This is a genomic window from Pseudomonas sp. Irchel 3A5 (genome assembly GCF_900187575.1).
Taxonomy (GTDB): Bacteria; Pseudomonadota; Gammaproteobacteria; order Pseudomonadales; family Pseudomonadaceae; genus Aquipseudomonas; species Aquipseudomonas folii.
Genome location: NZ_FYDU01000006.1, coordinates 1 through 115,343 on the forward strand (window position 1 = coordinate 1; position 115,343 = coordinate 115,343).

At 57.2% G+C, this 115,343-nt stretch carries 104 protein-coding genes, 4 tRNA genes and 1 riboswitch (1 of these 109 running past the window's edge); of the genes, 24 read left to right on the forward strand and 84 right to left on the reverse strand.

Annotation, left to right across the window (positions count from 1 at the left end; translation table 11 throughout):
• Positions 1 to 514: 514 nt before the first annotated feature.
• The 44 genes from flhB to CKW31_RS11155 all read right to left on the reverse strand — a co-directional run bounded on the left by flhB (position 515) and on the right by CKW31_RS11155 (position 49,406).
• A complete protein-coding gene (gene flhB / locus CKW31_RS10935) occupies positions 515 to 1,651 on the reverse strand; it encodes a flagellar biosynthesis protein FlhB (protein WP_095094498.1) in 1,137 nt (378 codons plus the stop codon).
• 1 nt (position 1,652) lies between these two features.
• Positions 1,653 to 2,438, reverse strand: coding sequence for a flagellar biosynthetic protein FliR (gene fliR, locus CKW31_RS10940; protein ID WP_176469859.1), 786 nt, complete (start codon positions 2,436 to 2,438; stop codon positions 1,653 to 1,655).
• A gap of 4 nt (positions 2,439 to 2,442) precedes the next feature.
• Positions 2,443 to 2,712, reverse strand: coding sequence for a flagellar biosynthesis protein FliQ (gene fliQ, locus CKW31_RS10945; RefSeq protein WP_095094500.1), 270 nt, complete (start codon positions 2,710 to 2,712; stop codon positions 2,443 to 2,445).
• A gap of 25 nt (positions 2,713 to 2,737) precedes the next feature.
• Positions 2,738 to 3,484, reverse strand: a complete 747-nt coding sequence (fliP, locus tag CKW31_RS10950; protein ID WP_095094502.1) for a flagellar type III secretion system pore protein FliP — start codon at positions 3,482 to 3,484, stop codon at positions 2,738 to 2,740.
• Positions 3,484 to 3,930: a flagellar biosynthetic protein FliO gene (gene fliO / locus CKW31_RS10955; RefSeq protein WP_095095124.1), complete on the reverse strand. Its 447-nt coding sequence runs from the start codon at positions 3,928 to 3,930 to the stop codon at positions 3,484 to 3,486. Before fliO ends, fliP begins: the two co-directional genes overlap by 1 nt.
• A gap of 5 nt (positions 3,931 to 3,935) precedes the next feature.
• Positions 3,936 to 4,403 carry a flagellar motor switch protein FliN gene (gene fliN / locus CKW31_RS10960; RefSeq protein WP_027897999.1) on the reverse strand — a complete coding sequence of 156 codons (468 nt, stop codon included), beginning with the start codon at positions 4,401 to 4,403 and terminating at the stop codon, positions 3,936 to 3,938.
• 55 nt (positions 4,404 to 4,458) lie between these two features.
• Positions 4,459 to 5,427 (reverse strand): flagellar motor switch protein FliM, encoded by a 969-nt coding sequence (gene fliM, locus CKW31_RS10965; RefSeq protein WP_095094504.1) that lies wholly within the window; start codon positions 5,425 to 5,427, stop codon positions 4,459 to 4,461.
• Between the two features lie 9 nt (positions 5,428 to 5,436).
• Positions 5,437 to 5,940 (reverse strand): flagellar basal body-associated protein FliL, encoded by a 504-nt coding sequence (fliL, locus tag CKW31_RS10970; protein ID WP_095094506.1) that lies wholly within the window; start codon positions 5,938 to 5,940, stop codon positions 5,437 to 5,439.
• Positions 5,941 to 6,205: 265 nt separating this feature from the next.
• Positions 6,206 to 7,585 (reverse strand): flagellar hook-length control protein FliK, encoded by a 1,380-nt coding sequence (locus CKW31_RS10975; RefSeq protein WP_095094508.1) that lies wholly within the window; start codon positions 7,583 to 7,585, stop codon positions 6,206 to 6,208.
• 333 nt (positions 7,586 to 7,918) lie between these two features.
• Complete coding sequence (locus tag CKW31_RS10980; protein ID WP_095095127.1) at positions 7,919 to 8,233, reverse strand: Hpt domain-containing protein; 315 nt, start codon at positions 8,231 to 8,233, stop codon at positions 7,919 to 7,921.
• 82 nt (positions 8,234 to 8,315) lie between these two features.
• Entirely contained in the window at positions 8,316 to 10,022 is a 1,707-nt protein-coding gene (locus CKW31_RS10985) for a fused response regulator/phosphatase (RefSeq protein ID WP_095094510.1), read from the reverse strand.
• A 4-nt stretch (positions 10,023 to 10,026) separates the two neighbouring features.
• A complete protein-coding gene (locus tag CKW31_RS10990) occupies positions 10,027 to 10,329 on the reverse strand; it encodes an STAS domain-containing protein (RefSeq protein ID WP_095094512.1) in 303 nt (100 codons plus the stop codon).
• A 303-nt stretch (positions 10,330 to 10,632) separates the two neighbouring features.
• Positions 10,633 to 11,082 (reverse strand): flagellar export protein FliJ, encoded by a 450-nt coding sequence (gene fliJ, locus CKW31_RS10995; RefSeq protein WP_095094514.1) that lies wholly within the window; start codon positions 11,080 to 11,082, stop codon positions 10,633 to 10,635.
• A 6-nt stretch (positions 11,083 to 11,088) separates the two neighbouring features.
• On the reverse strand, positions 11,089 to 12,447 hold the full coding sequence (fliI, locus tag CKW31_RS11000; protein ID WP_027900998.1) for a flagellar protein export ATPase FliI: 1,359 nt from the start codon (positions 12,445 to 12,447) through the stop codon (positions 11,089 to 11,091).
• Entirely contained in the window at positions 12,437 to 13,252 is an 816-nt protein-coding gene (fliH, locus tag CKW31_RS11005) for a flagellar assembly protein FliH (protein WP_095094516.1), read from the reverse strand. The genes fliI and fliH overlap by 11 nt, the downstream gene beginning before the upstream one ends.
• A gap of 125 nt (positions 13,253 to 13,377) precedes the next feature.
• On the reverse strand, positions 13,378 to 14,394 hold the full coding sequence (fliG, locus tag CKW31_RS11010) for a flagellar motor switch protein FliG (RefSeq protein WP_087273204.1): 1,017 nt from the start codon (positions 14,392 to 14,394) through the stop codon (positions 13,378 to 13,380).
• Entirely contained in the window at positions 14,387 to 16,177 is a 1,791-nt protein-coding gene (fliF, locus tag CKW31_RS11015; protein ID WP_095094518.1) for a flagellar basal-body MS-ring/collar protein FliF, read from the reverse strand. Before fliF ends, fliG begins: the two co-directional genes overlap by 8 nt.
• A gap of 14 nt (positions 16,178 to 16,191) precedes the next feature.
• Positions 16,192 to 16,518 (reverse strand): flagellar hook-basal body complex protein FliE, encoded by a 327-nt coding sequence (gene fliE / locus CKW31_RS11020; RefSeq protein WP_027901002.1) that lies wholly within the window; start codon positions 16,516 to 16,518, stop codon positions 16,192 to 16,194.
• A 253-nt stretch (positions 16,519 to 16,771) separates the two neighbouring features.
• Positions 16,772 to 18,184 (reverse strand): sigma-54 dependent transcriptional regulator, encoded by a 1,413-nt coding sequence (locus tag CKW31_RS11025; protein WP_095094519.1) that lies wholly within the window; start codon positions 18,182 to 18,184, stop codon positions 16,772 to 16,774.
• Positions 18,184 to 19,401 (reverse strand): PAS domain-containing sensor histidine kinase, encoded by a 1,218-nt coding sequence (locus CKW31_RS11030; RefSeq protein WP_095094521.1) that lies wholly within the window; start codon positions 19,399 to 19,401, stop codon positions 18,184 to 18,186. The genes CKW31_RS11025 and CKW31_RS11030 overlap by 1 nt, the downstream gene beginning before the upstream one ends.
• 125 nt (positions 19,402 to 19,526) lie before the next feature.
• Positions 19,527 to 21,005, reverse strand: a complete 1,479-nt coding sequence (gene fleQ / locus CKW31_RS11035) for a transcriptional regulator FleQ (RefSeq protein WP_095094523.1) — start codon at positions 21,003 to 21,005, stop codon at positions 19,527 to 19,529.
• Between the two features lie 162 nt (positions 21,006 to 21,167).
• The gene (gene fliT / locus CKW31_RS11040) at positions 21,168 to 21,467 is read right to left on the reverse strand and encodes a flagellar protein FliT (RefSeq protein WP_027901006.1); all 300 of its coding nucleotides are present in this window, start codon (positions 21,465 to 21,467) and stop codon (positions 21,168 to 21,170) included.
• Between the two features lie 34 nt (positions 21,468 to 21,501).
• A complete protein-coding gene (fliS, locus tag CKW31_RS11045) occupies positions 21,502 to 21,885 on the reverse strand; it encodes a flagellar export chaperone FliS (protein WP_027901007.1) in 384 nt (127 codons plus the stop codon).
• Between the two features lie 130 nt (positions 21,886 to 22,015).
• Complete coding sequence (gene fliD, locus CKW31_RS11050; RefSeq protein WP_095094525.1) at positions 22,016 to 23,428, reverse strand: flagellar filament capping protein FliD; 1,413 nt, start codon at positions 23,426 to 23,428, stop codon at positions 22,016 to 22,018.
• Between the two features lie 78 nt (positions 23,429 to 23,506).
• Complete coding sequence (locus CKW31_RS11055) at positions 23,507 to 23,896, reverse strand: flagellar protein FlaG (protein WP_095094527.1); 390 nt, start codon at positions 23,894 to 23,896, stop codon at positions 23,507 to 23,509.
• Between the two features lie 74 nt (positions 23,897 to 23,970).
• The gene (locus tag CKW31_RS11060) at positions 23,971 to 24,822 is read right to left on the reverse strand and encodes a flagellin domain-containing protein (RefSeq protein ID WP_095094529.1); all 852 of its coding nucleotides are present in this window, start codon (positions 24,820 to 24,822) and stop codon (positions 23,971 to 23,973) included.
• A 245-nt stretch (positions 24,823 to 25,067) separates the two neighbouring features.
• Positions 25,068 to 25,325 (reverse strand): hypothetical protein, encoded by a 258-nt coding sequence (locus CKW31_RS11065; RefSeq protein ID WP_095094531.1) that lies wholly within the window; start codon positions 25,323 to 25,325, stop codon positions 25,068 to 25,070.
• Positions 25,322 to 26,614, reverse strand: coding sequence for a motility associated factor glycosyltransferase family protein (locus CKW31_RS11070; protein WP_095094533.1), 1,293 nt, complete (start codon positions 26,612 to 26,614; stop codon positions 25,322 to 25,324). Before CKW31_RS11070 ends, CKW31_RS11065 begins: the two co-directional genes overlap by 4 nt.
• A gap of 81 nt (positions 26,615 to 26,695) precedes the next feature.
• The gene (locus CKW31_RS11075; RefSeq protein WP_095094535.1) at positions 26,696 to 27,622 is read right to left on the reverse strand and encodes a ketoacyl-ACP synthase III; all 927 of its coding nucleotides are present in this window, start codon (positions 27,620 to 27,622) and stop codon (positions 26,696 to 26,698) included.
• 1,148 nt (positions 27,623 to 28,770) lie between these two features.
• Positions 28,771 to 31,704 (reverse strand): TIGR00180 family glycosyltransferase, encoded by a 2,934-nt coding sequence (locus tag CKW31_RS11085; RefSeq protein WP_095094537.1) that lies wholly within the window; start codon positions 31,702 to 31,704, stop codon positions 28,771 to 28,773.
• A gap of 54 nt (positions 31,705 to 31,758) precedes the next feature.
• Positions 31,759 to 32,493 carry a cephalosporin hydroxylase family protein gene (locus CKW31_RS11090; protein ID WP_095094539.1) on the reverse strand — a complete coding sequence of 245 codons (735 nt, stop codon included), beginning with the start codon at positions 32,491 to 32,493 and terminating at the stop codon, positions 31,759 to 31,761.
• Between the two features lie 109 nt (positions 32,494 to 32,602).
• Positions 32,603 to 33,466 (reverse strand): NAD(P)-dependent oxidoreductase, encoded by an 864-nt coding sequence (locus CKW31_RS11095; protein ID WP_095095130.1) that lies wholly within the window; start codon positions 33,464 to 33,466, stop codon positions 32,603 to 32,605.
• Positions 33,467 to 33,471: 5 nt separating this feature from the next.
• Complete coding sequence (locus CKW31_RS11100; RefSeq protein WP_095094541.1) at positions 33,472 to 34,698, reverse strand: class I SAM-dependent methyltransferase; 1,227 nt, start codon at positions 34,696 to 34,698, stop codon at positions 33,472 to 33,474.
• A complete protein-coding gene (locus tag CKW31_RS11105) occupies positions 34,695 to 35,255 on the reverse strand; it encodes a dTDP-4-dehydrorhamnose 3,5-epimerase family protein (protein ID WP_095094543.1) in 561 nt (186 codons plus the stop codon). The genes CKW31_RS11100 and CKW31_RS11105 overlap by 4 nt, the downstream gene beginning before the upstream one ends.
• Entirely contained in the window at positions 35,252 to 36,334 is a 1,083-nt protein-coding gene (gene rfbG, locus CKW31_RS11110; RefSeq protein ID WP_095094545.1) for a CDP-glucose 4,6-dehydratase, read from the reverse strand. The genes CKW31_RS11105 and rfbG overlap by 4 nt, the downstream gene beginning before the upstream one ends.
• The gene (gene rfbF / locus CKW31_RS11115; protein ID WP_095094547.1) at positions 36,316 to 37,089 is read right to left on the reverse strand and encodes a glucose-1-phosphate cytidylyltransferase; all 774 of its coding nucleotides are present in this window, start codon (positions 37,087 to 37,089) and stop codon (positions 36,316 to 36,318) included. Before rfbF ends, rfbG begins: the two co-directional genes overlap by 19 nt.
• Positions 37,090 to 37,288: 199 nt before the next feature.
• Positions 37,289 to 40,882, reverse strand: coding sequence for a glycosyltransferase (locus CKW31_RS11120; protein WP_095094549.1), 3,594 nt, complete (start codon positions 40,880 to 40,882; stop codon positions 37,289 to 37,291).
• Positions 40,883 to 40,985: 103 nt separating this feature from the next.
• Positions 40,986 to 42,602 (reverse strand): flagellar hook-associated protein 3, encoded by a 1,617-nt coding sequence (locus CKW31_RS11125; protein ID WP_095094551.1) that lies wholly within the window; start codon positions 42,600 to 42,602, stop codon positions 40,986 to 40,988.
• Positions 42,603 to 42,615: 13 nt separating this feature from the next.
• Entirely contained in the window at positions 42,616 to 44,661 is a 2,046-nt protein-coding gene (gene flgK, locus CKW31_RS11130; protein WP_095094552.1) for a flagellar hook-associated protein FlgK, read from the reverse strand.
• Between the two features lie 10 nt (positions 44,662 to 44,671).
• Entirely contained in the window at positions 44,672 to 45,892 is a 1,221-nt protein-coding gene (gene flgJ, locus CKW31_RS11135; RefSeq protein ID WP_095094554.1) for a flagellar assembly peptidoglycan hydrolase FlgJ, read from the reverse strand.
• Between the two features lie 11 nt (positions 45,893 to 45,903).
• Positions 45,904 to 47,013, reverse strand: coding sequence for a flagellar basal body P-ring protein FlgI (locus CKW31_RS11140; protein WP_095094556.1), 1,110 nt, complete (start codon positions 47,011 to 47,013; stop codon positions 45,904 to 45,906).
• A gap of 13 nt (positions 47,014 to 47,026) precedes the next feature.
• Positions 47,027 to 47,740 carry a flagellar basal body L-ring protein FlgH gene (gene flgH, locus CKW31_RS11145; protein WP_027898282.1) on the reverse strand — a complete coding sequence of 238 codons (714 nt, stop codon included), beginning with the start codon at positions 47,738 to 47,740 and terminating at the stop codon, positions 47,027 to 47,029.
• Between the two features lie 93 nt (positions 47,741 to 47,833).
• On the reverse strand, positions 47,834 to 48,622 hold the full coding sequence (gene flgG / locus CKW31_RS11150; protein WP_027898281.1) for a flagellar basal-body rod protein FlgG: 789 nt from the start codon (positions 48,620 to 48,622) through the stop codon (positions 47,834 to 47,836).
• Positions 48,623 to 48,668: 46 nt separating this feature from the next.
• Complete coding sequence (locus tag CKW31_RS11155; RefSeq protein ID WP_095095135.1) at positions 48,669 to 49,406, reverse strand: flagellar basal body rod protein FlgF; 738 nt, start codon at positions 49,404 to 49,406, stop codon at positions 48,669 to 48,671.
• Between the two features lie 1,041 nt (positions 49,407 to 50,447).
• On the opposite strand from CKW31_RS11155, the gene CKW31_RS11165 reads away from it, so the two are divergent.
• Positions 50,448 to 50,639 carry a hypothetical protein gene (locus tag CKW31_RS11165; RefSeq protein WP_095094558.1) on the forward strand — a complete coding sequence of 64 codons (192 nt, stop codon included), beginning with the start codon at positions 50,448 to 50,450 and terminating at the stop codon, positions 50,637 to 50,639.
• Here the strand turns inward: CKW31_RS11165 and CKW31_RS11170 are convergent, their stop codons facing one another.
• From CKW31_RS11170 to CKW31_RS11200, 7 genes are all read right to left on the reverse strand, one after another.
• A complete protein-coding gene (locus tag CKW31_RS11170) occupies positions 50,640 to 52,388 on the reverse strand; it encodes a flagellar hook-basal body complex protein (protein ID WP_095094560.1) in 1,749 nt (582 codons plus the stop codon). It lies immediately after the preceding gene.
• Between the two features lie 197 nt (positions 52,389 to 52,585).
• Positions 52,586 to 53,926 carry a flagellar hook protein FlgE gene (flgE, locus tag CKW31_RS11175; RefSeq protein ID WP_095094562.1) on the reverse strand — a complete coding sequence of 447 codons (1,341 nt, stop codon included), beginning with the start codon at positions 53,924 to 53,926 and terminating at the stop codon, positions 52,586 to 52,588.
• A 28-nt stretch (positions 53,927 to 53,954) separates the two neighbouring features.
• Complete coding sequence (locus CKW31_RS11180) at positions 53,955 to 54,635, reverse strand: flagellar hook assembly protein FlgD (RefSeq protein ID WP_095094564.1); 681 nt, start codon at positions 54,633 to 54,635, stop codon at positions 53,955 to 53,957.
• Positions 54,636 to 54,648: 13 nt separating this feature from the next.
• Positions 54,649 to 55,089, reverse strand: a complete 441-nt coding sequence (flgC, locus tag CKW31_RS11185; RefSeq protein ID WP_027898659.1) for a flagellar basal body rod protein FlgC — start codon at positions 55,087 to 55,089, stop codon at positions 54,649 to 54,651.
• A gap of 3 nt (positions 55,090 to 55,092) precedes the next feature.
• Positions 55,093 to 55,500 carry a flagellar basal body rod protein FlgB gene (gene flgB / locus CKW31_RS11190; RefSeq protein ID WP_095094566.1) on the reverse strand — a complete coding sequence of 136 codons (408 nt, stop codon included), beginning with the start codon at positions 55,498 to 55,500 and terminating at the stop codon, positions 55,093 to 55,095.
• Between the two features lie 411 nt (positions 55,501 to 55,911).
• Positions 55,912 to 56,739 (reverse strand): protein-glutamate O-methyltransferase CheR, encoded by an 828-nt coding sequence (gene cheR, locus CKW31_RS11195; RefSeq protein ID WP_176469860.1) that lies wholly within the window; start codon positions 56,737 to 56,739, stop codon positions 55,912 to 55,914.
• 44 nt (positions 56,740 to 56,783) lie between these two features.
• Positions 56,784 to 57,716, reverse strand: coding sequence for a chemotaxis protein CheV (locus CKW31_RS11200; protein WP_027902539.1), 933 nt, complete (start codon positions 57,714 to 57,716; stop codon positions 56,784 to 56,786).
• 79 nt (positions 57,717 to 57,795) lie between these two features.
• Here CKW31_RS11200 and flgA point away from each other — a divergent pair, with 79 nt between their 5' ends.
• The 4 genes from flgA (at position 57,796) to CKW31_RS11220 (ending at position 60,399) form a co-directional block, all read left to right on the forward strand.
• Positions 57,796 to 58,554 carry a flagellar basal body P-ring formation chaperone FlgA gene (gene flgA / locus CKW31_RS11205; protein WP_095094568.1) on the forward strand — a complete coding sequence of 253 codons (759 nt, stop codon included), beginning with the start codon at positions 57,796 to 57,798 and terminating at the stop codon, positions 58,552 to 58,554.
• Between the two features lie 184 nt (positions 58,555 to 58,738).
• Positions 58,739 to 59,056: a flagellar biosynthesis anti-sigma factor FlgM gene (gene flgM / locus CKW31_RS11210; protein ID WP_095094570.1), complete on the forward strand. Its 318-nt coding sequence runs from the start codon at positions 58,739 to 58,741 to the stop codon at positions 59,054 to 59,056.
• Between the two features lie 49 nt (positions 59,057 to 59,105).
• Positions 59,106 to 59,570 carry a flagella synthesis protein FlgN gene (locus tag CKW31_RS11215; protein WP_095094572.1) on the forward strand — a complete coding sequence of 155 codons (465 nt, stop codon included), beginning with the start codon at positions 59,106 to 59,108 and terminating at the stop codon, positions 59,568 to 59,570.
• Positions 59,571 to 59,652: 82 nt separating this feature from the next.
• Positions 59,653 to 60,399 (forward strand): flagellar brake protein, encoded by a 747-nt coding sequence (locus CKW31_RS11220; protein WP_095095143.1) that lies wholly within the window; start codon positions 59,653 to 59,655, stop codon positions 60,397 to 60,399.
• Positions 60,400 to 60,620: 221 nt separating this feature from the next.
• On the opposite strand, the gene CKW31_RS11225 is transcribed toward CKW31_RS11220, so the two are convergent.
• The 4 genes from CKW31_RS11225 to CKW31_RS11240 form a co-directional block, all read right to left on the reverse strand.
• Positions 60,621 to 61,991, reverse strand: coding sequence for an MFS transporter (locus tag CKW31_RS11225; protein WP_095094574.1), 1,371 nt, complete (start codon positions 61,989 to 61,991; stop codon positions 60,621 to 60,623).
• Between the two features lie 54 nt (positions 61,992 to 62,045).
• Positions 62,046 to 63,287, reverse strand: a complete 1,242-nt coding sequence (locus CKW31_RS11230) for a glutamine synthetase family protein (protein ID WP_176469869.1) — start codon at positions 63,285 to 63,287, stop codon at positions 62,046 to 62,048.
• Between the two features lie 301 nt (positions 63,288 to 63,588).
• Entirely contained in the window at positions 63,589 to 64,281 is a 693-nt protein-coding gene (locus tag CKW31_RS11235; RefSeq protein WP_095094578.1) for a sensor histidine kinase KdpD, read from the reverse strand.
• Positions 64,278 to 65,882, reverse strand: coding sequence for a tetratricopeptide repeat-containing response regulator (locus tag CKW31_RS11240; protein ID WP_095094580.1), 1,605 nt, complete (start codon positions 65,880 to 65,882; stop codon positions 64,278 to 64,280). Before CKW31_RS11240 ends, CKW31_RS11235 begins: the two co-directional genes overlap by 4 nt.
• A 568-nt stretch (positions 65,883 to 66,450) precedes the next feature.
• Here CKW31_RS11240 and CKW31_RS11245 point away from each other — a divergent pair.
• The 3 genes from CKW31_RS11245 to CKW31_RS11255 all read left to right on the forward strand — a co-directional run bounded on the left by CKW31_RS11245 (position 66,451) and on the right by CKW31_RS11255 (position 70,084).
• A complete protein-coding gene (locus tag CKW31_RS11245) occupies positions 66,451 to 68,856 on the forward strand; it encodes a TonB-dependent receptor (RefSeq protein WP_095094582.1) in 2,406 nt (801 codons plus the stop codon).
• A 182-nt stretch (positions 68,857 to 69,038) separates the two neighbouring features.
• Positions 69,039 to 69,362, forward strand: a complete 324-nt coding sequence (locus CKW31_RS11250; protein WP_095095146.1) for a hypothetical protein — start codon at positions 69,039 to 69,041, stop codon at positions 69,360 to 69,362.
• A 230-nt stretch (positions 69,363 to 69,592) separates the two neighbouring features.
• Positions 69,593 to 70,084 carry an SMI1/KNR4 family protein gene (locus tag CKW31_RS11255; protein ID WP_095094584.1) on the forward strand — a complete coding sequence of 164 codons (492 nt, stop codon included), beginning with the start codon at positions 69,593 to 69,595 and terminating at the stop codon, positions 70,082 to 70,084.
• A gap of 81 nt (positions 70,085 to 70,165) precedes the next feature.
• Here CKW31_RS11255 and CKW31_RS11260 read toward each other — a convergent pair.
• Positions 70,166 to 70,242 (reverse strand) — tRNA-Arg (locus CKW31_RS11260).
• Positions 70,243 to 70,557: 315 nt separating this feature from the next.
• Between CKW31_RS11260 and CKW31_RS11265 the strand changes: the two genes are divergently transcribed.
• The 3 genes from CKW31_RS11265 (at position 70,558) to CKW31_RS11275 (ending at position 71,796) form a co-directional block, all read left to right on the forward strand.
• Positions 70,558 to 70,809, forward strand: coding sequence for a hypothetical protein (locus CKW31_RS11265; RefSeq protein WP_095095148.1), 252 nt, complete (start codon positions 70,558 to 70,560; stop codon positions 70,807 to 70,809).
• A 50-nt stretch (positions 70,810 to 70,859) separates the two neighbouring features.
• A complete protein-coding gene (locus CKW31_RS11270) occupies positions 70,860 to 71,045 on the forward strand; it encodes a PA3371 family protein (RefSeq protein ID WP_095094586.1) in 186 nt (61 codons plus the stop codon).
• 421 nt (positions 71,046 to 71,466) lie between these two features.
• Positions 71,467 to 71,796, forward strand: a complete 330-nt coding sequence (locus CKW31_RS11275; RefSeq protein ID WP_027900088.1) for an Arc family DNA-binding protein — start codon at positions 71,467 to 71,469, stop codon at positions 71,794 to 71,796.
• Between the two features lie 155 nt (positions 71,797 to 71,951).
• On the opposite strand, the gene mgtE is transcribed toward CKW31_RS11275, so the two are convergent.
• Positions 71,952 to 73,394 (reverse strand): magnesium transporter, encoded by a 1,443-nt coding sequence (mgtE, locus tag CKW31_RS11280; RefSeq protein WP_095094588.1) that lies wholly within the window; start codon positions 73,392 to 73,394, stop codon positions 71,952 to 71,954.
• Between the two features lie 320 nt (positions 73,395 to 73,714).
• Here mgtE and bamE point away from each other — a divergent pair, with 320 nt between their 5' ends.
• On the forward strand, positions 73,715 to 74,236 hold the full coding sequence (bamE, locus tag CKW31_RS11285) for an outer membrane protein assembly factor BamE (protein WP_095094590.1): 522 nt from the start codon (positions 73,715 to 73,717) through the stop codon (positions 74,234 to 74,236).
• 43 nt (positions 74,237 to 74,279) lie between these two features.
• Here the strand turns inward: bamE and CKW31_RS11290 are convergent.
• From CKW31_RS11290 to ltaE, 7 genes are all read right to left on the reverse strand, one after another.
• Positions 74,280 to 74,356: transfer RNA gene (locus CKW31_RS11290), tRNA-Arg, on the reverse strand.
• Positions 74,357 to 74,427: 71 nt separating this feature from the next.
• Positions 74,428 to 74,504 (reverse strand) — tRNA-Arg (locus CKW31_RS11295).
• 108 nt (positions 74,505 to 74,612) lie between these two features.
• A tRNA-Ser gene (locus tag CKW31_RS11300) sits at positions 74,613 to 74,703 on the reverse strand.
• Between the two features lie 62 nt (positions 74,704 to 74,765).
• Positions 74,766 to 74,954, reverse strand: coding sequence for a carbon storage regulator CsrA (gene csrA, locus CKW31_RS11305; protein ID WP_002554426.1), 189 nt, complete (start codon positions 74,952 to 74,954; stop codon positions 74,766 to 74,768).
• A 169-nt stretch (positions 74,955 to 75,123) separates the two neighbouring features.
• Positions 75,124 to 76,356: an aspartate kinase gene (locus CKW31_RS11310; RefSeq protein WP_087273066.1), complete on the reverse strand. Its 1,233-nt coding sequence runs from the start codon at positions 76,354 to 76,356 to the stop codon at positions 75,124 to 75,126.
• 96 nt (positions 76,357 to 76,452) lie between these two features.
• Entirely contained in the window at positions 76,453 to 79,077 is a 2,625-nt protein-coding gene (gene alaS / locus CKW31_RS11315; RefSeq protein WP_095094591.1) for an alanine--tRNA ligase, read from the reverse strand.
• Between the two features lie 144 nt (positions 79,078 to 79,221).
• Entirely contained in the window at positions 79,222 to 80,226 is a 1,005-nt protein-coding gene (gene ltaE / locus CKW31_RS11320) for a low-specificity L-threonine aldolase (RefSeq protein ID WP_095094592.1), read from the reverse strand.
• A gap of 182 nt (positions 80,227 to 80,408) precedes the next feature.
• Positions 80,409 to 80,554, forward strand: a riboswitch (FMN riboswitch).
• Between the two features lie 126 nt (positions 80,555 to 80,680).
• On the opposite strand from ltaE, the gene CKW31_RS11325 reads away from it, so the two are divergent.
• Positions 80,681 to 81,190 (forward strand): 6,7-dimethyl-8-ribityllumazine synthase, encoded by a 510-nt coding sequence (locus CKW31_RS11325; RefSeq protein ID WP_095094594.1) that lies wholly within the window; start codon positions 80,681 to 80,683, stop codon positions 81,188 to 81,190.
• 657 nt (positions 81,191 to 81,847) lie between these two features.
• Here CKW31_RS11325 and astE read toward each other — a convergent pair.
• The 14 genes from astE to acs all read right to left on the reverse strand — a co-directional run bounded on the left by astE (position 81,848) and on the right by acs (position 98,057).
• Positions 81,848 to 82,855 carry a succinylglutamate desuccinylase gene (gene astE, locus CKW31_RS11330; protein WP_095094596.1) on the reverse strand — a complete coding sequence of 336 codons (1,008 nt, stop codon included), beginning with the start codon at positions 82,853 to 82,855 and terminating at the stop codon, positions 81,848 to 81,850.
• A 32-nt stretch (positions 82,856 to 82,887) separates the two neighbouring features.
• On the reverse strand, positions 82,888 to 83,172 hold the full coding sequence (locus CKW31_RS11335) for a hypothetical protein (RefSeq protein ID WP_027900080.1): 285 nt from the start codon (positions 83,170 to 83,172) through the stop codon (positions 82,888 to 82,890).
• 63 nt (positions 83,173 to 83,235) lie between these two features.
• Positions 83,236 to 84,582, reverse strand: coding sequence for an N-succinylarginine dihydrolase (gene astB, locus CKW31_RS11340; RefSeq protein ID WP_095094598.1), 1,347 nt, complete (start codon positions 84,580 to 84,582; stop codon positions 83,236 to 83,238).
• A gap of 139 nt (positions 84,583 to 84,721) precedes the next feature.
• A complete protein-coding gene (astD, locus tag CKW31_RS11345; protein WP_176469870.1) occupies positions 84,722 to 86,197 on the reverse strand; it encodes a succinylglutamate-semialdehyde dehydrogenase in 1,476 nt (491 codons plus the stop codon).
• A complete protein-coding gene (gene astA / locus CKW31_RS11350) occupies positions 86,194 to 87,219 on the reverse strand; it encodes an arginine N-succinyltransferase (protein WP_095094602.1) in 1,026 nt (341 codons plus the stop codon). Before astA ends, astD begins: the two co-directional genes overlap by 4 nt.
• Before the next feature lie 76 nt (positions 87,220 to 87,295).
• Positions 87,296 to 88,327, reverse strand: a complete 1,032-nt coding sequence (aruF, locus tag CKW31_RS11355; RefSeq protein ID WP_027900076.1) for an arginine/ornithine succinyltransferase subunit alpha — start codon at positions 88,325 to 88,327, stop codon at positions 87,296 to 87,298.
• Between the two features lie 147 nt (positions 88,328 to 88,474).
• Entirely contained in the window at positions 88,475 to 89,695 is a 1,221-nt protein-coding gene (locus CKW31_RS11360) for an aspartate aminotransferase family protein (protein WP_095094604.1), read from the reverse strand.
• A 326-nt stretch (positions 89,696 to 90,021) separates the two neighbouring features.
• On the reverse strand, positions 90,022 to 91,002 hold the full coding sequence (argR, locus tag CKW31_RS11370; protein ID WP_087273887.1) for a transcriptional regulator ArgR: 981 nt from the start codon (positions 91,000 to 91,002) through the stop codon (positions 90,022 to 90,024).
• A 161-nt stretch (positions 91,003 to 91,163) separates the two neighbouring features.
• Positions 91,164 to 91,928 carry an ABC transporter ATP-binding protein gene (locus CKW31_RS11375; RefSeq protein WP_095094608.1) on the reverse strand — a complete coding sequence of 255 codons (765 nt, stop codon included), beginning with the start codon at positions 91,926 to 91,928 and terminating at the stop codon, positions 91,164 to 91,166.
• Positions 91,929 to 91,950: 22 nt separating this feature from the next.
• Positions 91,951 to 93,063, reverse strand: a complete 1,113-nt coding sequence (locus CKW31_RS11380) for a succinylglutamate desuccinylase/aspartoacylase family protein (RefSeq protein ID WP_095094610.1) — start codon at positions 93,061 to 93,063, stop codon at positions 91,951 to 91,953.
• 1 nt (position 93,064) lies between these two features.
• A complete protein-coding gene (locus CKW31_RS11385) occupies positions 93,065 to 93,763 on the reverse strand; it encodes an ABC transporter permease (protein WP_095094612.1) in 699 nt (232 codons plus the stop codon).
• Positions 93,760 to 94,449 carry an ABC transporter permease gene (locus CKW31_RS11390; protein ID WP_095094614.1) on the reverse strand — a complete coding sequence of 230 codons (690 nt, stop codon included), beginning with the start codon at positions 94,447 to 94,449 and terminating at the stop codon, positions 93,760 to 93,762. The genes CKW31_RS11385 and CKW31_RS11390 overlap by 4 nt, the downstream gene beginning before the upstream one ends.
• A gap of 85 nt (positions 94,450 to 94,534) precedes the next feature.
• Positions 94,535 to 95,311 carry an ABC transporter substrate-binding protein gene (locus tag CKW31_RS11395; protein ID WP_095094616.1) on the reverse strand — a complete coding sequence of 259 codons (777 nt, stop codon included), beginning with the start codon at positions 95,309 to 95,311 and terminating at the stop codon, positions 94,535 to 94,537.
• 790 nt (positions 95,312 to 96,101) lie between these two features.
• The gene (gene acs / locus CKW31_RS11400) at positions 96,102 to 98,057 is read right to left on the reverse strand and encodes an acetate--CoA ligase (RefSeq protein ID WP_027898010.1); all 1,956 of its coding nucleotides are present in this window, start codon (positions 98,055 to 98,057) and stop codon (positions 96,102 to 96,104) included.
• A gap of 384 nt (positions 98,058 to 98,441) precedes the next feature.
• Here acs and CKW31_RS11405 point away from each other — a divergent pair, with 384 nt between their 5' ends.
• A complete protein-coding gene (locus CKW31_RS11405) occupies positions 98,442 to 98,708 on the forward strand; it encodes a DUF2790 domain-containing protein (protein ID WP_087273874.1) in 267 nt (88 codons plus the stop codon).
• A gap of 105 nt (positions 98,709 to 98,813) precedes the next feature.
• On the opposite strand, the gene CKW31_RS11410 is transcribed toward CKW31_RS11405, so the two are convergent.
• Positions 98,814 to 100,391: a sigma-54-dependent transcriptional regulator gene (locus tag CKW31_RS11410; RefSeq protein ID WP_095094618.1), complete on the reverse strand. Its 1,578-nt coding sequence runs from the start codon at positions 100,389 to 100,391 to the stop codon at positions 98,814 to 98,816.
• A 263-nt stretch (positions 100,392 to 100,654) separates the two neighbouring features.
• Here CKW31_RS11410 and phhA point away from each other — a divergent pair, with 263 nt between their 5' ends.
• From phhA to CKW31_RS11430, 5 genes are all read left to right on the forward strand, one after another.
• Positions 100,655 to 101,458 carry a phenylalanine 4-monooxygenase gene (gene phhA, locus CKW31_RS11415; RefSeq protein ID WP_095094620.1) on the forward strand — a complete coding sequence of 268 codons (804 nt, stop codon included), beginning with the start codon at positions 100,655 to 100,657 and terminating at the stop codon, positions 101,456 to 101,458.
• Between the two features lie 14 nt (positions 101,459 to 101,472).
• Positions 101,473 to 101,829, forward strand: coding sequence for a 4a-hydroxytetrahydrobiopterin dehydratase (locus CKW31_RS11420; protein WP_095094622.1), 357 nt, complete (start codon positions 101,473 to 101,475; stop codon positions 101,827 to 101,829).
• Between the two features lie 368 nt (positions 101,830 to 102,197).
• Positions 102,198 to 102,338, forward strand: coding sequence for a hypothetical protein (locus CKW31_RS29825; RefSeq protein ID WP_176469861.1), 141 nt, complete (start codon positions 102,198 to 102,200; stop codon positions 102,336 to 102,338).
• 78 nt (positions 102,339 to 102,416) lie between these two features.
• Positions 102,417 to 102,599 (forward strand): hypothetical protein, encoded by a 183-nt coding sequence (locus tag CKW31_RS11425; protein ID WP_095094624.1) that lies wholly within the window; start codon positions 102,417 to 102,419, stop codon positions 102,597 to 102,599.
• A gap of 166 nt (positions 102,600 to 102,765) precedes the next feature.
• Positions 102,766 to 103,974: an MFS transporter gene (locus tag CKW31_RS11430; RefSeq protein ID WP_095094626.1), complete on the forward strand. Its 1,209-nt coding sequence runs from the start codon at positions 102,766 to 102,768 to the stop codon at positions 103,972 to 103,974.
• Here the strand turns inward: CKW31_RS11430 and arfB are convergent, their stop codons facing one another.
• The 4 genes from arfB to CKW31_RS11450 form a co-directional block, all read right to left on the reverse strand.
• Positions 103,975 to 104,388 carry an alternative ribosome rescue aminoacyl-tRNA hydrolase ArfB gene (gene arfB, locus CKW31_RS11435; RefSeq protein WP_027898123.1) on the reverse strand — a complete coding sequence of 138 codons (414 nt, stop codon included), beginning with the start codon at positions 104,386 to 104,388 and terminating at the stop codon, positions 103,975 to 103,977.
• A 184-nt stretch (positions 104,389 to 104,572) separates the two neighbouring features.
• A complete protein-coding gene (locus tag CKW31_RS11440; protein WP_095094628.1) occupies positions 104,573 to 105,364 on the reverse strand; it encodes an ABC transporter permease in 792 nt (263 codons plus the stop codon).
• Positions 105,361 to 106,293, reverse strand: coding sequence for an ABC transporter ATP-binding protein (locus CKW31_RS11445; protein WP_095094630.1), 933 nt, complete (start codon positions 106,291 to 106,293; stop codon positions 105,361 to 105,363). Before CKW31_RS11445 ends, CKW31_RS11440 begins: the two co-directional genes overlap by 4 nt.
• Before the next feature lie 159 nt (positions 106,294 to 106,452).
• Complete coding sequence (locus CKW31_RS11450; protein ID WP_095094632.1) at positions 106,453 to 107,076, reverse strand: glutathione S-transferase family protein; 624 nt, start codon at positions 107,074 to 107,076, stop codon at positions 106,453 to 106,455.
• A 409-nt stretch (positions 107,077 to 107,485) separates the two neighbouring features.
• Between CKW31_RS11450 and CKW31_RS11455 the strand changes: the two genes are divergently transcribed.
• Together CKW31_RS11455 and CKW31_RS11460 are read left to right on the forward strand one after the other, a co-directional pair.
• Positions 107,486 to 109,933, forward strand: a complete 2,448-nt coding sequence (locus CKW31_RS11455; RefSeq protein WP_095094634.1) for an acyl-CoA dehydrogenase — start codon at positions 107,486 to 107,488, stop codon at positions 109,931 to 109,933.
• 98 nt (positions 109,934 to 110,031) lie between these two features.
• Positions 110,032 to 110,442 (forward strand): PA2817 family protein, encoded by a 411-nt coding sequence (locus CKW31_RS11460; RefSeq protein WP_095094636.1) that lies wholly within the window; start codon positions 110,032 to 110,034, stop codon positions 110,440 to 110,442.
• 46 nt (positions 110,443 to 110,488) lie between these two features.
• Here CKW31_RS11460 and CKW31_RS11465 read toward each other — a convergent pair whose 3' ends face one another.
• Positions 110,489 to 112,576 (reverse strand): ShET2/EspL2 family type III secretion system effector toxin, encoded by a 2,088-nt coding sequence (locus CKW31_RS11465; protein ID WP_256582588.1) that lies wholly within the window; start codon positions 112,574 to 112,576, stop codon positions 110,489 to 110,491.
• Positions 112,577 to 112,729: 153 nt separating this feature from the next.
• Here CKW31_RS11465 and CKW31_RS11470 point away from each other — a divergent pair, with 153 nt between their 5' ends.
• The 3 genes from CKW31_RS11470 to CKW31_RS11480 form a co-directional block, all read left to right on the forward strand.
• The gene (locus CKW31_RS11470; RefSeq protein ID WP_095094640.1) at positions 112,730 to 113,506 is read left to right on the forward strand and encodes a hypothetical protein; all 777 of its coding nucleotides are present in this window, start codon (positions 112,730 to 112,732) and stop codon (positions 113,504 to 113,506) included.
• 135 nt (positions 113,507 to 113,641) lie between these two features.
• Positions 113,642 to 114,982 carry a PipA/GogA/GtgA family type III secretion system effector gene (locus CKW31_RS11475; RefSeq protein ID WP_141230145.1) on the forward strand — a complete coding sequence of 447 codons (1,341 nt, stop codon included), beginning with the start codon at positions 113,642 to 113,644 and terminating at the stop codon, positions 114,980 to 114,982.
• A 183-nt stretch (positions 114,983 to 115,165) separates the two neighbouring features.
• Positions 115,166 to 115,343, forward strand: partial view of a type III effector HrpK domain-containing protein gene (locus tag CKW31_RS11480; RefSeq protein WP_176469862.1) — the 5' end (the start) only. Its footprint extends 2,300 nt past the window's final position; only the first 178 of its 2,478 coding nucleotides appear in the window; it begins with the start codon at positions 115,166 to 115,168; the stop codon falls past the right edge of the window.

Genomic DNA, 115,343 nt, shown 5'->3' on the forward strand with positions numbered 1-115,343 from the left:
AAAACCCTTTTACCAACGCTTGGTCGCCAATGGTAAACCCAAGAAAGTGGCCCTCGTGGCCGCTGCTCGTAAACTGGTTACCATGCTCAACGCAAGGATGCGCGAAGCCTTGCAGGCTGGCGCGCATCTGGCTTGAGAACACAGTTGCTACAGAATGTCGGCAAACCCAAGAAATCAGGTCGGCTGTCAGGCCGCCGCGCTTTTGATCTTGATCTGGGGCGCCCCGTTAAATCACGCTGGCCGAACGCAGATTCTGAAGCGTGGGCAACCCGGCAGGACGCCGGGTTAGCCGCATTGGGCCATGGATGGCCCGTTGCGGCGGCCCACGGTTCAGGATCTGCGGGCGGGTACACCGAGCGACAGCGAGGTGCCGAGGGATGGGGCAAGAGCGCTTTGGTTACTTTCGCGCTTTTCGAAAGTGACGCGCTGTAAAAGCGCAACCAATATCAGCCATGAACACGGTAACGGATATGTACACAAAACCAGCAGCGATAGACCCAGAGGCCTGCAAAAATCAAGCATCCCGCTGCAAATCCGGCGGAATGGTGATATCACCCAGCGGATCCGGACGTTTGCCCTGCCCCGCATGGTACTGACGAATCTGATACACATACGCGAGGACCTGAGCCACCGCCAGGTACAAACCGGCCGGGATTTCCTGATCAAGATCCGTGCTGTAGTAGATCGAACGCGCAAGCCCAGGTGATTCAAGAATCAGAATCTGGTTGTGCGCACCAATCTCCCGAATCTTCAACGCCACAAAGTCCACACCCTTGGCCACCAGCATCGGCGCCCCACCCTGTTCAGGGTCATATTTAAGGGCTACAGCAAAGTGCGTCGGGTTAGTGATGATCACATCGGCCTGGGGGACCGACTCCATCATGCGGCGCTGCGATGCTTCGCGCTGCAACTGGCGAATGCGCTGCTTGACCTCTGGGCTGCCTTCGGAGTTCTTATACTCGTCGCGCACTTCCTGCTTGGTCATCAACAGTTTCTTGTGCGCTTCCCACAGCTGGAATGGCACATCCACCGCAGCGATGAAAATCAGCCCGCAGGCCATCCATACGGTACTCCACCCCACAACCTGCAAGCTGTGAATGATCGCTTGCTCCAACGGCTCATGAGCAATGGAAACCAGCGCAGCCTTCTCCATGTTCAACACCAGCAGCGCGACGATCAGCACGATCACGAACTTGGCGAAGGACTTGAGCAGCTCAATCAGCGCATTGGGAGAGAACATGCGCTTGAGGCCCGCCAACGGGTTCATGCGGCTGAATTTGGGAGCCATTGACTTGGTGGCGAACAACCAACCCCCCAGGGAAATCGGGCCAATAATCGCCGCAGCAAGCATGACCAGAAAAAAAGGCATCATGACGACCAGAGCGAGCTTGCCGGTCGAAAGCAGCATCTTGCCCATGGATCCCTGATCCATGAGCACTTCACGGGTGATGGTGAAGTTCGACGTCATCATGTAGGACATCGCCTCGGCAATGTCCGGACCTTCAACCAGAAGCCCGATCGCGCCTGCCATCATGATTGCCAGGGTGTTCAGCTCCTTGGAGCGGGCAATCTGGCCTTCCTTGCGGGCATCACTTCGCTTTTTATCCGTGGGGTCTTCTGTTTTGTCCTGACCATTCTCGTTCTCGGCCATGTCAGCGAGCCCTCACCATGTCACGGAAGTTCTGCAACGCTTCAGTTGCCAGCGGTTGGTATTGATTAAGAATGTCCGCCAGGCTGATCCACAGGATGACAAAGCCCAGGACCAGCGTCAGCGGAAAACCGATGGAGAAAATGTTCAGTTGCGGCGCTGCCCGGGTCATGACGCCAAAAGCGATGTTGACGACCAGCAAGGCGGTAATCGTCGGCAACACCAGCTTCAGACCGGCGGCCATGACCCAGCCCAGGCCATTGGCGAGCGCCCAGAAGTTGGATACGAGCAAGCCACCACCCACCGGCAAGGTCGTAAAGCTCTCGATCAGGGTTTCTATCACCACAAGGTGGCCGTTCATGCCGAGGAACACCAGCGTGACCAGCATGGTGAAGAATTGCCCAATCACCGCCGATGACACGCCGTTGGTAGGGTCGACCATGGACGCAAAGCCCATACCCATCTGCGTAGAGATGATCTGGCCGGCAACGACAAAAGAATGGAAGAACAACTGAAGGCACAGCCCCAGGCCTGCGCCGATAATGATCTGCTCACCGATCAGCAGCAAAGCCGTCAGGTCAAGCGCATTGACCTCGGGCATGGGCGGCAGTACCGGCGCAACTACAACGGTAATGGCCAGGGCGAAATAGAGACGCACACGGCCAGGCACCAGTGTTGTCCCGATAATCGGCATGGTCATCAACAGCGCGGTGATCCGGAACATTGGCAGCATGAAACTCGCTACCCAAGTGCCGATCTGCCCATTGGTCAGGGCAAGAATCGGTTCCACGAGGTCAGCCGATCACGGTGGGGATGCTGGTATACAACGCGAGGATGTATTCCATGAACATCTTGAGCAACCAGGGCCCGGCCACAATCAGGGTAATGAGCATCACGATGAGGCGCGGCAGAAAACTCAACGTCTGTTCGTTGATCTGAGTGGCCGCCTGAAACATGGCGACCAGCAGACCACAGAGCAGACTGGGCACGACCAGAATCGCCACCAGCAATGTGGTAAACCACAGTGCCTCGCGGAACAGGTCGACAGCTACTTCTGGCGTCATTGCGCGGACTCCTGATCAGGACGGTTCATACACCACCGAAACTGCTGGCCAGGGTGCCGACGATCAACGCCCAGCCATCCACCAGCACGAAAAGCATGATTTTGAACGGCAGGGAAATAATCAATGGCGAGAGCATCATCATACCCATGGCCATCAACACGCTGGCGACCACCAGGTCGATGATCAGAAACGGAATGAAGATCATGAAGCCGATCTGAAATGCCGTCTTGAGCTCGGAAATGACAAAGGCCGGCACCAGAATCGTCAGCGGAGCCTGGTCCGGAGAAGCGATGTCCGTGCGCTTGGAAAGCCGCATGAACAATTCAAGATCGCTGGTACGGGTCTGCGCCAGCATGAAATCCTTGATGGGTACTTGCGCCTTGGCGACTGCGTCCTGTGCTGTCAGGGTTTCTGCCAGATAGGGCTGCAAGGCGTCCTGATTTACCCGGTCAAACACCGGGGCCATGATGAACATGGTTAGGAACAGCGCCATACCGGTGAGGATCTGGTTCGACGGCGTCTGCTGCAAGCCCAGGGCCTGACGCAGAATCGAGAAGACAATGATGATCCGCGTGAAACTGGTCATCAGCATGACGAACGCCGGGATAAAGCTCAGCGCCGTCATGATCAGCAGAATTTGCAGGCTGACCGAGTATTCCTGCTGACCGTCCGCACCGTTGGCCAACGTAATTGCCGGGATCGACAACGGATCGGCACCAAACGCCACAGGCGCTGCCAGCACCAGCAAAAGTGTCAACAGAATACGCAGCATTACTTCTTATCCTTCTGAACCTTATTGCCCATCAAGTCCATCAAACGCTGCGCAAACTCGGAATTCACCGGCTGAGTCTCCGGCACCCGCACTGGCTCGTTCAGCACATGCAGGGGCGTTATTCGTCCCGGCGTGACGCCGAGCAGTATCTGTTCGTTGCCGACCTGCACCAGTACCAGGCGATCACGCGGACCAATGGCCCGCGAGCCGACCAGCTCGATCACCTGAGCATTACCCGGCACCCCGCGCTGAACCCGGCGCATCAGCCAGGCCAACGCAAAGATGAGACCAATGACCAGCAGAAGGCCGAACAGCAACTGCAATATCTGCCCACCCATGCCGGAGGACACGGCGGCAGTCGCCTGGGGCGCCGCCGCCTGAACGGCGGGCTCAGCCGCCAGAGCACTCAACGGCATGGCGAGCAACGCTGCGACAACTCTGATCATCTTCACTAGCGCAGCTTCTTGATACGTTCGCTCGGACTGATCACGTCAGTCAGGCGGATGCCGAACTTCTCGTTGACCACAACCACTTCGCCATGGGCGATCAACGTACCGTTGACCAGCACATCCAGCGGCTCACCCGCCAGACGATCCAGTTCGATAACCGACCCCTGGTTGAGCTGCAGCAGGTTACGAATGCTGATGTCGGTACTACCTACTTCCATGGAGATGGACACCGGAATATCCAGAATCACGTCAAGGTTCGGGCCATCGAGCGTTACCTGAGCATTGCTCTTGGGCACGCTGCCGAACTCTTCCATTGCCATACGACTGGAAGCCGCCGAATTACCGGCGTCTGCAGCGAGCAGCGCATCGATATCGCTCTGACCGTCATCACCTGTTTCTTCCAGTGCTGCCGCCCACTCATCGGCCAACGCCTGATCTTCAGCAGACGTCATATCGTTTTCATCAGCCATCGGTTGTCCTCGGTGAACATTGATTCAGTGACACAAAAATTTCGGCGAGAAAAACTCAACGCCGCTCTATCGGCTCGATGACTTGCAGCGCCAGATTGCCTTGATGCGATCCCAGCTTGACCTTGAAGGAAGGCACGCCATTGGCGCGCATCACCATCTCGTCAGGCATATCAACCGGAATAATGTCGCCCGGCTGCATGTGCAGAATGTCGCGTAGCAATAACTGCCGCCGAACAACCGTCGCGCTCATGGGCACTGCTACATCCAGAACATCCTGCTTGAGTGCATTGATCCAGCGCTCATCCTGGTCATCCAGATCGGACTGAAAGCCCGCATCCAGCATTTCCCGAATGGGCTCGATCATCGAGTAAGGCAAGGTGACATGCAGGTCGCCGCCACCTCCGTCCAGTTCGATGTGGAAAGTCGATACGACAACCGCTTCGCTTGGCCCCACGATGTTGGCCATGGCTGGGTTCACTTCAGAGTTGATGTACTCGAAGTTCACTTCCATGATGGCCTGCCAGGCTTCTTTCATATCGATGAAAGCCTGGTCCAGCACCATGCGTACCACACGCAATTCGGTCGGCGTAAATTCACGCCCTTCAATTTTGGCGTGACGACCGTCACCGCCAAAGAAGTTATCCACCAGCTTGAACACCAGTTTGGCGTCAAGAATGAACAGCCCGGTACCACGCAACGGTTTGAGCTTGACCAGATTGAGACTGGTCGGCACATACAGCGAGTGAACGTACTCGCCGAACTTCATCACCTGCACGCCACCTACGGCCACGTCGGCAGAGCGACGCAGCAGGTTGAACATGCTGATCCGGGTATAACGGGCGAATCGCTCATTGATCATTTCCAGAGTCGGCATCCGACCCCGGACGATCCGATCCTGACTGGTCAGGTCGTAACTTTTGATGCTGCCGGGTTCAGCAGCGTTTTCGGTTGCAACCAGACCATCGTCCACGCCATGCAACAGCGCGTCGATCTCATCCTGGGACAGCAGGTCTTGCACGGCCATGTCGTGTTCCTACTGCAATACGAAGTTAGTGAAAAGCAGTTGCTCGATCACGGTTTTGCCCAATTCTTTCTGGGCGACTTCCTGAACGCTGGCGGTCGCTTTCTGACGCAGCATTTCCTGACCGATAGGGGATGCCAGAGATTCGAAGGGGATGCCAGCAAACAGCATGACCAGGTTATTGCGAATGACCGGCATGTGCACCTTCAATGCGTCAAGATCAGGCTGACTGCGCGCCAGCATTGTGATGCTGACCTGCATGTAGCGCTGACGACCATTGGAGTTGAAATTGACCACGAACGCCGGCGTCAGCGCTTCGAAAATGGCCGGGTGTTTGGCATTGGGATCAGCCGCTGCGACAGCCGCCGGGTCCACTTTAGGCTCGGAGCTGTGCATGAAAAACCAGGTCGCGCCGACTGAAAGGCCGACGGCCAGCAATAAAGCCACTACCACAATGATGATGAGCTTGAGTTTGCCTTTTGAGCCAGGTTCTTTAACTTCGTCGCTCTTCGCCATGCCAATAATCCGTCACTATTCGGGGGGTTCGCTAATGCGTGACAGAGGGAGAGCAAGTGTTATGCCAGAGTTGCGAGAGGGAGGTCAGGACGGGGGGTTAGCACGGTGGATTTTTATGTGTAGCCCACTGGTTGATGTGCGACGTGGGACCGGCTTTAGCCGGGAAGAGGCCGGGACAGATGCTGAATCTCTATCTGCCGAAATAACCCCTTCCCGGCTAAAGCCGGTCCCACGACACTCGTGATCGCATCGTTCCTACACAGACTCAAGCGTAGTAATCAATCTCGCTGGTACCCACAACTCGCTGAACCGGCTGACTGATCGCAACGCCAGTATCTGCGTCGATACCGTCCGAACCGTCGACGCCATTGACGCCCGAACCGCCATTACCCGTGCCCCGGGCATTGTTGGCCTGTTCTTGCTGCTGGGCCTGGTTCTGCTGATTGCGAGACTGGTCGGAAACGTTCACGTCCACCTGCCCCATCCCCTGCTGGGTAAAGGAATCTCGCAGGCGGGACATCTGGCTTTCCAGCGCTTCACGAACCCCCACATGAGCACTCATGAAGGTCACTTGAGTCTGCTGGTCCGGCGCCATATTGATACGAATATCGAGGCGACCCAATTCAGCAGGCTCCAACTGGATGTCAGCCGACTTCAGGTTCTGACTCGACAGATACATGACGCGCTCCACCACGCCTTCACTCCAGCCACTCTGGTGCATCGCCAGCGGCTGATTCATCAGGGGTACTGCCGGAGCTGCCGCGCGAGGCTGCTGCGCCGCCTGACTCAGGGCCGCAAGACGATCAGCGAAGTTATCCACCCGCGTATCGCCAGCAGCAGCTTTGACATCCTTGAGACCGCCATCGAGCAACCCGTCGAATGATTTATCGCTGCTCTCGGTGCTGGGCTCGTCCGAAACAGATGAACGCTCATCCAGGGCTGCCAGGTTATTGGCGAGCTGGGATGGATCCGTTGCGGCGTTATCGACCTTGGCGTTCTTGCCTGCCTGAGCCGTTGCGTGAGCATTTTGCGCCTGCTGAGCCTGTTGCGCCTTGGCTGCCGCATTCTCCAGAGCAAACTGCAGGGCGGGCATGTCCTCAAGCGGATCAGCGTTCGGATCGAAAGATGCCTCAGCCGGGTCAGCCGCTTGTAAGTTCGGCAAGGCGGTTGAGGCGGCAGCGACATCAACTTTCGGCTTGTCGGTGTCCAGCTGGGTCGTGGCCTGACTGGCAATGGCCTGCAAAGCAGGATCAAGTGCCGGATCAAGGGTCGGTTCCGGGGTCACAATCTGCGCCACTGCCGGATCAACCTGTTCTTCAGCCTTGCCGTCACTGTCGCTGGCAACGGGCTCGGCAGGCAAGGTATTGCCGCTATCGGCAACCGTCGTCGAATCCGAAGCGGCAGCATCGTCCTTGTCGGACGCGGCCTTGTCTGCAACCTGTTTGTCTTTATCGGCGGCAGGTCTGGCCTTGACCGGAGCGTCGCTCGCAGCCGATTTAGCCTGAGCCTGCTTGGCATACACGTCAGAGAAGCTGGAGTTGTCGTCCTTGCCACTGTCAGCCGGCCTGGCTGAGTTGTTGGCAGAACTGGCCTTCTGCGCCGCCACTGGAGTGGCTTGAAGAAGAGCATTGGGGGCGAGTGGCATGTCGATCTCCGCGAAAACAGCTGAATACGCAGAACAGAGCAAGATACGGGCCAAAGACGATCAAGAGCAGCCCCGGTGTCCATGGTGCCGCGCTCTCGCAGCTGACGCGCATGTGTAGGAGCGAGCTTGCCCGCGATAGCGTCAGCACAGGCGATATATTCATTTGCCGACAGATTGAATCGCGAGCAATGTGGATCGCCACCCCGGTCACGCCTACAGGTCCCAAGCTTGCTGCGGGACAGCTTGGTGTCAGGGGTACAGGGGTAACTCCTGCAGAAAATGCATTCCAATCCAGTCGTTTTTGGAGGTTGCTTGATGAGAGAGCGAGTCGACTCAGGGGTGTGCGATAAAAAACTGTCGTTCCGCGTCGAATAACCGACGCACAGTCGAGTATTCGTGATCGAGCGCGGTCAATAGGTCGTCAAGACCGGCACTTTCCTCCCGACGGCTGCGCTCTTCGAGCTCGCGGCACAGGTCGGCAAGGCGCAGGGCACCCATATTGCTGCTGCTGCCTTTAAAGCTGTGGGCCATGAGGCTCAGCTCCTGCAGATCGAACGCGCCCACGCCCATAAGCTGACGCAAACGGGAGATGCGATATTCAGAGTCTTTGAGGAACACATCGAGAAGGGTTGGATACTCGTCTTCCATGACTTCCTGCAACGTCGTCAATACGCTGTAATCCAGATGAATGACCGACACCTTGTTCACTCCTTTGATCAAGAACCCGGGGTTATGCCTTTGCCCCCCAGCAGAATTCCACGCGTGCGATCCGTCCGTCCTCAGACCACGAAGCCTCTTCACTCAACTCTCGCACCAGCGCAAGACCGCGACCGTACAGCTCATTGAGTGTCGGCGGCAATGCAAGAATTGTATCAATGTTGAAACCATGACCACTGTCCTCCACCTGCACACTCAAACGGCCGCCCTCATCCAGGGGGATTACCTGAAAATGTATGCGAATGAAGCCGCTCTCCAGCGCGGCAAGCCGCTCTGCCCGCTGCTGATAATAGCGGGTGAATCCTGACGCGTTACTTTTCAGCGAGGAATCCAGCCCCAGAACGCCATGCTCCAGCGCATTGCTGTAAAGTTCGGTCAGCACGCTGTAGAGCGCGCCGCTCTGATGACGCAAACCATGCACCTCCAGCAACAACTGCAACAGATAAGGCAGTGGATTGAAACGCCTGAGGGTTGAAGCCCTGAACTCGAACGTCGATGACCAGTCCAGCGGCGTGGAGGTGCCGCTGTCCGAGTAAGTCACGGTTCGCGGCCCCAGCTCTGCCTGCTCGACAGCAGTGATCTCCACCATGCTGACGTCATCCCGGGACCGCCCGCCGAACTCGTTCAACGCATGCTGGATCTCCGTGATCAGCAATTGCGGATCGCGATTGGCGTCCAGTACTTCGTGTAGCCGTGCCGGACCAAACAACTGGTCCTTGCTGTCCGCCGTGTCGATCACCCCATCTGATAGCAGAAAAACCCTGTCACCCAAAGCGAAGGGATGAACCTCGGTCCGGTCATCAAACGAGCCCGAATCCAGCACGCCGAGGGGCAGATGTCGGGAAACCAGCGCAGTGCGCTCCCCTGTCGCGGCACTCAGCAAATAACCGTCAGGCAAGCCGCCATTCCAGACCTGAAACTGGCGCTGATTGAAGTTGATACAGACCATTGTCGCGCAGCAGAACATGTCCACCGGCAGGATGCGCTTGAGCTTGGCGTTCATTTCACGAAGGGTTTCAGCCAGGCCGAACCCCTTCGCAGTCATGCCGTAAAACACTTCGGCCAGTGGCATGGCACCCACCGCCGCCGGCAAACCGTGCCCGGTGAAGTCACCCAACAACATGTGCATGTGACCAGCGGGTGTATAGGCCGCGAGCAGCAAGTCGCCATTGAACAGCGCATAAGGCGATTGCAGATAGCGAATATTGGCTGCGTCCAGGCAACCGGAATGCGCCACCTGATCAAACACTTCCTTGGCCACTCGTTGCTCGTTTAGCAAGTAGTCATGGTGCCGGGCAATCAGATCACGCTGCCTGAGAACGGTCTCCTGCAGCAGCCGCAAGCGGTTCATGGCATTGATTTTGGCTGTCAGAACCGTCTGGTTGTAGGGTTTCGCAATGAAGTCATCTCCCCCGGCATCCAGACAGCGTGCCAGGGCCTCGCCTTCGGTCAGCGAGGTCAGGAAGATAATCGGAACCAGCGCCTCACCGGCCAGTTCCTTGATTCGCCGGGCAGCCTCGAAGCCGTCCATCACCGGCATCATGGCGTCCATCAATATCAGTTGCGGCCGGTCCGTCTCAAACAACGCGATCGCATCGGCACCATTGCCGGCACACAACACACGATGCCCTTGCCGGGCCACGATAGTAGACAGCAGGAGGCGGTCACTGGCGTTGTCGTCAGCGATCAGGATGCACAGGGATTCGCTGGACGGTTGCAAGGTTTCAACCTATCTGGAAAAGCTTTGAGAAATTGGAGATGGTCAGGATGGTGATGACATCGGGGCAACAGTTGATCAGACGAATCCGGGAACGCTCGCCCCCGGCATGATCCCGCAGCAACAAGAGCATGCCCAGCGCCGAACTGTCCAGGTAAGTGGTACCACTCAGGTCGACAACATAACGCAGCTCGCTGCCGGACCTTTCATAAGCTTCACGAAAATCCTGATGGGAAGCGAAATCAAAACGCCCAGAGATCGAGATGGTCAGTTGCTGACCGTCGGGAGAAAGCTCAGAAGTGACCGGCATGTAGAATTCCTGAGAGACGTACGTCACGTAATCAAGGTTTAGCACCGCCTTTGAGCGGCGGCAAATTGATTGAAGGCCGATTTTTCGGGAGGTTGCAGGGGCAAGCGGGTGAAAACTGAATGGCTCCATTCACAGATACCGTAATGCTTTGAATTGGAACGCGTTTTCTGTAGGAGCTCACGAGCACCGCGAGGCAGCGATGGCGGCCCGTCTGATACACCGCTATCGCGGCCTCGCGGTGCTCGTGCGCTCCTACAGCTCTAATGTTTGACGCGAGCTATAGCCGCACCCTATCAAGCGTTGTTAAAACGGCGCATGCCTGGGCAAGCGTTGCGATAACTCATCCAGCAGTTTCTGTTCACGCTTGTCTTCCAGTTGGCGGGCTTCGTCGATGTAGCGCTGGACCAATTTGCGCAAGCCTTCAACCCGGGCATAAGCCTGCTGCCAACTGACGCGCGCTTTTTCGACGTTGTCCTGATGCCAGGCCAGACTCCTGCGCTGCTGATCGACAGCGGTATCCAGTTGAGTAAGGAAGCGCTGATAACCCAGCAACCACTGTCCGGAAACCCCATGGGCGCCCTTGTCGATCCATTGTTGCTGGTAATCCAGGCGAAACTGCTCCAGGTCGTTGAGCTTGCCTTCGGCGATGCGCATCTGTCCCTGAAAATGCCCCAGGCGCTGGACGGCCGCGCGCTCTGCGCTTTCGGCCATATCCACCACGGGCGCCAGACGCGCTGCACGACTTACGGCCATGACTTATCAGCCACCCGCCGCCGGGCTGAAGACCGCAGCCAGCTGGGCACTGCTGTTCTCCATGCTCTCGTTTTCATTGAGCCCCTGGCGCAGAAAGCGCACCAGAGTCGGCTGCAGGTGAATCGCCAGGTCGGTTTCACGATCACCACCGGGAACATAAGCACCGACGCTGATCAGATCACGGCTCTGCTGGTAACGTGACCACAACTGTTTGAAATGCTGCGCCTGATTCATGTGATCGGGGGTGACCACCGCGGGCATGACACGACTGATGGACGCTTCGATATCGATGGCCGGGTAATGCCCTTCCTCGGCCAGGCGACGAGACAATACGATGTGGCCGTCGAGTACACCTCGCGCCGAGTCTGCAATCGGATCCTGCTGGTCATCACCTTCGGACAGAACCGTGTAGAACGCGGTGATCGAGCCACCGCCCGCTTCGGCGTTACCGGCGCGCTCCACCAGCTTGGGCAATTTGGCGAAGACCGAAGGCGGATAGCCCTTGGTTGCAGGAGGCTCACCAATAGCCAGAGCGATTTCCCGTTGCGCCTGGGCGAAACGGGTCAGGGAATCCATGAGCAACAGGACGTTTTTACCCTTGTCGCGAAAATACTCGGCGATTCGCGTGCAATACATGGCTGCCCGCAAACGCATCAATGGCGCGTCGTCCGCCGGGGATGCGACCACCACCGAACGCTTGAGGCCTTCTTCACCAAGGCTGTGCTCGATGAATTCCTTGACCTCACGGCCCCGCTCACCGATCAGGCCGACAATAATAATATCGGCCTCGGTGAAGCGGGTCATCATGCCGAGCAGGACGCTCTTGCCGACGCCCGTACCGGCGAACAGCCCTAAACGCTGGCCGCGGCCGACCGTCAATAATCCGTTGATACTGCGAATGCCCACGTCGAGGGGCTGGCTGATCGGGTTACGCTTGAGCGGGTTGATCGTAGGGCCGTCCATGGGCACCCAATCCTCGGCTCTCACGGCACCTTTGCCATCCAGAGCGCGACCGGCGCCATCAAGCACGCGGCCAAGCATTGCCATCCCCATAGGCAACCGGCCGGTATCCGCCAACGGCACGACACGAGCTCCCGGCGCGAGACCGGACACGCTACCAACGGGCATCAGGAAGATCTTGCTGCCGGAAAAGCCCATGACTTCGGCTTCAACTTCCACCGGATGATGACTGTCGTCGTTGATCACCATGCAGCGACTGCCCATGGCGGCACGCAGGCCTTCGGCTTCAAGCGTCAGGCCGACCATGCGCAGCAAACGCCCTTCCACCACCGGCTGCACAGGCATCTCGATGGTTTCTGCATAAGAACCCAGGCGTTTGCCGAAGCTGGTGCGATCAAGGCGCATCGGATTTCTCGATATCAGGGTTGGCAGACGCTGTGGCGACTGGAGCGTTGTCCAGATCCAGACTGAAGTCGGGGGCCGCCGGATGCAGCGACTGCTCGTGCATCTGGTCATACATTTTGCCGATGGCCAGGGTCAGGCGTGTCTCGATACTGGCGTCGATCCGGCTGTGCTCGGTTTCAATCCGGCAACCACCGGCCTGTAAGGTGTCATCTTCAACGATGCGCCAGTTTTCTTCATGACGCTCGCGCAAGGCTTTGACCAGATCAAAGTCCTGTGGATTGATGAAGATCCGCACATTATTGGCGCCCATTGGCAACAGCTTCAGCGCATCACGCAAGACAATGCCAATCTGCCGGGAGTCTGTGGTCAGCTCCCGCTGGATAACCTTGCGAGCGATGTGCTCCACCAGATAAATGACCGATTGCTCGATCTGCTTGTCCTGGCTGGCGATCGGATCAAACAGCTGGGTCATGAGCAACTCGAGACTGGCAAGCTTGCCCTTCAGGGCCACCTCGGCTTCCTGACGAACCTTGAGCTGCGTGCTGTGGAAGCCTTCCTTCTCGCCGGTGGCAAAACCTTCGTTGTAGGCCTCCTGACGTATGCTTTCCAACTCTTCGAGCGTCAGCGGCTGGACTTCCTCCAGAGGGACTTCTTCGATGGTGTCGACCGATTCTTCGACGACCGGTTCAGGCTCGGGTTCAGGCTCTTTGTAGGGGTCGAAACTGGGCAGCGACCAGACGTCAAAACCGCCGACGTCCTTGGCGCGGATGAGCTCGCTGACCGGTTCTTTGTTGGAGCTGGACATTGATAGTGCCTTAGAGTCTGTGTTGTTTCAGCGCAGGCCGCGTTGCCAGACGAATGTCGCCAGGCAAGGCGGTGGACACCGGGGACTATATCCCCGGTCAGCTTTTCCGACAAAACGTCAACAGACTAGATCATTTCCTCGCCACCTTTGCCGCCGAGAACGATTTCCCCGGCCTCGGCCATACGGCGAGCAATTGTGAGGATTTCTTTCTGTGCGGTTTCCACGTCGCTGACGCGGACCGGGCCCTTCGCTTCCAGATCGTCGCGCAGCAGTTCGGCGGCACGCTTGGACATGTTCTTGAAGATCTTTTCCTTGATCGCCTCGTCGGAGCCCTTGAGGGCCAGGACCAGAACGTCCGAAGACACCTCGCGCAGCAGCGCCTGAATGCCGCGGTCGTCCACGTCCGACAGGTTGTTGAAGACAAACATGAGGTCTTCGATCTGCGTCGACAGATCTTCGTCGACTTCGCGGATCGAGTCCATGAGCGCGCCTTCGATGGAGCTGTCGAGGAAGTTCATGATATCCGCAGCACGCTTGATACCACCCAGGGTCGTACGCGACGTGTTGGCGTTACCCGAGAACTGTTTCTCGAGAATCTGGTTCAGTTCTTTAAGGGCAGCTGGCTGCACGGTGTTGAGTGAAGACACCCGCAGAATAATGTCCAGCCGCACCTTGTGATCGAAATGCCCGAGCACTTCACCCGCCTGATCGGCATCCAGATACGCCACAACAATGGCTTGAATCTGCGGGTGTTCGAAACGGATCACGTCAGCCACAGCGCGTGGCTCCATCCATTTCAGGCTGTCCAGACCGCTGGTATTGCCACCCAGCAAGATGCGGTCGATAAGGCCGTTGGCCTTGTCTTCGCCCAGTGCCTGGGTGAGCATTTTACGGATGTAGCCGTCAGAGCCGACGCCAAGGCTGGTCTGATCGCCGACGATCTCGACGAACTCGGTCATCACCTCTTCGACCTGTTCGCGATGCACGTTACGCATCTGCGCCATGGCCACGCCGACCCGCTGAACTTCCTTGGGCCCCATGTGGCGCAAGACTTGCGCGGCATCGGTTTCACCCAGGGAAAGCAGCAGTACGGCAGCTTTCTCGACTTTACTCAGTTTGGCTACGACGGCTCGATCATTCATCAGTGTTAATCCACTCTTTTACGACCTGGGCCACACGACCCGGATCTTCAGCCACCAAACTCTTGATTGCGTTCAACTGTGCGTCATAACCCTCGGTCGGGCTAGGCAGCAAAATACTTTGCGGGCCACCCAGGCTGACGCGGTCGTTGGACAGTTCGTCAGAACCCCCACCGCCCATGCCACCCATACCGCCCATGCCATCATCAAAACCGGCGAGTTGTTTGCTCTTGCCAGTGGTGATGTTGTTCAACACCGGACGCAGTACGCCGAACACCAGCACCAGAATGAAGATGACGCCCATCGCCTGTTTGACGATGTCCCAGAACCACTGCTGCGAGTAGAACGGAATATCCGGGATAACTTCGCTCTGCTCAGCCGAGAACGGCACGTTGACGACGCTGACGCTGTCACCACGGCTGGCATCAAACCCGACGGCGTTCTGCACCAGGCGGGTGAAGCGGTTCAAGTCTTCTGCACTCCACGGTGTGCGCGTTGCTTCACCATTGGCCGGGTTGATCTTGAGCTGGTCGTCGACCACTACGGCAACCGACAGACGATTCAAACGGCCCTGCTGTTGCTTGGTGTGACTGATGGAGCGGTCCAGCTCAAAGTTCTTGGTCGACTGCACGCGCTTGTCAGCCGGGTATGGCGCCAACGCTGGCTGACCGGTGGCCGGGTCCATGATTTGTTGGCCGTTGGCATCCAGCAGCGGCTGGCCCGGAGCAATGGCGGCAGCAGCACCGGCTGCACCGGCGCCCGGCGTTTGCGGCGCGGTTGCAGGACCTGGCGGTTGATTGCTCAATGCACCCGGAACGCCTGATGCCCCTGAACTGCTGGAACGCTGCTCATTGACCGACTGCTCGCTGCGCAAGGCAGGTTGATCAGGGTTGAAGCTTTCTGCCGTTGACTCGACAGCGCTGAAGTCGACATCGGCCGACACTTCAGCCTTGTAGCGATCAGTGCCCAGCACCGGACGCAGGATATTCTGCACGCGTTGAGTCAGCATGCCTTCCATGCGACGGGCGTAGTCAAACTGCTTGCCCGCCATGGTCAGTTCGGAGTTCTCCGCCTGATCAGAGAGAAGATTGCCCTTCTGATCGACGACAGTGACCTGCGACTTGGTCAATTCGGGAACGCTGGTCGCCACCAGATTGACGATGGCCATGACCTGGCTTGGCTCAAGGCTGCGGCCTGGGTACAGCTCAACCAGAATCGATGCACTTGGCTTGCGATCGTCACGGACGAACACCGAGCTTTTCGGGATCGCCAGATGCACACGGGCACCCTTGATGTTATTCAGGGAGGAGATGGTCCGCGCCAGCTCACCTTCAAGGCCACGACGATAGCGCGTCGCTTCCATGAACTGGCTGGTTCCCAGTCCTTGATCCTTGTCCAGAATTTCAAAACCGACGTTGGCGTCAGTCTGGGCAATGCCTGCGGATGCAAGCTGAATGCGCGCACGTTGCACGTCATCGGCTTTCACCAGCAGCGCGCCGGAATTAGGCTCTACGGTGTAGGCAATATTGGCCGTGGTCAGGGTATCCATGACCTGCTTGGCGTCCATGCCGGCCATGCTGCCGTACAACGGACGATAATCAGGTTGCTGCGACCAGAGCACTACGGCAAAGCCGATGGCCACACTGGCAGCCAGACCGACCATAAGGCCAACCTGACGCAACATGGTCATCTCGGAGAGGTTTTCCAGGAAGGCCAGACCGAACAACGGTTTGCCTGCAGGAGCGCCTGTCTTGGCCGGAACGCTATCGGCGAGTGTTTCTGCCATGACTCAATACGTCCTTAAACCGGCATCTGCATGATGTCTTGGTAAGCCTGAACCAGCTTGTTTCGCACCTGGGTCAAGGCTTGAAAAGACACACTGGCCTTCTGGGAGGAGATCATCACGTCAGTGAGATCCACGCCGCTCTTACCAATCTCAAAGGCGCTGGACAGCTGGCTGGAGGCCTGCTGAACATCATTGACCTTGTTGACGGCCTGGCCAAGCATGTCGGCGAAGCTGCTGGAGCCGATTTGCGGCGTAGCTGCAGCCTTGGGCGCAGCCATGGCATCCATCTGCATGGAGCGCATGTCCAACATCAAGCGATTAAATTCAACACCTTGGCTCATGGACGTTTCTCTCATAAGGGCCGCAAATTTTTGACACCGAGTCAGCGGTCAATAATGTCAAAGCAACAAGAGTGCCAGCTGCATAGCAGCATATAGCCATCAAACTGCATTAAATCTGTTGGGGAGTTGTGCCAAACCCTGCTCTGGATAGGCCTCTAGCCGATCCAGAACGGATTGAAATTTTTTGAATCCACATCCATCTGCGACAAATGACCGCAGGCTTAAATACCGTATCGGCAATCTGCGGAAAACCTCAGGTCGCGAACAGATAACCTTCCACGTCCATCCCCGCGTCGCGCATCTGTGCCAGCTTGTAGCGCAACGTACGAGGGCTGATACCGAGGCGTTCCGCTGCTTCTTTGCGACGACCTCGCTCAGCGCGCAACGTATCGATGATCATCTGAAATTCACGACGCCGCAGGTCATCCCCCAGCGCGCCAGCCGAATCGCTGCCCGCCAGGTCCATCGGTGCCGATACGGCAGGTGCCAACGAACCGCCAGCAGTCCCGCTTAAAGACGGCGCTGGCGCGTAAGACACAGGGCCGGTCAAGCAGAAGTCTTCAGCCTGAATCACACCGCCCTGCTGCAGAATCAACGCCCGCTGCACGGCGTTATCAAGCTCCCGGACATTCCCCGGCCAGGCATAGCTCACCAGACAGGCTTGCGCCTGCGCCGACAGCCTGACGGCGGCGTGCTTCATTTTATTGGCATGCTTGGCCAGCAGACGCTCGGCGAGCGGCAGAATATCGGCAGTCCTTTGACGCAACGGTTGCCAGGCCAGAGGAAAAACCGAAAGCCGGTAGTACAAGTCTTCCCGGAAGCGCCCCGCCGCCACTTCGCCCGCCAGATCGCGGTTGGTGGTAGCGACCACGCGAATATCCAGAGTGATGGTCTTCTTGCCGCCGACCCGCTCAACTTCACGCTCCTGAAGGACCCGAAGCAGCTTGGCCTGCAAACCCAAAGGCATTTCGGAGATTTCATCCAGCAATATAGTGCCGCCATCGGCCTGCTCGAACTTGCCCGCCTGAGCCGCGATAGCGCCGGTAAAAGAGCCCTTCTCGTGACCAAACAGCGTGGCTTCGAGCATGTTGTCGGGAATGGCAGCGCAGTTGATGGCAATGAACGGCTTGTCTGCGCGGGGCGAATGCTGATGGATAAAGCGCGCCAGCACTTCCTTACCGGTCCCGGATTCTCCGGAAATCAATACAGTGGAATCGCTTTTCGCCACACGGCTGGCCAGATTGAGCAACTGCGCGCTGGCAGGTTCGACGGCGATAGGCCCATCGTTGCCTGCCGGCCCCAGACGCCCCAGGGCATGTCGCTCTACCAGCCCCAGCAACGCCTTGGGTTCGAACGGCTTGACCAGATAATCAGCCGCGCCGTGACGCATGGCATCCACTGCGCGCTCCACTGCGCCATGGGCCGTCATCAACAGCACCGGCAATTGCGGGTGGCGCTCGCGCAGCAAGCCGAGCAACTGGTGCCCGTCCATGCCCGGCATGTTGACGTCGCTGATCACCAGCCCGAATGACTCATCGGCCGCCGCCAGCAACGCGTCTTCCGCGCAGGCGACGGCGTGATAATCATGCCCCGCCAATTCGAGGGTATCGCCCAGCGCTTCGCGTAATGAACGGTCGTCCTCGACCAGCAATACCTTGATCGCCATCAGCATATTTCCTTTGCAGCGGACACCGGAACCAGTGGCAGCGTGACAATCGCACAGGTGCCACGCCCTACCCGGGATCGGTACTGCACGCCGCCTTGATGAGCACGGGTCACCGCTGTCACCACCGCCAGCCCCAGCCCCGTCCCCGTGGTCTTGGTGGTAAAGAACGGCTCACCGATTCGAGCCAGTGCGGCGGCATCGATGCCACTGCCGTTATCGCTCACACAAATCCGCAAAACATCACCACGGGCATAAGCGTGGATTTTCAGGCGCGTGCGTCCGGCACTGGCCTGCACGGCATTCTCGACCAGATTGAGCAAAGCACCGACCAGCGTGTCGCGATTACACAGCAGTTGCCCGGCGACATCGTCACACTGCCACCGCACGGAAAGATCGTCGGTCTGGGTGTGCGCCGCAGCCTGCAGTGCCGTGAACAGCTCGTGGGGCGTAATGCGATCGGTCAACGGCAGCTCGCCACGGGCAAAGACCAGCATGTCGCGAACCTGATGTTCCAGTTCATGCAAGCGCTCTTTGAGCCGCCCGGCGAAACGCTGCTGGGTTTCCACCGGCAACTGCTGCTCTGTCAAATGACTGGCATAGATCAGCGCAGCAGAGAGCGGCGTACGAATCTGGTGAGCCAGCGAGGCAACCATGCGACCCAAAGAGGACAGACGCTCATGGCGCGCCAGTTGCCCTTGCAGGCGGCGGGTTTCAGTCAGGTCGTTAAGCAAGACCAACTGACCAGGCTCGGCATCCAGTGAACGCGTGGAAATCGACAGACGACGTCCATCCTTGAGAGAGATTTCATGACCATCGTCTTCGCGTGGCGCAAAGCAACGGCTGATGACGTGCCGCCAGAGCTCACCCACCAGAGGTTGCCCAAGCAGGTCCACCGCGGCCGGATTCGCTTCGCGCACGACACCCATGGCGTCGATCACGATCACGCCGCCAGGCAAAAGATCCAGAAGGTTCTGCAGCCGGAATGCAAGCCGCTCCTTTTCTGCCAGCTCCTGCATACGCTGGGCACTGACCACCGCCAGCTCGCCTTTGAGTTCGGTCACCCGCGCTTCCAGCAAGCTGTAGGAGTCCGTCAGCTGCGACGACATCTGGTTAAACAGCTGGAACGCCTGTTCAAGCCCCTGACGACTTTCCAGTTCGAGGGACAGCGGCACTTGGAGTGCAGGATCAGACGACAGCAGCTGAACGGCCTGGGACATAGGTAATCTCTCGCGTGGCGAACCGTCAGTAAAAACGGTATGTTCCGAGAGACTTAGCAATCCTCGTGCCGAAAAAAAAGCCCCTGATAATTCAGGGGCTTGGCTTTATTTCAACGCAGCACGCGTCAATCATCTGCCTGTTCATCGCCGTCGCGACGCGTCATGCCGTACTTGCGCATCTTCTCGACGAGGGTTGTACGACGGATCCGCAGACGCTCGGCGGCGCGAGCCACAATGCCGTTGGCATCGTCCAGCGCCTGCTGAATCAGGCCCTGCTCAAGACCACCCAGGTAATCCTTCAGATCCAGACCTTCCGGAGGCAGAACCGCGCTGTTGGCGAAGTTTGGCGTATGGCCATTGATCGCAACGCGCTCTTCGAGATCGCTGCGGATACCTTCAACCATCTGCTCGTCTTCGTCATCAACGTAACGGAATTTCTTCGGCAGCTCCGCGACACCAATCACGCCGTACGGGTGCATGATTGCCATGCGCTCAACCAGGTTGGCAAGCTCCCGCACGTTGCCCGGCCAGCCATGGCGACACAGCGACATGATCGCTGCCGAGTTGAAACGAATCGAGCCACGCTTCTCGTGCTCCATGCGCGAGATCAGTTCGTTCATCAATAGCGGAATATCTTCAACCCGCTCACGCAGCGGTGCCATCTCGATCGGGAACACGTTCAGACGGTAGTAAAGATCTTCACGGAAGCTGCCGATCTCGATCATGGTTTCGAGGTTTTTGTGCGTGGCGGCAATGATGCGAACGTCGACGCTTTGCGTCTTGTTGCTGCCAACCCGCTCAAACGTGCGCTCCTGAAGAACCCGCAGCAATTTGACTTGCATGGGCAACGGCATGTCGCCGATTTCATCAAGGAACAGCGTACCGCCGTTGGCCAGCTCGAAGCGCCCGGCACGACTGGTAATGGCCCCGGTAAAGGCACCCTTCTCGTGGCCGAACAGTTCGCTTTCCAGCAACTCGGCAGGGATCGCCCCGCAGTTGACCGGCACGAACGGCGCGTCACGACGCTTGGAATGGTAATGCAGGTTGCGGGCAACCACTTCCTTGCCCGTACCGGATTCGCCGAGGATCAGCACGGTGGCGTCAGTATCGGCCACCTGCTGCATCATCTGGCGTACGTGCTGGATCGCGCGACTGGTGCCTACCAGGCTACGGAACAGATTGGGTTCGCGATGACGACCGCGCTCACGCGCCTGATCGTACATCTCGCGGTAAACCTGGGCCCTGTGCAGCGAATCAAGCAGCTTGCTGTAGCTCGGCGGCATCTCGAGACTCGAGAGCACGCGGCGGCGCAAATCTTCAGGAAGTTCGACAGGAGAAGAATTTTCTCCCAAAAGCAAAACAGGAAGGAACTCATCCCATGCTGCGACTGTCTTAAGCAGTCCTTGAAGACTGCCCGGGGCATTGACACTGCCGACAAGCACGCAAAGCACTTCGCGAGTGGACGTCAGAGAGCCGACAACCTGCTGCCAGTCCTGGCTTGAGCAGGAAAGATTTTCTTCGCCAAGAAAATTCAGAATTACCGCCAAATCACGGCGGCGCTGGCTGTCGTCATCGATCAGGAGAATCTTGATTTCACGCCACATGCAATAGCAACTTCCCTAGTCAACTCAATGCCCATACATGGGGCAGCTTGGTATCCCGGCCAGTGCTTATACCGAGAACCAGAAAATAGTAAACATCGCTAGTTAAGTCAAAATACCGTAAACAGTCAAATTTATGGCGTAAAGCTTTTTTTGACCAACCGGTCACGAATCAAATAGATGGTAAACCTTTGCTGCATTTTTGGCTTGGTTGATTTGCGTCATTTCATCGACGATAGCCTGACGCTCACCGGTAGCAGTGTCGATCAGCTGACGATAGACCGTCAATAACTCTTCAAGATTGCTGCGCAACTCAGGGCCATCAGGCGCATCTTCGCGGATAACGTCTTCGACACAGGCACGACAGGCCAGGTCCAGTTTGACGATCGTTTCCCAGTCACGCTCGGCCAACGCGCCAACCAGCGCTTCGCGAGTTTCTTCGATACGCTTGAGTGCAGCACTCATGTCTATATCCTCAGTACAAGCCTGTTATTTTATCTTAGTGGCCCGCGATTGCGTCCCAGCCTTCTTTGACTGTGCCCAGCAAACCGCCAACTTCATCGAGAATTTTCGGGTCGCTTTTTATATTAGCTTCAGCGAGGCGTTTCATCATATAGACGTACAGGTTATCAACGCGAGTCAGCGTGTCGGCTGAATTCTCCATATCCAGACCTTCACGCAAACCGCCGACGATCTCGATAGCCTTGCCGATCAACACACCTTTGGAGGCAATATCCTTGCGCCCGATGGCGCCCTTGGCCTGAGCAATACGATCAAGCCCGGCTTCCATCAGCATTTGCACCAGACGGTGAGGGGTAGCCTCCGAAGCCTGTGCATGGGAGTTCACTTTCTGATACTGCCGAAGGGCTAACATCGGGTTCATGATGTACCTCGTCAAAGATTTAAAACTTCGTATGAACAGCTTATCGACGTATCGGCGACAAACTTTAGGCCAGAAGCCAAAAACCCGGCATGCGTATGAACGCAGCCGGGCCTTTGTGAACCAAAAAGCCTCAGGAAGCAGAGGTCCGGGCGTTCAGTGCATCGAAGAACGAGGTGATGCTGGACAACGTTGACTTCATTTGCCCTACCGCCAGGTCCATGGCGTTGTATTTGGCAGTCAACGTAGCGGTCAGGGTTTCAACCCGCAGAGCTAGCGCAGCCTTCTGATCGAGCAGGTCAGCCTTGGTCTTGTTCAACTGAGTGGTACGGATGTCCATGATACCGCCCGTCGAAGTGTACGGGTCCAGTGCCTTGCTCATACGCTTCAACAAGCCGTCGCTGCCATCCTCCTTGGTACCTGCGAACAGCTGCTGTACTTCGCCGCCAAGCCCCTTGGTCATGGCCGCGGTGTATTTGCCAGCATCAAACGACAGCTTACCGCCCGCCTGATCGGTCTGAATACCCAACTGCGAAAGGGTCGACAGCTTGCCACCCGAAGAGGTGTCGTTCAACACCGAACGCATGGTCGACAACAAATCACGCGCCAGCGAATCACCGCCCAGCGCCGCAACAACCGTCAAATCACCATTGGAGTCAGTCGTGGCCTTGGTCAGCGAGTTGATGGTACTGACCACGGTGTTGTAGGCATCAACGAACGCCTGTAACGAGGTCTTCAAGCCGTCGGAGTTGGCCCCAACCGTCACTGTCGACACACCCTTGGTAAGCGCGGTGAAGCTCAAACCAGAGACTGCGGTGTCGTAGGTGTTGGTGGAGCTCTTGATCGACAGGCCACCGACGGTGATCTCGCCATCGATTGGCGCGTTGCCGATTCGCCCGGCACTGGTCGCATCGGAAGCATTCAGCGCACCCGAACCAATTGTCAGGCCGCTAATGCTGCTGCTCGTGGTGATGTCCGAACCGGCACCGGTTTTGGTCGAACCAAATACCAGGCGCGAACCTGTGGCGTCAGTGATGATGTTGGCACTGATACCGCTGGTGGAGGTTTTGGTGTTGATCAGGTCTCGAACCGATTGCAATGTCGAGCCTTCTGGAATGTTGAACTGCGTATCAACGCTATTTTGAGTGATGGTCAGGGAACCACTCGGAATAGCACTGGCAGCCGCCGTGTCAAAGGACGCCGAAGCCACGCTGGAGCTAGTGGCCAATGTCTTCACTTCAACCGCGTAAGTGCCCGCAACTGCGGTGTTTTTGGCAGTTACAGTCAATGCGGTAGGCACCGACGATGTTGCAGAAAAGCCATTAAAAGCAGGGGTATCGGTCTTCCCGAGATTGGTGATCGCCGTCTGGAATGCATCAAGCGCAGAGTTCAGCGTGCTGATCCCTGACAACTTGGTGGTGTTCAGCGTGGTCTGAGTGGATATCTGCTTCTCTTTGGCGGCCTTGTCGGAGTTAACCAATGAAGTAACAAGGTCACCAATGGCCAGACCCGACCCCAAGCCTGAAGATGTAATTGTACCTGCCATGAATTTCTCCTTCAGATTTCAGCGGTCTTTTGCCTTTGCAACAAAACAAAAGAACCCATCACATCGTTCACACCAGCATCAAACCCTGGCGTCGAACAATAAGCTGTGTGCGTTATGCAGGCTGTCGGCGATTTTCAGTGCCTCCGCTGACGGCAACTGTCGAACAACTTCCCCGGTGTCACCCGCTATCACTTTTACGATAATTTCGCCCGACGATTCGTCGATCGAAAACTCGAGATTGCGTTTTACCGACTGCACAAACTTTTCGATTTCCTGTACTGCCGACTCAAGCCTCTGAGACCTTTCGGCTTCCGAAACCTTGAGCGCCTCTTTACTTTCGGAAGAATCCGAAACCACGGCAGGTGTCGGCACAACCGCGGCCTGAGGAACCTCAGCCGGTTTTTCAGCAACAACAGGCGTCGGTTTAACGGCCTGGTAAGACAAGCTCAATTTAACGCTCATGTCCATATCCATCACCTCCTCAAAGTAAAAAAGCGGAGGAGTACGAACCGCATACTCCCCCGCCAAGTCTTACACCGATATTACTGAAGCAGTTTCAGTACAGCGGATGGCAGCTGGTTGGCCTGAGCCAGAACAGCTTGCGAAGCTTGTTGCAGAGTTTGTTGCTTGGTCAGGTTAGCAGTCTCTTCTGCGAAGTCGGTATCCTGAACGCGACCCAGTGCAGCGGTGGCGTTTTCGTTTACGTTCTGCAGGTTGGAGATGGTGCTGGTCAGACGGTTTTGCGAAGCACCGAGGTTCGAACGGGTTTCGTTGATTTTCGACAGTGCATCGTCGATCGAGCTGATCGCTTTGTCGATATTGGTCGCAGCGGTAGCCGAGTCAGCGCCGGTCAGAGCCAGAGTGCCACTGTCTACAGACAGAGCGACTGCGCCGAAGCCAGTGCTCAGAACCAGGTCGATGTGGTTAGCGTCGCCAGTGTTGGAACCAACTTGCAGAGTCATGGTGCCAGCAGTACCGTCGAGCAGGTTTTTGCCGTTCAGGTTGGTGCTGGTAGCGATACGAGTCAATTCGTCAGACAACTGAGCGAATTCAGCGTTGGTCGCTTTCTGCTCGGAAGTACCGTTGGTACCGTTACGTGCCTGGATAGACAGTTCACGCATACGCTGCAGAAGGTTGGTGGATTCTTGCAGAGCGCCTTCAGCGGTCTGAGCCATCGAGATGCCGTCGTTGGCGTTCTTGATTGCTACGGTCTGGCCACGAACCTGGCTGGTGATACGGGTTGCGATCTGCAGGCCAGCTGCGTCGTCTTTGGCGCTGTTGATTTTCAGGCCAGAAGACAAGCGAGTCATGGAAGTGGACAGAGCGTCGGAGGCGCGACCCAGGTTCTTCTGAACAGCAAGGGAAGCAACGTTAGTGTTTACGCTTAAAGCCATGATGAAATCCTCATTGGTTGGGTGCTGCGGCTTCCGGCCCTGGCGACAGCCGGGTTGGCACAGAGAACCTTCGTAATAGTTATCGTCGTCTACCCTGTTTGCTTTAGGTGTATTTGAAAAAAAATTCCAGCACTTGAGCAATTTTCTTCAAAAACAACGACTTAACGAAAAAACACATTAACCAAGAGGTCTTGCAACTTTAGATAAAACCAGAGTGCCGTCAAAAAACCGCCTTAATCTGGCCTTTAGCCTCTAAGCAATTCTGCTAGTTCGTACTCTATATAGTCGGCCAGTCCAAGCCAATCCTGAGCCTGTTGGCACGCCAGCATGGTCGCCAGCAACTGCACCCATTGTTGCTGGACATCTGGCGAGCGCTCACCAAGATGGCCGCCAGCACTTTCGAAGACATCGATCATATCCAGCCCCGCCTCGACGCTACGCCCCAAACGAAACAGACCGGCGCATGCCGTGCAGTGCGCGATACATTGCTCGAGCGTCGTCATTGCACGAACTCCTCATTAAAAGCTGTGCCAGCAATCATAGCCCCTGCCCGGCTGCTATTGAGGAACTGCACGTTAGGGTGCTGGTGGATATAGCGCTCCAGCTCGCCGAGATAGCGGCGAAAATTGAGCTGGGTCCTGACTCGCTGACCATACCCGTCAAGCACCCATTGCCGCGCATGATCTATAGAAGGACCGAGTGTTCCATCAGCCCACCCGGCATGGGTCTTGTTCATCGGGTAAGCGAAATCGGTACCAAACAGCGTCACCCGTGACGCCCCCATCTGCACCGCCAGATCCACCGCCGGATGAATCACGCTGCCGCCGCCGAACAACTCGCCACGGCTAACGTGCTTGCGCAACTCATCATGGATCGAGCCTGGCGAATAACTGGCGTATCGCGGTCCTTCCCAGGCCTGGATCACCAGAGGGTCGCTCAAGGGCTTATAGACCAGCACGATTTCTGCCGAGTCAGCCGGTGGCAGGTGAGCACTGGTGATTTTCTGATCGATACTCACAACGAAGTCTGGCCTGATGCCGTGGGCGAGCAGCGGCTTGTAGGCGGTGTCTACACAGATAAACAGAGGACGTTGCTCGCCCGCACGAATGCTCAGCAGCCTTTCAAAGTGCTGCTCAAGACTCGGCCCGGTGCCTATCACATACATTTCCCGGCCAACGTGCTGGCCGAACAGCTCGGTCACGTCCCGGTCGGAGCTGACCAGCTCGAGGTTCGCCAGCAAACGCTCAACGATGTGCGGCGCTTGCGGATCGAACTCACGATTATTGAAATGCAGATGGACTTCGCTCACCAGTCGATCCCGAATCCGCGCATTGACCTCGTCCGCCAACTCAAGCTCGGCAGGCAACGCGAAGAACGGCAACTGAATCTCGCGGTAATCAGCGGCATACCCCAGCTCGACCCGTGGATCGCTGAGCCAGGACGTCTGATCCGCTAGCCTGAGCACCAGCGAGAACAAAGCCCCGTTGAGGATATGCACCTGCAGGCGTTGCAAATCGGGGCGCTCCAGCAATACCTGCTGCAGGTCGCCAAGCCCGGTGCCATATAGATGCAGCAGTGATGCCTCAGTTGGCAGGCTGTCAGCCTGCAACCGCGCCTCGGCGTTCCGGTCATGGCGACTGGTCAGTTGTATGCCCGCTACACTCAGAGTCGCCTCGAGTCCATTAACCAGTTCAACCTGAAGCGCCTCGTGATCTTCATCCAGCAACCTGGCAAACACCTGCGGCCAGCGATCCTGAAGCACCGCGGCATTTAACTGGAAGCTGTCAGTCATAAGACCTCACCCAAACTCCGGACAAAAAAATAGCGCTCAAGAGTAACCGTCTTGAACGCTATTTTTTACTGCAATATTCGATCAGGGCCGATAAATGATCGCCGAGCCCCAGGACAAGCCAACGCCAAAACCGCTCAGCGCAACGCGTTTCCAGCTGGCATCCAGCACATGTTTCTCAAGCAGCAATGGAATACTTGAGGAAATGGTGTTGCCCGTTTCCAGCATGTCTTTGATGAATTTTTCCGGCTCGCCTTCAAAGCGTCGCGCTACGGCATCGACAATCGCCGCACTGCCCTGGTGAATGCAGAACGCATCGATGTCGCTCTGATCCAGCCCGGACTCCTGCAACAACTCATGCAGGTGTGCTGGCACCTTGAGCAGTGCGAAGTTGAACACCTGGCGGCCATTCATGAAAAACACGCCATTGCTGACTTTCAAGTGAGCGGCGCCTGAGCCATCCGTACCGAATTTGGCCTTGCCCAACTGCCAGGGCGCGCCCTCCCCCATCCAGGTTGCAGTGGCGGCATCGCCAAACAGCATGGTGGTATTACGATCTTCCGGGTCGACGATCTTCGAATACGGATCGGCGGTGATCAGCAGACCGTTTTTCAGGCCTGCTGCTTCCATGAAACCTTTGAGTGCATAAATGCCGTAAACATAGCCGGAGCAGCCAAGGGAGATGTCGAACGCGGCCACATTCGTTGGCAGGCCCAGTTTGTCCTGAACGATAGCGGCAGTGTGTGGCAAGCCTTCCTCGTCACCGTTCTGCGTGACAACGATCAGCGCATCGATGGACTCGCGCTTGAGGTCCGGATTATTGGCGAACAGGGCGTTGACCGCCTCGACGCACAGATCGGAGGTTTCCTGTGCATCGTCCTTGCGCGGTAGAAAAGCGGAGCCGATCTTGCCAAGGATGAATTCGTCATCCTTGCCGAATTTCGCACCCTGGGCGTAGTTGTCGACGCCAGCCAGAGGTACGTAACTCGCTATGCTTTTTATGCCAATCATCATGGCTTCCCAATATAAATAGCTGAATATCACCGCTTGCCCGATGACTCGGCATCGAAAACAGACGGCTTTTGACCCATGAAAAAAGAGCTGCGAAGGAGTTTGACCGGTCCCGGATTACCGTGAAATCAGCCTGACGCCATCATCGCCCGCGAGCACGATACAGTGAAGATGCGCGTTATGACTCATAGGTCACTAAGTTTTATACCCTTTTAGCGCATGGCATGACACTGTTGAGGGCTGTCATCGTGCAGGGATTCACTAAAAAACTTCAAAATGTCATGGAAGTTTGGGTTGGAATCTCTACGTCTTGTGTACATATCCGTTATCGCGGTCAGGGCTGATATTGGTTGCGCTTTTACAGCGCGTCACTTTTGGTTCCGGAAGCCGGCCCAGCCAAAAGTAACCAAAAGGCTCTTGCCCCACCACTGGGTGCCTCGCTGTCGCTCGGCATACCCGTAATCCGACATTGCTCCGTGGCGCCGCCGCCACCGGCCATCCATGGCCTGAGGCGGCTAAACCGGCATCCCTGCCGCCCCCTCCTTTAACAAGAGCCCCCACACGGCAATATCGAATTCCGGCCGGCGTGGTTTAACGGGGCGCCTAAGATCAAAATCAAAGCAGATCAAAAGCAGGGCCTGGATATACGCGGTTTCATGTGGGAGCGGTGCTTGCCCGCGATTCAGGCGCCGCGGTACGTCAGATATACCGCGGCGCCTGAATCGCGGGCAAGCCACGCTCCCACAAAGTCCGTGCTGGTCGGAGCAGAGGTAGCAAGTTCACACAAACAGGTCGGCTGTCAGGCCGCCGCGCTATTGATTTTGATCTGGGGCGCCCCGTTAAACCACGCTGGCCGAACGCAGATTTGCAACCGTGGGCAACCCGGCAGGACGCCGGGTTAGCCGCACCGGGCCATGGATGGCCCATTGCGGCGGCCCACGGTTCAGGATCTGCGAGCGGGTACACCGAGCGACGGGGTAAAGGCCTTTTGGTTACTTTTGGCTGGGCCGGCTTCCGGAACCAAAAGTGACGCGCTGTAAAAGCGCAACCAATATCAGCCATTACCCCATAACGGATATGTACACTGAAGCCCGAGTAAACCAAAACGCCCCCACAAACATCGCAAGGGCGTCAGAACTCACGCCGAACTAGACGAACAACTGCGACCAGTTCACACCACTCGGCTCACCCAGTGTGAAACCCTTCCCCGTCAACGACAGGTTCTTGTTGTAAGCCTGATCATGCTCGAATTGCCCAGCCCACTTGCCCTTCAAAGTCGCAAGAGCCTGCGGCGCGTCCGGCAGAACACCCGAATGACAGATATGCGCCTGCGGCGTCCATACCGTCATGAAACCGAGCTGGCCAATGTTCAGACACAGGTCGACATCACTGAAGGCCTGCGCGAAATCACTTTCTTCAAAACCACCCACCTCATCAAACAGCTCCTTGCGCACCATCAGACACGCCGCCGAAACGGCCGAGTAGTTTTGCGTCACCTGCAGACGACGCATATAACCCGACTCCTCCGAATCCAGGCCGATAAATGGCGAGCCCACACCGCCATTCAAGCCCAGAATCAAACCAGCCTGAGTGATCTTGCCCTCTGCATCTGTCAGCCTGGCACCCACCACCCCGACCTCGGGACGCTGGGCCTGGTTGAGCAGGTTGCCTATCCAGTTCGGACCCACCACCTCACTGTCCGCAGCCAGCCACAATAGATATTCGCCCCGGGCCTGAGCCGCCATGGCGTTGCACAACGCTGAGGGGCTAAGCCCCGCCTCTACCTCAAGCACCCGCACCCGGCCGCCAGGCTGCTCCAACTGACCCAGCCATTCCAGCATTTGCGGTGCCATGCCCTGATGAGCGGCCACCAATACTTCAAAGCGCAGGTATCGGGTGCGTTGCAAAATGCTGATCACGCAGCGCTGGAGTGACTCAAGCTCGACCTCGCCATGCAGGATCACGCTCACCAGTGGACGCTCGGTGTGGCGATAGTCGATTTGATGGATACCATTGGCCTCGCAAGTGACCTGCGCCTTATAGCCACGAGCACTCAAATGGCGAGTCAATGCCAGTCGCTCCTGAGTATTTTCAGTAGTCGACGGCGTATCACAAATCATCAACGGCTCATCGAGATGAGCCAGCCAGCCCAGACCGCCTTGCTGGATAATTCTCAACAGCAGGTCGAATTCCAGCGCGTCGGTGAATTCAGCAGAGTAACCCCCGGCCTCCATCAGCACATCACGACGGATCAGCCAGTGGCGGGCCATCAATGACGGAATGCTTTGCAGCAGATCCAGGTTGAAGCCTGGTCGGAAGATATCCCGCAACGCCCCGTTTGCCTGACGATGAATTTCGTCGGCGCAGACGGCGCGGCACTCGGGAGCGGCCAGCAACTCAAGGCCGGCCAGCAACAGGCCGGCCGCTGTGAACTGATCACCGGCTTCGGCCAGCATCAGCCACTCAGTGGATAGCTGGCGAGCAATCTGGTTGAGTTTCTCGACATAGTTGCTCTGGGTGACTTTGACGAAGTGCAGCGTGCTGCCGAACGTCGTCGCACTCGGCGGCTCATCAGTCGTGAACACCACCACCTTGAAGCCCTTGTAGAGACCTTCGACCAGGCTGTCGAGCGTGGTCTGCAACTTATGGATGTCGTTGTCGAGATTGAGTACCAGCAATCCAAATTGCGGCGGCGCGCCTTTGGTCTTGAGATAGCGACCTATCGCCCCCTGTTCCTCGCTACTTGGAGTACGGGGTGCCAGCCACTTCAGCAGGCGGCCAGATTGCATTCCGGCCAACGTCTGCTGGCTGTCATATTCATGAAGTGAATCAAGACGCTCGGCCCATGCGCGCATCTTGCGCGCATCATCATGCTCCTCGTTGAGTTCAAGCTGGTGAGCCAGTTCTTTGACCACCCGACGGTTGAAGGCATTGAGTTGCATCGCATCCCACAGGCGGGAGACTCGCGTCTCGGCCGTGTCGGTGGCACGAGCGGCCAACAGCTCTTCCTGCTGAGCCCATGCACCTTCAAGCATCGTAAGCTGAATGCGCGCGGCAGGCATCGCATGCAGGAAAAACTCGATTTCGGTCAACTGGTCAAAAAATGCCTGGTTGTAAAAAGGCATTTCCACATACTGCATGGGACCAAAACGGCGTTCCGGCCCAACCTCGGGGACATTCCAGGTCGATTCGAAAATTGGTTCGTTAGTCAGCGAGCGGCGAGCAAGCAAACATTCGCCCATCGCGTTAAAGCCATCTACCACCACCTGGCGGCGCTGCTCCACGCTGAGATCCTTCATACCCACTGGCAGCGATGCGCAGAAATCAATAAACGCTTCACGCTCCCTGACCGATTGCTCATCGGTGAATAGCAGGGAGTGGGAGACTTCTGTGTTGTGCTCGGAGGTACCGATGTTGACCTCTCGAACGACATACGGGGCATGCAGTACTCGAGCCTTGGCCGAGGCGACAAGAAAATACGTGTGGCCAATTTCCTGCCACTGCATCGAGGTATTTTCCGGCAGTCTGGCGTACCACTCCTGCAGTAGCGAAGTGCGGGTAACGGCATAGAAAGGCGGCACAAACTGCCCCATGAACTCGACAACGCGCTCTTGGGCCAGATCAGAGCCGTAATCTTCCTGGATCTTCTTGTCGCGACGGAGGTATTTGACCTGCTTGCCAATGGACGCATACATCAGGCAATAGCCGTGGCACATGCCGTAGTCAGGGTTGTCGTGCAGGAAATCTACCGAAGCCTGCAACGTGTCGTGCAAGATGAAATCGTCATCCGAGACAAACACCATGTAGGGCGTGGTAACCAGTGGAACTCCGTAGACCAGCTTGGTCTGCAAGCCCCAATAACCAAACTGCGGCAGGTACTGATAGTCGATGTCGGCAACCGTTTGCGTCGGCAGATCCGTTGCTATCTCAGCGGATGAGTCCAGGACCAGAATCCTGCAAGGCAGCGTCTGATAGTAGCGCAACGCCCGACGCAGAAAAGCCGGACGATTGTGACTGATGATCACCAGCGTAAGCTGTTCATTCAACGGCGGGCGATGGCTGGAAAGGTGCTGGCCTTGCATAAATAGTCCCCGTACAACAGGCGATAAAGGATTCAATGACTTTGCATTCAACGATTAGCGGACACGACGCAGATAGCCGTCCATCGCCACGGTGATCAGCAATTTGTTGTGAATCGACTCATCGATTACAAAATCGGCGTTTTCCTTGAGGTAGGCCCAGACGGCGGTCTTCGGGTTATCGCCCTTGCCCCATGGCCGATCCGGGAACGCGTCCTCGGGCATGTCTTCAACCACCGTATCCATCACCACGCAATAGCTGTCCACGGAAACCAGCGGGGAATAAAGACGCAACTCCTCAAGTACGTGCTCGTGAGTGTGATTGGAGTCAAGCACCACGATGACTTTCTTGCCCGCCGCGATAGCACGCACTTGCTCGGCAGTCGCCGGATCAATGCTGGAGGCTTCGATCATCTGGATACGCTTGCTCATCGGGTGACTTTCAATGGCCTCGCGGTTGTGCGGGCGAATATCACGGTCGATACCCAGCACTTCACCATGCCCTTGCAGCTCAAGCAGGGAAGCGTAATAGATGATGGAACCGCCATGAGCGATGCCGCATTCGATGACCAGATCCGGCTTGATGCGCCAGATCAGTTCCTGCATCGCCATCATGTCTTGAGGCAACTGAATGATCGGACGGCCCATCCAGGAAAAGTGATAGGTGTATTTGTGCCGGGCCGACTCGTTGTAGAACTCTTGGGCAAGGGCCTTGAGCTTATGGTCCTGGCCCTGGTCGTTAACTTGCTCGTCGCATTCACGCTGGAATACTTGCAGTGCTGTATCCGTCATTTTTCTGTTCTCGATAAAGATGAGTTGAACCAATAGCCAGAGGCCTTGCGAGAAAAATCTTGCCAATGTGCCGACGCGAACCGGCGCGCATGGTGGCGCTCAACAGCCGTTATTCAGCGCCCTGCCGCCCTTCACTCAAGAGTCCCAACAGCCGCTTGTTGTCACCCCAGAACGCCATGGGTTCATGGGGGGAATAACCGTAATGCCCCAGATTCAAATGCAATGAGGCTCCCCTCTCCCGCAACCGCTGCTCGACCAGCGCCCGAACCGAGATCGGCTGGCCGCTGGCGCAATTGACGACGCCCGAGAAATCCCGGCAGTGCAGCACGCCGACAAGATTGTCGGCAGCCACGTCAATGGCCAGGTAGTCGCGCAACTGGTCACCCGCCGACATGTTGAAAGAGCTGTCACCGGCATCGATCGACCGGTCAAGGCTGGCCAGCAGACTGTTGCTGTTTTGCCCCTCACCGTGCAGATAGAACAGGCGAACCCATTGCAGCGTGAAAGCCTGCTGCCGCTGCAAACTTTCCAGAAACAGACGCAAGGTGTTTTTAGCAAGGCCGTAGGGATTGGTCGGCTGAGCCACGGCGTTTTCATCCAGGGCACCACTTTGCATGCCGTACTCGAAGCAGGTGCCCGTCACCATCACCTGACCGACACCGGCCTCAACGACAGCTTTGATAAAGCGGTAGTCCGCGAACAGGTTCTGCTCGAAATGAAACAAACCCTGGTAGTTAGGCAGGCCTGGCCAGGCCAGATGCACGAGGGCATCGATACCCTTGGTAAGCGCCGCCACATTGAGATCATCAGCGTGAATATCCGCGCTGACGAACTCGACGTCTTTTATCCACGGCATGCTTTGTGCGACCTGAGCATTGCGGGCAACGGCGCGGACACGGCAGCCTTTGTTCAGCAAAGCGCTGACAACATGGCGGCCGACAAACCCGGTCGCCCCCGTGACCAGTACATGCAAGCCCGTCACAGGACTTTCAACTCTGGAATAGCCACGACAAAACGCCCTCCCCAACTGTTCACACCCGCGAACTGCCCGGTGATCTCATCGATCAGATTCCAGGGCAGCACTAATACGTAATCAGGCTTTTCTAGCGCGATACGCTCAGGCTCGACCACCGGAATGCGACTGCCCGGCAGGAACTTGCCTTGCTTGTGTGGGCTGGCGTCAGCGACCCACGCCAACAGATCGGGCTTGATGCCCGCGTAGTTGAGCAGGGTGTTGCCCTTGGCCGCCGCGCCGTAGCCGACCACGCGCTTGCCATCGGCCTTGGCCTGCAGCAGGAAGCGCAGCAACTCATGCTTGATACGCTCGGCAGCCGGAGCGAGGCTGGTATAGAACTGCGCGGTTTTCACCCCAGTGTTCAACTCGGCCTCAAGTACACGCTGCACAGCGGGCATCTGATCATGCTGTCCACCGTCGGCGCGCTGCACGAAGACCCGAAGCGAGCCGCCATGAGTGGGCAGTTCACTGACGTCGAACACGCTCAGGCCATTACGCTCGCACAGGGTCTGCACCGCAGTGAGCGAGAGGTAGGAATAGTGCTCGTGATATAGCGTGTCGAATTGCGCGCCTGCCATTAACGTCAGCAGATGAGGAAACTCGAAAGTTGCCACGCCGCCGGGTTTGAGCAAGGTGGCGAAACCGCTCAGGAAATCATTGATGTCTGGTACATGGGCCAACACGTTGTTGGCGGCCATCAAGTCAGCAGCCCAGCCCTGCTCCAACAACTGCGAGGCGCTCTCACGGCCGAAAAACAGCTCGCGAATCTCCAGGCCTTTGGCCCGCGCTGCCTGAGCGGTGCTGTGGGTTGGCTCGACACCCAGACAGGCAATCCCGCGCCGGGCTACGTACTGCAACAGGTAACCGTCGTTGGCCGCGACTTCCACGACCCGGCTCTGCTCATTCAAGCCAAAACGCTCGACCATGGTCGCCACGTAATGCTCGGCATGCTCCAGCCAGGTACTGGAAAAAGAACTGAAGTAAGCGTAATCGGCATCAAACAGGCTGTCGGCCCGCGTGTAGTCCTCGGTCTGCACCAGCCAGCAGGACTGGCAGACCTGAACTTTCAGCGGCACCCACTGCTCGGCGCTGTCCAGTTGCTCTGCCCGCAGGTAGGCGTTGGAAGGCGGCGATGTCCCCAGATCAATCAGCGGCAGGCTCAAAGCTGCACCGCACCCACGGCAATTCATAAACGCACTCCGGCGAATTGGGCATCCAGCAAGGGATGCGAAAGATCTCTTTCCGACAGATTCTTGACGGGGAGCGGCCAGGTAATACTCAGGCGTGGGTCATGCACGCTGAGCCCACCTTCGTGACCCGGCGTGTAATCGGCGCTGTGCAAATAAAGCAATTCGGCGTCGTCGGTCATGGCCTGAAAGCCATGGGCGAAACCGGCCGGCAGCAGCAGGCTGCGACCGTCACCCGCTCGCAGGTATTCGGCATGCCAGTGCAGGAAGGTCGCCGAATCGGGACGCAGATCCACCGCGACATCCCAGACTTCACCCCGCAGACAGCTGATCAGCTTGGCTTCAGGCAGGCTGGCATTCTGATAATGCAGGCCTCGCACGGTCCCGCGCTCACGCGTACAGGAATGATTGATCTGACGGATATGAAACGGCTGGCCAAACTGGCTGAGGCTGCCTTCGCAAAACAGTCTGGAGAAATGCCCGCGCTCATCGGCATGGTATTTATGTTGAACGCTGAACAACCCGTCCAGCGGCAACGCATGCAACATGAACTCGCTCAATGCGACCCCCGATACAGATTCAATTGAGTGAGGGTCACTTCACGCATGTCTTTGCCAGCCTTCCACGCCAAGTGCCAGTCCAGCGTCTGCTCCAGACATTGCTGCAACGACCAGCGAGGTTTCCAGTCCAGCATCTGCCGGGCACGGCTGCTGTCCAGGCGCAAGAGACCGGCTTCATGCAGATCAGTCGGCTCGATACGCAAGCCCGGGGCCTGAGGCCAGCGACGGGCAAGCAGTTCGACCACTTCGCCGACGCTGCACATGTCCGCATCGCCAGGACCGAAGTTCCACGCCCCGGCAAAATCCGGACCCTGCTGATACAACCCAGCTGCCAGCAACAGATAGCCAGCCAGCGGCTCCAGCGCGTGCTGCCAAGGGCGCACCGCCTGCGGATAACGCAAGGTCACCGGCTCATTGGCCGACCAGGCCTTGAGTACATCGGGAATCAGGCGCTCCGGTGCAAAATCGCCACCGCCCAGCACGTTACCTGCACGGGCAGTGGCCAGCGCCAGGCCGTGTTCGGCGTAACGCGCTGCCGGAAAAAACGAAGCCGCATAAGACTGGGCAAGCAACTCGCAACAGGCCTTGCTGCTGCTGTACGGGTCATGCCCGCCCAGCGGCTCGTTCTCGCGGTACGGCCAGAGCCATTCCTGATTCGCATAGACTTTGTCGGTGGTGACCAGCACGCAAGCGCGCACACCGCCGACCTGGCGAATGGCTTCAAGCACATTGAGCGTGCCCATGACATTGCTGGAATAAGTCCCCAGTGGATCGCGATAACCTTCACGCACCAGCGGTTGCGCAGCGAGATGCAGGACGATTTCCGGCTGGGTCTCGGCGATGATTTCCAGCAGAGCCCCCAGATCACGTAGATCACCGCGCTGGTCATTGATACCTTCGGCAACCCCGGCCAGCTCGAAGAGGCTTGGCTCGGTGCCGGGTTCAAGGGCAAATCCCGTGACGCTGGCGCCCATACTTTTCAGCCACAACGCCAGCCAGCTGCCTTTGAACCCCGTGTGACCGGTCAACAGAACGCGCTTGCCGCTCCAGAACTGTGAACTCAGCCCCACTGCTTCCATGGGGCCTCCCCGCTCTGCCACAGTTGCTCCAGGTGGTTCTTGTCACGCAGGGTGTCCATGGGGTGCCAGAAACCTTCGTGCTGGAAAGCCTTCAGTTCTCCACGCGCGGCAAGGCCCATCAGGGGTTCGGCCTCCCAGGTGGTATCGTCACCGGAGATCAGCGGCAACACTTTGGGTGACAACACAAAGAAGCCACCGTTGATCCAGCCGCCATCACCACGAGGCTTTTCGGAAAAACCGAGCACCAGGTCGCCATCGCGCTCCAGAGCACCATAACGTCCTGGCGGCTGGACGGCAGTTACCGTCGCGAGCTTGTTGTGAGAGAGATGAAAGTCCACCAGAGCGCTGATGTTTAGATCAGAAACACCGTCGCCGTAGGTAAAGCAGAAAGCTTCTTCGTTCTCCAGGTAGCGGCCAGCACGGCGCAGGCGCCCACCGGTCATGGTCTCCTCACCGGTATCGATCAGGGTCACGCGCCAGGGTTCGCTGTAGTTCTGGTGGACGTCCATGCGGTTGTTGCACATGTCGAAGGTGACGTCAGAGGTATGCAGGAAGTAGTTGGCGAAGAAATCCTTGATCGCATAGCCCTTGTAGCCCAGGCAAATCACGAAGTCGTTGATGCCGTGAGCGGAGTACTGCTTCATGATGTGCCAGAGAATTGGCTTGCCCCCGATTTCGATCATCGGCTTGGGCTTGAGATGTGACTCTTCGCTGATCCTTGTCCCCAGCCCACCGGCCAGAATTACTGCCTTCATCTCATCCCCTCTTCCACTTCACAGGGCCCCGTCAAGCTTTCGGGGGCTTTGCCATCTGGACAAACAGTCAACGCTACCGGGATAGCGCTCATCGGCTGGCGCAAATACACGTTTTATGACGATATAAGGGGAAATATGCAGGAAGCGCGCCAGCCTGGATTGCCCAGGCCAGCGTCAACAAAGGGTCATGCGAAGTGTGTCAGTCGGCAAGCCAGCCGTTGACCCAATGCTCAAGGTTATCACCACGGAGCACGAAGTCCCGGAGCACCATCTCACGGAGCTGATCACCCATACGATAGCTGGCCTCAGGGTCAGCGAGATGCATACGAATAGCCTCCAGCCATTCCTGGGTGCTGTTGCTCTTCACCCGGGTGCAGGGCAGATAACCACGATAAGCCGCAGTGTCGGTACACACCACCGGGTAGCCACAGGCTCCGTACTCCAGCAGGCGCAGGTTGCTCTTGCAGTCGTTGAAGATGTGGAACTCCAGCGGTGCAAGGGCGAGATCAAGGTTCAGGCTGGCCAGTTTGGCCGGGTAGGCGCTCAGGCTAATGACGCCATGAAATTCATGGATATAAGGACGCAACTCGTCCGGACACATTCCAAAGAACACCCACTCCACTTCGTCAGCCAACGCGCGAACAACCTCGGCAATGATCTCCAGGTCGCCGCTATGACTGGTACCGCCGCCCCAGCCAACCCGAGGCTTTCTGGAAGTCCTGCGCTGGCTGCGCAGATTGTTCCACATGGACGCCTCCAGCATGTTAGGCACCACCCGAATATCGGTGTGCATGCTCGATAACGCGTCGGCCAACGACTCGGTGGTGACCACCACGCGATCACAAAGACCTATGGCGCGACGCACCATACGCTCCATTTCGTCCTGCTCCGGCTTGTTGCGGGCATGCAGGTTTTTCTTCGTGGACTCTATGACATAGTCATCGAGCTCATAAATGCGCCGCGCCCTGGAGAAGGTTTTCATCGGCACGATTTCATTGATCGGGCCTTCACTGTAGCGACACTGCAGGATGATCACGTCCGGATCCAGCCGCTCGAATTCAATAGTCGACGGCGTGGAATAGTAAACCTGCCCTGTCGCCCTACCCGCTGCCTGAAGCTCGGCAAGAGGCTGAACCACCCGGTAATGCCCAACGGCGCTAGCATTGATAGGCAAGGCCGCGACTACCGGCAGCGTCTTGCGCACGAACGGACGCCAGCCAGTAGTCAAGCCAGGATCGAGCCCAAAGCTGCCGCCACCCAAGGTATTGAGCGAGAGGTTGACGTTGTAGGCAGGGTCCCGGGCAATGATCGGCAACCAGCGCTTGTAGTAGGTGCCCGCCTCTAAAGCCTTGCGCTCCTCCAGCTCCGCATCGACCGTGACCGGTCGGTTGCCCAGAGCCAGTTGAGCGTAAGGCGTCCAGACCACCAGATAACCTTTCTGGCGAATCCGCAGGCACAGGTCTACATCGCCCAGGGTGCTGGAAAAACTCGACTCATCCAGCCCGCCCACCTCATCAAACACCCGCTTGCGCACCAACAGGCAATCAGCCCCAACTGCACTGAGGTCATGGGCCACCTGCAAACGGTGCATGTAGCCAGCCGCATGACCGGCAACTCCGTTAAATGCTGAGTTTGCCGGACCATGGAGCCCGAGGATCAATCCGGCATGCACAACACTGCCAGACGGGCTGAACAGCTTCGCCCCCACTACCGCGACCTCAGGACGTTGTCCGTGATTGAGCAACTCGTCGAGCCAGTCGGATTCGGTCACCACCGCAAAAGAGTTAAGCATCAGCAGGTATTCGCCCCGGGCATGCTCGGCTGCGAAATTGTACAGAGCAGCAGTATTGCCCTGCTCCGGGTAACTCAACACCCGCAACTTGCCGCCGCCCAATTGCGCCATGGCCTCCAGCCAGGCCAGGGTGCCAGGTTGCTCGCTGCCGTTGTCCACCAGCAATAACTCGTATTCGGTGTAGGCCGTTTTTTCCAGCAGACTTTCTGCACAGCGCTGCAAGGCCGCTATCTGATCCTTGCAGGTGATGATGATCGACACCAGTGGGCGTTCTGCGTGTCGGTAATCGATCCGGTTAAGCAGTGGCATGCTGCCCTGACGCAGATCATGCTCAACCCCCAGACGCTGAAGATGCGCGCGCAGCAAGGCCGGGTTCTGCTCGACCACTTCTGGCTGGGCCAGCCAGCCGGAAAGGCCCAGCGGCGCTTCCACCAGAATATCGCTGATGTGCTCCACCACATGGGTTCCATGGGTTTCTACCAGACGCCAGAGAACATCGTGAGGGGCCAGCTCGCCAAAAACCGCATCGAAACCACCGACGGCAAGAAACTGCTCGCGGTTAAAGGCCAGCATGCGCCCAACGTAGGGGTAGCTGCGCAGCAGATCCAGATTGAAATCGGGCTTGAAGATCGGGTCTACGGACTCACCTTCGCGCAGCCCGCCTTCATCACTGTAGAAACACAAGGCATCGGCAAAGGCGACAATCCGCTCGGCCATCACCAGCAAGGCTGGCGCCATAACCCGGTCGCCCGCCTGCAACAGATAAAACCAGTCAGCGCCCTGTAACTGCCCCAATACTTCATTGAGCTGTTGTTGCCAGTTGTCCTGGAGCGGCATGCGCAGCGTATTACCCTCCAGAAGTGTCTCGGTGCAGCTGCGGGATAGCACCAGTACCAGGTGCGGCGGATAATCTTGTGCTTCGAGGCTTTGCAGGGTCACCGCCAGCTCGCCGCCAATAACCTGATCATCAATGATCACCGGAACGATTTTGGGCAGCCAGGACCAGCTATCCAGAGTCTCCGGCAAAAGGTTGCGCTGAATCTCGGAGAGGGAGCGGCACGCCAGCCATTGCTCGTACAACTCGGAAAAGCTCTGCGCCTTGACGCCAACCCGCCATGGAAGCGTGGTCTGCCGAGTCCCCATCGAACGGCTGATGCAAATCTCTTCCCAGACCCGCGGGGCCTCATGGGCCCGGCTCAGTGGCAGGTAACGAACCCAGCCATGGGCCGGCGCTGACTCACCACTACGCCCTTTGAGCATCTGCTTCAACCACTCGCGCTCTACCCGCACGGCATCTTTCATAGACGGCTGTGTGCTCAAGCGATCGGGGTACAGCCGCTCCACGCTTAAGATGTCGTTGAGCAGCACAAGGTTGCCACGACGCAACAAGCATACATACAAAGCGAAATCGAGGCTTGCGACAAAGCAATTGTCCGGCTGGGTCAGGGCGGGCAGCAGCTCCTGAATATCGGCGCGACGAAACAACGTACTGCTGAAACCACCCAGGAAGTTGACCGGGAACGACTCGATTATCGCCAGCAGATCATCGCCCTTGAGGATCGAACTCTGCGGACAGATCACGTCATTTTCCAGACGTTGCGGAAGCTGTATGTTGTCCGCATCCCAAAGCATTCGCTGTGCACAAACCAGGCTCGCATCGGCTTGCTCTATCAGTGCATTGGCCTGCGCCTCGATACAGCTGGGAAAAACAAGATCATCATCACAAAAAAACTTGATGAACTCGCCCTGAGCCTCATTGAGGCATACCTGCAGATTACCCGTCAGACCCAGATGTTCAGCATTACGTACATAGCGCAGACTGACGCTCGCAGCATCGCTAAACGAATCAAAAATCGCCTTGATTTCGCTGCCACGACTGTCATCACAGACGATCACTTCAAGATTGGAATACGTCTGGTGCAGGGCACTGACCAGTGCAGCGTTGAAAAAGCGCGGGTTATAGGCGGGGATGACAATGCTGACAAGAGGAGCTGGATTCACTGGACATACTCACGAGCGGCGGGCCTGCCTTACGGATCAAGCCCCTTAACCGCTGAAAAAGACGGTTTGCTCGGCGATGCGCCGCATTTCTGCGGCGTTGCACTTACAACTGACTGAACAGGTTCAACTGTGCAAGCTTGGTAAATACCAACTGCGAAGCCGTCAGCATGGTTTGCTGCATGGTCAAACGCCCGATGGCATCAACCGGATCGGAGTCGGTAATTTTGCCCTGTTCCAGCTTGTTGTTGCCTTTGAGCAGATCATTGGTCACACCTTGATCATCGGCACTGGCCTGACGGGCACCACCAGCGGAAATGGCAGTGGAAACCCTCTCGGTACCGCTGGCGATGTTACCCAGAGCAGAATCCAGAGCAGCCTGCAATTTCTGACCAGCCACTGGATTGCCATCGGCTGGCGTGCTCAGCGCAGTGATCACCGACGACAGGGTATTGAGTACGTTCTGGGTCTTCTGAGTGCCGCCCTTGACCACAAACTGGTCATTGATATCTGGCGTGCCATTGATCGTGAAGTTGATCCCGGAAGCACTGATGGTCGTGTTCGGTGGCGTCAGCGTCATCGTACCGCTGGAAACCGGCGTGCTGCTGCTGGTGATCGGCGAGGCATACAACGCATAGTCGGTAGCCGAGGTGAACTTGAGGACCGCGCCACCGGCAGGGAACGTATTGTTATACGCTGCCATCTCTGCGGCACTGCTGCCCACCGCTGCACCGGTAATCACTGCACCGGACGTGTTGCCGTTGCTGCGCGTGGTGCTGATTTTGTCTGTCGTGGCAGCCAGAGTGAAGGTACGCTCAGGAGGCCCGGCAATAGCCGCGTCGGCAAGCGCCGGATCGGCCCGTTCGGCATCCGTAAGGTTCACATTGAGCGAAAACTGTACGCCACGAAAATTAACCGTCTGGGACGCGGCATTTGCCGACGAGAAATTACCCCCGCTGCTCGCATCGATTGTGACGTCAGTGTTGGTCGCCAGACTCGTGATCTTGTACTGCGTACTGCTCAAAAAAGTCAGCTCGTAAGGCTGCCCTGCCAGGTATTCCGCCGAGTAGGCAGCGCTGGACGCAACACTCCCCCCGGACAGGCTGATCTTGCCGTCATTGGTTGCCGGTGAGGTCAGAGTCGACGAGGTGCGCGTGCTGTTGACTGCCGTCTCGAAAGCATCCCAGCCGGTGGTATTGCTGGCCACACTCAAGCCGTCGCCAATGGCGAGGTTGATGGAAGTCTGGTCGCCGTTGTAAGAGTACGTGCCGTCCGAATTCAGGGAGTACGGTGCTGTCGAGGTCTTCGAACCGGAAAACAGATACTCGCCGTTGGCGTCCTGGCTGTTCATGAGCCCCAGAATTTGGGTCTGAACCGCTTTCAATTCGTCAGCGGCGGATTTACGGTCGTTGTCTGTGTAAGTACCGTTACCTGCGGCAATAATCAGTTCCGACGCCCTTTGCAGCGAATTCTGAATACTCTTCAAGGCCGTCTCGGACTTGGTCACATTGGTGCCAATGGTACTGATGTTGGCACCGTACTGAGTCAGCATCGAGTTTTGCTGGGACAACTCCAGCACTCGTGCAGCACCCACCGGATCATCGGCAGCAGTATTGAGCTTGATCCCGCTGGCGACCTCTTCGCCCGTCTGGTTCACCTTGGCATAGGTACGCTGGTAATTGGCGGTACTGGTTTCGTAAAACTGAGCAGTTGAAATACGCATGGATTACGCCCCCTTAAAGACTGTTGATCAGCGTGCTGAAAATGGACTGCGCCGCTTTGATGATCTGCGAAGACGCGGTGTAGTACTGTTGATACTTGATCAGGTTGGCGGCTTCCTCATCGAGGGAAACGCCGGATATCGCATCGCGTGAGTTTTTTGACTGGGTCAACAGTGCGGCAGTCGCTGTGGTATCGCTAAGCCCCTGAGCAGCCGCCGAACCGACGTTTGAAACCAGCGTTCCGTAAGCGCCAGACATGCTCTGTCCGACCGTACCGTTGACACCCACCGTCTGTTTGGTCTGCAGAGCCAACAAGTCGGTCGCATTGCGGTTGTCGGCAGAACCCGCGCCGGTCAGGCCAATGTTGTAGGCATCATTGTTGTTGGGCGACCCCGCGATGGTCATCTCGACCGAAAAGGACTGAGCAGCGCTGGCAGAATCGGTGTAACCCACATTAAAGGTCAGCGTGTTGCTTTGCCCTGGCACAATATTGCCAGTGATGGCGCTACCGTTCTTGTCCAGCACCGCGTTGCCCTGAGCGTCCAGCAACTGATAGCTCTGAACACCCCCTGACGCCGTGCCGAACAGCAGTTTCATCGGCGTAGAGGTGGTGATTGCGTTACGCAGGTCCGCTGTTGCGACCGTGTCGTAGATGTCCGATTTAGTCGTGAGTGTCGGCTGGGTAAACGTACCGGTACCCGAGTTGGCAGCAGCGGTCGCCGTAAGCGGTGCAGCAGCGGCAAGACTGCGCGGATCGGAAATCACGGTTGACAACTGTGCCGCCGCATTGCGGGTCGGCGTCAATTTGAAGCTGTCACCGAACCCCATGTTGTTGCCATTGAGGCTGACCGAGAAGCCGTCGAACTGTTTGGGCGGATTGTCATCGAGACTGCCGCTGCCGACAGAAGTACCGTCCGGCAAAGAACGAACAATAAATTTCTTGTTGTCACCGGCGTCGTTAAAAACAACCTCGTAATCGCTGGAGGTCAATTTGCTGGTGTCAGTGATCGTGACATCAAGATTGCCTGAACCGGCAGTGTTGGTTGCACGACCGATGCTGCGCTGGCTGATCTGACTCGGATCATTGATGCTGCTGAACAGGTTGGAGCCAAAGTTACCGTTAGCGTCGATACCCTGATTCAACTGGCTGTTGACCTGATCGGACAGCACCAGCGCAACCCGGCCGAGCTCGTTGGTCGCCGGGGTCAATACCTCGCTGCGGTAACGCAGCAGACCACCGATACTGCCGCCAGTGATGACCGACGTGACATCTACATTCGCGGTGCCGTAAGTCAGCTTGAGGCCGTATTGCAGCGGATCGGTAGCGCTCGGTGAAGCCGTCATGGTGTAGGCGGTGTTGCCTGTAACCAGCGACTGCCCGGTACCGATGTAAACGTCGTAGCTGCCGTTGTTCTCGACCACCTTGGCACCGACCAGCTCATTGAGCTGGCGCACGGCCTCGTTACGCGAGTCGAGCATGGTATTAGGTGTCGCGCCGGTCGCCGTCGCCGACGTGATCTGCTTATTGAGCGAGGCAATGGTCGACGACAGCTTGTTGACCTGATCCGCCGTGGAAGACAACTGGCTGTTAACCGAAGCGTTCTGCGAACTGAGCTGTGAGCTGATCGAGTTGAAACGACCGCTGAGCGCGCTGGCCTGGGTCAAAAACAGTTGCCGGGAGTTCGAGTCGGTAGCGAGTTTCGACACCCCTTGCAACTGGGTGAAAAACTGCGACAGCGACGTAGCAATACCGGTGGCGCTGTCCGACAACAACTTATCGGTCTGGGACGCTTGCCCTGAGTAAGCCACCGCATCGGCACTCAGCGCGGTGCTGGTTTGCAATTGGGCATCCATGTAGCTGTTGTAGATCCGACGAACGTCGGACAGCGTCGTCCCGGTGCCGATATAACCAGCACCCAGATTCTGCTGCAACGAAGCAGTGGTCATGACCTGCTGACGCGAATAACCCGCGGTATCCACGTTGGCCGTGTTGTTACCGATGGTGTTCATCGCGGCACTGCTTGCTGACAGCCCAGATAACCCAATTGAAAGCAGCGACATGATTAAAACCTTATAAAGTCGTGGAAGAGCCCGTAGTGGCGGCGTAGTTCTGGTAACTCTTCATCTGTTTCGCAATCTGCGAAATCTTGCTGGCATAGTCTGGATCCGTAGCGTATCCAGCCTTCTGCAATTCTTTTACAAACTGTTCTGGGTTATCGGCAGAATTCACGACTTCTTTATAGCGATTGTTGTTCTGCAACAGGCTGACCAGGTCGTGGAAGCTGTCTGCGTAGGAGTCATAGGAACGGAAGTCCGCCGTCTCTTTGACCATCTTGCCGTCACGGAACTCGCTGGTAATTGCCCGCGCCTGCTTGCCGTCCCAGCTACCCGTCGCCTTGATGCCGAACAGGTTGTGACTGCTGCTGCCATCCTGCTGACGCATGATCGACTTGCCCCAACCGGTTTCCAGTGCGGCTTGCGCCACCAGGATCGCCGGATCGACGCCGATGCGCGCAGCAGCATCCTTGGCCAGCGGCAACATGGTCGCCATGAACTCATCGGAATTGCCGAACGCACGCTTGGCCGGAGCCAACGGCGGCTGAGCAATACTGCGCACGTATTGCGGGGTCGCTGGCGCGAGATTCGGGTCCATGGTCCAGTCGCCGTTTCCGCTGCCCGTGCTTTTACTGGCGACGTTGCTGCGCGCAACAGGCGACAGCTCAGTGGCACCCGACGGCACGATGCCCGCCAGCAGACGATCCGTAAGTTTGCTGGGCAATGCCAGGCGGCGGGAATTGAGCGCAGCCACATCGTTGCGCCCTTCTGCCACTGCAGCGGTCTTGTCACTTGAGGCTGAACGGGTTGCCCACAACGGCCGTTGCTGAACGCTGGCAGCCAGGCCGCTGGCAGCGGTCGAAGCATCGCCTTTTGCCGCATCAGCTGTAGCAGCCGTGTGCATGTTGCGAGTCTTGGACAACTGACGCATCAGCACGTCTTGCAGGCCGATACCATTGCCACGCCCGGACAACGTCACGGACATCTGCTGGTCGTACATATCCTGATACTGCCGGGTTGCGGCGGTATTCATCGGATTGTCCTTGGCCAGCACTTCGTTGGCAGAACGCATCGCCTTGAGCATCTGACTGACGAACAGCGACTCGAACTCCTGCGCAACCTTTTTCAGGTTGGCATCGCTGTTCACATCACCGGTTTTCAACGAGCTCAGGCGATTGAGGTCGGTGTACGCACCTGAATCGATACCTGAAGAAACCGCGCTCTTGGGCATGTCCATTAACAGTGTCCTCAGATCACGATCAGGTCGGCCTGCAAGGCGCCGGCCTGTTTCAATGCTTCAAGGATTGCCATCAAGTCGCCGGGCGCAGCGCCCACCTGGTTAACGGCACGGACGATCTCATCAAGCGTGGTACCAGGACCGAACTTGAACATGGGGTGCAACTCTTGCTGAGCATTAAGCTTGGAGCGTGGTACCACCGCCGTCTGACCACCGGACAGTGCGCCTGGCTGGCTCACGATCGGGTCTTCGGTGATGGTCACCGTCAGGCTGCCGTGAGTCACAGCAGCGGGCGAAACCTTAACGTTCTGACCGATCACGATGGTGCCGGTACGCGAGTTGATGATGACTTTGGCCGCAGTCTGACCCGGATCGATTTCAAGGTTTTCCAGCACTGACAGATAGTCAACGCGCTGCCCCGGATCCAGCGGCGCGGTCACCCGCACCGAACCGCCATCCAGCGCCTGAGCAACGCCAGGACCGAGCAAGTCATTGATCTTGTCCACCACGCGCTTGGCAGTGGTGAAGTCCGAACGGTTGAGGTTCAGGGTCAGCGTGTTGCCCTGATTGAAGCCACTCGGCACTGCTCGTTCAACAGAAGCGCCGCCAGGAATACGACCGGATGACGGAACGTTGACCGTGATTTTCGAACCGTCGCGGCCCTCGGCATCAAAGCCGCCGACCACCAGGTTGCCCTGAGCGATGGCATAGACGTTACCGTCGACACCTTTCATCGGTGTCATCAACAGCGCACCGCCCCGCAGGCTTTTCGAGTTACCGATCGACGACACGGTGATGTCAACGGTCTGGCCTGGTTTGGCGAACGCAGGCAAGTCTGCATACACCGCCACTGCCGCGACGTTTTTCAACTGCACCGTGCCGGAACCGGCCGGCACCTTGATGCCAAACTGGGCCAGCATGTTGTTGAAGGTCTGCAAGGTAAACGGGGTCTGAGTGGTCTGGTCACCCGTTCCGTTAAGCCCCACGACCAGGCCATAACCGATCAACTGGTTGGCCCGTACGCCGGAAATACTGGCGATGTCCTTCAAACGCTCGGCATGGGCGCCGAACGCGGTAGACAACAGCAGTGCTGCCGCGAGCAATTGCTTGAGATTGATCATGTTTATCCCGCTATCAGAAAGGGAACAACGGGCTGAGGAAGAACCGGTCAAACCAGCCTGGCTGGCTCGAATCGGCAAATGCACCAGTACCTGAATACGTAATGCGCGCATCGGCCACGCGAGTGGACGAAACGGTGTTGTCAGTCGCAATGTCGTCAGCACGAACCAGGCCGGCGATACGCACCAGCTCGTCACCGGTGTTCAGCGTCATCCACTTCTCGCCGCGGACTGCAAGGATGCCGTTGGGCATGACGTCGGCAACGGTCACCGTGACCGAACCGGTGAGGCTGTTGCTCTGGGCAGCCTTGCCATCACCGGCAGTGGTGCGTGCGCCGTTGTAACCAGCGCCGAGGCTCAAATCGTTACTGCCAATCGGATTATTGGTCGTCAGCCCCGACCCGAACAGCGAGGTCAGGCCGATGTTTGCCGTGCTGTTCTTGGAGATGCCCGAGCTTGCAGCCTTGCTCGCGGCCATCCGCTCCGACAAGGTAATAGTGATGATGTCGCCGACCCGGAAAGCCTTCCGATCGCCATACATGTTCTGCTCGAAACCCGCCTGATAAATCGAGCCATTGTTTGCCGCTGCGGGCAATGGCGTACGCGGCATCACCGGCGCGTAATAAGGGTCATTAGGCTTGGCATTAGGCGCAACGCAGCCTGCCAGCAGAGCGATTCCACAGAATGGCACCACCAACACAGAAAACCGCAGAACAGATAGCCGTTTCATGACACTTAAAACCTCGCGGTGTAACTGGCGCCGGGCAGGCGCCTCATCGAATTGAGCGGGTACAGCAACAGGTCAAACAGGTCGATCAAGGTGTTACAGATTCTGCGTCAGGTTCTGCAGCATCTGGTCAGCCGTCGAGATGACTTTCGAGTTCATCTCATAAGCACGTTGAGTGGTGATCATGTTGACCAACTCTTCAACGGTGCTGACGTTGGATGCTTCAAGGGTGTTCTGCAGCGTGGTACCCAGACCGTTCAGGCCAGGCGTACCGACTTGCGGCGCACCACTGGATGCTGTTTCCAGGAACAGGTTGCCGCCCTGCGCTTGCAGACCCGCCGGGTTGATGAAGTCAGCCGTCTGGATGTTGCCGATAATCTGTGGCGTTGCAGTCGCACCGGCTAAGGTGATCGACACTGTGCCGTCCTGACCCACTGTGAAAGTCTGGGCGTTCTGCGGCACTACGATGGCAGGTTCCAGCGCGTAACCATTGGCGGTCACGATCTGGCCGTTGCCGTCCAGGTGAAACGTACCGTCACGGGTGTAGGCGATAGTGCCGTCAGGCTGCATGATCTGCAGGAAACCACGACCGTTCACTGCGATATCCAGTGGGTTTTCGGTGGTTTCCAGGCTGCCGGCGGTGAAGTTTTTCTGCGTACCGACGATGCGCACACCGGTACCCAGTTGCAGACCGGACGGCAGTTCGCTGTCCTGAGTCGACTGAGCACCCGGCTGACGCTTGATTTGATACAGCAGGTCCTGGAATTCAGCGCGATCACTTTTAAAGCCTGTGGTCGATACGTTTGCCAGGTTGTTGGAAATGGTCGTCAGGTTCATGTCCTGAGCGGCGAGACCGGTTTTCGCGACATATAGTGCAGGAAGCATTCTTTCTCTCCTCGTGCGTCGGTTTATCGACGCAAGCTGTCAATGGTTAGCCCTGCAAGATGCGCGTGGCGGATTCGTCATTCTGCTCAGCGGTTTTCATCATCTTGACGTGCAATTCAAACTGGCGGGACAAGGCCAGAACGGAAGTCATTTCTTCCACGGCATTGACGTTGCTCGCCTGCAAAAAGCCCGACTCGACCTGAACGTTGGCGTCGGCTGGAGCCGCTGCACCGCTCTTCAGGTGGATCAGGCCATCTGCGCCTTTTTCCATGGTGCCCACATCTGGCCTGACCAGTTTGATACGGTCGACCTGAGCCATGACTTGAGCGCTCTCACCCAGCGAGCGAACGCTGATGGTGCCGTCGGCGCCGATTTCAATCTGTTGCTGCGGTGGCACGGCGATAGGACCGCCGTTGCCCATGACCGGCAAACCATTGCCAGCCCGAAGCACACCGACGGCATCGATATTCATGCCTGCGCTGCGTGTATAAGCCTCGCCACCATCGGGCGTCTGAACGGCAATCCAGCCATCACCCTTGACCGCAATATCGAGGTCACGACCGGTCTGGATCATTGCGCCGCCACTGAAGTCAGTACCGGGACGTTCGCTCATCGCATAGGCACGGGAAGGCTGAACCTCGCCAAACACCGGCATCGAACGCGCCTGTTCGAGGTCACGCATGAAGCCGTTGGTCGAGACGTTAGCCAGGTTGTTGGCATGGGCCTTTTGCGCAACGGCGTTTTCAGATGCACCGCTCATCGCGACGTAAAGCAACTTGTCCACAGTCATCCTCCTCTGACAGACGTTTGCCGTCTGTAGCTGTTCTAACAGGGAGATAGCAATATCCGGACCAACTTGTCGGAGATGATACAAAGCACTGATTGTTCAGCAAAAACAGGCGTGCTCGTCGTGGAGACTGAAGCACGGGATGGAAATGCGGCGGCGGATTGCCACATTTCCTGCGGAGCTCGGGTTGGGCCGCCAAAAAAACTACGCTGTGTGTTCCGTGTAGTGATTTTTGTGTACATATCCGTTGTTGGGGTGACGGCTGATATTGGTTGCGCTTTTACAGCGCCTCACTTTTGAACAGCGCAAAAGTAAGCAAAACGCTCTTGCCCCACCACTGGGTGCCTCGCTGTCGCTCGGCATACCCGTAATCCGACATTGCTGCGTGGGGCCGCCGCCACCGGCCATCCATGGCCTGAGGCGGCTAAACCGGCATCCCTGCCGGTTTGCCCCACACAACAATATCGAATTCCGGCCGGCGTGGTTTAACGGGGCGCCTAAAATCAAAAGCAGATCAAAAGCAGCGGTTTCACCGCGGACCGGTAGGAGCGAACTTGTTCGCGAGACGTCAGCACAGCCAACGAATACATCGTCTGACACACCGCTTCGCAGCCTTCGGCAGCTCCTACAGAAACCCGGAAAGTTCACACAATCAGGTCGGCTGTCAGGCCGCCGCGTTTTTGATTTTGATCTGTGGCGCCCCGTTAAACCACGATGGCCGCCCGCAGATTCTGAACCGTGGGCAACCCGGCAGGACGCCGGGTTAGCCGCATTGGGCCATGGATGGCCCGTTGCGGCGGCCCACGGTTCAGGATCTGCGGGCGGGTACACCGAGCACCAGCGAGGTGCCAAGTGGTGGGGTAAGAGCGCTTTGGTTACTTTCGCGCTCTTCGAAAGTGACGCGCTGTAAAAGCGCAACCAATAGAAGCCATGAACGCGACAACGGATATGTACACAAGACATAAAAGATCTGTAGCCCCCCCACACAGTGATAGTCTTGCACCCAGCACTTACCCCCGAGAGCACCCGCCAACCGACATGAAAACTCATGCAGGTTTTACCTTGATCCTTACCGCAGCCATTGCACTGGCAAGCATCACCGTGCAAGCGAAAAACGCCCGCTACTACCGGTGGCAAGGTGCGGACCGCATCGTCTGTGCGCAAACCAGCCCCGGCGAGGGCTGGAAGCGACTGAATGGCTCCTTTATCAAACCCGACTGTTCAATCTGATCACGTCGATTGGATCAACGTCTGCATCAACGTCACTTCGGTTGAAATCGCTTTAGAGTTCGCCTGATAGGCCGTCTGCGCCTGAATCAGCTCAATCAACTCATCAGCCAGCGTCACGTTGGAACCCTCCAGCGACTGACCAATAATGACCCCCAGCGTCCCGACACCCGGCTCATCAAAATTGGCAGGCCCCGACGCACGCGTCTCGCTCCAGCGCGTGTCACTCTGCGGCTGTAACCCCTGAAGATTAGCGAAACTGGCAAGCATCACCTGACCGACATCACGAGTCAGACCGTTGGTAAAACCCGCCCGCAGCACGCCATCGCGCCCCATCGTCAAACCGCTTAATTTCCCCGAAGGATGTCCATCCACCTGCTGTGCCGAACGATTCGAAGCACCGTTGTGCTGGCGCAACCCCGTCAAATCAATGGCAATACCGCCGTCGCTGCCCGCGGCACCATTGGATACCCAGCGCTCACGACTGGTCCCGCGATCTTGAACAATGGCTGGCACCCAGCCCTCGAGCTGCAGGCTATCTGCGCCATTACCGGACAGCCCCGGCATACCGACCAACGACTTCAACGAGCCGTCTCGATTGAAAACAACGTTGGCCGTCAAAGGCTCCATCGACTCCGGCGATTGAGGATTACGGTCATTGATCAGCACATGCATCCGCCAACTGTTGGTCCCGTCCTTGACGAAGTATTTCTTCAGCTCGTGCTGATTGCCCTGACCGTCAAAAATCGCGTTGGCAAAGACTCTGCTGTAGGTCTTCAGGTTGGTGGGGTCGAAGACCGGCACGGGCCGGACCATCACGGCATCACTATCGTCGAGGGCGCTTGTAGCACCATCGTTCAAGGATAAAGACACCGCCCCGCCATCCGCAGCACCATTGACCACCCAATTACCGTTCACCTCTTTGGCTGGCCTCCAGCCGTGCAGCGAAAACTCGGTGTCCGATACCTTCCGGATGTGTTGTGTGTTGCCAGAGTATTGCAGCGTTCCGTTCGCTGTTTTCTCCAGCGTGACATGCTGCGGAGTCGTGCTACCAGGATCTGCAGGATTACGGCCATCCACCAACACATACATCGACCATTGATTCTCGTCGGTCTTGACGAAGTACTGTTTGAGTTCGTGATCCACCGGCGGGGCTGACGCGACGCCTGCGTCCTGAATGGTTCGGCTGGTCATCCGCGTGTAAGTCGCAGGGTTGGCCGGATCAAATGCAGGCAACTGCGCAAGGGACGGCAGTGACGTATCCAGATTGACTGTTTCGGCAATCTTCGTGGTTGCCTTGGGCGCAATATTGGAAGCATCAATTTTCAGGTCGCTGCGCACCCCCGTCATGATCTCGCCCCTCTCGTTGCCCGCGTATCCCTGCAAACGCGCGCCTTCGCTGTCGACGATAAAATTGTCGGCATCCTTGAGGAATGCTCCGGCACGCGTATAAGCCAGCGAACCGCGCTCACTGACCACAAAGAAGCCATTGCCCTGGATCCGCATATCCAGGGGGCGGCCCGAGGTGGTCATGGTGTCACCCTGATTGAAGTTCTGTCGCACCTCCGATAAACGCACACCATCACCGGCAGCGTTCTGCCCACTCCCCAGGTGTGAAGACGAATACAACGCGGAGAACTGCGCACGCGAGGATTTGAATCCCACCGTTCCGGCGTTGGCAATATTATTGCCCGCCACTTCCAGCCGCTTGTTAGCAGCCTTTATTCCACCAATAGCAATATTAAACGACATTAAAACTCCCTTTAACCGTCAACGGCTTTTATTGAGGAGTTTTGATTCTCACATCATTGCGAGTAGGAAATTTCCATAGTCATTGAGTGACCGATCCGGGATTTAATATTCAATGTAGGACGTCGTTTATTATTTGACTCCCATAAAAAAGCCCCTTCAAAAAGGGGCTCTTCAAGCAGCTTATGCAGCGACGTTTATCACGTCATCTGGATAGTGGTCTGCATGATAGTGCTTTGCGTAGAGATCGTCTTCGCGTTCGCCTGATAGTTACTTTGCGCCTTGATCAGGTTAACCAGCTCTAACGTCAGGTCCACGTTGGAATCCTCCAGCGCCTGACCGGAAATGTCGCCCAGCGTACCCGACTGAGGAGCGCCGGTAACCGGAACACCTGAGGCGAAGGTTTCACGCCAGTTGGTACCACCGGCTGGAGACAGCCCCTGCACGTTGGCGAAGTTGGTCAGCGAGACCTGACCAATCACCTTGGATTGACCGTTGGTATAACTCGCAAACAGGTTACCGGTAGCGTCAACGCTCATGGAACTGATCTGACCAGTCGCATAACCATCCTGAGACTTGGTGATAGCGCCCGACACAGAAGCCGTTTGTGTAGTCGACAGCATGTCCAGCTGGATACCGCCTACAGCAGCAGCCGCGCCGTTATCAACCCAGTTGGGAACCGTTGCAGTGCCCGCGTTATAAGCCGGATTCCAGTTGGATATCTGGAACGTACCGTCGGCGTTAACCACGACATTCGCACTTGACGTCGGCAACGGGTCAGTGATCAGAGCCCCCGCAGAGTCAAAGCTCAACGTTGTCTGATCCGGCGTGGTAGCGGTCGCCAAATCAGCGTTGGTAGGGTCGCTGATGCTACGGCCATCAATCAGCGAGTACATCGTCCAGGTGTTAGTACCGGACTTGGCGAAGTACTGATCCAGAGTGTGCTGGTTCCCCTGTGAGTCATAGATCGCAGTGCTGATAGGGAAATTGTAAGAAGCGGTATTACTCGGATCGAACGGAGTGACAGCAGGCACCGTCGCGGTAGAGTTCATGTTCGACGCGAGCGAGATCTTCGCTGTCGGGTTTGGCGCCTGGTTCGAAGAGTCAACCCGTAGATTCTGGGAGACACCCGTTACCACGTTACCGTTGGCATCAACGTTATAGCCCTGCAGGTTCATGCCGGAACTGTTGACGATGTAACCTTCTTTATCGGTATGAAAAGCACCCGCGCGAGTGTACAGCTTCTCGCCGTTGTTGCTGATCATGAAGAAACCATTACCGTTGATTGCCAGGTCGAGGCTGTTAGCGGTGCCGGTGGTCAAGGTGCCCTGAGTAAACTGCTGGGACACTGCTGCGGTTCTTACACCACTGCCAACGTTGGTATTGCCGGAAGTACCGCGAATGGATTGCGCGTACTGATCAGCAAACTCCACACGGGAAGATTTGAACCCATTGGTTGCAACGTTGGCAATGTTGTTGCCTGCTACGTCGAGGCTTTTATTTGCTGCGTAGAGCCCACTAAGACCGGTATTGAATGACATGTAACACTCCTTCGCCGTCGAGTCGGCTCTAAATTCCGATAGTTTGTACTTTGGACAGCGCGATACTTTGACCGCCCGCCAGATTTAGTGTCATCTCTCCACCACTGACCCCGGTGGTCACACTGTTGACCGTGGCAGGCAAGTATGTGGCGAGGCCTGTTGCAGTACCGTCAAGAGAACCTGAAGCCACAAAGCTGTAGTTGCCGGAAGCGACTTTTTCACCCGCTTCGTTGGTGCCGTCCCAAGTGAAACTTGAGGTACCCGCAGATTGGCTACCCATGTCCACTGTTTTGACCAGATTCATCTGCGCGTCATAAATCTTGACGTTGGTTGTCGTGCTGGATGAAGGCACAACCACCGACCCCGTCATGCCTTTCGCGGTATCAACCGAGGTTGCACCGGCATTGACAACCACTGAACGGCCGACCAGAGAAGAAGCCTGCAGGGCTTGAGACGACTGATAGAGGCCAGCAATGCCATCTACGGTAGTTGTCAGGTTCTGCATGCTTTCCAGGCTGCTGAACTGCGCCAACTGGGCAACGAATTCCCCGTTATCCTGTGGCTCCAGCGGGTTCTGGTTCTTCATCTGGGTAACCAGCAACTGCAGAAACGCATCCTTGCCTAACGCGTCATTGGAACTGGTCTTGGTTGCAGTCGGGTTTTGCAGCGAACTTATGAATTTCGCGGATACATCGTTTTCAACGGCCATTACGCGCCCCTTATCACTGACCGAGGGTCAGGACTTTTTGCATCATGGATTTGGCGGTGTTCATGATTTCCGCGTTGGTCTGGAACGAACGACTGGCAGAAATCATGTCGGCCATTTCTTCAACGACGTTCACGTTCGGGTAGTACACATACCCATTGCCATCGGCAGACGGATGATTCGGCTCGTAGCGCGCTTCGAGGTTGGAAGCATCTTCAATGATGCCGTTGACCTGTACACCCTGACCGGCTTCACCCTGATCCTGGAACAGCGAACCGCCGCCCTGCTGGCTTTGCTGGAAAACTGTCGCGAACACCGGGTGACGGGCGCGATAAGTCTGGTCCATGCTCGAAGACACAGTCTCGGCGTTGGCGATGTTACTGGCGGTGGTGTTCAACCGAGTGGTCTGAGCACTCATGCCGCTACCGGCAATGTTGAAGACGTTGGCTAGAGACATGAATTATTCTCCACGAAGGGCTGCAACCAACCCTTTGAATTTACTGTTGAGCAAGGTGAAGCTGGCCTGGAAACCGACGGAGTTTTCCGCGTAGTTGGCGCCTTCCACTTGAGCGTCGACGGTGTTCTGATCCAGCGACGGCGCCGACGGTGTGCGATACATCAGCGTGCCGTCGGTGTTGCCCATGCCTTCAGCTTCGATATGACGGTTGTTGGTCATATTCATCGCAAACTTGCCGCTCTTGACCTTGTCGCTTTCGGCGGCCAGCACAGAAGAGAAGTCCAGATCACGCGCCTTGTAATTCGGCGTATCGGCGTTGGTGATGTTGTTAGCCAGGACCTCTGCACGCTGAGCGCGGAAGCTGAGTGCCTTTTCGTGAATGCCTAGCGCTTTATCGAAGCTGATGCTCATTTCGGGAAACCTTTACCGGTTGACCAGATTTTCTTGATAGAGACATAGCAATCAGCGTGCCAATCTGTGGAAAGCCCATTTTCACAGGGCTGCAGGGCTGAGCGGCAGGGGTGATGCCAGAAAAGCGGCAAGTCATTTCCGCTGAGAGCGGCATAAGCGGCAAGGTGAGTGCCGTAAAGTTGCCAGTTGCCGGGGTATGCCTGCATTTCCGCTTTAGCCGCACCGACGCCTTCGCGGGCAAGCCTCGCTCCAACAGTCGCTATCCGTTGGAGCGAGGCTTGCCCGCGAAGGCAATGGAACAGCTAGCAAATCAACATCTGGCACATCCAAGCTCACCGAATGCGCTCAGTCACTGCAGGGTAAAAACAAAAAAAGAGACCCGAAGGTCTCTTTCCTGAACAACAAAGAAGCTTACTTGGCCTGGTAGATAATCCCCGGGCTGCATTGCACCATCTGGTAATGATCCGGCAGACCATTCAGCGCCTCGGAAGCACCGAGGAACAGATAGCCGCCCGGCTTGAGTGTGCCGTGAATGCGCAGCAGGATGTCTTTCTTCACTTCAGCCGAGAAGTAGATCAGTACGTTACGGCAAAAGACGATGTCGAACTTGCCCAGACTCGCGTAGCTGTCCAGCAGGTTAAACGCACGAAACTCGACCCGGCTCTTGATCGGAGCCTTGACGGCCCAGCGACCCGGCGACTTGACGTCGAAGTAGCGCTGCAAGCGGTCCGGAGACAAACCCCGACCGATTGCCAGGCTGTCGTACTCACCCGACTTGCAGTTGGTGAGCATCAGCCCCGACAAGTCAGTGGCAACAATCTGCGCACCGCTCTTCAACTGCCCGGAATTGCTGCGCTCAAACTCGTCGATGGTCATCGACAGCGAGTACGGTTCCTGACCCGAAGAGCAGGCGGCCGACCAGATGCGCAGGCGCTGACCGGGAGCAGCCTTGATGGCCTCGGGCAGAACCTTGTTCTTCATCACCTCAAACGGATAGGTGTCGCGAAACCACAGGGTTTCGTTGGTCGTCATCGCATCCACCACCTGCTCGCGCAAACCGCTGCGTGGCTGTGACTGGATGCGCTGGATCAGTTCGCCAAGGGTTTTGATACCTTGTTGTTCCATCAACTTGTTGAGGCGACTGGAAACCAGGTACTGCTTGTTCTCACCCAAAAGGATGCCACAGGCTTTTTCCAAAAATACCCGGAACTGCTCGAAATCCAAATTACCCGTAGCCAAGATGCCGCCTCTCAAATCATGTAAAACCACCAGGAACGACGCCCCTAGCTGATGTCTGCTGCCTTGATTCTGTCCACAACACGTGCGGCGAGGTCATCAGGCCGGAATTTGGCAAGGAAGTCATCCGCGCCAACTTTCTTCACCATAGCCTGATTGAACACACCTGACAGAGAAGTATGCAAAACGATGTGCAGTTTTTGCATCCGAGGGTCATTACGAATCTCGGAGGTGAGCGTGTAGCCGTCCATTTCCGGCATCTCAATGTCGGAAATCATCATCAGGAATTCTTCTTCAGGCTTCTTGCCTTCAGCGACCATCTGCTTGAGGTAATCCAGTGCCTGACGACCGTCGTTAAGCGCAACCACTTCCACGCCAACAGTCTGTAGACAGCGGCTGACCTGTTTGCGCGCCACTGAAGAGTCATCGACCGTCAGCACTCGCAGAGAAATGGCCTTGTGATGGGTTTCCTCGTCGATCACACCGACAGACACGGCTTCCGACATCGGTGCCACTTCCGCAAGAATCTTCTCGACGTCGATGATTTCCACCAACTGGTTATCGACCCGCGTCACCGCCGTCAGGTAGTGATCGCGACCCGTTCCCTTGGGTGGCGGATGGATCTCTTCCCAGTTCATGTTCACGATGCGCTCGACCGAGTCCACCAGAAAACCCTGAACCTTAGTGTTGTACTCAGTGATGATCACGAACGCGTTATCAATCGACATCTGCCCTGGCAAACCGGTTGCCATGGCGAGATCGAGAATCGGGATCGTCCCGCCACGAATGTTCGCAACGCCGCGCACAATCCGACTGGATTTAGGCATCACAGTGAGCTTGGGGCATTGCAGCACCTCCTTCACCTTGAAGACGTTGATCCCATAAAGCTGTTTGCCATTGAGACGGAACAACAAGAGCTCAAGGCGATTCTGCCCAACCAGCTGTGTTCGCTGGTTCACTGAATCCATTACACCGGCCATGCTGCGACTCCCCTATCAAAGTAACCATCGCCACAGCACCTGGTCAGGTAAGCGGCACGGGCCTTGCTTTTCATACGTCATGAATGCAAAAACGACAATTTCCCGACACGCCATCTTCAAGAACCGCATCTTGCTCTGTTCGCTGGCTTTGCTGTGTCTTTCTGCCTTGGTGAATACCAGTCGGGCAGACAGTTTCACATTGCCTGAACAACTTATCGGCGTCACTCAGGGGTTTCTTGAATTCACAGTTGAAGAGTATTTGGCGACTGCCCAGATCGAAGGGCGCTACGAAATTGAAGTGCGTCAATTGGACCCTCGTCTTCGCATGCCTTTTTGCGACAAGGAATTGACAGCAAGCCTTGAAAGTCCGCGCCCCGTAGGCCGCGTGACTACCCGGGTGCGCTGCGAGGGCTCGTCGCCCTGGACGGTGTTTGTACCCGCCCAGGTGCGGTTGTTCCGCAATGTGGTGACTGCCGTTCGCCCGCTCAAGCGTGACGCGGTGATTACCGAGCAGGACATCGCCATGCGCGAGCGCGACATTGGTTTGCTGGGTCAGGGTTTTCTATCCGCTGAAGATCAGGCCGTTGGGCAAAAGATCCTCCGACCAATGGTCATCGACCAAATCATTGCACCCAACTTTCTGGAACAGCCCCAGATGGTAAAAAAGGGTGATCAGGTGGTAATCACCGCTCGCAGCGGCTCCATCTCCGTGCGGATGCCGGGCGAAGCGTTGTCTGACGGGACGTTCAACGAACAGATACGGGTCAAGAACCTCAACTCAAAGCGCATCATAAAGGCCAACATTACCGGGCCTGGACAGGTGGAGGCCCCTATGTGATCAGCTATGCGGCGCGATAGAACACTGGCGTGAAACGCTTGTTTTTCCTAGACTGCGAAACAACTTCTGCGGTTCGAGGTCCATTGGCTGCGCAAAACGCAAATGGATTTCACTTAGCAGGCTAAAGTTTTTTTGCATTTGGTCGAAACCATGGCAAGCGTCCAATTACCCAGAGGTTTTTATCATGGTCATTGACTTCAACAGACTGAACAGCGGCAACGCGGTTAGCGGCACGACACGTACCAACAGCGTTAAAGAAACAGGCAAGACAGAAGCAGCGGTTAAAACCGGCGCACTGGAAAAAACCGCCAGCACCGGCGAATCCGTAAAACTGAGCAGTGAGTCTCAACAGTTGCAAAAGATCACTGACAAGCTGGGCGAACTGCCGACCGTCAACAGCGCCCGCGTGGCGGAGTTGAAACAAGCGATCGCAGATGGCAGCTATAAAGTGGACAGCAACCGTGTAGCCAGCAAGCTGCTTAATTTCGAAGCTTCGCGCTAGCCCAATGCTCGCGCGGTATCTTCTGGACGCTTAAAAACCAGAGCATGCGATGCAAGACACTACTTTGCTTCAACTGATGACCGAAGACATGGTCCCGGCCCAGCAACTGCTGGAAATACTGCAGGCAGAATCGCTTGCCCTGATCGGCCGCGACATGGCCGAGATGGAGCATGTTCTGGCTAAAAAGCAGGCGCTGGTGGTATTGCTCGAACAGCATGGCCGCAAACGCAGCCAGATCCTTAGCGGGTTAGGACTGAGTCCGGACCGCAATGGCCTGAGCGCGCTTGCCGCCAGCTCCTCGCTGGGCGAACAGTTGATCAAGGCAGGCGACGAGCTGAGCGCAGTGATCACTCAGTGCCAGCTCGTCAACACAAAGAATGGCAGTTCTATCGTGATGCAGCAGGCTTCCACTGCACATCAATTACGAATACTGACCGGTGATATGCCCACGCTGTATGACAACCGTGGGTCAACATCGGGCCGAGCAAAGCCACGGCCGTTAAGCCAAGCGTAGTTTTCTGTATCAAGGCGCATTGCATGCTGGCAAAATGCCCGATATTGCGTTGCTGTCGTATTTTGCCTGGAGATGGAAAAAAGTGAATGGCTCAAGCGCGGACGATGCTCCGCAGCCCCCAAAGGTACTGAATACGCCTTTGGAAATTGCCGCCAACTTGCGGCTGCTACTTGAAAGTCATGATCCGCTGATCATTACTTTTCATGAGCGCACACAGCGTTTTCAAAGTTATTTGATCGAGGTCGACCGCGAAAGCGATGTCATCGCACTCGACGAAATGATCCCCCGTGACGGCGAAAAATTCCTCGCCAACGGTGAAGCGTACCGTGTCGAAGGCTTCCATGACGGCGTGCGAATCGCCTGGGAAAGCACCGACCAGATGACCATCCACGAAGCTAACGGCGAGCGTTTCTACCGCGGCCCGTTGCCAGCAGAAGTTATCTATCATCAGCGTCGCAATGCGTTCCGTGCAGCACTGAAGCTGGCCCAACTGGTCAGCATCGAGATGGGCGGCGACCGACTGAAATTCCCTTTAAGCGGCAAATTACTGGATATCTCGGCGACAGGTTGCAAACTTCGCTTTGAGGGCGACGTTTCAGAGCGTATGCAGCTGGGTCAGGTGTATGAGCGTTTCGTGGCTCAACTGCCCTTCGGCACCATGACAGCACCGGTTGAATTGCGTTATCTGCACTTCGAAGAAAGGGTCAACACGACCTTTGCCGGGATCCGCTTCCATAACATGAGCGGGCTGGTCCAGCGTCAGGTTGAGCGTTTTGTGTACCAACTGCAGCGTGAAGCGCGTCGTTTCGACAAGGATGACGACTTCTGACAGCAGTCTTGGGTTGCTAAAAAGGCGATTGCGCGGTGAGCGTAATCGCCTTTTTTGTTATACGAATTCTGCTGATCGAGACTTGCCTTTGAATTGCCTCTGCAGGAGTGCACGAGCAACGCGAGGCAGCGATGACGGCGGGTCAGGTATACCGCCATCGCTGCCTCGCGTTGCTCGTGAGCTCCTACAGATACAATCCAGTCCGCCCTACCCAATCCAGGCTAAGGCCGATTGATCTCTTCATCCTGCACAACCCCATCAGCCTCCCCTTCAGCCCTGGCCTCAACCGCCGCTTCAACCTCAGGCTCCGGCTCAACCACCGGTTCAACTGTTGTCTGCATCTGATCCTGAACCACCTGCTCATCGACCCGCGGGTCAAGCGCAACCACCAGCGGCGAACTGGACATGCTGTCCGGCATCGCGACGTGGTGCAGGGGTGCGTCGTCCACCTGGTGCAGGTGAGTCACGGCTTTAGGACGAATCAGCACCACGAGCACCAGCGACGTCAGGCACACGAACGCATAGAGCATGTTGGCCCCAAACGCCTTCATCAGAGCACCTGCGGCCAGCGGACCGATACTCGCGCCAATGCCGAAGGTCATCAACAACATAGCCGTCAGCGATACACGACGCTCACCTTCTACGTGGTCGTTGGCAAATGCGACGGCCAGAGGATAAAGGCTGAACTGAACCAGCGACACCACAAAGCCCACCACAAACAACACTTCCAGCGGCATGCTTGGCAGCAACGCTAACGGCAACGCAGCCAGTGCCAGCACCCCGGCAAACGCCCGCATCAACTGCGCACGGTCATAGCGGTCAGACAGCAAGCCCAGCGGCCACTGCACTAATAGACCAGCCATGATGCAGGACCCCATGAACATACCGACATGCTCTGTGGACAGCCCCTGCTGCGCAGCATACAGCGGTGCCAGACCGTAGAAGGCACCCACAATCAGTCCGGACCCCAGCACCGTCGTCAGTGATTGCGGCACCCGACTGATAAAGAAGCGCGGCTCCAATGGCGCAGGATGCAGCGGCGCCGGGTGAATGCTGCGAGTCATGGCCACCGGCACCAGACACAGGGCAAAACACATGGCAACCAGCATCAACAGCTCAGGCCCCAGCCCTGGGTGAACTACCAGAATCATCTGCCCCAGCACCAGGCCAAGGTAGGACGCGATCATGTAACCGCTGAACACCATGCCACGCTGTTTGGCGGCCGCCTGCTCGTTCAGCCAGCTCTCGACCACCATGTATTGGCACATCATGCCAAGGCCGACGATCATCCGCAGGAATAGCCAGGCCGGCAGCCAGTCGATCAGGCCGAGGCCCAACACCGCCGCCCCGACAATCCCCGCACAGGTGGCGTACGCACGAATATGCCCGACACGACCGATCAGGCGATGCCCTACCTTGCCACCCAGCACCAGACCCACGTAGTTGGCGGCCATCAACGCACCGATCCACAGGCCATCGACCTGGTCAGCGGACAATCGCAAGGCAAGGTACGTACTCAGAAGACCGGAGCCGGTCAACATCATCAGGGAGGCAAAATACAGCCCCTGAAAGGACTTCCAGATTTGGCGCATCGACTTTCCAAAAATTAGGAGCCGCCGGAATGGACGACTCCTGTAACACGATTCTTAAGCCTGGGCAGCCAGAATGCGCCGTTCCCAGGGGGTGATGTCATCAAAAAAGCTGGTCAGTTCCAGGGTCTTCGATGCGATGTAGCCTTCGATGAACTCAACGCCAAACAGTTCCTTGGCCAACTGACTGCGTTTCAGACGCTCCAGAGCGGCATGCAAGGTACATGGCAATGACAATTCATCCGGCACATGGATGTCGCCCTGGGTCGGTGGCGTTGGTTCCAGCTGCTGATCGATACCATGAAGCCCCGCTGCAAGACTCGCAGCTATCGCCAGATAAGGATTGGCGTCGGCTCCCGGCAAGCGGTTTTCGACCCGTCTGGCCGAGGGACCGCTGGCAGGGATACGCAAACCTGCTGCACGATTATCATGAGACCAGCAGGCATTGTTCGGCGACGCAAACGGATGACACAGGCGCTGATACGAGTTCACATTAGGCGCAAGCAGCGCCGTGAAGTCGGCCATGCAAGCTTGCTGACCGGCAATAAACTGCCGGAACAGCCCCGTTGGCTCGCCCTGCTCATCACTGAACACATTCGCGCCCGTGACCGAATCAACCACGCTCTGATGGATATGCATCGAACTGCCCGCCGTATGCGCCAGCGGTTTTGCCATACACACCACGATCAAACCGTGCTTGAGCGCCACCTCCTTGAGCAGGTGCTTGAACAGAAGCGTCTGATCGGCCAGCAGCAGCGGATCGCCGTGAAGCAGATTGATCTCGAACTGGCTGACGCCCATTTCATGCATGAAGGTGTCACGGGGCAAACCCAGTGCCGCCATGCACTTATAGACCTCGCTAAAGAATGGCCGCAAACCGTTGTTGGAGCTGACACTGAACGCCGAATACCCTTCCTCGCGACGGCCATCGATCCCGGCTGGCGGCTGAAAAGGCCTGGCCGGATCGGGATTTGGCGCAAAGACAAAAAACTCCAACTCGGTGGCAACCACCGGCGCCAGCCCACGCTCGGCATAACGGGCGATAACGGCTTTAAGCAAGCTTCGGGTCGACAGGTTACAGGCTCCGCCGCCCAGTTCCTCGGTATCACAGATCGCCAGTGCACGAGGCTCGGCACTCCACGGCAAGCGATGGATCTGCTGCGCATCGGGGATCATTGCCACATCACCGTCGTCGCTACCGTAAAAACGCGACGACGGGTACCCGCCCATGATGCATTGCAACAGAACACCCCGGGCCATCTGCAAACGCCGACCTTCAAGGAATCCGTCGGCAGTCATCACTTTGCCGCGGGGTATTCCATTTAGATCAGGGGTGATGCATTCAATTTCATCAATGCCCGTCAATCTCTGCGCGAGCGGGTTTTGGCCATCGCTGGTCATGACTCGAATCCTTCCTTTTCTTACGAACCGCTTCGTAGCTGGACGTACAAAATACGCACCACGTGTGAAGACTTTCAAGTATCAGAGGCTGATCAGCAGCAGGAGCAACCCGAACAGCTGAAAAAAACCCACCGTTCAAGGTGGGCTAATCAGTGCGCCGGAGTAACCGCCCTGTGTTGGAGAGCTCAGTAAGCGACGACTACGGCAGATAGATAGAAAACAACCCACCCCCCAAAGCACCGCCATTAGCCAGCTCAATCCGCCCATGCACCCCATTACGCTGATGCTGCTCGGCAATACGAGCGGCGAAGTAAAGTCCGAGGCCGGTGCTGCCGCTGGCCTGGTTGATACCCAGTGCGTAATCAGCCTGCTTCTCAAGCATGCTCGCGGAAAAGCCTGCGCCGTCGTCATTGATCGCGATGCAGAGCTGTCCGCCTTCTTCGCTGACGGTGATGGCAATGGTCTTGCGCGCGTAACGGATGGCGTTAATGATGACGTTACCCACCACGGTGCCGATCAATTCGCGATCGAAAAAACCCAGAGGGATGAGCGCATCGACATCGCAGGTTGCCACGATGCCGCGACTGTTCAACACCTCTTGATGATGAGCCAGTTGGCCTTCGATGAAGTCGTCCATCTCATGGTAATCAGGGCGCAAGGGCAACTGGTTGACGTCCAGCTTGTAGAGGCCGAGTAACTGCACGAGCATGCCATTGAGCCGGGCAAACTCGTACTCGATCACACCATGTTCCGGGGTGTCTCGTTGCTCGTTGGTCAACTGTCCCAGCCATCGGTTGTGGGACTGGCCCAAGGTCGACAGGGAGTTCTTCATATCATGTACCGTCGACGCAATGACCATGGAGAAATCCATACTCGTTTCGTTTTCGCTCATGCTCCAAATGCCTTGCTCTGCAGTTTTTGATAACGCTCGAAACGCGGGTCACTCTCCGGCATCTTGCCAACCATTCTCAGGCAGGCGCGACACTCTTCCAGTTTTGCTGCGTCAGGTGCTGTCGCCATGGAATGGAGCAATGCCTGCGCCAGGTTCAAGGCGATACTGATGTTCTTGGCTTGCAGTGCCAGAGCGCGACGGAAAAAATCCTGCGCATCGTTGAGATTACCGGCCTTGTAGGTGCGCACGCCCTGAACGTTGAACTCGATGGCGGCTTTGTTGGCACCAAGGATCGCGGGATCATCCGTCTGCTTGGCGATGCTCTGCATCACCTGGGGATCATCACCGTAAATCTCGGCGCAGCTTTTCAATACACCCGCACCCGCCTCTTCATGCCCGAGACTCTGCAACTGCGAAGCCACGGCCAAAGCGGCGTCGGCGCTCAGGAACTGGTCCATGTTCTGCAAGCGACCCATCGCATCCGCAGTCAGCTTGGCAGCCATCTCAGGATCGGAATGCTTGACGCTGGCGGCCTTCATCAGCCGCGTGCGCACCTGCAGCCCCTGGTCGGCACCATTCTCCTTAGCGACGTCACTCAGCGTCTGGTTGATCTCGACACGAGCACGCGCGTCGAGGCCTTGATCACCACCCCGACTGATCAATGCCTGAGCGAAACCAAGATTGGTTTCCGGGTTCTTGAAACGCGAAAACTGGCCTTGGTTGACCGCTTGGCGAAAGGCCTTGGAAGCACCGTCAAAATCGTTGTTGTCCAGCGCCAGCTTGCCGAGCAATGTTTGTCGGCGCACTGCCAGTGGAGAAATCTTGACGGCGTCTTCCAGCACTTTCTGGGCACGCACCACATCACCACGTGCAACCAGTGCCTCGGCCAGGCCGTCGTAAAGCGTTGGCATACCGGGAAAGGTTTTTATCGCCGCATCAAAAACGGCCTGGGCATCGGCGTGCTTGTTGCGCTTGAGCAATAGATTGCCCAGTGCTGCGTACGCCCAAGGGGCCGGGCGATCAGCCAGAATCGACTTGAGGAATGCTTCAAGGGGTTCAAATTGTTTGAGGTCGCGCAGCGCGTCCGCCTTGTACCGCAGACACAGCGGTGCATAGCGCGGGTCCTGCTTGGTCAGGGCCACGCAGGCGGCGAGCACTTCGGCAGGCTTGCCGCGATCCAGCGCCTGCAGGATCGGCTTGAGCACGCCCTTGCGCTGCACCAGCTTCTCAAGACGTTGTGCCAGGCCTGCCCGGTTGAAAGGCTTGGTCAGGTAAGCATCCGGCTCCCATTCCAGTGCACTCATCACCATTGCCTGGCTGTTTTCCGCCGTGACCATGACAAACACGCTTTCGTGGCTCAGCAATCGATCGACCATAAGGTCTTCGAGCACATGCTGGCCGTTTTTCTTGCCGTCACCCAGATTGAAGTCATGCAGGACAAAATCGTAGCGCTTCTGCGAACACATCTTCAGCGCCTGCTCTCCGGTGTCGGCAGTGTCTACATCCCTCACCCCCAACTCACGCAGCATGGAGCGCACCGAGCTGCGGAAGTCGGAGAAGTCGTCGACGATCAGAAAACTTTTTTGGTTGTACGCCAGCATCAGGGATCCTGTCAGGGAAGAAAGAAGATGAGCCCAAAGGCAAACATATAGACGGGTCCAGCTTCGCTGCCCATTTTTGGCGTGCAATTACCAGCCAATAGCGTTACGCCATCATGCAAATTCTACATCAAAGCTCTGCTCCAGAGCTCTGAACGGCACCTTGCGGCCCTGCCTGGTTCACGCACATCACCACCGCGTGAAATCAAACGGGCTATCGCCGATATGAGGTTTATCGGCACGCCGCCAGTTTTCTGGAGCCTGAATGATGGCTGGTGTCTGTGTTTTGATAGGCGCTCTGTGAGAGTCCGAAATCGAGCTGCAAAACAGAAAAACTCACAAAATAAGTTTCTGTAGGAGCGCACGAGCACCGCGAGGCCGCGATTGCGTTCTGTCTGACACACCGCAATCGCGGCCTCGCGGTGCTCGTGCGCTCCTACAGCACCACTGTTTACTGAGCGACTTGAGCATCAAAAGCAAGGAATTCGAAAAAAACTTGCGTATCCCCTGTCCCCTTTTTTCGCCTCACCGGTCATCACAGGTAAGTGAACAAATATGAGAGCTTAACTCCATGTCCCCAGCGTCGCCTTTCCGTTTGCGCCCCTTGCTGCATTTCAGCCTTTTACTGACTTTGAGTTCCAGCCCCCTCTTCATTTCGTCCAGTTGGGCCGAGGGCACAGACCGTCGCACTTACGAGGTGCCAGCTGGCAGTCTGGGCGCGGCGCTTACCCGCTTTGCAGGTCAGGCGGGGGTCAATCTGTCGGTGGACCCCGCACTGGTGAGCGGTCGTAACAGCGCCGGATTGTCGGGGGATTACGCAGTGGAAGAAGGTTTCTCACGCCTGCTGCAAGGTTCCGGCCTGCAACTGGTGTCGGTGGCGGATCATGCCTACACGCTGATCCCTGCTCCGGAGGGCAGCAGCAGCCTGCAATTGGCACCCACCTCGATCCTCGGCGCAACAGGCTCGACGGATGGCCAGGCCTACGCCGGAGGCCAGGTGGCTCGCCGCGGTTCGCAGGGCATGCTCGGCTCGCGGGACTTCATGGACACGCCGTTCAGCATGACGACTTACACCAGCAAGACGGTGAAAGATCAGCAGGCCAGAACCCTGGGCGATCTGATCGCCAGCGATCCCTCGGTACGCGCGACCAACCCCGCTGGCGGGCGCTACGAGCAGTTCACCATCCGTGGCCTGAGCCTGTTCAACAGCGACGTGTCCTATAACGGTCTTTACGGCATTCTGCCGACCTACACGATCGATATGGAAATGGCCGACCGGGTGGACATCCTCAAAGGCCCGAGTCAGCTGGTCAACGGCATCTCTCCCCGAGGCAGCGTCGGTGGCGGCATCAACGTGGTGCCCAAGCGCGCCACGGACAAGCCCATCACCGAGCTCACCGGCAGCTACGCCTCCAACAATCAGCTGGGAACCGCCATCGACGTCGGCCGCAGGTTTGGTGACGAAGGTAAGTTCGGCATCCGCTTCAACGGCGTCAAACAATCAGGCGACACCGAATGGGACCACCAGAGCGTCGACCGTGAAATGGCCGTGCTGGGTCTGGATTTCCGTGGCGAACGCCTGCGGCTATCAACGGACATCGGGCACACCGAGCGTGACACCGATGCCCCCCAGGAACGCGTACAGATCGGCGCCAACGCAAAAGTCCCCAACGCCAACGACGTGCGTCGCAACTACGCGCAAGCCTGGAGCCAGGCGCGCACCCGGGATACGTTTGGCGCAGTGAACGCTGAGTATGACGTCAGCGATTCGGTCATGGTGTACGGTGGCGTGGGCGCTCGCAAAAGTAACCACGATTTTCTCCGCCATGCGGTTTCAATCACCAATAACGCAGGGGATTTCAGCGTCCAGCCTCGCGACTTCACCCGCGATGAAAATGTCCGTACGGCCACTGCAGGCGTCCGCAACTGGTTCCAGACCGGTCCTGTGAGCCATGAGGTCAATCTGGCCGCCAGTTACTTCTACATGGACTTCGAAAATGGCGGCGCGCGCTATGCCGCATCCCCTAGCAATCTGTTCGACCCAGTAGACACACCGACACCCAGCAACCCCACTCGCCAGGACGACAAGGTCTACACCGAGAACCGCTACAGCGGCCTGGCCTTGTCCGACACCCTGGGCTTCTTCGATGACCGCTTGCTGCTGACACTGGGCGCACGCTGGCAGCGGGTGAAAGTTGATGACTGGACCAATAACGTCAAAGGCGACACGGCTTACGACGAAGAGAAGATCTCACCTTCGGGCGGCATCCTTTACAAAGTGACCGATCAGCTCTCGGTATACGCCAACTACATGGAAGGCCTGAGCCAGGGCAAGATCGCGCCTTCTACCTCGATCAACGAGGACGAGATTTTTCCGCCTTTCATCAGCCGTCAGGTCGAAGTCGGTGCCAAATACGACCACGGTACATTCGCCTTCACCGCCAGCATGTTCAGAATCAAACAACCGGCTTACGAGACCAACGCCACAACGCGAGTCTTCGGCCTTAACGGCAAGCGTGAAAACACGGGGGTGGAACTCACCATGTTCGGTGAGCCGCTCGACGGCTTCCGCCTGCTCGGCGGCGTAATGTACATCGACAGCGAACTGACCAATACCGTCAACGGCACCTTCGACGGCAAGCGAGCTCCCGCCACACCGGAATACAACGTCAATCTGGGCGCCGAGTGGGACGTGCCGAATGTTCAAGGCCTGACCCTGACCAGCCGTGGCATCTACTCCAGTTCGCAGTACCTGAACCAGGCCAACACCAAGGAAATCGACTCATGGGAACGGTTCGACGTAGGCGCGCGCTATGCGTTCAAGGTTGATGACAAGGACGTCACGCTGCGCGCCAACATCGAAAACGTCATGGACAAGCGCTTCTGGAGCTCAGCGGGCGCATCGGATGACAGCGAGCCAGGGCTGACGCTTTCTACGCCACGGACTTATCTGGTTTCGGCGACTATCGGGTTTTAAGCACTACAGGAAGAACAACGCCCAAGGGGTGTTTACATGGTAAAAAAGGCTTTGTAGGAGCGCACGAGCAACGCGAGGCCGCGATAGCGATCTGCCTGAAAACCGCAATCGCGGCCTCGCGTTGCTCGTGCGCCCCCTACAGGCATGATTCCAATTGCACGTTGATGACAGGAGCTTTCAACCTGAACCCCGTAACCCCGGATGGCCGTTATTTCATTGTCAAAGGGCAACTATGGCGCTGTTCCAATCCTGCACTGGATGAGGATGAACGACAGCGCCTGGTGAAAGACCTGATGGCCGCACGCCGCTCCGTCAAGGCAGCCAAAGCGTCGGGTGATCCTGATGAGATGACGGCGGCGAGATCAGCTGTTCAGGCAGCTAAAGTCGCTCTGGGGGAACGTGGGCCGGTATGGTGGGAAGACGGTGCACCGGACTTCAACAGGCACAAGGTCGTCAACACACCGTACGCGGAGTGGTATCGGGATCTGGGCGCCCCTGACGCTTAGATGTTGAGACGGATTATTTGTCGTATGGGCATCGAATTCTGAGTAGCCCCCCCTCCGAAAGAAAATAGGTAGCAGTTCGGTAGCAGGACTGAAAGCAGAAAACCACTGGATAAGACAACACTGGCCGAGACCGAAGGCTCCGTAACAGAATCGAGATGCCTCAGGATAGTCTGAAGTCGTCATGTGCTTTGGGCTGACTTCGGCCACCGCCGATTTCGAAGGAGTATCGAGTGGATTTACGAACTTTGCTATTAAGCGGCGACTATCAGTATGAAGGCGACGCGCCAGCTGCGGAATCTTCCATCGTGGCCCTGGTCGCCGCAACTCCCGTTCCTTTGCCGTCTGAGTACGTGGAGTTGCTTCGTCTGAGCGACGGCGGCGAAGCACACATGACGGGACATCCAGGTTATGTCCGTATTTGGTCGGCGTTGAAGGCGATCGAGAACAACCGTGATTACGAGGTCGAAAAGTGGCTGCCAGGATTTATCGGGTTTGGCGATAACGGTGGCCCGGAGATGGTCGGGTTCGATACGCGCTCAGGACCACCCTTCCGTGTGTGCTCGGTAATGTTTGCTCCGATGGAGTGGGAAGGCGCCATGGGTGACGTACCCAATTTCGGTGTATTTATCCGGCAGTTGCTAAAGCAGGGACAATCCGCAGATCCCGATTCTGCGGATGGACCGGCCGATGTTGTCGCAGATGACGTGAAATCTGCTGATTAGAGCTGATGACTTACTGCACCCACGCTGCACCCGTGAGGCGATTGGTGCGGTGATTGATTTGACTGTAGGCCACTAAGAATATGGTGTCCCAGGGCAGGTTCGAACTGCCAACCTTCCCCTTAGGAGGGGGATGCTCTATCCAATTGAGCTACTGAGACACAGAGGCAAGCACACAGAATGGTGCCAGCGAGGACGGCGTGCATGTTAACGACACATGACCATTTTGTCATGTCGTCTTTGGCTTACACGCATGTGTTCCATATCCGTTTAATTTGCCCGAAATCTGCACGGTCATGCATTTTGCAACGTTCCACATGGCCATCATTGCAAAACGCATGCAAAACCCCTCTCGCAGACATTTTAAGCTATTGATTTATAAGGACTTTAATAGCCATCAAAGTTGGCATGCAGACTGCACTATTACTAACGGTAGAGACCCTTCCTAAAGAAAGTTCCATCGGAGGTAAATGAAAATGAACATCGTCCTTTCAGTGTTGAACGCTGCAGCGCTGGTTGCACTGGTGGCATTTCATTTTCAGGACGATGGTAAAGCAGAGCAAACCGCGCTGCAGACTCAGCCGCACCACCTGCTGCGCCAGGCACCGCAGCTGGCTGTCATGACTGATCGCAGCAGCAAGCCTCAGGCCGTGACTCTAGCCAATGACGGCGATACACAGGCTTCCAGCTCTTCCAATCTGAGAGCCGAGCCTCGCTGGGTTTTCTGACGTCTCCTACGCCTCCGTGACGCAACGAAATAACCGAAAAGAGAACCGCCATGTCCAAGTCTGCTTTGTCGTTCATCATCCTCGCCTTGTTGGCTGTAGCTGTTGACTATCAGTTGCCTGCAACGGCTGAAGGGCTGAGTAGCGCGGCGAAGATTTCTGCCGGTGTGTTTTCGGTCCTGTTCGTCGTGGCGCTGATCCTCGGTCGCCGTTTCAAATTCGACCCTGTGCTTCGTTAACTGCAACTCCCTCTCCAGCAGATCCTTCATCTGCGACCCAGCGAAGCGTCAAGCACGGGACTGGCGGGCTACCGTCACGTCTGTCGGCCAGCATTCGTATTCCGCTGACAACCTTCTAAGCTGACAAATAGCCATCACAGCTGTCTGCCCCTTCGAAATCGGCACAAATTCGAACCTTACAGATGAGCGGATGCTTTAGAGCTTTGCTAATTCGCTCGCAATTCTGATAATTGGTGCTGGCTAATCGCCTTTATCTGAGTCAATATTTGTCACAGAATTGACGCCAAGGATATGGCAGATTGGGGCATGATGCTGGCCTCTTGAGAACACGGTTGAACATTTCGCCAAAAGGGCTGTCACAGATTGACATCCATGCGGCGACTTGCAAGAACCGCTCCCCCTGAACTAACCGGTTAAATATATGAGCCCTATGAAACAGGCTACTTATTCCAGCCGCACGGCTGACAAGTTCGTCGTACGTCTACCAGACGGCATGCGTAATCGTGTGCAAGAGGTAGCTAAAAACCACCATCGCAGCATGAACTCAGAGATCATTGCTCGCCTCGAACAAAGCTTGATTCAGGAAGGTGCTCTGGGCGACGAGCCTAGCCTGCGCCTCGACAGTCCTGAGCTGTCCCTGCATGAACGTGAATTGCTGCAACGCTTTCGTCAATTGTCCCACCGTCAGCAGAACGCATTGGTGTCACTGATTGCACACGACACTGAGCTGGCTGCAGACAACGAAGACTGATCGCAAGATCGAGTTTTTCAAGCCAGCGTAATAGCTGGCTTTTTTTATTCGCGGATTTTTATTTGTTAGTTATTTGTAGTACCACCTTGTAAGACATATCCGCGAAGCATAAAAAAACCGCCTCAAAGGGCGGTTTTTTTATGCAGGCAAAACAACTAAAGCAGGAAGATAGTGGCCAGGCCCAGAAAGATGAAGAAGCCACCACTGTCAGTTACCGCCGTGATCATGACGCTTGCGCCCATCGCCGGATCTCGGCCGAATTTGGACAGCGCCATTGGAATCGTGACCCCCATCAGGGCTGCCAGCAGCAGATTGAGCGTCATGGCCGCCGTCATCACTACACCTAGCGACCAGCTGCCATAGAGCAGATACGCCACGACACCAATCACCCCCCCCCACACCAGACCGTTGATAAGCCCCACTGCCAGCTCTTTGCGCAGTAGCCGCTTGGTATTACCGGTATTGACCTGGTCAAGCGCCATGGCGCGCACAATCATCGTAATGGTCTGATTGCCCGAGTTACCGCCAATCCCGGCCACAATCGGCATCAAGGCTGCCAGCGCTACCAGCTTCTCGATAGAACCTTCGAACAAGCCAATCACACGCGAAGCCAGGAATGCAGTGATCAGGTTGATTGCCAGCCACGCCCAACGGTTATGCAGTGAGCGCCAGACGGAAGCAAAGATATCTTCCTCTTCACGCAAACCCGCCATGTTGAGGACTTCGGTTTCGCTCTCTTCACGAATGAGGTCAACCATTTCGTCGATGGTCAGACGGCCAATCAGCTTGCCGTTCTTGTCCACCACCGGCGAGGAGATAAGGTCGTAACGTTCAAACGCCTGAGCGGCCTCGTAGGCATCGCCATCCGGGTGAAAACTCACCGGATCGTTGGCCATGACCTCCGACACCTGCTTCTCGGGGTCATTGACCAGCAGACGCTTGATCGGCAGCACGCCTTTGAGCACGCCGTCGTAATCGACCACGAATAACTTGTCAGTGTGCCCTGGCAACTCTTTCAGGCGACGCAGGTAGCGCAGAACGACTTCAAGGCTCACATCCTCACGGATCGTGACCATCTCGAAGTCCATCAGCGCGCCGACTTGCTCTTCATCGTAGGACAGCGCAGAACGGACACGCTCACGCTGCTGAGTATCCAGAGCCTCCATCAGCTCATGAACGACATCGCGAGGCAGCTCGGGGGCAATGTCGGCCAGTTCGTCGGCGTCCATTTCCTTGGCGGCAGCCAGAAGCTCGTGATCGTCCATGTCGGCGATCAGCGTTTCCCGAACAGAGTCGGATACTTCCAGAAGGATGTCGCCATCGCGTTCCGCCTTGACCAACTGCCAGACCGTCAGACGATCTTCGAGAGGCAATGCTTCCAGGATATAGGCGACGTCGGCAGAGTGAAGGTCTTCGAGTTTGCGTTGCAGCTCGACGAGGTTCTGCCGGTGAACAAGATTTTCTACACGGTCTTGATTCTGACCTTCCTGACGATGGGTCAGGTCTTCAACAATACGCTGGCGCTGCAGAAGCTCGATAACCTGAGCCAGACGATCCTGCAAACTATCCTGCGTTTTTTTTACTTCGATTTCGGACATAGGCGAACTCCACTCCCAGCAGCGGAGCACGCCGGGAGATCAATCAATTAATGCATGATTGCTTAAAGAAAATGTTGAGTAACTACTGGGTAAGTCCATGGAGGTATTCCACAAGCCCCGGCGGGGCTGACGGGCGCAATCATACACCGCTTGGCCACATCGCACGCTACAAAATTCTGGCCAGAACAAGCGCTTGCAACACAAAGTTCATAATCTGCGCGGTAATAGACCTTCGACGACACATCCCGTGAAGAAAACACCTGCCTGGGCGAAATGACCTTGACTAGTCTTTTGCGACACCCGTCACGGAAGACTCCAAAATGCAGCACAAGCCTGCTTTTCTTTTAGGGTTCGCCCTGCTCTGCTCATCCACCCTGCTTCAAGCGTCCAGCGTTCTACGCTGCGAAGACGCCACCGGCAACATCACCTTCACCACCCTCGGTTGCCCGAGCGGACAGGATATGCAGCGGCAAGAGGCTTATAACCCGCCGCCCGGCTCGGTTACGCCTTTGCTTCCCGGCGCGCTTGAACAGACGGAGAGACCTGGGCGCAAGTCAGCACAATCCACTCAAGCGAAACCGGCTCAATCCAGCGAAGTAGTCATCGTGGGTCAGCGTGACGACGGGTGCGGCAATCGCCTGAGCGCCGAACAACGCCGACGCGCGATCATCAATCAGCAAACGCCACCCGGCATGACGCGCAAGGATGTCGAAAGCTTGCTGGGCAGGCCGGACAAGATCGTGAGCAGGAATGGCGAGACACGCTACGTGTATCAAGAGAAGAAAGGCCGCAGTAGCCAGGTCACATTCGACGAGCATGACTGCGTAAAAGGCAAACGCTAGAAAGCAAAAAGCCCGTATCAAACGATACGGGCTTTTTGGTGTTTGGTGCACTCGACAGGATTCGAACCTGTGACCGCTCGGTTCGTAGCCGAGTACTCTATCCAGCTGAGCTACGAGTGCATTAGCGCTTGATAAACCAGATCACCGCTGGTTGAAGCAAGTTATCCGCATTACTGCAAACAACCTTTAAATGGTGCACTCGACAGGATTCGAACCTGTGACCGCTCGGTTCGTAGCCGAGTACTCTATCCAGCTGAGCTACGAGTGCATTTGTTGCCGCGCATTATAGGCCGTCGAATCTTTTGGTCAAGAACTTTTTTCTAGTAAATTCAACAACTTACCGATTAAAGCCAGATACAACGTACTACGCAAATAATGGCGGAGAACGGGGGATTCGAACCCCCGACACCCTTGTGAGGTGTACTCCCTTAGCAGGGGAGCGCCTTCGGCCACTCGGCCAGCTCTCCGCAACACGGGGCGTATAATAACCACCCTTTTCCCCGTTTGCAAACCAAAAATTCAATAAAAATTAATGGCTTGGTTCTTCGTCCTTCTCTTTCTTGATGCGCAGGTAAATCTCTTCACGGTGGACAGCGACTTCCTTGGGTGCGTTAACACCGATGCGCACTTGGTTACCTTTGACGCCGAGCACGGTCACGGTGATTTCTCCATCACCAATGATCAGGCTTTCTGCGCACCGACGAGTCAGAATCAGCATACCTTTCTCCTCACGCATTACATTCAGGAACAACAGTCTGCAAACCGAAGGCGACACCCGCGACAATAGCGCGGCTGTAACCAGAGTATCGACCGACGAAAGCAAAAGAACAGTTTTCGCCCGGCAATAACGCAAAGGGCGCAGTCAGTCCGCGCCCCTTGTCGATACATCACTCGCCCTGTCGAGGCGCATCCAGCTCAAATGCGGTGTGCAGTGCACGCACCGCCAGCTCCAGGTACTTCTCTTCGATCACTACCGAAACCTTGATTTCCGAGGTCGAGATCATCTGGATGTTGATGCTTTCCTTGGCCAGCGATTCGAACATACGACTGGCCACACCTGCGTGAGAACGCATGCCGACGCCGACAATCGAGACCTTGGCAATTTTGGTATCGCCAATCACTTCACGGGCATTGATTTCACGCGCGGTGTTTTCCAGTACCTGCGAGGCAGCCTGGTAGTCATTGCGGTGGACCGTGAAGGTGAAATCGGTGGTGTTATCGTGCGCAACGTTCTGCACGATCATGTCGACTTCGATATTCGCGGCACTGATTGGCCCGAGAATTTTGAACGCCACACCCGGGGTGTCTGGCACGCCACGGATGGTCAGCTTGGCCTCATCGCGGTTGAAGGCGATGCCGGAAATGATCGGCTGTTCCATGGATTCCTCTTCATCAATGGTAATGAGGGTACCTGGACCCTCCTTGAAGCTGTGCAATACGCGCAGCGGGACGTTGTACTTGCCGGCAAACTCCACCGCGCGGATCTGCAATACCTTGGAACCGAGGCTGGCCATTTCCAGCATCTCTTCGAAGGTAATCTTGTCCAGACGCTGAGCCTGGGAGACCACGCGTGGATCTGTGGTGTAAACACCATCGACATCAGTGTAGATCTGGCACTCATCGGCTTTCAGCGCTGCAGCCAACGCCACGCCGGTGGTGTCAGAACCACCACGACCCAGGGTCGTGATGTTGCCGTTCTCGTCCACGCCCTGGAAACCAGCGACCACCACTACACGGCCAGCCTTCAGGTCGGCACGAATTTTCTGATCATCGATCTGCAGAATACGCGCCTTGTTATGCGCGCTGTCCGTCAGGATGCGGACCTGATTACCGGTGTACGACACTGCTGGCACGCCACGCTTCATCAGCGCCATGGCCAACAGAGCGATCGTCACCTGCTCCCCCGTGGAAACGATCACATCCAGCTCACGAGGAACCGGCTGATCGCTGATCTGCCTGGCAAGATCGATCAGGCGATTGGTTTCTCCACTCATGGCAGAAAGCACAACCACAAGGTCGTCGCCCTGCTCACGGAATTTCTTGACCTTGTCGGCAACCTGCTCGATACGCTCCACAGAGCCCACCGAGGTGCCTCCAAATTTCTGTACGATCAAAGCCATCTCAAAGCCGCCTCTGCCCGATTAAGGGCGCCCATTAAACGTTAAATCCAAGCGCCGGGCCTGCCGCCTCAAAGGCAGGAGGCCCGGAAGGTCGACTTAAATACCCTGCTCGACGAAAGGCACGGTCAATGCCAGCGCTGCATCCAGCGCACCTGCATCGACACCACCACCTTGCGCCATGTCAGGACGACCGCCGCCTTTACCACCAACGGCCGCAGCGGCCTGTTTCATCAAATCACCGGCTTTGAGTTGGCCAGTCAGGTCCTTGGTTACGCCTGCAACCAGTACGACCTTGTCTTCATGCACACTGCCGAGCAGGATCACTGCGCGACCGAGTTTGTTCTTCAACTGATCGACAAGCGCCAACAGCGCTTTGCCATCCAGACCGTCCAGGCGCACGGCCAGCACTTTCACGCCTTTGACATCCAGTGCCGAGGACGACAGATCGTCGCCCGCTGCGCTGGCCACCTTGGCCTGCAATTGCTCCAGTTGTTTTTCCAGCAGACGGTTGCGCTCAAGCACAGCCGTCAGCTTGTCCAACAGGTTCTCGCGGTTGCCTTTGACCAGCGTCGCGGCTTCCTTGAGTTGATCTTCTGCCGCATTGAGGTAGCCCAGTGCAGCGGCGCCGGTGACTGCCTCAATGCGTCGAACGCCAGCGGCCACGCCGCCTTCGCTGACAATCTTGAATACTGCGATGTCGCCAGTGCGCTTGGCATGGATACCGCCGCACAGCTCGACGGAAAAATCGCCGCCCATGCTCAGCACGCGCACGCTGTCGCCGTACTTCTCGCCGAACAGCGCCATGGCGCCACGCGCCTTCGCTGTTTCAATGTCGGTTTCGACCGTCTCGACCGCGGTGTTCTTGCGAATTTCGTCGTTGACGATGTCTTCCAGCGCTTTCAACTGCTCAGGCTTGATGGATTCGAAATGGCTGAAGTCGAAGCGCAGCCGCTGACTATCGACCAACGAGCCCTTTTGCTGAACGTGCTCGCCCAGTACCTTGCGCAAGGCTGCGTGCAACAAGTGAGTCGCGGAGTGGTTCAACGCCGTGGCGTTACGCACCTCAGCATCGACTTCGGTGTTGACCGAAGCGCCCACCGTCAGTGTGCCGGAAGCCACAACGCCGTGATGCAGGAACGCGCCACCGGTTTTGGTGGTGTCACGGACATCGAAGCGTACTTCACCCGCACTGAGGTAACCGGCATCACCAATCTGGCCACCCGACTCGGCATAGAACGGCGTGGTATCAAGGACTACAACGCCCTCTTCGCCTTCGTTCAACTGCTCGACTTTCTGGCCGTCTTTATAGAGCGCGACGATTTTCGCTTCGCCACGGGTCGCCTTGTAGCCGGTGAACTCGGTTGCCACGTCGACTTTGACCAGACTGTTGTAGTCCATGCCGAACGAACTGGCAGAGCGGGCGCGAACTCGCTGTGCATCCATCTCGCGTTCGAAACCTTCCTCATCGAGGGTCAGGTTACGCTCGCGGGCGATGTCGCCGGTCAGGTCCATGGGGAAACCGTAGGTGTCGTAGAGTTTGAACACCACGTCACCAGGCACGACATTGCCCTTGAGTTCAGCCAGATCCTGTTCAAGAATCTTCAGGCCTTGCTCCAGGGTCTTGGCGAACTGCTCTTCTTCAGCCTTGAGCACACGCTCGATGTGCGCCTGCTGTTGAACCAGCTCAGGGAACGCAGTGCCCATTTCGGCGACCAGCGCCGCGACGATCTGGTAGAAGAAGCTGCCCTTGGCGCCCAGCTTGTTGCCGTGGCGGCAGGCGCGACGAATGATGCGGCGCAGCACATAACCGCGCCCTTCATTGGAAGGCAATACACCATCAGCAATCAGGAAGCCGCACGAACGGATGTGGTCAGCCACGACTTTCAACGAAGCCTGACTGTCGTTGCTGCAACCGATCGCTTGGGCCGAAGCCGCCAGCAGGCTCTGGAACAGGTCTATTTCGTAGTTGGAATTCACGTGCTGCAGAACGGCACTGACGCGCTCCAGGCCCATGCCGGTATCGACCGACGGCGCTGGCAACGGGTGCAGCACGCCGTCAGCGGTGCGGTTGAACTGCATGAAAACGTTGTTCCAGATTTCGATGTAACGGTCGCCGTCTTCTTCCGGCGAGCCCGGTGGGCCGCCCCAGATTTCAGGGCCGTGATCGAAGAATATCTCGGTGCAAGGACCGCACGGGCCTGTATCACCCATGGTCCAGAAGTTGTCGGACGCGTACGGCGCGCCTTTGTTGTCACCGATCCGGACCATGCGCTCGGCAGGTACGCCGATGTCTTTGGTCCAGATATCGTAAGCCTCGTCATCGCTGGCGTAGACCGTTACCCAGAGCTTGTCCTTGGGCAGGTTCAGCCATTTTTCCGAGGTCAGGAAGGTCCAGGCGTAGGTGATCGCATCACGCTTGAAGTAATCACCGAAGCTGAAGTTACCCAGCATTTCGAAGAATGTGTGGTGACGCGCGGTGTAGCCGACGTTTTCCAGGTCATTGTGTTTGCCACCGGCGCGCACACATTTCTGGCTGGTCACTGCACGGGTATAGGCTCGCTTTTCCTGGCCCAGGAAGCAATCCTTGAACTGGTTCATGCCTGCGTTGGTAAACAGCAGGGTCGGGTCGTTGCCCGGAATCAAGGAACTGGAGGCTACACGGGTGTGGCCTTGCTCTTCGAAGAAGCCAAGGAAGGCTTCACGGATTTCTGCGCTTTTCATAGGTTCTTCCACGGAGACTGCGGCCAGAGGCAAGTGCAAAACGTCATATGACGTAGCGACGGCAAAGGGCCGCATTATATAGGCGTTGCGTCAACGGTACAGTCTGTTTGTACGATAGAAACAAGCTACTGGACTATCGGCGCTTCAAGTGCGGGAAAAGTCAGCAAATGCTGTGATTACGGTCTCGAGTTGCTGACGGGAAACATCCAGGTGAGTAATCATCCGCAAACGCGGCGCAGCGCTGAGGGTAATACCGCGCTCGGCACAAAACGTTTTTAGTGCCTGGGCGCGATCACCGATCTGCACATAAACCATATTGGTCTGCACCGGTTCAACCGAGTAACCCAGCTCCGCCAGTGCAGAACCCAGAAAGGCTGCGTTGGCGTGATCATCAGCCAGACGCTGCACCTGATGTTCAAGCGCATACAAGCCCGCTGCCGCCAGTATACCGGCCTGGCGCATGCCGCCACCGACCATTTTGCGCAAGCGTCGGGCCTTGTCGATGAACGCCTTAGAGCCGCACAACACCGAACCAATCGGCGCGCCCAGTCCTTTGGACAGGCAGACCGACACCGAATCAAAGTGCTGAGTGATTTCCCGCGCATCTACTCCCAGCTTCACGGCGGCGTTATACAACCGGGCGCCATCCAGATGCAGCGCCAGGCCGTGCTCTTGAGTGCATGCGCGGGCGGCCGTCAGATAGCTCAACGGCAGCACCTTGCCCTGCATGGTGTTTTCCAGCGCCAGCAGGCGGGTGCGGGCGAAATGGAAATCGTCCGGCTTGATGGTTTGCAGCACCTGATCCAGGTCCAGCGAACCGTCTGCCTGGTTTTCCAGCGGCTGGGGCTGAATAGAGCCGAGGACCGCTGCACCGCCGCCTTCATATTTATAGGTGTGAGCCTGCTGACCGACGATGTATTCGTCGCCACGCTCACAGTGGGCCATCAAACCCAATAGGTTGCTCATCGTGCCGGTCGGTACAAACAGCGCAGCCGGGAACCCGAGTCGGTCCGCCAACCAGCCTTCAAGACGATTGACCGTCGGATCTTCACCGTAGACATCGTCACCCAGCGGTGCCTGCGCCATGGCGGCACGCATGCCAGAGGTGGGCTGAGTCACTGTGTCGCTGCGCAAGTCGATAACCGTCACGATAAAGCTCCCTGGATAAAGACGAACCTCAGTTGTGAGGTTACGGGTAGGAATAATCAAGGCGCTGGCGTTGAATTCCAAGACCTTCTTATAAGAAAAAGTCAGGATGACTGTAAGAATGCGTCCAAGCACATTCAGTAAAACTGTGATAAAAAATGCCCGCCGCGGAAATATTTCAGTGGCAACGTTCTCAGGGCGGGGTGCAATTCCCCACCGGCGGTAATGACGCGCAATGCGTCTAGCCCGCGAGCGCCTGCAAACGCAGGGTCAGCAGACCTGGTGAGATTCCGGGGCCGACGGTCATAGTCCGGATGAAGAGAGAACGGGATTGGCACCACCGCAACGCATCGCGCATCGTCACGAACGGATTTCGTTCACCTGACTGCCGGGCTTAGCCTGACCTTCCCATTCGATCCAAAGTGCCCTGTTTTTTTATAGACAGGAGACAGAACAGATGCAACCCACCGCAATCGACAGCAAAAGCAAAAACCACGCAAACGAGCGTATCGCTTTTATCCAGGCCTGCTGGCACAAGGATATTGTCGATCAGAGCAAAATCGGCTTCATCGCTGAAATGGCTAACCACGGCTACACCGAAGCAGACATCGATTTCTTCGAAGTCGGCGGTGCTTTTGAAATCCCTCTGCATGCCAAACTGCTGGCCAACAGCGGCCGTTATGCTGGCATCGTCGGCGCAGCCCTGGTTGTCGATGGCGGAATCTATCGCCACGAGTTCGTCGCCCAATCGGTAGTCAGCGCGCTGATGCAAGTGCAGTTGGAAACAGAAGTGCCGGTGTTCTCGGTGGTGCTGACGCCTCACCACTTCCACGCTGGCGAAGAACACCTGAAGTTCTTCTTCGAACACTTCCTGCACAAAGGCCAGGAAGCGGCAAAAACCTGCGCGGACACCGTTGCAAAAGTACGTGCGATTCGTCGTAGCGAAGGCCAGAAGAAAGTCGGCTAACTGCGATCGGCGACAAACCCTGTGGGAGCAAATTCATCCCACAGGAATTACTGATGACGTGGGACCGGCTTCAGCCGGGAAGAGGCCAGGGCAGACGCTGAGTCTTTATCTGCGGAAATACCGTCTTCCCGGCTAAAGCCGGTCCCACGACATTGCATAGATCCTGTGGGAGCGAGGCTTGCCCGCGATAGGGCCACCACTATTCAGCAGGTTCAACGCGTTATCGTTCATCGCGGGCAAGCCCGGCTCCCACACGAGATTGCGCTCTTCCATAGGGACCCGGCTTCAGCCGGGAAGAGGCCAGGGCAGACGCTGAGCTTTATCTGCAGAAATACCGTCTTCCCGGCTAAAGCCGGTCCCACGACACTGCATAGATCCTGTGGGAGCGAGGCTTGCCCGCGATAGGGCCACCACTATTCAGCAGGTTCAACGCGTTATCGTTCATCGCGGGCAAGCCCGGCTCCCACACGAGATTGCGCTCTTCCGTAGGGACCGGCTTCAGCCGGGAAGAGACCAGGGCAGACGCTGAGTCTTTATCTGCGGAAATACCGTCTTCCCGGCTAAAGCCGGTCCCACGACATTGCGCTAATACCCGGAATTGCGCAGAACCTGGGTGCGTTTGTCAGCAATGGGAGCGCCGCAATGATCGCGTCACGCTCAAACCAGCCCATCCGCCGTAGCCGGCACAATCAATATCCCCGCCCGCAGGCCATTCTTGACCTTGGGATTCGGGAAAATGATCCTCGCGCCCTCTTCTTCCACCACCCAGCGTGAATGGCTCAGGTCGTCAGCCAGGACGTAACCCTTTTCCAACGATGAGAAATTCTCGACATCCACAGGCAAGTGCAGCCTGAAATTATCGCTGTGCTTGATGATTTCCCGAGCGACGGCGAACAGTTGCAAACCCTCAAGACTTTCGTCCACCGCAGGCTCGGTGCCTGTGATCATTTGCTCCAGACACGTGCGCAAGCGAGTCAGATCAACACCCTGGTTATGGCCGAAGGGCCGCGCCTTGCCCAGTTCCAGGGTGAAAGCCTCGGCTCCGAGCTTGTCGTAGGTGTAGGCGCTGAACACGATAGAGGGTTTGTTCTGCAGCAATACCGCCGTCATGCCGGCTGCCTTTAACCGCGCCAGCTCCCGGCGAGAATGCTGACGCCCTTCTTTCCAGGGATAGAGCGCGAACTGTTCGATCTTCGAACCACGAATCGCGGTGTGCAGGTCGTAGTGCAAACGGTAACGGTCCGGAATGCTGAAAAACGTCGCCGCCAGCCGCTCCAGCTCGCACGCCCGCAGCGCCTCAGCGCCCTCGCTGTGCTCGTGATGCCCGTTGAACAGCCGGTTGACGTCCTGTTCGACATAGCGCTCGCCACGGCGCATGGCGTCGGGGTTGCCAAACAGGAAAAGAATACGTGCCCGCGGCTGTAATTCGCTGCGGGCAATGCTGCGGATCAATTCATCCAGCAGCTCGATAGGTGCCGTCTCATTGCCATGAATACCGGCGGACAACAGCAAATCCATGCCGTTATCCCGATCCTGGGCAGGACGCACTTCCAGCGCGCCTTCGCTCAGCCATCGCAATCGCACTCCGGCGACTGTCACTTGAGTCTTTTCTGCCGGTTCACGTCCAGCCAAAGTCAGGTCAAGCAGTTTACCGAGGGCGAGCATAGGCGCTGTTCCCGTAGTGGGTGAAGTGGGTCTTAGTGATTGCAGTCCGGGCCGTGCACATGCTCTTCGTCTTCACCGACGTCGGCAGGCTCCATTTCCAGCTGCAGGCTGACCAGATTGGTCGCCAGAGGACGCAACAACAGGTTGGCGTACTCGGCATCACCTTCTTCAACATCGACGCCAATCAGCAATTGGCCGCGGCCATCGTGCTGAATCCAGATTTCCTTGCCCTGCCAGACGACCGCAACGCGTGTGCAGGAGGTTTCCAGCTGGGTGCCATCGGTGTCTTCAAGGATCAACTGCAGGGTGTCGCTCATAATCGGTGTTCTCTATGGAGAGGTAAGGACAGCGGGTCGTGCCAGGCACCACCCGCCGGAATTTCAGGCCAGCTGAAAAGGATAAACCGCGCCCAGTTTAAGGATTTGCGTCAATTCATCCAATGCTGCGCGGCATTCGAGCAGCAATTGCGGGTCTGCCAGATCATCTTCGCTCATGCGATCACGATAATGTCTGTCCACCCACTGGGTCAGCGTGTCGTACAGCGGCGCGGTCATGATAACCCCGGGGTTGACCGCCGCCAGCTCGGTTTCATTGAGCGCGACCCGCAGACGCAGGCACGCCGGGCCGCCGCCATTCTGCATGCTCTGTTTGAGGTCAAAGACTTTGACCTCCCTGACCGGGCCAGCGGCCGCGATCAGTCCTTGCAGGTAACGCCAGACCCGCTCATTGCCGCGACACTCTTCGGGCACGACCAGCAACATGGTGCCGTCGGGGCGGGACAACAGCTGGCTATTGAACAGGTACGAACGCACCGCATCCTCGACCGAAACTTCGGCACGCGGCACACATATCGCCTTGAGCTGCGCGCCGCAACGGGCGAGCTTATCCTGCAATTCAGCCAGCAGGCGTTCGGTGTGAAGAAAGGCGTCCTCGTGATAGAACAACACTTCGCCATTACCCACAGCGATCACATCGTTGTGAAACACGCCCTGATCGATCACCGCAGGGTTCTGCTGACCGTAAACGACGGCGCTGTCACTCAAGCCATGCAAGCGAGCCACGGCCTGGGATGCTTCGAGAGTCTGACGCGCTGGATACTTTTGCGGTTCAGGAAATCGCGAATCAAAGGCGCTGCGGCCAAACACGAAAAACTCTACCCCAGCCTCGCCATAGTCACGGCACAGACGGGTGTGATTGGCCGCTCCCTCATCACCAAACTGGGCAACAGCAGGCAAGGCAGCGTGATGGGCAAAATGCTGCGAATTCGCGAACATGGCCGCCAGTACACGGCTGGTGGTCGGATGTTCGATGCTGCGATGGTATTTGCAGGCCAGGTTGGCGGCGGTGAAATGCACGCGACCATCGGCGGTGTCGGCGCTCGGGCTGACGGTTGCGGCGTTGGCGACCCACATGCTGGATGCGGAACAACTGGCAGCCAGCAGAGGTTTGGCCTGCCTGGCAGCCTGCTCGATCACGTGTGCATCGGTGCCGCTAAAACCAAGACGGCGCAGACCGGCGACATCCGGTCGCTCTTGTGGCGCGAGAACACCTTGGGTAAACCCCATGTCCATCAGCGCTTTCATCTTTGCCAGCCCCTGCAACGCAGCTTCGCGCGGGTTGGAGGACTGCTGGCAATTGCTCTGCGAGGCGACGTTACCGTAGGACAGCCCGCCGTAGTTGTGCGTCGGCCCGACCAGGCCGTCAAAATTGACTTCGTATGATTTCATCGGCTCGGCTCCGTGGATCTTTTTATTACCTGTTGGAGCGAGGCTTGCCCGCGAAGAACGATAACGCGGTGTACCTGCCCCCCGCACCAAATCATTCGCGGGCAAGTCGGATTGCCGCCCACTCGCTCCAACAGGTTCTCTATTTTCTCAACAATCGCACACCGGGCGTCAGGGTCGTGGGCAAGGTCAGGCTGCTGCTCTCCAGCGAGGCCACCGGATACGCGCAATAATCCGCTGCGTAATAAGCACTCGCCCGATGATTACCGGATGCGCCCACCCCACCAAACGGCGCGCTGCTTGCGGCGCCGGTCAGCTGTTTGTTCCAGTTGACGATCCCCGACCGGCTTTCCAGCCAGAACTGTTTGTAACGCGCTTCAGAGTCCGACAGCAGACCGGCAGCCAGACCGTATTGGGTGTCATTGGCCAACGCGATGGCGCTATCAAAATCGATATAACGCAGCACTTGCAACAGTGGACCGAACAGCTCCTCATCAATGGGATCGCTGACCTCGGAAACATCAATGATGCCCGGTGTCAGCAACGCCGCCGTCGCGCGAGGCTGGGTCATTTCCAGCAATGCCGTAGCGCCATTGGCGAGCAGTTGTTCCTGCGCTGCCAGCAAGGCACTGGCGGCGTGCAACGAAATGACTGAACCCATGAACGGCGCAGGCTGTTGATCGTAAGCGCCCACTTCGATAGTGCGCGTGACCTCAACCAGACGCTCAAGAAATGCATCGCCCCAGACGCCTTGCGGCACCAGTAAACGCCGGGCGCAAGTGCAGCGTTGCCCGGCGGAAATGAAAGCAGACTGGATGACCGTGTAAACCGCAGCGTCTACATCGGCGACCTCATCGACAACCAGAGGGTTATTGCCACCCATTTCCAACGCAAGGATCTTGTCAGGACGACCGGCAAATTGCTGATGCAGGGCATTGCCGGTACGACTCGAACCGGTGAAAAACAGACCGTCGATGCCAGAGTTGGCAGCCAGAGCGATACCGGTGTCACGACCGCCCTGCAGCAGGTTCAACACGCCCGCAGGCAAACCGGCCTCTATCCAGCACTTGACCGTCAGTTCGGCGACTTTCGGGGTCAGCTCACTGGGTTTGAACACGACGGTGTTACCCGACAGCAAAGCCGGGACGATATGGCCATTGGGCAGATGTCCAGGAAAATTGTAGGGCCCGAACACGGTTACCACGCCATGGGGCTTGTGACGCAGCACCGCATTTGCATCGCCCAGCGGACCACTTTTCTCGCCGGTACGCTCCCGGTAGCTCTGCACGGAAATAGCGATTTTGTTGACCATGCTGGTCACTTCAGTCGCCGACTCCCAGAGTGGCTTGCCGGTTTCTTCACCAATGCATTGCGCCAGGGCATCGGCCTGTTTTTTCAGGTTCGCAGCGAAAGCTTCCAGCACCGTGATGCGATCTTCCAGGGTCCGGCTGGCCCAGGCAGGAAAAGCCTGTCGCGCAGCGCCCACGGCTGCGTCGACCTGAGCAGCCGTTGCACCTTGCCCGGACCACACAACTTGCTGAGTCACCGGATTGAGCGACTCGAATGCCTCGCCCTGCCCGGCCTGCCAGTTGCCTGAAATATACAAGGTGCTCATCAGACCGCCTCCCGCGCCGGGGACAGTGGAACCGCCCGGACATTGTCGCCCGCACTCAGGCGCAGACGCTTGGCGGTTGCCGGGGCAACTACCAATGTACCGGCAGCAAAACGCGCCGCACCTACGGTAATGCGGCAATCTTCGCGCTTGCGGTTGTGAATCAGAAACTGCGTGGCATCGTCACCCGGCGTGCCGATGGCGAGTACCAATGTTGCGCTGTCACGCACGGCGCGGATCTTCGCGGTTTCACATTCAACCGCTGGACCGGCGTCGAAGATATCCACGTAGCCCTGATAGCTGAAGCCTTCGGCCTTGAGCATGGTCAGCGCGGGCTCGGTATCGGCGTGCACCCGGCCAATCACATTGCGGGCGTCTTCAGAAAGGAAGCAGCTGTACAGCGGGAACTTGGGCATCAGTTCGGCAATGAACGCCTTGTTGCCAACGCCCGTCAGGTAGTCCGCCTGGCTGAACTCCATCTTGAAGAAGTGTCGACCCAGGCTTTCCCAGAACGGCGAACGCCCCTGCTCATCGGACATGCCGCGCATCTCGGCGATGATCTTGGCGCCGAACAACTGCGGGAACTCGGCAATGAACAGCATTCGCGCCTTGGCCAGCAGACGCCCGTTCAGACCGTTCCGAAAATCGCTGTGCAGGAACAGCGAGCACAGTTCGGAATTACCGGTCAGGTCATTGGCGAGGAACAGCGTGGGAATTTCACGGTAGATATTCAATTCTTGAGAAGCGCTGACCGTCAGGCCCACCCGGTAGTTGTACCAGGGCTCGCGCAGACCAACCGCCCCCGCAATGGCGGAAATACCCACTACGCGGCCATCATCGTCTTCAAGCACGAAAAGGTAATCCGCATCACCGCGCCCGGCTTCGCCGCGAAAGGTCTTTTCCGCCCAACCGACCCGGTGCGCCAGGCGTTCTTCATTGGCGGGCAAGGTCGTCAGGCCAGCGCCTGTGCTGCGCGCCAACTCGATCAGCGCGGGCAGGTCACTGCTGCTTACGGGACGAACGATCATGCTATCTCCTCAATACCGCTTCCCTCGGGAAACGGCGAAACTCGCTAAACCAGCCAATCCACATTCAAATGGCGTATCAGACCGCCACGACCCGCACGCTGGCATCTTCACCGACACCCAACGCTTCGGCTGCCGCCAGACTCAGCGCCACCGGTTTGCCTGGCGCCCAGTCCAGCTCCAGCAATATCGCCCGATAATCCTGCAGCAGACCATTGGCAACCAGATACAAGCGGCCACCGGAACCGGTATCAGTGGATCGTTGAGCATCGATTTTGACGGGCACCAACCGGCTCTGGGCGATGGAACGAATCCCGGAAACCCGCGCATGCAGGGTCGGGCCACCGTCGAAGATATCGATGTAATGATCGGTCTCGAAGCCTTCACGCATCAGGATGTCGAAGGTGATCTGTGCCCGCGGATGCACCTGCCCCATGGCTTCCTGAGCAGCATCCGGCAAGAGCGGCACGTAGATCGGGTAATGCGGCATCAACTCGGCGAGGAACGTCCGGCTTTTCAGCCCGCACAGACGTTCGGCTGCGGCATAGTTCAAATCGAAGAAGTTGCGCCCAATGGCATCCCAGAACGGCGAGTCGCCATTTTCATCGCTGTAGCCGACGATCTCGGTCACCACCGAATCCGCGAAACGCTCCGGGTGGCTGGCAACAAACAACAGGCGTCCACGAGAGTTAAGCTCCGACCACGCACTGCCCACCAGCTCAGGCACCACGTAGAAACTGGTCAGCAAACTGTTGCCAGTCAAATCGTGGCACTGGGACAGGACGTGAATCTTGTTGTGAATCTTCAACTCACGAGAAGCGTGAACGAAGGTTTCGTTGCGGAAGCTATAGAAGGGTTCGGAATAGCCCGCTGACGCGACGATCCCGGAACAGCCCACCAGTCGTCCGCTTTCGCTGTCTTCCAGGACGAAGAAGTAGGTCTCTTCGCCGTTGAAGCTCACTTCGGCCGCAAACGAGGCTTCCGAAGCGGCGATCTTGTCGCCAAGCCGCCCCGCGTCGTCAGGCAGGGACGTGACACCGATCGGGCTGTCGGCAGCGAGGCGTTGAACCTCGGCCAGATCAGCCATTTGCGCGGGGCGCATCACGAGCATGGTGCCACTCCTTACCAGAACACAGACCGGTCAAACCCGGCACAGAAAAAAAGCGCCACATGGATCAACGCCACATGGCACAGGAAAATGTCCGACGCTTGCCGTGCCGGCAAACGTCGGAAGGTGCTGCGTTGGATCAGCCCGCCATCAAGCCTGAGTCAGCTTGGCTACAGCGCGCTCGAAGCGATCCAGACCTTCGTCGATGTCAGCCTCTTCGATCACCAGACTTGGAGCGAAACGCACTACGTCAGGACCGGCTTGCAGAATCATCACGCCTTCATGCTCGGCGGCATTGAAGAAGTCTTTGGCCTTGCCCTTCCAGGCGTCGGACAGTACGCATCCGATCAACAGGCCCATGCCGCGAACCTGAGTGAAGACGCCGTATTTCTCGCCGATCTGCTCCAGACGCGCTCTGAACTTCGCGTGTTTGGCCGTTACGCCGTCGCGGACTTCCTGGGTGTGAACCACGTCCATCACTGCGTTACCCACCGCACACGCCAAAGCGTTGCCGCCGTAAGTCGTACCGTGGACGCCGACGGCGAAGTGCTTGGCGAGCTTTTCGGTGGTCAGCATGGCCGCCATCGGGAAACCGCCGCCAATGCTCTTGGCACTGGAAAGGATGTCCGGCGTAACGCCGTAATTCATGTAGGCAAACAGACGACCGCTGCGGCCCATGCCGCTTTGCACTTCGTCGAAGATCAGCAGCGCTTTGTGCTCGTCGCACAGTGCGCGTGCACCTTGCAGGTATTCGAGTTCGGCTGGCAGTACGCCGCCTTCACCCTGAATAGGCTCCAGCACCACGGCGCAGGTCTTGTCGGAAATCGCGGCCTTGAGCGCTGCCAGGTCGTTGAACGGCACGTGGGTGATGCCAGTGATCTTCGGGCCAAAACCGTCGGAGTACTTGGACTGACCGCCCACGGTCACGGTGAACAGCGTACGACCGTGGAAGCTGTTCAGCGCCGCAATGATTTCATACTTGTCCGGACCATACAGATCATGGGAAACGCGACGCGCCAGCTTGAAAGCGGCTTCGTTGGCTTCGGCACCGGAGTTACAGAAGAACACACGCTCGGCGAACGTGGCATCCACCAGCTTCTTCGCCAGACGCAGGGCCGGCTCGTTGGTGAACACGTTGGAAACATGCCAGAGATTGTTGGCCTGCTCAGTCAAGGCACCCACCAGCGCCGGATGGCAGTGGCCCAGTACGTTGACGGCAATCCCGCCGGAGAGATCCACCAGCTCGCGGCCCGCCTGGTCCCAGACTCGGGAACCCGCACCGCGCACAGGGATGAACCCGGCCGGGGCGTAATTGGGGACCATTACCTGGTCGAAATCGGCGCGTTGCACCGCAGCTTGCTCAACGGACATCGGAGTCTCCTGAAGAGGAACGCCTGCCTGAAACTGGCGAGCGATGGGAAGATTGTAAGGACTGGTCTCACTCCGGCCTTGCCGCCAGGCGACAACTTGTTACAGCACAAAACCGGGTTTTTCGGTGACTTTCGGCAATGCGACATTAACCATCGCAAAGGCGCAGTTTAAACGTTGCGGGCAGATTGTTGCAGATACAGATGCGTGGAATTACCTGAACGAAAGCTGTAGGAGCGCGCTTGCCCGCGATTACAGTGTGTCAAACAACACATTCTTCGCTGACCCACCGCAATCGCGGGCAAGCGCGCTCCTACAGTTCCAGCCGCTCAACCACGCTCTGCAGGCACCGACGACAATTCAAAAGGGCTGCTGCTGCGGCGTTGATTGCGGTCTTCTCGGGGAGTGGCGCCGAAGAAATTGCGGTAGGCGCTGGAGAAGTGCGGACCGGACGAGAAGCCACAGGACAGGCCGATCTGAATGATGGACTTGCTGGTCTGCATCAGCATCTGCCGTGCCTTGTTGAGGCGCAGTTCAAGGTAATACTGGCTCGGCACGCGATTGAGGTATTGCTTGAAAATCCGCTCCAGCTGACGCCGCGAGACACACACGTGCTGGGCGATTTCATCCGTGGTCAGCGGCTCTTCGATGTTGGCCTCCATCAACAGCACCGCCTGGGTCAGCTTGGGATGGCTGGAACCCAGACGATTCTGCAACGGAATACGCTGGCGCTCGCCGCCTTCACGAATGCGCTCCACTACCAGTTCTTCGGATACCGCACCTGCCAGTTCTGCGCCATGATCGCGTGCCAGCACGGCCAGCAAGAGATCCAGCACTGACATACCGCCGCACGCCGTCAAGCGATCACGATCCCAGTCAAACAGATGACTGGTGGCAATGACCTTGGGGAAACGCTCGGTGAAATCATCCTGCCAGCGCCAGTGCACGGCTGCCCGGTAACCATCAAGCAGTCCCAGTTGAGCGAGTGGATAAACCCCTGCTGACAGCCCGCCAATCACGCAACCGGAACGCACCAGCTGCTTGAGCGCCGAAGCCAGGGTGGAATTCACCGCCGCAGGTGGCTCATCCGCCAGCAAAAACAGCTTCTGGCAACCCTCCAGCCGCCCCGCCCACGGCTCGCCGGGCAATTGCCATGCACCCTCGGCGGGCGCTTCGGCTTGTAGAAACGACAGTTCGTAAAGCACTTCCGGGTGGACGCGCTGGGCGACACGCAAGGCTTCCTCGGCCAGCGCCAGAGTCAGGGCTTTGGTGCTGGGCCAGATAAGAAAACCAATTCGTTGAGCGGTCATGGCATGCAATCCGAAACGTGTCGCTGTTGTTGAAACTGTGTACACAGCTTATGGGGCGGGCGTCGACGCCCAGGCTGAATCTACTGCAATCAGCTCATGCTGCTTGCCGCGCAGCATGAACTGTTACGTCTCGAAAGGCATCGTTTAAACGTAGCTTTTCGTTACTTCAAGCTACCCGACAGGAACTGCTGCAAACGTTCGGACTGCGGGTTGACCAGCACTTCACGAGGATCACCGCGCTCTTCGACCACGCCTTTGTGGAGAAAGATCAACTGGTTGGAGACTTCACGGGCAAAGCCCATTTCGTGCGTCACCACGACCATGGTCCGGCCTTCCTGGGCAAGGGCCTGCATGACTTTGAGCACGTCCCCCACCAGTTCAGGGTCCAGCGCGGAGGTCGGTTCGTCGAACAGCATGACTTCCGGCTCCATCGCCAAGGCACGGGCAATGGCCACGCGCTGCTGTTCGCCGCCGGACATATGCCCCGGATAGGCGTCCTTGCGGTGAGCAACGCCTACTTTGGCCAGGTAATGCTCGGCTTTTTCCAGCGCTTGCTTCTTCGACACGCCCAGCACATGCACCGGGGCTTCGATGATGTTTTCCAGCGCCGTCATGTGCGACCACAGGTTGAAATGCTGGAACACCATGGAGAGGCGCGAACGCATGCGTTGCAGCTGTTTGGGGTCCGCAGCGCGCATGCTGCCGTCTTTATTGGCGACCAGTTGAAGCTCTTCATTGTTGAGCAGAATCTTGCCCGCATGGGGCTGTTCCAGCAGGTTGATGCAACGCAGGAAGGTACTTTTGCCCGAACCACTGGAGCCGATGATGCTGATCACATCGCCCGCTTTGGCGGTCAGGGAAACACCCTTGAGCACTTCATGGCTGCCGTAGCGTTTGTGCAGGTCCTGGACTTCCAGTTTGTTCATGCTTTCGGTTCTCACAAATGGGTCAGTCATTGAGCAAGCGACCCTGACGTCGGGCAGTACGACCCGCCACCTTGGCCAGCCAGAAACCCGGCTGGGCGTAACGCAATCGCTCGATGGCAAACAACACCCCGGCGGTATTCGAACAAACGGTGCTGACCCGGTCAGACAGCGGATCAATTACTTCAAACAGGGGCTCGCCCACCTCGACCCAAGCCCCTGCTTCGCGCAGGAAACTCACCACGCCAGGGTGCGGGGCGAACAGCAACTCAGTGCCTTCGAACGGCATGCCTTCGCATTCCTGGTGGGCTGCCTGCGGCCAGTCACCCGTGATGAAACCTTGCTCGGCAAGGAACGCCAAAATGCCTTCGGCATGGGCTTCGGCCTCAGGTTTACCGGTATCCGCCTGACCGCCCAGCTCAATGGTGGTTGCCAGACAGGCAAGCGGGATCTGTGCATCAGGGAAAATCCGCGACAGGCGCAACCACGGCAACGAACACGCCTCGTCGAACGAACTCCCGCCCGAGTCTTCGGCCAACAAGGCTACTTGCACATTCAAATGTGCGGTCAGCGAGCGCCATTGCGGCCAGTGCTGCGGCAAGGCGTACATGTGCAATGCAGCGTCAGCATCGCAATGCAGGTCGAGCACCACATCTGCCACGCATGCGTGACTCAGCAGAATCCGTTGCATGCCGCGCAGCTCACTTTCCGCCGGAGGCAGGTTGGCCAGCACCGTGGTCATGGCCTGACGGATCAACTGCACATTGCTGTGCGGGTCATCGCCCAATTGCCCTTCAAGCAACTCAGCCACCGGCTCGCTGAGCTCGGAAAAATCACGGTTGAAGTTCTTGCCGCTGCCGAATTCGAAGCGTCCTTGATGCGCACCTTGCAGCAACTGGCCCAGGCCAATCGGGTTGGCGACCGGTACCAGTTCGATAACGCCCTTGAGCGCGCCCTGCTCTTCCAGTTCAGCCAGGCGCTTTTTCAGCTCCCAGGCCGTCCGCATACCCGGCAACTCATCGGCGTGCAGGCTGGCCTGGATGTAGGCTTTGCGCTCGCCACTGCCAAAGCGGAACACGCTCAGCTGGCGCTCGGTGCCGAGGGTGCCCCACGGCAATACATGATCGGTTCTTTGCATGTCAGGCCTTCCGGGGTGCGAGGTAGCCCAGCCAGCGGCGTTCAGCCAGCTTGAACAGGCGCACCAGAATGAATGTCAGGCACAGGTAGAACACGCCTGCGGTGATAAACGCTTCGAAGGGCAAAAAGCTTTCGGAGTTGACCGCCCGGGCCGCTCCGGTGATGTCGACCAGGGTCACGCTGGACGCGAGACTGGTGGTCTGCAACATCATGATCACTTCGTTGCTGTACTGCGGCAGCGCTCGACGCAAGGCCGAAGGCAGCAGGATGCGGCGGTACATTTTGGATTTGGACATGCCCATGGCGCGCGCCGCTTCAATCTCGCCCGCAGGCGTAGCTTTCAAGCTGCCAGCGATGATTTCCGCGGTATAGGCGCTGGTATTGATCGCAAACGCCAGACAAGCGCAAAAGGTTGCACTGGACAACCACGGCCAGAGGAAGCTTTCCCGAACTGCAGCGAACTGTGAAAGGCCGTAATAGATCAGATACAGCTGCACCAGCATCGGCGTGCCACGAATCACATAGGTGTAGAGCCAGGCTGGCAGATTCACCCACGGTTTCTTGGAAACACGCATCAGGCCCAGTGGCAACGCTGCCAACAGACCAAACGCCAGGGCGATGCCAAGCAACTCAAGGGTGGTCAGCAGACCTGCAAAGTACAGCGGCAGACTGTCCCAGATGACGTTGTAATCAAAAATCACAGGTCAGCCGCCCTAACTCCAACGGAGTAACGTTTTTCCACAAGACGCAGGGCCAATAGCGAAACGCTGGTAATCAGCAGATAAATCGCGGCCACCGCCAGGAAGAAGGTAAAAGGCTGACTGGTAGCGTCGCCTGCCTGCTTGGCGAGAAACATCATGTCCTGCAGACCGACCAGCGAAATCAGCGCCGTCGCCTTGGTCAGTACCAGCCAATTATTGGTGAAGCCGGGGATCGCCAGGCGAACCATCTGCGGCACCAGAATTCTGAAAAACACTTTCGAGTGGCTCATCCCGTAAGCAAGGCCCGCTTCGGCCTGCCCTTTGGGGATTGCCATGAATGCACCGCGGAAGGTTTCCGACAGATAAGCACCGAAGATGAAACCCAGGGTGCCGATACCGGCAGCCAACGGGCTCAGGTCGATGTAATCGTCGTGACCGAGCATCGGCGCAACGGTGTTCAACGCCCCCTGACCGCCGTAGAAAATCAGCAGGATCAGGACCAGATCGGGAATCCCGCGAATCACGGTGGAATACACGTCACCCAGCCAGGCAAGCCAGCGCACCGGTGACAAACGCAACGACACACCGATCAGACCCAGGACGATTGCCAGCGCCATCGACGACAGGGCCAGTTGCAGCGTCAGCCCTGCGCCCTCGAGGATGACAGCCCCGTAGCCATTCAACATGTTGTGCAGTCCTCATGGGTGTAAAAAATGGCGCTAGCCACAACACCGAAAACGGTTTCTGGCTGCGCCATCCGTGACGACAGGTTTACTTGCCGTAAACGTCGAAGTCGAAGTATTTGTCCTGAATCTTTTTGTATTCGCCGTTAGCGCGAATCGCAGCGATGGCGGCGTTGATGCGATCAACATTCGCCTTGTCGCCTTTGCGAACAGCAATGCCGATGCCGTCACCAAAGTAGGCCGGATCGGTGAATGCCGGGCCGACAAAAGCATAGCCCTTGCCCGAATCGGTTTTCAGGAAACCATCCTGCAGCAGGGTCGCGTCCGCTACTGTGCCGTCCAGACGACCAGCCTTCAGGTCCAGGTAGATTTCGTTCTGGGAGCTGTAGGACTTGATCACGGCGCCCTTGGGCTCAAGCACCTTTTTGGCGAAAGTGTCGTGGATCGTTCCACGTTGCGCGCCGATCGTCTTGCCTTTGAGTTCATCCAGGCTGTCGCTGACGGTGGTGCCTTCCTTCATGACCAGACGCGCCTGAGTGCTGTAGTAGCGATCAGTAAAATCAACAGACTTCTTGCGGTCTTCGGTGATGGACATCGAGGACAGGATCGCATCGATCTTGCGCACTTTCAGCGCCGGGATCAGGCCGTCGAATTCCTGCTCGACCCACGTGCACTTGACCTTCATTTCAGCACACAGCGCGTTGCCGATATCGTAGTCGAAACCGACGATGCTGCCGTCCGGTGCTTTGGAGGCAAACGGAGGGTACGCCGCTTCAATACCGATTTTCAGAGGCTTTTCGTCTGCGAACACTGGCTGCGCCAGAACAGTCAGCGCCATTGCGCCAAGCAGCATGAGCTTTTTCATTGTCAGGACTCCGTCGGTAAAACACGACAAATGGCAACGTGAGCAAAAGCCCAGGATGCGAAGAGGACTATTGGAGATAGACGCCTGGCGGCTGGGACCGGTGTCCGGACCTGCAAGCCTGCGGCGAGTGAGCGGCATTTTAACGGGACGCTCGAAGTCGATATTTCTTCAATGCGACAACTAGTTACAAATGCACTGAAAATCACGGCGCGGGCATTGACAACCAAAAGTGGCTATGCAAAGGCAAAAAGAAGGATAACCCGTGATTACAGCAAAATGCGCGCCCATTATTGGCAAAGCCTTGTAATACGGCAAGGGTGGGATTGCCGCATGTTTATATGCCAGCTATTTAAGTAACCGATTCTTACAGACGTGAGGTGCATTGCCCCATAAGCGGGAGTGGCGTTACCGGAGCGGTGGGAGGGGTAACAGATCGATATATATCCTGGTTGGATGAAACCGAGATTTCGCGGAGCCTGAGGTTTTGTGCTACCCCAATCGCGAGCAACCTCTGCCCCCACAGGAATCACTGATGACGTGGGACCGGCTTTAGCCGGGAAGAGGCCGGGACAGACACTGAATCTTTATCTGCAGAAATACCGTCTTCCCGGCTAAAGCCGGTCCCACGTCGTCAATCAGCTTGCGGGGCAAACATAGAATCTCCCACATGAGATAGCGTTCTCCTGTGGGAGCCGAGCTTGCTCGCGATCGGAACGCTGCGGTCTCGATCTGGAAAACAAAAAACCCCACCCGGCTCACACCGAATGGGGTTTTTTTAAAGCGCTGACTATCAGGCCACCTTCATGGTCTTGTGCGTGTCGATCAGATGCTGCACCACGCTCGGATCAGCCAGCGTCGAGATATCACCCAGCGAATCGTATTCACCCGTGGCGATCTTGCGCAGGATGCGGCGCATGATTTTACCGGAACGGGTTTTCGGAAGGCCCGGCGCCCACTGAATCACATCAGGCGAAGCAATCGGGCCGATTTCTTTGCGGACCCAGTTACGCAGCTCGTTGCGCAGCGCGTCATCCGGTACTTCACCGCCGTTGAGCGTCACGTAAACGTAGATACCCTGCCCCTTCAAATCATGCGGCACGCCGACCACAGCAGCTTCGGCCACCTTCGGGTGCGCAACCATCGCACTTTCGATTTCAGCCGTCCCCATGCGGTGGCCGGAGACGTTAAGCACGTCATCCACGCGCCCGGTGATCCAGTAGTAACCGTCCTCGTCACGACGCGCGCCGTCGCCCGTGAAGTACATGCCGCGGAAGGTCTTGAAGTAGGTATCGACGAACCGGTCGTGGTCGCCGTACAGAGAGCGTGATTGACCCGGCCACGAATCGAGGATGACGAGATTGCCTTCGGCAGCGCCTTCGATCAGGTTGCCGAGGTTATCCACCAACGCCGGGATCACACCGAAGAACGGACGCGTTGCCGAGCCGGGCTTGAGGGCCGTTGCGCCCGGCAACGGGCTGATCAAGATGCCGCCGGTTTCGGTCTGCCACCAGGTATCGACGATCGGGCAGTTTTTCTTGCCAACGGTGTTGTAGTACCAGTTCCAGGCCTCCGGGTTGATCGGCTCGCCCACCGAACCCAGCAGGCGCAGGCTTGAACCGTCAGCACCTTCAACGGACTTGGTGCCTTCAGCCATCATCGCGCGGATGGCGGTCGGTGCGGTGTAGAGGATATTGACCTTGTGCTTGTCGATGATCTTCGACAGACGCGTGATGTCCGGATAGTTCGGTACGCCTTCGAACAACAGCGTGGTGGCGCCGTTGGCCAGCGGGCCATAGACGATATAGCTGTGGCCTGTGACCCAGCCGACGTCAGCAGTGCACCAGTAAATTTCGCCCGGTTTGTAGTCGAACACTCGCTCGTGCGTCAGCGCGGCATACAGCAGATAACCGCCTGTGGTGTGCAGCACGCCTTTCGGTTTGCCCGTCGAACCCGAGGTGTAAAGGATGAACAGCGACTCTTCGGCCCCCATTTCTTTCGGCGCACAGATCTCGGACGCCACGTCCAGCAGCGAGTGATACCAGATGTCGCGATGGCGGTTCCATTCGATGTCGCCGCCAGTACGTTTGCAGACGATGACTTTCTGTACGCTGGCGGTTTCCGGATTGGTCAGCGCCCGGTCGACGTTGGCTTTCATGGCGGTTTTCTTGCCGCCGCGCAGACCTTCGTCAGCGGTGATGACCACTTTGGATTTGCAATCGATGATGCGGCCAGCCAGCGCTTCGGGAGAGAAGCCACCAAACACTACCGAGTGAATTGCACCGATGCGGGCGCAGGCCAACATGGCGACCACGGCCTCGGGAATCATCGGCATATAAATAGTCACGACGTCGCCACGATGGACATCCTGACCGCGCAAGGCGTTGGCGAACTTGCAGACTTCGGCATGCAGTTCGCGATACGTGATGTTGCGGCTTTCGGAAGGATCGTCGCCCTCCCAGATGATTGCGATGGTGTCGCCGCGCTCTTCCAGATGGCGATCCAGGCAGTTATAGGCAACGTTCAGGGTGCCATCAGCAAACCATTTGATGTCAACACGGTGGTCGTCGAAGGAGGTCTGCTTGACCGAGGTAAAAGGTTTGATCCAGTCCAGACGCTGAGCTTGTTCACGCCAGAAGCCATCGGGATTGACCACCGACTGCTGGTACATGGCCTTGTAGGTCGCCTCATCGGTCAGCGTGCTCGCTGCGACTTCTGGGCGGACGGGGTACAGGGAAGCTGCACTCATCTTGGTTACCTCGGTGGATAGTTGTTGTTTTATGCCCCTGTTGTATCCGCCTGTCGGCGTCGGGACCATTCGACGATGGTCTTACCGATCAGATAAACAGGCCCGTAACGACCATTGAAAGGCACAGGCAAGATCGCAGTCAACCGTTCATAAGCCTCTGGCTCGGTGCTCTCAGGGATTGTTGTCAATTCGCTCAATAGTGTTTATCAAAAGTGTTTCTATATGAAGTTCGGTGACAGGCATAGAATCGACTTCGCCAAACAAGGCACACGATAAATAACTGACAGCCCCCCACGGCGAGTTGATTATCCTCTGATACAGGCTTCACACATCGCTCTACAAGGGCGATGTGCCCCCTTTCGAACTCAAGAAGGTAAAGCAGAAATGAAAGTTTCACTGTTGGTTCTGGCACTCTGCGGTTTCAGCACATTTGCAATGGCTGAAGAATCCGGAGCAAAAGTTGCGGCCCAACAAGCTCGCGTCGAGCAATACACCTACGGCAGCCATCCGGATATTGCCAAAGTCATCTCCATTACCGCCATCCCTGACGTCTGCAAGGTTGTACCGATGCGCATGACCTATGAAGACTCCAAAGGCCAGCAGCATGTGATGGGCTATCAGGTCATGGGTAACGGCTGCAGTAATAGTTGAGTGACATCCGTCAGGCAATTATGGGTAGGAGGCAACTTGTTGGCGAGAAGGTGTGTCAGGTAAATATATTGCTGATATGCCAACATCTCGCGAACAAGTTCGCTCCTACCGACAATTATCATCCGGCTTGCTGAAAGTACTTAACCCATAATCCCGTAACTTGTTAGCCACCGTTGTATGGGAAACACCCAGCCGCTTCCCAAGTTGCCGACTGCTGGGATATTCCGCATACAAACGTTGCAATAACGCTTTTTCAAAACGGCCAACTATCTCATCCAGCCCACCGTCCATGGAAAACTCCGCCAACGGATCGCGCACGCCGTAATCCGGCAAACGGATGTGCTCGGCCTTTACCGTGCCGCCTTCGCATAACGAAACGGCCTGGAACAAGACATTTTCCAGTTGCCGGACATTGCCCGGCCATTGGTAATGACTCAAACGCTCCATGGCAGCAGTCGCCAGCCTGGGCAAAGGACAGCTTATCTGACGGCTGGCCTGATCCAGAAAGTGCTCAACCAGAGGGCCAAGACCATCCAGGCATTCACGCAACGGCGGGATGTGCAGGGTCAAGACGTTAAGGCGGTGGTAAAGGTCCTGGCGAAACTCACCCTTCACACACAACTCAGACAGGTCAACCTGAGTCGAGCACATGATGCGCACATCGAGAAAAACATCTTCGTCGCTGCCGACTCGCCGGAAGCAGCCGTCCTGCAGAAAACGCAGCAATTTGGCCTGCATGCGCGAACTGAGTTCGCCCACACCATCCAGAAACAGCGTGCCTCCCGCCGTCAGCTCCAACAGACCCAGCTTGCCCTCGGCTCGCGCACCGTCGAACGCGCCCGGGCCGTAACCGAACAACTCGGTCTCGGCCATGGCATCAGACAGGCCCGAGCAGTTCATCGCCATCAACGGCGACTGCCCACGCGGGCTGGCGAGGTGGCAGGCCCGGGCCAGCAACTCTTTGCCGGTGCCCGTTTCACCTTCAATTAATAAAGGTGCGTCCAGCGGCGCCATGCGCCGAGCTTCACGCACTACCGCTGCCATGACTCTGGAGCTCTGGAAAATGCTGTCAAAACCGCGCAGTTCCTCCTTACGGACCTGATAGATCTGCTCACCGACCCGGTCAGCACGATGCAGGGTCAACACTGCCCCCGCCATCGCTTCGCTGTCGTCATGGCGCGACTGCAAAGGCGCAATATCAGCAAGAAATACATCCCCCCGAATGGTCACTCGAAGGCCATTGATCCGGGACTTGTTGCTGCGGATCAGCTCAGGTACATCAAGGTCTTCGGCGTAACGCGACAACGCAATACCCGGCACTTCATCCACCCGCACGCCCAGTAATTGAGCGGCAGCCCGGTTAGCCGCGACGATTGAACCGCCCATGTCGATGGACAGCACCGGAAACTCCAGCGCGCCAAGCAATGCGTCTAACTCCATATGCCGCCGCTCACTGGGCATTAGCCCCACCCGCTTGACGCCAAAGACGCCGGCAATGGCTTCGAAGCGCGGGCGCAATGACTGAAATTGCAGATTGATCAGATTCGGGCAGTGTAGATAGATCGCGTCGCCGTGCTCCCCGCCCACCTCGCCCCGGGCGACGTTGACGCCGTAGGAGGCCAGCAGATCGAGAATGTCGCGAGTCATACCGATGCGGTTTTGACAGTGCACTTTGATGCGCATGGCGGATGAGTCCTGTGGCTGTTGTTATTTTTATGATGAGGCGAAAGTCAGCGTCAAGAATTCGTGACACCCGAATCCCGAAAAACTCACTTGATCGCAAGATAATCAGGGATTCACCGACCTCGTAAAGATTTCTTTACGAAATTTCGCTAATACCCGCCACGTCAGTTCAAAGCACCGACAGTCTGCATGGCTGAAATGCGCTATTGATGATCCTGGGCGTTCGTAACAAACCCAATAAAAAGAACCCCAAGGAGAGTGGCATGAGCCCTACGAAATACGTGGCACGCGAACCCGACGCCCATGGGTTCATTGACTACCCGAGCGCCGAGCATGAGGTTTGGAATACCTTGATCACCCGACAGATGAAGGTGATTGAAGGCCGCGCCTGCCAGGAATACCTCGACGGCATCGAGCAACTGGCTCTGCCAACTCACCGCGTTCCGCAATTGGCGGAAATCAACAGCATTCTAGGCGCGACCACCGGCTGGCAAGTGGCGCGGGTTCCGGCGCTGATTCCGTTTCAGACCTTTTTCGAGCTGCTGGCCAACAAACAGTTTCCAGTGGCGACATTCATTCGCAGCCAGGAAGAATTGGACTATCTGCAAGAGCCGGATATCTTTCACGAGATCTTCGGCCACTGCCCGCTGCTGACCAACCCGTGGTTCGCCGAATTCACTCACACCTATGGCAAGCTCGGCCTTAGCGCCAGCAAAGAACAGCGCGTCTATCTGGCACGCCTGTACTGGATGACCATTGAGTTCGGACTGGTCGAGACACCGCAAGGTCGGAAAATCTATGGGGGAGGCATTCTTTCCTCTCCCAAAGAAGCGGTTTACAGCCTGTCGAGTACGCCGGAACATCAAGCGTTCGATCCTCTGGACGCGATGCGCACGCCTTACCGTATCGATATCCTGCAACCCTTGTATTTTGTGTTGCCGGACTTGAAGCGGCTATTCGACCTGGCCCAGGAAGACATCATGGGGATGGTCGGGCAAGCTATGCAGCTGGGTCTGCACGCGCCGAAATTCCCGCCTAAAAATCCGTCCACTACCCAAGCGGCCTGAACAGGAAACCCTTCATGACCCAACTATCCCAAGCCAGCTGCGAAGCCTGCAGTGCCAATGCCCCGCAAGTCAGCGAAGCCGAACTGCCCGTGCTGCTGAAGCAGATTCCGGACTGGAACATCGAGGTCCGCGACGGCGTGATGCAGCTAGAAAAAATCTATCTGTTCAAGAATTTCAAGTTTGCACTGGCATTCACCAATGCGGTGGGTGCGATAGCCGAAGCAGAAGGTCATCACCCGGGCCTGCTGACCGAATGGGGCAAAGTGACCGTGACCTGGTGGAGCCACTCTATCAAAGGCCTGCACCGCAACGACTTCATCATGGCGGCGCGAACGGATGAGGTGGCCAAGGACGCTGAGGGGCGTAAATAGGGTTAGCGGTATTTCACCGCTGACACCAACCTGTGGGAGCTCCATATTGGCGTGCAAGCTGATGTACGACGTGGGACCGGCTTTAGCCGGGAAGGCGGTTTTTCTGACAACCTGGGTTCAGTGAATGCACTGGCCTCTTTCCGGCTAAAGCCGGTCCCACGACATTGGGCGCCCACGGGATTGCATCACAAATAGTTCAGAAATCCCTGTCTAGACGCCGGACAATAAAATCCGGTTTTTGTTTCCGCACATGACCAACGGTCGAGATAAAAGTCTGTTTGTCATTATCTCTGCTGTATCCTGCCCAAGCTTTTTAGAAGCACTGGTTCTGCCCAGCAACTAAAAAACTTGTGCAAGGAGCATTGAAAATGCATGAAATTCCTAACTTTCCCCCTGGCCAGAATGAGCCTGAGCAATCGACACTGGCTCAGCTGGAACTCGGTCAACCGGTCGACATGAAAGCCGGTGTACAGGCCGAACAAGGCCAGCAAGCCTCCAGCGAAGACTGAGGGTGATTTTTCAGACGTATCGGAAACCAGCCTCGCTGTGTTTTCATACGTCTGATTGCCGATGACCACAGGCTGCACATGAAAGACTTCACCGAAGCACAAGCCAATACCCTGATCGGCACTGCCGAACTGATGATCAAAATCTGGGCACAGTTGAGCCCGGAAAAGAAGCAGGCCCTGCTCGACCGTTTCGGTAATCAGGAAAACGCCCTCGCCGCGCTGGTAACGACCCAACTGGTCGCACCTGAACAGCCCCGATAAGTCCCTGCCCCTTCCTGACCGCATACTCTCGCGGTAAATTTTTTTACCAGGCCTCCAGTCCGGCACCCGTTCGCCGCTATCATTGAGCACTTGGTTAGCTTGCTAAGGTTCGACTCGACCTGCAACCTCGTTTGATTTCCCCGCCGTTACAGTGGACCGCTTACCCATGCCTGATACACCACGCAGTGATTCGCAACGCCCCATGGCAGTCACTCTGCAAGTCGTCTCCATCGTCATGTTCACCTTCATCGGTTACCTGAACGTCGGTATTCCGCTGGCGGTCCTGCCGGGGTATGTCCACACCGACCTGGGGTTCGGCGCGGTGACAGCCGGGCTGGTGATCAGCGTGCAATACCTGGCAACGCTGCTCAGCCGCCCGTATGCCGGGCGCATCATTGATAACCTCGGCCCCAAGAAAGCGGTGCTGTTCGGCCTGGCCGGTTGCGGACTGAGCGGTGTGTTCATGCTGCTGTCGAGTTGGTTGCAGGCGTGGCCCATGGTCAGCCTGATCAGCTTGTTCTTCGGCCGACTGGTGTTGGGCAGTGCCGAGAGCCTCGTGGGTTCCGGGTCGATAGGCTGGGGCATTGGCCGCGTTGGCTCGCAGAACACCGCCAAAGTAATTTCCTGGAACGGCATCGCCAGCTACGGCGCACTGGCCATCGGCGCACCGCTTGGGGTGATGCTGGTCAGCACACTGGGACTATGGAGCATGGGCGTAAGCATCATCCTGCTCGCCCTACTCGGGTTGAAACTGGGCTGGAACAAAGAAGCCGTACCGATCGTGCATGGCGAGCGCATGCCGTTCATTCATGTCCTCGGCAAAGTATTTCCGCACGGCATGGGCCTGGCGCTGGGGTCTATCGGATTCGGCACCATCGCCACGTTCATCACGCTTTATTACAACAGCCATAACTGGCCGAACGCCGTGCTGTGTCTAAGCCTGTTCGGCGCGTCGTTCATCGGGGCGCGGTTGTTGTTCGGCAACATGATCAACCGGATTGGCGGCTTCAAAGTGGCGATTGGCTGCCTGAGCGTTGAAAGTCTAGGCTTGCTGTTGCTGTGGATGGCGCCATCCCCAGAGCTGGCACTGGCTGGCGCGGCGTTGACCGGCTTTGGTTTCTCGTTGGTGTTCCCCGCTCTGGGTGTCGAGGCGGTGAATCTGGTGCCAGCTTCCAGCCGGGGCGCGGCAGTCGGCGCTTATTCGCTATTCATTGACTTGTCGCTGGGGATCACCGGTCCAGTAGCGGGTGCCGTGGCCGCAGGCTTTGGCTTCGCCTCGATCTTCCTGTTTGCAGCCCTCGCCTCTCTCAGCGGCCTGGCGTTGAGCGTCTGGCTGTACAAGCAGGCCAAAGCGGCGCGCCAACAGAGCGCCTGATCAGAAATCCACTTTGCCGCGACCCGCCTTGATCGAGCCACGCTTGGTCTTCGACTCCAAACGGCGGGTCTTTGAGCCCAGCGTCGGCTTGGTCGGCCGGCGCTTCTTCTCGACCTTGGCAGCGTTAACGATCAGCTCGGTCAAACGCTCCAGCGCATCGGCGCGGTTCTGTTCCTGAGTGCGGTATTGCTGGGCCTTGAGCACGAGCACGCCTTCGCTGGTGATCCGGCTATCGCGCAACGCCAGCAACCGCTCTTTGTAGAAAGGCGGCAGCGATGAAGCGTTGATGTCGAAACGCAGGTGCACCGCACTGGAAACCTTATTGACGTTCTGCCCACCCGCGCCCTGTGCGCGGATGGCAGTCAATTCGATTTCCGCATCGGGGAGGTGAACGTTGTTGGAGATTACCAGCATGGTGTTTTCACATTACCTTGGAGCGATGCATACCTTGTCGCCGACAATTTTCGTGGCCGTGTCACCGTCGTGGGACCGGCTTTAGCCGGGAAGAGGCCGGGACAGCCACAGCATATCTTTCTACCGAAATACCGTCTTCCCGGCTAAAGCCGGTCCCACGACGTCAAACCAAGCACCGTGTCTACTAAGAACGCATCCCGCGCCCACTGACCAGCAACCGCGCACAAGCGACATACAGCACAATCGTCGCAATCACCATGAACGCCATGGCAATGCTGATGCGGATGTCGGACACACCCAGGATGCCGTAACGGAAGGCGTTGACCATGTGCAGAACCGGGTTGGCCAGCGACACGGTTTGCCAGAACGGCGGCAGCAGGCTGATGGAATAGAACACACCGCCCAGGTACGTCAGCGGGGTCAGCACGAAGGTCGGGATAATCGAGATATCGTCGAAGTTGCGCGCAAACACGGCATTGATAAAGCCCAGTAGCGAGAAGATGGTCGCGGTCAGCAATACCACCACAATGGTGACGCCCAGATGGTGAACCTGCAGATCAGTGAAGAACATCGACAGGATCGTCACGATGATGCCCACCGCCAGCCCGCGCAGCACACCGCCCAGCACGTAGCCGATCAATATGGTGTGAGGGGACACCGGGGAAACCATCAACTCTTCCACCGAACGCTGGAATTTGGCACCAAAGAAGCTCGAGACCACGTTGCCATATGAGTTAGTGATCACCGACATCATGATCAGACCCGGCACGATGTATTGCATATAGGTGAAGCCACCCATGTCGCCAATCTGCCGACCAATCAGGTTACCGAAGATCACGAAGTACAAAACCATGGTGATCGCTGGCGGCAGCAAGGTTTGCGGCCAGATGCGCATGAAACGACGAATTTCGCGATAGACAATAGTGTTCAGGGCAACCAGATTGGGGCGCAGCTCGGAAGTCGTTTCGTTGCTCATACCGCCACCTTCGCCAGATTTTTTTCCACCAGAGACACGAACAACTCCTCAAGGCGATTGGTTTTGTTGCGCAGGCTCAGCACTTCAATATTCTGCGCCGCCAGTTGGCTGAACAGTGCGGTGATGCCCACGTTCTTGTCGACCTGGACTTCCAGGGTATGGCTATCGATCAGCGTGTTCGGATAACCCGTCAGCTGCGGCGCTACCCTGTGCTCGTGTTTGAGGTCCAGCAGGAAGGTTTCCACGGTCATCTTGTTGAGCAACTGCTTCATGCCCGTGTTTTCCACGATGACCCCGTGGTCGATGATGCCGATGTTGCGGCACAGCTGCTCGGCCTCTTCCAGATAGTGCGTGGTCAGAATGATGGTGGTGCCCTGCTCATTCAGCTCGGTGAGGAACGACCACATGGAACGACGCAACTCGATATCAACACCCGCAGTCGGCTCATCAAGGATCAGCAGCCGCGGCTGATGAATCAGCGCCCGGGCGATCATCAGACGTCGCTTCATGCCGCCGGACAGCGAGCGCGAAGGCACGTCACGCTTGTCCCATAACCCCAGTTGGGTGAGGTACTGCTCGGCGCGCTCTTTGGCGATCTTCATCGGGATGCCGTAGTAACCGGCCTGGGTCACGACGATGTCGAAGGCTTTTTCGAACTGGTTGAAGTTGAATTCCTGTGGCACCACGCCGATGCAGCGCTTGAGCGCCGCGGGCTCGCGGTCCAGGTCATGGCCAAAGATATTCACCGTGCCGCTGGTCTTGTTGACCAGCGTCGAGATGATGCCGATGGTGGTGGATTTGCCCGCACCGTTAGGGCCGAGCAAAGCGAAAAAGTCACCTTCAGCGACGTCCAGATCGATACCACTCAGGGCCTGGAAACCGTTGCCGTAGGTTTTGGTTAGCTGCCGGATGGATAGAGCAGAACTCATGTCGGAAAAATTACCAGTGAAGAAATAGGGGATATAGATGAGGGCTGACACACCTGATTACAACTCTGGCCAGCACCGCAATGGTGCTCGGCCAAGTCGTTCAAGTACAGCGCGATCTATTGATAGTAGCTATCGATGCGGCTCATCTGACTCAGCGAATCAAGTGAGCGCGGTCATGACTGCTGTCTGATAAGCCGGCCGGGCTTTAAGCCGCTCATACCAGCTTTCGAGGTGCGGCATGGCTGGTCGTTCAATCGGCATTTCGAACCAGGCGTAAATAAAGCTGCCCAGCGGGATGTCGCCCATGCCGAATTCGGCACCGGACAGGTAAGGCTGCTTCTGAAGAGCCTCGTCGACAACGATCAGCAGACTCTGCAAGGTTTTGATCGCGCCGTTGATCTGCACCCAGTCCTGCTGCTCGGCCGGAGTTCGTAACACGCCCCAGAACACATCGCGAAAAGGACCGGCAAAGGTCGAAGTGGTCCAATCCATCCATTTGTCCGCGGTTGCACGTTGCTGTAGATCGGCGGGATAGAGTGCCGAGTCAGGTGCATGACGGGCCGCCAGGTAGCGCACGATGGCGTTGGATTCCCACAGCACAAAGTCGCCATCTTCGATCATCGGAATACGACCGTTGGGGTTCTTTGCCCGATATTCAGCACCATCCACCACCCCAAACGCCCCGCCAGCGTCGAGCGCCTCGTATGGCAGGCCCAGTTCCTCAGCGATCCACAGTGCCTTGCGCACATTGGAAGAGTTTTTCCGCCCCCAGATTTTAAGCATTGGTTTCTCCTTGAAGATGGGCGACAGGATAGGCCATTTACAGCGAAACGCGGGCTTCATGTGGGACATTCCATGTTGGCACGTAAGCTAAATGTTCGGGCGCGCTCCTGTGGGGTGAGCTTGCTCGCGATGAAGACCAGGCCAGGCTCAGATCCCACAGGACACACTGATGACGTGGGACCGGCTTCAGCCGGGAAAGCTGCCTGGCAGATTCCACACATTCAGCGGCTGTCCCGGCCTCTTCCCGGCTAAAGCCGGTCCCACGACAAATGGTGGCCAGATCAAGCCGTGAAACTCCCTCCCCCCGCCAGGGTCACTATCCATGCACCCGCTCGGGCGACCTTCTTGACGAAACACGCCCCGGCTCTTGATAGTGGCTGCTCGCTGCTGTCATCACGGAGGATTACTTATGCTGTTGTTGTGGATTGTGGTTCTGATCGTCGGTATCGCCTGGCTGGCGCACCGCCGCGTTGCACCAATGCCTGCGCTGGGCGTGGTTGCTGTTTATTTGCTGGCGATGGGCGCGATCAGCCATGCGCCGACCTGGTTGATGGTGATCTTCTGGATCCTGCTGCTGGCCGTGGCAGTGCCGCTGGCGCTGCCGGACCTGCGACGCAAACATTTCACTGCGCCAATGTTCACCTGGTTCAAGAAAGTGTTGCCGCCCATGTCGGAAACCGAGCGCGACGCTATCGATGCGGGCACCGTCTGGTGGGATGGCGAACTGTTCAGTGGCCGTCCTGATTGGGACTTGCTGCTCAGCTATCCCAAAGTCCAACTGACTGAGGAAGAACAAGCCTTCATCGACGGCCCGACAGAAGAGCTGTGCGCGATGGTCACCGACTGGGAAATCGGCCAGGCCATGGACCTGCCGCCCCGTGCCTGGGAACACATCAAACAACACGGTTTCTTTGCCCTCATCATCCCTAAAGAGTTCGGCGGCAAAGGCTTCTCGGCCTACGCCCACTCACAAGTAGCGATGAAACTGGCGACCCGCAGTGGCGACCTGGCCTCGACGGTCATGGTCCCCAACTCCCTCGGTCCTGCAGAACTGTTGCTGCATTACGGTACCGACGCACAACGTAACCACTACCTGCCACGTCTGGCGCGGGGCGATGACATTCCGTGTTTCGCCCTGACCGGTCCGCTGGCGGGTTCCGACGCAGGCGCCATGCCGGACACCGGCGTTATCTGCAAAGGCCAATGGCAGGGCGAAGAAGTGATCGGCCTGCGCCTGAATTGGGAAAAGCGCTACATCACCCTTGGCCCCGTCGCCACCCTCCTCGGCCTGGCGTTCAAGGCATACGACCCGGAACACCTGTTGGGTGAAGAGGTTGACCTGGGCATCAGCCTGGCATTGATCCCGACTGAAACACCGGGCGTTGAAATTGGCCGTCGCCATTTGCCATTAGGCGCGGCATTCATGAACGGCCCCAACTCTGGCAAGGACGTATTTATCCCACTGGAATACCTGATCGGTGGTCAGGAAATGCTCGGCAAAGGCTGGATGATGCTGATGAACTGCCTGTCGGTGGGTCGCTCCATCTCCCTGCCAGCCGTCGGCACCGGCGCTGCCAAGTTCACCAGCCTGGTTACTGGCCTATATGCGCAGGTACGTGAGCAGTTCAACGTTCCCCTGTCCGCCTTCGAAGGTATTCAGGAGTCGCTGGCACGGATCGGCGGTAATGCATGGCTGATGGACAGCGCCCGCATGCTCACCGCCAATGCAGTGGACCTTGGCGAGAAACCTTCAGTGCTCTCGGCAATCCTCAAATACCACCTGACCGAACGCGGCCGCGAGTGCATCACCCACGCCATGGACGTACATGGCGGCAAGGGCATCATCATGGGCCCGAATAACTATCTGGGCCGCAACTGGCAAGGTGCGCCGATCTTCATCACCGTCGAAGGCGCGAACATCCTGTCGCGCAACCTGATGATCTTCGGCCAGGGCGCGATTCGCTGCCATCCATTCGTGCTCAAGGAAATGGCCTTGGCCGGTCGCGCCGACCATGATCAGGCGCTGCTCGAATTCGACAGCCTGCTGCTCAAGCACATCGGCTTTGCCGTCAGCAACGCCGCCAGCACGTTCATCCTCAATCTGGGCTTCGGGCACTTCGAGAAAGCGCCGGGCGACAGCCTGAGCCAGGGTTACTACCGGGCGCTGAATCGCCAGGCCGCAGCTTTCGCCATGCTTGCCGACCTGAGCATGATGTTGCTCGGCGGCGAACTGAAACGTCGCGAGCGTCTGTCAGCGCGACTGGGCGATGTGTTGAGCCACTTGTATCTGGCATCGGCAGCCCTCAAGCGCTACCACGACCTGAACTACCCTGAACATCTGCAACCGGTGTTCCGCTGGGCGATGGAAGAAGCTATGGGTGAATCGGAACGCGCACTGGACGAGCTGCTGAGCAACTTCCCGAACCGTGTGCTGGGCGCTCTGTTGCGCGTTGTTGTGTTTCCGTTCGGACGTCGTCACAAAGGCCCGTCCGATGCGCTGGATGCACAGGTTGCCGCTGTACTGGGCCGCGCCAAAGGCGATCCGACCCTGGAAGAATTGCTGGCAGGCTGCTACCGCCCGCAATCGCCGGACGACGCAGTCGGTGCGCTGCAACATGCCAGTGATCTGTTGAGCGCCGCGAAGCCGCTGCACAAAAAGCTCCATGTGGCTTTCAAGGGTGGACAGTTCAAACCGGCCGCAGGCGAGCACGTGATCGACGCAGCGCTCAACGCCAACGTCTTGCAACTGGACGAAGCAGCCACGCTGAGAACGGCAGAAGCGGCCCGACGGAAAGTGATCGATGTGGATGACTTTGCCAAGGAAGAGCTGACCCTGAGCGAGGGCAAGATTCGCTAAGATCAGACGTGTTCAAGGAACTGGTCAGTCCAACCCCACAGCAGGCGCGCAGAGCTTTATACTCTCGCGCCTGTTTTTTTGTCTTTGAGGATTGCCCCATGGCCGACGCCAATCTCGACCACCAACTGAACCTGCTGGCACACCTGCGCAGCATCCTGGTCGCACTGGGCGAGGCCGAGCAGGTTCCCGAAGAAAGCCATGCATTGTTCATGGAGCGCTTCGACGAACTGCTGACCCTGCTGCCGCAAGACCCTATCGAAAGCCAGTATCTGGGCCAGGACATTCTGTGCCAGGTGATCCAGCGCTACCCGCAAATCGCCCATCTGGTGCCACGCGACCTGCTGTGGTTCTTCGCCGGTGACTGCCTGCACTTCATGCCTGACGAAGAAATCGAGCTGTATCAGTCGCTGGAAGAGCGTCGCTACGAAGCCGAGCAGAACGACGAGCCGTTTGACTGGAACATGGAGAAGCAACTGCTGGCCATGCCTTCTCAGGGCAGCAAACACTGATCGTGATTCACAATCGCCAGACACCGATCCCCCTGACGCCACGCACTCAACCGTGCTGACGTCTGAATCGATCTGACTGGTACTGGGCGTATTGCTGACTGGCGCTGCGCTGCGCTGGCACGGGCGCGCTTCGTCGTCGCTGGCGGTCGAGCAAGCGGAAGTAAAGCGCCTCGTGATCCGGTTGCGGGTGGTTGGAACTGCGCAGCCTTTCCAGCGTGCTGTGGCCTGGACTCGCAGGCCCCTTGATCAGCTCGATAGCGTCCGCCGCCGGAATTCCGTCGAGGATTTTATTGAACGCAACGGTGACCAGCAGATCGCCAGCAAAGATGACACGAGAAGCTGCAAGGGCATTTCCCTGTTCCGGTGCAAGCACCTTGCGTAACGAAGCCGGGCTCAGGTTCAGTGCTGCAATACCTTCAAAGTAACCTGCAAGCATGGCATTGCAGACGGCGATGGATGTAGCTGTCCAGCCACCATCAGGGGGCACGCAAATGTCCGGGATGATATTGGGCTGGTCCTGCTCGGGGTTGCCAAGCAGTTTGACCACCTCACGCGAGCGCAGGCCACTGCTTGCCAACGCATCGAGGTAGGACTTGATGCAGGCAGGTTCTTCATACCTGGCCGCGCCCTGCAGGCAAGTGTCGCCCTCGGAGTCCTTGCCTTGCAGCAGCCGATATTTTTCCTGCGTATCGAGCAAATCACACTTGCTGACGCGCGCGATGAAGGCAGAAATCATGTCGGCATGGCCGAAAGAGGCCGCATCCGCCATCGCGGTCTGGCCATTTGCAGTGGTGGCGCCAAGCAGTCTCGCCAGCCTTCCTTTACCAGGCTGCAGGGTTTCCAACTGATCAAAAAGAAGATGGAAATCTTCTGCGTTCTGATTCTCCATCGCCACAGTCAGATTATTATCGTTAGGGTCGCCACGGATAACATCGAAAAAATCGGCGTCGTTCAAACGAGCAGTCTCTAGTAACGCAAGGTAATCGGCGACGAAACCAGGGTTCCGGGACGGCAAATGCAGGGAATACCCCAGAGGTTTGCGATGTTTTTCAATGCTGGGTGCCAGCAATTTTTTGGCGGCTGAACTGGGCACTTTCAACTTCGTCATGCCGGTTACAAAAACCTGCAAACGCAGGCGCTGACTTTCATGGTTCAAACCGTCCGGATCGACACCTTTCGCAAACCCTCTGAGCCGACTTGCAGGCGCGCTTAGATAAGGAATGGCCTTGCTACCGACCAGCCCCTTGCGTTTCATGTAGTCGCACAGCCCCAGAAACCCCTGGAGAGATCCGACTCCCCAGACAGTTCTGAGCAGAGACCTGTCGACATCCATGGGCAATCTGGACCCTCTGCGGAAATACTTCATGTCGTCTGCGGGATGCCTCACATCCTTGCTGACGGCTTGTATAAACGGATAACGGCCTTCGTCGAAGTAGGCACTGTTGTCGGGAAAGGCTTTATCAAAGGTGATATCCGAGACGCTTTGATCCGGATAACGCTCCAGCCGACGGTGTACGTTGGAATCGTTGGGGTCGTAAAAAGCCAGGGTAATGCGGTCCCCTTTGTTTTGGATGTGGATGGGCAAGTCATGGTTAAAAGTGCGGAGCATGATTCGCGCTTCAGGAAGCCGTTTGTCGACCACCTGACGAAACATGTCGTCCAGCCAGCGTCCAAATTTGTCGGGAATAAGGAGTGGGTTGTTACGCCCGACGATGAGCTCCAACGCGTCTGTTCCAGCGTCAGCGCGGGAATGGGGGTTGCTGGGGTGATCGTAGAACGCCTGTAAGTGGGCTTTGGATTTGGCCGCCCGGTCCAGGAAATCCTTCCCACTGCGCACGTCGGCAGGCTCGTCACCAAACAGGTAATTGAAAGCGAGATGACGGCACATCGCCAATGGCTGAGTGACTTCCATATTCAGATCGACAATGGGGCCACGTTTACTGGAGAGATAGACTTCATCCTTGCCGGGTTTGATCGGGTCCGGCCTGTTGCGGGGCTGAGGCCTTGATCCGCTGGCCTTCGGACGACGAGACTTTGAAGAAGAGGCCTCCGGCTGGCGTGTATGACTACTGCTCTCCGGGCGAGGCCTCACAGCAGGTCGAAGGGGCAGTCCAAGAAAATGATTTGGGGGCATGGGGACGAAATCCTCTGAATGGCATTCCCCTCTGTGGCGATTCCGGCCTGCCCGGTTCCTTGTCGCTATGGGCCTCTGCCTCAGCGTCGTCTGCGGGAACTGGATAAGCGTGCGGGCCACTCAGGGAAATACCGTTCTCCCGAGTACACCCTCATGATCAATATTTCTCATCCATCCCTGACATCGGTCGCCTTGAAAGTCGGTAAACCGGACAAGCCCTCAATGTCGGCCAATCTTCACGTAGCCGATAACATTTCCATGGGCGCGAAGATGCACTTTCCCGGGCCTTGGCTGGATAAGAAACGAGCATCACTCAGTCCTTTGCAGCAAAAAATGTTCGACGTGGCCTTGAAAGTGTTGAGCGGCGAAGAACGCCCGAAGTCCGTCCGCACCTCTGAAACCGGTCGCGAGATCGAGCTGGACCGGCCAGCCCATGGTGCAACCACGCTCAGCATCGGATTGGAAAAACCCATGTCCGAGGTGCTGGATTTTCTCGGCATGAGTGACGGCAAAGGTAGAGCCCTGCTGACGTTGGGCACGAAGATGGCAAATACCGTATCCCCTCCGCCTACCCCTCCACAGCCTGAAAGCCCTGCAAAGTCCACGCACAAGGACTTTCTGTCGAGCGGAAACCTGGGCGCTACGATTTTGGGAAACTTGCTAAATAAAACCTCGAGTCACGGTCGGCAAAACACCGGGGTGAATAACGCCATGAACCAGCCACAACAAAGCTCTGCCACAGCGCAGCGGCTACCAACTCGTGCGCCCCTTGAAGATGCCAGTGCCAATGTCAACTCAGACGTCGATACCCAGGGTCCGCGAGTTGAAGCACCGCAGCCCCCTGCCACGATGGAGACTGGCGTGATCCGCCAAAAGCCTTCGACAGAAAAGCCTGTAACCAGCTCCACTCAAACAGGCCAGCCAGATTGATAGCGATATCAATCTGTCTTACTTATCCATCCACCCTGGACTTAAACCAGGATCACCGCCAGGTCTCGCGTCAAAGGAACCGTATTCAGGCCTGAAACCACTCAATGATTCCAGAGCCAACCCAGGTCCCTGCCCGTGATATTCAACACTTCTGCCATTCTCTCCCGCCCGAGCCTGGCCACGACTAGCGTGAGTACCGCAACTACTGGAAACGTTAGCCCGGACCAGTTTCTAGCAGGTAAACATCGGGATATGGTCGCGCAATTCAAAAACCCCAGTTCGTTGCGCAAAGCCCATGACAACGTGGCCATTGATGAGCGTGCGCACCTGCCCTTGAGTCAATTGCGCGACTATCTGCTCAGGCACGGCACTCTGGACACAAAGGGAAAATCTGCAGAACACAGAGCCGCGCTAGGAGCGCTTAACGAGACAATCAAGACGGCATACCAGAAGAGCGCGACGTTCCGCAGACTCTTCAACCAAAGCTGGGCTATACGTCTGCGCAATCCTTCGGAGCGCTGTTCAGTTGAGATCGAGGGCGATCTACAGAGCTCTCCACAGCCTGTCTTACGGTTACCGGATGTACTCACACGCGGTTCAAGACCGAAATATCCCGCAGCGCATGGGCTGGAGAGAGCTTCCCAAGAGCGAATCCTGCTCGATCAAGTGGTCAGCCAACTCACTCAGTTACCCGAGCAAGAGCCGGGGCACCCGCGCGGGCCCAATCCGGAATATGTGAACATCATTCTCAAAGAAATGGGCAAGCGCGACCCTGCACAGATTGCTCTGCCCAACCAACCGGCAGTCATCAAAAATTCAGGTCAGGACGTAAGCGCTAAAACCTCGCTCAAACGTTTGATGCTCAACATCGACTCAGGGGCCAGCCCCTCGACGACTGGAAAGACTTTCAAGGACAGTGCCAGAACACACTTGAATGCGTTCGCCGACAGGCATCTGGAACTCATCGCCAAACGCCCCAACCGGCACCAGTTTATAGAACTGACGCGCCAGGAAACCCAGGCGAGCAAACAACTGCCGGGCATACTGATGCGCCTGTTTGACCAGGTACGCGGGGATGAAATGCCCATGGCACTGCTGGAAAAGATCGCTGCGCAAAATCACAGACAACAGCTATTTGCCTACCGGATCGATAAGCAACGTAGCCCTCTGGAGATGATCAACAGCCGCGACGGCGACTGCACATCATTTGCCAGATTATTTTCGCTGCTAGGCGAAGCAGCAGGAATAACAGGGCTGAAATTGTTCAGCATGGAAGGCGAGATGCATGTGCAGCTTTCTTCGCAAAGCCCGGAGATAGTCGGGGCGAAGCCTGGCGCAGAGCTGATGATTGCTCGCCATACCATCCTGCAACGCGGCGAAGGCGAACAACGCGAGTACTTCGATCCGGTTTTCGGGCGACAAGTGAACCCGGCCTGGTATGGCATAGACCAGAACAGCTACCTGATGCATACCTGACCGAAAGCGCCCAAGTCCGGCTAAATCGCCTGCAGCGCCGTGGCGGCCTGGATTTCACCTGAGATTGCATCGTCTGGACCGGTACGCCGTGGGCACGCTGCTTAAAAATCACGCTCATTGGAACCGTTTCAACTGCTTCGCCACACAGTCGTATCAATAGTTGTCACACAGAAGGCAATGAACATGAATATGCGCGTCTCCCCTGATATGCCCAGCCAGATCCCTCTCAACGGTCAGGAGGGGATGCACTCAAACGACGCTCCGGGCCAGGGAGTCAAAGGCGCGGTAGTGCCGATGAAAGCCTTCGTGGCCGGTAATGGCGGTGGCGGCATCTCCTTCGGCCAAGGCAACACCACACAAG

Coding starts and splice junctions, on each gene's coding strand:
- CKW31_RS11055 (WP_095094527.1), bottom strand. CDS start 23,896: ATGGACATGAGCGTTAAATTGAGCTTGTCTTACCAGGCCGTTAAACCG.
- CKW31_RS11065 (WP_095094531.1), bottom strand. CDS start 25,325: ATGACGACGCTCGAGCAATGTATCGCGCACTGCACGGCATGCGCCGGT.
- fliP (WP_095094502.1), bottom strand. CDS start 3,484: ATGCTGCGTATTCTGTTGACACTTTTGCTGGTGCTGGCAGCGCCTGTG.
- CKW31_RS11085 (WP_095094537.1), bottom strand. CDS start 31,704: ATGCAAGGCCAGCACCTTTCCAGCCATCGCCCGCCGTTGAATGAACAG.
- fliJ (WP_095094514.1), bottom strand. CDS start 11,082: ATGGCCGTAAGTCGTGCAGCGCGTCTGGCGCCCGTGGTGGATATGGCC.
- fliD (WP_095094525.1), bottom strand. CDS start 23,428: ATGGCAGGTACAATTACATCTTCAGGCTTGGGGTCGGGTCTGGCCATT.
- fliF (WP_095094518.1), bottom strand. CDS start 16,177: ATGGCAGAAACACTCGCCGATAGCGTTCCGGCCAAGACAGGCGCTCCT.
- fliM (WP_095094504.1), bottom strand. CDS start 5,427: ATGGCCGTGCAAGACCTGCTGTCCCAGGATGAGATCGACGCGCTGTTG.
- CKW31_RS11235 (WP_095094578.1), bottom strand. CDS start 64,281: ATGAGCGAAAACGAAACGAGTATGGATTTCTCCATGGTCATTGCGTCG.
- flgH (WP_027898282.1), bottom strand. CDS start 47,740: ATGAAACGGCTATCTGTTCTGCGGTTTTCTGTGTTGGTGGTGCCATTC.
- CKW31_RS10980 (WP_095095127.1), bottom strand. CDS start 8,233: ATGGAAGACGAGTATCCAACCCTTCTCGATGTGTTCCTCAAAGACTCT.
- flgM (WP_095094570.1), top strand. CDS start 58,739: ATGGTCATTGACTTCAACAGACTGAACAGCGGCAACGCGGTTAGCGGC.
- CKW31_RS11465 (WP_256582588.1), bottom strand. CDS start 112,576: ATGCCCCCAAATCATTTTCTTGGACTGCCCCTTCGACCTGCTGTGAGG.
- CKW31_RS11420 (WP_095094622.1), top strand. CDS start 101,473: ATGACCCAACTATCCCAAGCCAGCTGCGAAGCCTGCAGTGCCAATGCC.
- CKW31_RS11360 (WP_095094604.1), bottom strand. CDS start 89,695: ATGTCCGTTGAGCAAGCTGCGGTGCAACGCGCCGATTTCGACCAGGTA.
- CKW31_RS11265 (WP_095095148.1), top strand. CDS start 70,558: ATGAACATCGTCCTTTCAGTGTTGAACGCTGCAGCGCTGGTTGCACTG.
- CKW31_RS10975 (WP_095094508.1), bottom strand. CDS start 7,585: ATGCCACTCGCCCCCAATGCTCTTCTTCAAGCCACTCCAGTGGCGGCG.
- CKW31_RS11245 (WP_095094582.1), top strand. CDS start 66,451: ATGTCCCCAGCGTCGCCTTTCCGTTTGCGCCCCTTGCTGCATTTCAGC.
- CKW31_RS11270 (WP_095094586.1), top strand. CDS start 70,860: ATGTCCAAGTCTGCTTTGTCGTTCATCATCCTCGCCTTGTTGGCTGTA.
- CKW31_RS11425 (WP_095094624.1), top strand. CDS start 102,417: ATGAAAGACTTCACCGAAGCACAAGCCAATACCCTGATCGGCACTGCC.
- CKW31_RS11470 (WP_095094640.1), top strand. CDS start 112,730: ATGATCAATATTTCTCATCCATCCCTGACATCGGTCGCCTTGAAAGTC.
- CKW31_RS10990 (WP_095094512.1), bottom strand. CDS start 10,329: ATGCCGGTCACTTCTGAGCTTTCTCCCGACGGTCAGCAACTGACCATC.
- CKW31_RS11405 (WP_087273874.1), top strand. CDS start 98,442: ATGAAAGTTTCACTGTTGGTTCTGGCACTCTGCGGTTTCAGCACATTT.
- flgA (WP_095094568.1), top strand. CDS start 57,796: ATGAATGCAAAAACGACAATTTCCCGACACGCCATCTTCAAGAACCGC.
- aruF (WP_027900076.1), bottom strand. CDS start 88,327: ATGCTCGTGATGCGCCCCGCGCAAATGGCTGATCTGGCCGAGGTTCAA.
- phhA (WP_095094620.1), top strand. CDS start 100,655: ATGAGCCCTACGAAATACGTGGCACGCGAACCCGACGCCCATGGGTTC.
- astB (WP_095094598.1), bottom strand. CDS start 84,582: ATGAAATCATACGAAGTCAATTTTGACGGCCTGGTCGGGCCGACGCAC.
- rfbG (WP_095094545.1), bottom strand. CDS start 36,334: ATGGAAGCAGTGGGGCTGAGTTCACAGTTCTGGAGCGGCAAGCGCGTT.
- mgtE (WP_095094588.1), bottom strand. CDS start 73,394: ATGTCCGAAATCGAAGTAAAAAAAACGCAGGATAGTTTGCAGGATCGT.
- CKW31_RS11200 (WP_027902539.1), bottom strand. CDS start 57,716: ATGGCCGGTGTAATGGATTCAGTGAACCAGCGAACACAGCTGGTTGGG.
- flgG (WP_027898281.1), bottom strand. CDS start 48,622: ATGCTTCCTGCACTATATGTCGCGAAAACCGGTCTCGCCGCTCAGGAC.
- astA (WP_095094602.1), bottom strand. CDS start 87,219: ATGATCGTTCGTCCCGTAAGCAGCAGTGACCTGCCCGCGCTGATCGAG.
- CKW31_RS11395 (WP_095094616.1), bottom strand. CDS start 95,311: ATGAAAAAGCTCATGCTGCTTGGCGCAATGGCGCTGACTGTTCTGGCG.
- fliT (WP_027901006.1), bottom strand. CDS start 21,467: ATGAGTGCTGCACTCAAGCGTATCGAAGAAACTCGCGAAGCGCTGGTT.
- fliE (WP_027901002.1), bottom strand. CDS start 16,518: ATGAGCCAAGGTGTTGAATTTAATCGCTTGATGTTGGACATGCGCTCC.
- rfbF (WP_095094547.1), bottom strand. CDS start 37,089: ATGAAGGCAGTAATTCTGGCCGGTGGGCTGGGGACAAGGATCAGCGAA.
- CKW31_RS11125 (WP_095094551.1), bottom strand. CDS start 42,602: ATGCGTATTTCAACTGCTCAGTTTTACGAAACCAGTACCGCCAATTAC.
- argR (WP_087273887.1), bottom strand. CDS start 91,002: ATGACCGCTCAACGAATTGGTTTTCTTATCTGGCCCAGCACCAAAGCC.
- CKW31_RS11380 (WP_095094610.1), bottom strand. CDS start 93,063: ATGCAAAGAACCGATCATGTATTGCCGTGGGGCACCCTCGGCACCGAG.
- fliO (WP_095095124.1), bottom strand. CDS start 3,930: ATGATCAGAGTTGTCGCAGCGTTGCTCGCCATGCCGTTGAGTGCTCTG.
- arfB (WP_027898123.1), bottom strand. CDS start 104,388: ATGCTGGTAATCTCCAACAACGTTCACCTCCCCGATGCGGAAATCGAA.
- fliI (WP_027900998.1), bottom strand. CDS start 12,447: ATGCGCCTTGATCGCACCAGCTTCGGCAAACGCCTGGGTTCTTATGCA.
- CKW31_RS11375 (WP_095094608.1), bottom strand. CDS start 91,928: ATGAACAAACTGGAAGTCCAGGACCTGCACAAACGCTACGGCAGCCAT.
- CKW31_RS11445 (WP_095094630.1), bottom strand. CDS start 106,293: ATGAGTTCTGCTCTATCCATCCGGCAGCTAACCAAAACCTACGGCAAC.
- CKW31_RS11275 (WP_027900088.1), top strand. CDS start 71,467: ATGAGCCCTATGAAACAGGCTACTTATTCCAGCCGCACGGCTGACAAG.
- CKW31_RS11240 (WP_095094580.1), bottom strand. CDS start 65,882: ATGCTGGCGTACAACCAAAAAAGTTTTCTGATCGTCGACGACTTCTCC.
- CKW31_RS11100 (WP_095094541.1), bottom strand. CDS start 34,698: ATGAATTGCCGTGGGTGCGGTGCAGCTTTGAGCCTGCCGCTGATTGAT.
- CKW31_RS11060 (WP_095094529.1), bottom strand. CDS start 24,822: ATGGCTTTAAGCGTAAACACTAACGTTGCTTCCCTTGCTGTTCAGAAG.
- CKW31_RS11325 (WP_095094594.1), top strand. CDS start 80,681: ATGCAACCCACCGCAATCGACAGCAAAAGCAAAAACCACGCAAACGAG.
- acs (WP_027898010.1), bottom strand. CDS start 98,057: ATGAGTGCAGCTTCCCTGTACCCCGTCCGCCCAGAAGTCGCAGCGAGC.
- CKW31_RS11030 (WP_095094521.1), bottom strand. CDS start 19,401: ATGTCCCAGGCCGTTCAGCTGCTGTCGTCTGATCCTGCACTCCAAGTG.
- CKW31_RS11225 (WP_095094574.1), bottom strand. CDS start 61,991: ATGCGCCAAATCTGGAAGTCCTTTCAGGGGCTGTATTTTGCCTCCCTG.
- CKW31_RS11460 (WP_095094636.1), top strand. CDS start 110,032: ATGGCCGACGCCAATCTCGACCACCAACTGAACCTGCTGGCACACCTG.
- flgC (WP_027898659.1), bottom strand. CDS start 55,089: ATGTCTCTAGCCAACGTCTTCAACATTGCCGGTAGCGGCATGAGTGCT.
- CKW31_RS11455 (WP_095094634.1), top strand. CDS start 107,486: ATGCTGTTGTTGTGGATTGTGGTTCTGATCGTCGGTATCGCCTGGCTG.
- CKW31_RS11075 (WP_095094535.1), bottom strand. CDS start 27,622: ATGATTGGCATAAAAAGCATAGCGAGTTACGTACCTCTGGCTGGCGTC.
- CKW31_RS11335 (WP_027900080.1), bottom strand. CDS start 83,172: ATGAGCGACACCCTGCAGTTGATCCTTGAAGACACCGATGGCACCCAG.
- CKW31_RS11450 (WP_095094632.1), bottom strand. CDS start 107,076: ATGCTTAAAATCTGGGGGCGGAAAAACTCTTCCAATGTGCGCAAGGCA.
- CKW31_RS11440 (WP_095094628.1), bottom strand. CDS start 105,364: ATGAGCAACGAAACGACTTCCGAGCTGCGCCCCAATCTGGTTGCCCTG.
- CKW31_RS11025 (WP_095094519.1), bottom strand. CDS start 18,184: ATGGCGATCAAGGTATTGCTGGTCGAGGACGACCGTTCATTACGCGAA.
- csrA (WP_002554426.1), bottom strand. CDS start 74,954: ATGCTGATTCTGACTCGTCGGTGCGCAGAAAGCCTGATCATTGGTGAT.
- CKW31_RS11165 (WP_095094558.1), top strand. CDS start 50,448: ATGAAAACTCATGCAGGTTTTACCTTGATCCTTACCGCAGCCATTGCA.
- CKW31_RS11310 (WP_087273066.1), bottom strand. CDS start 76,356: ATGGCTTTGATCGTACAGAAATTTGGAGGCACCTCGGTGGGCTCTGTG.
- CKW31_RS11180 (WP_095094564.1), bottom strand. CDS start 54,635: ATGGCCGTTGAAAACGATGTATCCGCGAAATTCATAAGTTCGCTGCAA.
- CKW31_RS11140 (WP_095094556.1), bottom strand. CDS start 47,013: ATGATCAATCTCAAGCAATTGCTCGCGGCAGCACTGCTGTTGTCTACC.
- CKW31_RS11215 (WP_095094572.1), top strand. CDS start 59,106: ATGCAAGACACTACTTTGCTTCAACTGATGACCGAAGACATGGTCCCG.
- fliH (WP_095094516.1), bottom strand. CDS start 13,252: ATGTCCAGCTCCAACAAAGAACCGGTCAGCGAGCTCATCCGCGCCAAG.
- fliS (WP_027901007.1), bottom strand. CDS start 21,885: ATGAACCCGATGTTAGCCCTTCGGCAGTATCAGAAAGTGAACTCCCAT.
- fliN (WP_027897999.1), bottom strand. CDS start 4,403: ATGGCTGATGAAAACGATATGACGTCTGCTGAAGATCAGGCGTTGGCC.
- CKW31_RS11430 (WP_095094626.1), top strand. CDS start 102,766: ATGCCTGATACACCACGCAGTGATTCGCAACGCCCCATGGCAGTCACT.
- bamE (WP_095094590.1), top strand. CDS start 73,715: ATGCAGCACAAGCCTGCTTTTCTTTTAGGGTTCGCCCTGCTCTGCTCA.
- flgJ (WP_095094554.1), bottom strand. CDS start 45,892: ATGGACATGCCCAAGAGCGCGGTTTCTTCAGGTATCGATTCAGGTGCG.
- CKW31_RS11070 (WP_095094533.1), bottom strand. CDS start 26,614: ATGACTGACAGCTTCCAGTTAAATGCCGCGGTGCTTCAGGATCGCTGG.
- CKW31_RS11410 (WP_095094618.1), bottom strand. CDS start 100,391: ATGCGCATCAAAGTGCACTGTCAAAACCGCATCGGTATGACTCGCGAC.
- flhB (WP_095094498.1), bottom strand. CDS start 1,651: ATGGCCGAGAACGAGAATGGTCAGGACAAAACAGAAGACCCCACGGAT.
- fliL (WP_095094506.1), bottom strand. CDS start 5,940: ATGGCGAAGAGCGACGAAGTTAAAGAACCTGGCTCAAAAGGCAAACTC.
- flgK (WP_095094552.1), bottom strand. CDS start 44,661: ATGTCGCTGCTTTCAATTGGGTTATCTGGGCTGTCAGCAAGCAGTGCC.
- fliG (WP_087273204.1), bottom strand. CDS start 14,394: ATGAATGATCGAGCCGTCGTAGCCAAACTGAGTAAAGTCGAGAAAGCT.
- flgB (WP_095094566.1), bottom strand. CDS start 55,500: ATGAGCATCAGCTTCGATAAAGCGCTAGGCATTCACGAAAAGGCACTC.
- CKW31_RS11230 (WP_176469869.1), bottom strand. CDS start 63,287: ATGACTGCCGACGGATTCCTTGAAGGTCGGCGTTTGCAGATGGCCCGG.
- flgE (WP_095094562.1), bottom strand. CDS start 53,926: ATGTCATTCAATACCGGTCTTAGTGGGCTCTACGCAGCAAATAAAAGC.
- CKW31_RS11390 (WP_095094614.1), bottom strand. CDS start 94,449: ATGTTGAATGGCTACGGGGCTGTCATCCTCGAGGGCGCAGGGCTGACG.
- CKW31_RS11170 (WP_095094560.1), bottom strand. CDS start 52,388: ATGTCGTTTAATATTGCTATTGGTGGAATAAAGGCTGCTAACAAGCGG.
- CKW31_RS29825 (WP_176469861.1), top strand. CDS start 102,198: ATGCATGAAATTCCTAACTTTCCCCCTGGCCAGAATGAGCCTGAGCAA.
- astE (WP_095094596.1), bottom strand. CDS start 82,855: ATGCTCGCCCTCGGTAAACTGCTTGACCTGACTTTGGCTGGACGTGAA.
- fliQ (WP_095094500.1), bottom strand. CDS start 2,712: ATGACGCCAGAAGTAGCTGTCGACCTGTTCCGCGAGGCACTGTGGTTT.
- fleQ (WP_095094523.1), bottom strand. CDS start 21,005: ATGTGGCGTGAAATCAAGATTCTCCTGATCGATGACGACAGCCAGCGC.
- alaS (WP_095094591.1), bottom strand. CDS start 79,077: ATGAAAAGCGCAGAAATCCGTGAAGCCTTCCTTGGCTTCTTCGAAGAG.
- CKW31_RS11090 (WP_095094539.1), bottom strand. CDS start 32,493: ATGACGGATACAGCACTGCAAGTATTCCAGCGTGAATGCGACGAGCAA.